Below are 115,049 nucleotides of genomic sequence, written 5' to 3' on the forward strand. Positions count from 1 at the left end.
GCTCCGTCCGCCGTTCCCGCCGCCCTGGTTGCCGCCACGGCGCCCGCCGGCGCCGCGACCGGAGTCTCCGCGGCCGGAGTCGCCACGGCCGGAGTCGCGAGTGCCGCCGTCGGCCTGGCGCTGGGAGTCGACCGGCAGGTCGTGGATCTCGACGCCGCGGCCGTGGCAGTGCGGGCACTCGGTGGTGAAGGCCTCCCCCAGGCCGGTGCCGATCTTCTTGCGGGTCATCTGGACCAGGCCGAGGCTGGTCACCTCAGCGACCTGGTGCCGGGTGCGGTCGCGGCCCAGGCACTCCACCAGCCGGCGGAGCACGAGGTCGCGGTTGGACTCCAGGACCATGTCGATGAAGTCGATGACGATGATGCCGCCGATGTCGCGCAGGCGGAGCTGCCGGACGATCTCCTCGGCCGACTCCAGGTTGTTCCTGGTCACCGTCTCCTCGAGGTTGCCGCCCGAGCCGGTGAACTTGCCGGTGTTCACGTCGATGACGGTCATCGCCTCGGTGCGGTCGATGACCAGGTAGCCGCCGGAGGGCAGCCAGACCTTGCGGTCCAGGGCCTTCAGCAGCTGCTCGTCGATGCGGTACTCGGCGAAGACGTCCGTGTTGGCGACGTGCTTGCGCAGGCGGTCGGCCAGCTCGGGGGCCACGTGCTGGACGTAGGCGTCGACGGTCTCCCACGCGATGTCGCCCTGGATGACCAGCGCGGAGAAGTCCTCGGTGAACAGGTCGCGGACCACCTTGACCAGCAGGTCCGGCTCCTCGTAGACCAACGACGGCGCGCCGACCTTGCGGACCCCGTTCGTGCCCTCGGTCTTGTCCTTGATGACCTGCCACTGCGCCTGCAGACGTCGGACGTCGCGGGCCAGCTCCTCCTCGCTGATGCCCTCGGACGCTGTGCGGATGATCACACCGGCGTCCTCCGGCACGACGCGCTTGAGGACGTCCTTGAGCCGGCGGCGCTCGTTCTCCGGCAGCTTGCGGGAGATGCCCGTTGCGCCGCCGCCGGGGACGTACACGAGGAAGCGGCCCGGCAGCGAGATCTGCGTGGTCAGGCGTGCGCCCTTGTGCCCGACGGGGTCCTTCGTGACCTGCACGAGCACGCTGTCGCCGGTCGACAGCGCCTGCTCGATCTTGCGGGCCTTGCCCTCGAGACCGGCGGCGTCCCAGTCCACCTCGCCCGCGTACAGGACCGCGTTGCGGCCCCGGCCGATGTCGACGAACGCGGCCTCCATCGACGGCAGCACGTTCTGGACCCGGCCCAGGTACACATTGCCGACCAGGGAACCACTGCCGGCCGTGGTGACGAAGTGCTCCACGAGCACGCCGTCCTCGAGCACGCCGATCTGGATGCGGTCGCCGCGCTCGCGGATGACCATGGCCCGGTCCACGGCCTCGCGGCGGGCCAGGAACTCCGCCTCGGACAGGATCGGGGCGCGGCGGCGGCCGGCCTCGCGTCCGTCACGGCGGCGCTGGCGCTTGGCCTCCAACCGGGTCGAGCCGCGCACGCTGCGGACCTCGTCCCGACCGTCGGACTCGGACTTCTCCTTGTCCTCGCGGGCCTCACGGGCCTCACGCACGTGGACGACCGTGTTCGGCGGGTCGTCGTCGGTCGGGCTGCCGTTCGGCTCGTCCTCGGCGCCACCCCGGCGGCGACGCCTGCGCCTGCGGCGGCGGGTCGCCGAGTCCTCACCCTCGGCCGACTCCTCCTCGGTGTCCTCGGCCTCGGGCTCCTCCTTGGCCTTGACACGCCTGCTGGGCCTGTCCGGTTTCTCCGCCTTGTCGGGCTTCGGCTCGTCCTCGGCGACCTCGTCGGCCGTCGCGTCGTCCTGACCGCCCTTGCCGCGCCCACGGCCACGGCGGCCACGACGGCGGCGCGGCCTGCCCTCGTCGGTCTCCTCGGCAGCCTGGTCGTCGGTGTCCTCGGTGTCCTCGACCTCTTCGACCTCCTCGTCGACGACCTCCGGCTCTGCCGGCGGACGGGTCGGGCGAGGCGGGGCCACGGGCGGCTCCGGCGGGAGGAAGAGCGGTGAGGCGGACGCGAACACCGGCGCGGGCGGGGTAACCCGACCGGGTGATTCCGCGGAAGCGGGGGCGCTCCCACGGCTCGGCTCGGAGAACCCGGGAATGCCCGCGGCGGGCGGGGCACCGGCGGACTGGCGGAACCCGGGCGTCTGGGGGCCGCCCGGCGACTGGAAGCCGGCGGCCGGAGGCGAACCGGCCTGTCGGGACGGCTGGGCTGAACTGGGCGCCCTGCCCGCGGACCGAGCGGGCTGAGCCGAGCCGGCAGGGGCGGCGGCGCCCGAGGAACGCGGCGAATCCTGCGCCGAGTCGACGGGCTCGGACGCCGGGGACCGCGGCGCGTCGGCGGGCTGAGCCGGGCTCGCGGCCGGCGCGCTGGCGGCCTGGTCGGCCGGCGGTTGCGAACCAGCGGAGTCCGCGGCCTCCGCCTCAGGGGCCTCTGTGGTCACGCCGAGGGCTTCGGCGACCCGAAGCGCCAGCTCCCGGTCGATGCTCGACTGCACGCTGCGGCCGTCGGCGCCGAGATCCGTGACAGCGGCCAGCACCTCGCGGCTGCTACGCCCGAGCAGCTTCGCGAGGGCGTGGACGCGGATGCGGGCCGGCAGCTCGGCCAGCGACTCAGCAATGGGTGTGGTGGGGTCCCCGCCGGGGTTTCCGGCAGGCGTCGACATATCCGACATTTAGCTCCTTCACCCCCGGGCGCGTCCGTAGGGCCGGCGCCGTGACACCGGCTCCCTCGGACGCGGCCGCACAGGGGCCTCGTTGTCCAGCTCCACCGTGCTCCTCCGGTGAAGCGTGTTTGCCTCAATCACCGTCGCCGCGGCAACGGGAATCCTCGCCTCTCGCCATGCCTACCGGGCGCGAACCCGGCCAGCACGGCAGGTCAGTCATGACGTCGCGCCGGGCGTCACCTGGACGCCGAGGCCCGCGCGGCCCGGTCCGGGGCCAGCGGGTCGGACAGACCTCCGCAGTCGTCGAGCCGTCCCTGGGCCATCCGGGTCGCCTTCGCGGGCACCGGCGGTTCCAGAGCGGCGACGACGCGGAGCGCGCTCAGCACGTCGTCCGGTCGCACTGCAGGTGTCAGCTGCCGCACAACCACCACGAGTATCCCACACGGTTCGGTCGGAGTGGTCAAAGGAGACTCGTCCGGGTCATCCTCGACCCAGCCGGAGACGATCGCGGAGCGTGCGTCCATCGTGCGCATTCCGTGTTTGGTCAGGCGTTCGACCTCGACGACCTCGGCCTCGAGCAGGCGGGCGAACGCGGCGCGCAGCGTGTCGGGCGACACGCCGGGCAGCTCCAACCGCCACTGGCTGGCCTCCATCCGGTCCGCCAGCGGGTCGTGCGCTGTCGCCGGTACCGCCTCCAGCAGGTCTATGCCGGGTGGCATGGCCGAGTCCAGCTTCCGCACCAGCTCGTCTGGCTCCAGCACCTCGACCAGCTGTATCTCCACGTACTCGGCCTCGCTCGCCACCCCGGTCGGCGCGGCGCCGATCCACGAGATCTTCGGGTGCGGGTTGAAGCCCTGCGAGTACGCCATCGGCACCTTCGCCCTGCGCAGCGCGCGCTCGAAGGCGCGGGCCACGTCACGGTGTGAAGTGAACCGCAGCGGACCGCGCTTGGCGTAGCGAAGCCGTAGCTTCTGTACCGGCGCGGCGGACGGGTTCGGGCGGTCGTCGCTGGTCAGCGTTACTCCTTCTGGGGGTATCCGGCCGGTCCGGTGGTGTAGCTCCACCAATGCTGGCACCGTACCCCCAGCGCCAATTCATCCGACCAGCTTGTCTGGAAAGCAGCTGTCTGACTACCGTCCGGACATTGGAGTGCCGGCGCCCCCGGACCGGCATCCCCAACAACTGGAGGTCACCTGTGCCTCTGCTGCGCCGTGTACCGGTGGCAGCGGTCAGTGCCCTGGTGCTCGCGACATCCCTCGTGACGACCGGAGGGAACGCGAGCGCCCAGGCCGAGGACCCACCGCGTGACGCGTGCTCGTCGAGCAGCGCGGACCTTCGCTACCTCGTCATCTTCGCTCCCGGCACCAGCGAGCCGGCCGCGACCGCGGAGATCGCGGCCGCCTGCGGCGTGCTGGCGGTCTACTACCCGGAGATCGCGGTCGCGGTGGCCAACTCGACCGACACGAGCTTTTCCGACCGGCTGGGCCCCGACCGGGCGTTCAGCGCCGAGCGGGAGTTGCGGGGCAGGCAGGGCTCCGGCAAGGCCGGCGAAGCGGTCACCGTCGACCCCGCCGAGGTGGACGGCGCCGACCGGGCCGCGGAGCAGTGGGACATGACGATGATCGGCGCGGACCGGGCGCGGCGGGTCACGCAGGGCAGCAGGGACGTGCTGGTCGGCGTCCTCGACTCCGGCGTGGACCCCAACCACCCCGATCTCACCGGCGCGCTGGACCCCGCGGCGTCCGCGGGGTGCCTGACCGGGAAGGCCGACACGTCGCCCGAGGCGTGGGAGCCGACCACGTTCCCCCACGGGACGCACGTCGCCGGCACGATCGCGGCGGCCGACGACGGGCGCGGCACGTCGGGCGTGGCGCCGGGGGTGCGGATCGCGTCGGTCAAGGTGGTCGACGACGACGGTTACATCTTCCCGGAGTACGCGGTGTGCGGGTTGATGTGGGCCACCGCCAACGGCATGAAAGTGACCAACAACAGCTACTTCGTGGACCCGTGGCTCATGACGTGCGACCGGGGCAGCGAGCACGTGGTGTACGAGTCGATCCGGCGGGCGGTGGACAACGCCACGCAGCACGGCGTGCTGACCGTCGCCGCGGCGACCAACGAGGGCGCCGACCTGGCCGACCCGAGTGGGCGGACGGCGGACGACCCCGTCACGTCGGGCCGGCGCACGCTCGACGACAGCTGCGGGGTGCTGCCGGCCGGTCTCCGTGGCGTGGTCGCGGTGTCCGCGGTGGGCCGCACCGAGCTGAAGGCGAGCTACAGCTCCTACGGGCTCGGCGTGGTCGACGTGGCCGCTCCCGGGGGCGAGACCAAGCCGAAGGCCTACGACCCGTCCGGCGGCAAGCAGGAGGAGGACTCCTGCGTGCTGTCGACCGTGCCGGGTGGTTACGACAGCCTGTGCGGCACGTCGATGGCGGCACCGCACGTGACCGGGGTGGCCGCGTTGCTCGCCTCCGAGCACCCGGACGCGACGCCGCAGACGCTCACGAAGATGCTCACCGAGCAGGCCGAGCCGCTGCCGTGTCCCGCGGACTACGACCTGGACGGCACCGGCGCGCAGGACGCCTACTGCACGGGCTACGAGCCGTACAACGGGTTCTACGGGCACGGCCTGGTCGACGCCACGGCCGCGGTCAGCGAGAACTGACGCGCCGCGAGTCTCGCGTTCAGCCCCGGCGAGTCTCGCGTTCAGCACCCCCGAGTTACGTTTTCGGGAACACCCGGGCGTACACGAAAACGCAACTCGCAGGGGCCGAAAGCGCGACTCGCGGGGGCCCAACGCGCGACTCGCGGAGGGTTAGGCCGGGGTCAGGGGGAGTAGCTTCTTGTTTGTCGGGCCGATTTCTATGTCGGTGCCCATGGCTGGGCAGACGCCGCAGTCGAAGCAGGGGGTCCAGCGGCAGTCGTCCAGTTCCTGTTCGGACAGGGCGTCCTGCCAGTCGTCCCACAGCCACTGCTTGTCAAGGCCCGAGTCGAGGTGGTCCCACGGGAGGACCTCGTCCTCGGTGCGTTCGCGGGTGGTGAACCACGCCACGCTCACGCCCAGCGGCTCCAGCTCAGCCTCGGCGGCCGACGTCCAGCGCTCGTAGGAGAAGTGCTCGCTCCAGCCGTCGAAGCGGCCACCCTCGCGCCACACGCGTTCGATCACCCGACCCACCCGGCGGTCGCCGCGGGACAGCAGGCCTTCGATGAGGCTCGGCTTGCCGTCGTGGTAACGCATGCCGATGTTGCGGCCGAGGCCACGGTCCGAGTTCACCGCGTCCCGCAGCTTGCGAAGGCGGTCGTCCACGGTGTCCGGGTCGCACTGCGCCGCCCACTGGAACGGGGTGTGTGGCTTGGGGACGAACCCACCGATGGACACGGTGCAGCGGATGTCCTTGCGGCCACTGGCTTTGCGGCCCGCACGGATGACCTCCTGCGCCATCTTCGCGATCTGCAGCACGTCGTCGTCGGTCTCGGTCGGCAGGCCGCACATGAAGTACAGCTTCACCTGCCGCCAGCCGTTGGCGTACGCGGCGCTGACCGTCCGGATCAGGTCCTCTTCGGACACGGTCTTGTTGATGACACGTCGGATCCGCTCGCTGCCGCCCTCCGGCGCGAACGTCAGACCCGAGCGGCGGCCGTTGCGGGACAGCTCGTTCGCCAGGTCGATGTTGAACGCGTCAACGCGCGTGGACGGCAGCGACAGGCCCGTGTTCGTGCCCTCGTAACGATCCGCGAGGCCCTTGGTGATCTCCGCGATCTCCGAGTGGTCCGCGCTGGACAGGGACAGCAGGCCGACCTCCTCGAAGCCGCTCGCCTCCAGTCCGTTGTGGACCATCTCGCCGATGCCCTGGATGGAACGCTCACGCACGGGTCGCGTGATCATGCCGGCCTGACAGAAGCGGCAACCACGGGTGCAGCCGCGGAAGATCTCCACACTCATCCGCTCGTGCACGCTCTCCGCGAGGGGCACCAGCGGCTTCTTCGGGTACGGCCATGCGTCGAGGTCCATCGTGGTGCGCTTGGCCACGGTCGCCGGGACGCGGTCGCGGTTGGGGACCACCGGGTTCAGGGCGCCATCGTCATAGCTGACGTCGTAGAACTTCGGCACGTACACGCCGCCGGTCTCGGCCAGGCGGGTCAGCAGCTCGTCGCGACCACCCGGGCGCCCCTCCTGCTTCCAGGCACGCACGAGGTCGGTGATCTCGAGGACGGCCTCCTCGCCGTCGCCGAGCACGGCCGCGTCGACGAAGTCGGCGATCGGCTCCGGGTTGAAGGCCGCGTGACCGCCGGCGATGATCAGCGGGTGCTCGTCGCCGCGGTCGGTGGCGTGCAGCGGGATGCCGGCCAGGTCAAGCGCGGTGAGCAGGTTCGTGTAGCCGAGTTCGGTCGAGAAGCTGACGCCGACCAGGTCGAACGCGCCGAGGGGGCGGTGGGCGTCCACCGTGAACTGCGGCACGCCGTGTTCGCGCATGAGCTTCTCGAGGTCCGGCCACACCGCGTAGGTGCGCTCGGCCAGCACGTCGGGCAGCTCGTTGAGCACCTCGTACAGGATCATGACGCCCTGGTTGGGCAGGCCGACCTCGTAGGCGTCCGGGTACATGAGTGCCCAGCGCACCGTGGTGGTGTCCCAGTCCTTGACCGTGGAGTTCAGCTCCCCACCGACGTACTGGACCGGCTTGGACACCCTCGGCAGCAACGGCTCCAGCTGGGGAAAGACGGACTCAACGCTCATAGTGCCCCAAGGGTAAACCCCCGAGCCGTGTTGCGATCGCGATCCCCCGGCGGGATAGTTGAACCCTGAACCATTCCCTTCGACGGAGGTCGGCATGGATGTGGTTGCTCTCATTGGTCGGATTCTCTTCGCTTCGCTGTTCCTCGGGTCGGCGTTCGGCCACCTCTCCCAGGCGGCGGCGATGACCGGGTACGCCTCTTCCAAGGGTGTGCCGCAGGCCAAGATCGCCGTGCTCGGCAGCGGTGTGCTGATCCTCGTCGGCGGTCTGCTGGTGCTGCTCGGGCTCTGGATGGACCTCGGCGCGCTCCTCCTCGTCGTGTTCCTGGTCCCCACCGCGGTCCTGATGCATCCGTTCTGGAAGGAGACGGACGCGATGGCCAAGCAGACCGAGATGATCCAGTTCCAGAAGGACATCGCACTCGCCGGCGCCGCTCTGCTCCTCTTCGCGCTCTACGCCGGTTTCGGCGCGCGACTCGGCATCACGATCACCGATCCCCTGTTCTGAGCACCACGGGTCCTGCTGCTCATCGGAGCAGCAGGACCCCCAACCGGCGAGCCGCGACCACCACACCCAGGCCGGCCATCACCACGAAGTACGCCACGTGGCCCAGCATCCCCACGTCCACCACTCCGGAGCGCAGCTGCCGCATCAGCTCGATCGCGTGGTACAGCGGAAGGCAGCGCACCACCTCCTGGATGACCGGCGGGTAGACGGTCAGCGGGAAGAACGTCGTGGAGAACAGGAACATCGGCATCAGCGCGAGCTGGACGAGGTCGAAGTCCTGCCAGGACCGCATGAACGTCGTGCACGCCATGCCGATCGCGGCGAACGCGAACGCCACCAGCAGCGCGGCCGGCAGCGCGAGGATCACCCACGCCGACGCCACCAGCCCCATCGCCACCATCACGGTGAGGAAGCCGGCCGCGTACAGGCCGCCCCGCAACAGTGCCCACGCGATCTCGCCGATGGCCACGTCGATCGGGCCGAGCGGGGTCGCCAGCATCGCGTCGTAGAGCTTGGCGTACTTGAACTTGAAGAAGATGTTGAACGTCGCGTCGTACACGGCGCCGTTCATGGCGGAGGCGGCCAGCAGAGCCGGCGCGACGAACTCGACGTAGCTGACCGTCCGGCCACCCTGACCGACCACGTCCCCCACCAGCGCGCCGAACCCGATGCCCATGGCGAACAGGTAGAACAGCGGCTCGCAGAACCCGGACACGATCGTGAGCCAGGCCCGCCGGTTCACCAGCAGCGCCCGCTCGACCAGCACCCGCGACCGGCCGACGTACATCCCGGTCGGCAGTACCCGCAGCAACAACCCGGCCATCACGCGGCCAGCCTTCTTGAGAAGGTCCGGACACCGAACCACGTGCCGACACCGACCACGGCCAGCAGGAACGCCGTGTGTCCCAGCGCGGCCAGCGGCGACAGCCCGCCGAACGCGGCACCGCGGCCGAGCTCGGTGCCGTGCCACAGCGGCGTCACCCAGGCGAACGGTCGCAGCACGGTCGGTAGCTGCTCGACCGGAAAGAACGTGCCGGCGAAAAGCGTCATCGGCATGACGACGAACCGGAACAGCGCGCTGAACTGCTGCCCCTCGGTCTCCAGGGTGGCGGAGTAGGCGGCGACGGGCGCGGACATCGCGAGCCCGGTGAGCACGGACGCCAGGAGCGACACGACCACCCCGACGCTCGTGAGCGCGCCAAGCAGCGCTGCGACCACCAGGTAGGCCGCACCGGACACGCCGAGTCGCAGTGCCACCCACATCAGGTGACCCCCGAAGATCTGGCCGGGCGTGATGGGTGAGGCGGCGATGCCGAGGTAGGTCTGCTGCCACTTGAACGCGGAGAGCACCGGGTAGGTCGACTCGAACGCGGCGATCTGCACGGACGTGGCGACGAGCAGCGCGGGCGCGAGGTACACGACGTAGCTCAGCCCGCCGGTCGCCTCGGTCGGCCGTACCTGCGAGCCGAGGCCGAAACCCAGCGCCAGCAGGAACAGCACCGGCTGGACGACGCTGGAGACCACGGTCGCGCGCCAGTTACGCCGATACCAGGTCCACGTCCCCTCGACGACGATCAGCATCGCGTGCACCGGGGAGACGACACGTCCGCCGGACATAACCGATGGTAAACACATTCCGCGACAATCGGCGCGCGAGCTTCACTCTTTCGCCGGGCAGCCTTTTCCGTTGCCGTAGGGCAATATTCTCTTGGTTTCGCCATGGACGAAAGGCCAACAGGGTTGGTTCTGCGAGCGCGCCCATCCCGTCATGACACGACGGCAGTGGGCTTCCTTTCCGTGGCAGCCGATCTCATGGACGCCTACCTGCAGGCGGAACCGATCGGCCCGGACCAGTCACAACGACTCGGTCACATCAGCTTCCCGGTGGCGCTGGAGTGGCTGCGTACCGACGACGTCATCCGCCTCGCGCCGTCGTGGAACGGCGAGGCCGCGCGGCGCCGGGCGTTCTTCAGCCGGTGGCCGACGCGCGGGGACTTCCTCGCCGACGCGGTCGTGTACGCGTTGCTGCGCGAGCAAACCGAGATCCCGCAACCACGACAACACACGGACGGGACGACGTCGCAGCTCATCGCCGACATCACCGACGAACTGCTGACGAGCCTGGTCCAGCACCCACGCAGCTATCTCGTGCTGCACCTCGGCCCGCTGCTCCCCCGCCACCCGGACCTGGCGAAGGCACTGGCCCCCGGCTCACACACCGCCATGCGGGCCTGGCTGCGGCTCTACCACTCGCTGTCGGTCCAGCACGACCTCGTGCTGCGTCCTGAGTGGACCTTCAAGAAGCTGGCGTCCGTGCTGCAGGCCATGCTCGACGGGTTCGTACTCCGCTACCGGGTGCGACCGGGCGGCCATCCCCGGCACAGCTGGAAAGAAGCCAACATCCTGGCCGACGCGGTGGTCGCGCTGCTACTCGGCGCGGTCGACTGGGACCTCAGTGGACAGTCCGGCCGGACCGCGCTCGACCTGTTGACGTAGCGCGTGCCCGCCGCCGTGGGCACGCGCGCATCAACTCAGAGGCCGTACCTGCTCTTCAGGTGACGCCACCAGTCGCGGAACATCCACTTGTCGAATTCGGTGATCTGGGCCGCGCTGCCGGCCTTCATGAGGAAGCAGCACACGCCGGTCGGCGTCCAGTCGTAGAAGTCGTCCAGACCGAACGTGTGACCCATCTCGTGCAGGAAGATGTGGATGTTCTCGGCGTTGACGTTGTTCAGGAAGTACTCGCTGCCGACCCGCTGGCCCCAGTCACCACCGGCACCGCCACCGAAACCGGAGGTCAGCCACAGCGACTGGTCGTAGTGCCGCGCCACGCCGCCGGGGCACTGCGAGTAGTTGCCGTCCTGGTGGAAGAACCGGCCACACGCCCGGGAACACTGCGGCGCGTTCTCGTTGATGTCGTTGACATAGATGTCGACCGAGTTGTCCGTCCACTGTAGCTGGGAGCGGTTCCGCACCGCCCAGCCGACGACCTTGATCGGCACGGTCTGGTACGGCCAGTTCTCCCATCGCTGGCCGTTGTCCAGCATCATGTTCATCCACTTGGTCGCCTGGCGGGTGAGTGCGGCGTGGATCTGGTCGCGCTGCGCCGCCGTCACGTTCGCGTTGGAGTCCCACCGCACGCAGAAGTTGAGGTAGCCGCGGTTGGCCATGACCTGGTCCCAGCCGTAGTTGCGGAACCCGTACAGGTTGCCGTAGGTGCTCTCCTGGTGACGCCACACCTGGTCCAGTGGCGTCACGAGGTTCGACGGCGGGTTCCAAGCTTGGATGCCCACGTCGGCCTGTGCCGTCGTGCCGTTGCCGACTCCGGTGCCGGCCACGAACATCAGCGCGGCGAGGATGGTGAGTATTCGTTTCATTGTGTCTTCTCCTTTCCCGATCACGTGTTGCCGGCCGCGGGTGTGGCGCCGCGGATGTTGAGCTGGTAGGGGAAACTGTCGATGGCCGCGCCCTCGGCATAGTTGACGTGCACCGACGGCGTGGCCGCGACCGCGAGCATCAGGTGGGTCTCACCCGACTGCAGCGCGAACGTCGCGGTCTGGTTGGGGGCGAACTGCGGGCTGTACCGCACCGAGAAGTCCGGCCGCACGGCGACGAGGCTGAACCGCCAGTCCGAACCGAGGCTCGGGTTCACGTTCCCGGTGAGCCGCACGGTCACCTGGCCGCCCGACTGCGTCGGGTTCAGCTGGATCAGGTTGTAGCCGTACTGCTGCGGCGACTTCGAGTTGGGGATGCGGTAGTCACCGTTGCCCTGGTTCACCGTCTCCAGGGAGACCGTGTAGGCAGGTCGGTAGTTCCCGCCGTTGCGCCAGATGTCGCTGCGGATCCGGGCTCCGTCGCTGTAGTCGTAGACGACGTTGCGCCGCGCGTAGTCGCCGATCAGCTCGGCGAACTGCGTGTGGTTGAGCCCGTACAGGCGTTTGATGGCCTGGATCGGGTGCTCGCCGTTGCGTGCCTCGTACCACAGCCGGTGGATCTGCTGGAGGCCGTAGGTGTCGCGGAGCTTGTTGAGCAGCAACCAGTCGCCGTAGTAGGTCATCTGGTCGAGCCACCGGTAGTGGTGCCGGCTGCCGAAGTACCCCGAGCCGATCACGACCTCCGGGCGCCGCATGCGGGCCATGAAGTTGCCGTGCGCCTCCCAGAAGCGGCCGGCGTTGGGGTTGCCGTAGCCGAAGCCGCCACCGAAGCCGTTCTGCCGGTTGCGCTGGCTCGCGTACGCCTGCAGGACGTGGTTGTACTCGTGGGACTCGACCCAGTCGTCCCAGAACTTGTCGTACGGCAGGCAGATGTGGCCGACGCCTATCTCGTCGGTGCCCGCCCAGTTCGCCGGCGGCAGGAAGTTGTTCCGCCAGCTGCCGCACAGGTACACGTTGATCCGGTAGTCCTTGCCAGGCGAAAGGCTGTCCGGGTCGTGGAAACCGGCGACGTTCTTGTAGTACTCGTAGGTTCTCTCCATCTTGTCGAGTACGTAGGCCGGATAGTCGTTGATGCCGCGGTTGACCCGCGCCCACTGGATGACGTCGACCGCGTCGCCCCAGCGGACCACGAAGTTGGTCGACTCGCGGAAGTTACCGGTGTACGCGCCGGCGTCGGTGATGAACCGCGGGACGCGGCTCTGTTTGGCCAACGCGTGCGCGGCCGGCAGTGGTCCGGCGGCGACGCCGACCACCACCAGACACAACAGGACGAACAATCTGCGCATAGCAACTCCTTCACCCCCTGAGAGCCCCCGACATGAAGCCGCGCACGTAGCTCCGCTGCATGAACGCGAACAGCAGCAGGCACGGCACGGCCATGACCACTACGCCCGCCTCCAGCGCGGCGTAGTCGATCGAACCGTGAGTGGCAGTGCGCATGTTCACCACGGCAAGCGTCATGGTGAACTGGTCGGTCGAGTTGAGCAGTATCAGTGGCGCGAAGAACTCGTTCCAGGAGACCAGGAACGCGAAGAGTGAGACGGTGACCAGGCCCGGCCGCACGACACGCAGCAGGATCCTGGTCAACGCGGTGAAGGTGGTACAGCCGTCGACGAGCGCGGACTCCTCCAGTTCCTTCGGTATGGCTTCGAAGGAGTTGCGCATCATGAAGAGCGAGAACGGCAGCTGGAACATGATGAGCACCAGCGACAGCCCGACCAGCGAGTCGTCGAGGCCGAGCCAGCCGAGCAGGACGTACAGCGCGATGAGGATGGTGGCGTAGGGCACCATGAGGATCGCGAGCGTCAGCAGGAAGAGAACGTCCCGACCGGGGAAGCGGAACCGGCCGAACGCGTAACCGCCCAGTGTGGACACGAGAAGGGTTCCGGCGACGGTCAGCGCGGACACCACGACACTGTTCCAGATCTGCTGGAAGCCGATGCCGCCGTCCTCTGTGAACAGCCGGGTGTAGTTCTCGAAGCCGAACCCGGAGTCAGTGCGCACGGACGCCCAGCCGCTCCACAGCAGCGGGAACAGGAAGAGGATCGCGAGCGCCGCGCCGGTGATCCGATTGATCATCTGGACCTCCTGCGCAGCACGCCGAGTTGCACGACGTTGAACACGACCAGTACCAGCAACAACAACACGGAGATGCCGGCCGCCGAGCCGAGGTCGAGCCGGACGAACGCCTCGCGGTAGATCACCATGACCAGCGACGTGGTGCTGTTGTCCGGACCACCACGAGTGAGGATCCAGAACTGGTCGAAGGCGAGCAGCGAACCGGTGATCATCAGGGTGAGTACGAGCGCGATTGTCGGTCGCATCAGCGGCAGCGTGACCTGCCGGAACGTCTGCCAGCGGCTCGCGCCGTCCACCCGGGCCGCCTCGTACAGCTCCAGCGGGATGGCCTGCAGTCCGGTCAGGAGGATCAGCATCATGAAGCCGGCGAACCGCCACAGCACCAGGAGAATGGCGGAGCCGAGCGCGGAGTTCGGGCTGCCGCTCGTCCACGAGGTGTAGCCGTCGATCAGCCCGAGTGAGGCAACGAACTTGTTGATCGGGCCGATCTCGTCGCTCAGCATGCCGAGGAACAGCAGCGACGCGCTCGCGAAACCCACTGCCATCGGCAGGATGAACGCGGTGCGGAAGAAGCCGACGCCGCGCCGGCGCCGCTGCACGAGCAGCGCCAGCCCGAACGCCAGCACGAACAGCAGCACGGTGATCACCACCGTGTACTTGGCGGTGAACCAGGCGGCGTCGGCGATCAGGTCGTTGTCCGCGACGCCCGCGTAGTTGTCGGGGAAGTTCAGCTCGGGTTCGCCCAGCAGCGGCCAGCGATGCAGGGACATCCACCCGACGAGCACGAGCGGCACCAGGAAGAACAGCCCGACCATGAGGGCCGTCGGGGACGCGTACAGCCACCCCTGAAGCGCCCGGCGCCGTCCGAGTCGGCGGCGCCGGGGCGCCTCCACTGTCTCGTCCACAGTGGAGTCCTGGGGTGGCTTCGTTGCCACCAGTGGTCGGGCCATGCGTCCTATCCCTGCCGCAACGACTCGGTGATCGCCGTGTTGCCGTCCGACAGCGCCTTGTCCGCGTCACCGAACAACGCGCCACGAACGGTCTCCAGCCACGGGCTCTGCGGGTCGTTGAACGAGGCGTTGAAGTTCCGCGCGTACGGCGTCTTTCCCTTGGCCATCAGGCTGTTGACGGTCACGATGCGTGGATCCGCTTTCGAGTGCTCGTTCTCCGCGAGGTCGGTTCGCGTCGGCACACCCTTGTTCTTCGCGATGACCTCGACCTGCGCCTCCTCGGACATGGTCCATTCCAGGAAGTCCCATGCCTGGTCGGCGTGCTCGCTGGTGGCGCCGATGCCGATGGCGTCACCACCGACGAACGTGGACTCGCCGCCGTCGACGCCCGGGATCGGCGCGACGCCCATCTCGATGTCGGACTGCTCCTCGATGAGACCCAGCCACACCGACGGGCCGGGGGCGATGCCGATCGTGCCGTTCTGCAACGCGCCGAGCCAGGTCGGGCCGGCCTCGTCCTTCGAGGCCGGTGCCGCGACGCCCTCCTCGTAGAGTTGGCGGTACAGCGCGAAGACCTCGCCCATCTCCGGCGAGTCGACCGTGGCGTTCTGACCGTCGTCGTCGAGCACGTCCCCGCCTGCCGCCCACACCGACGGCCAGAACGTGAACTCGACGCACCCGCCGCAGTTGCCGCCGAAGTACGTGCCGTTGACCTCCCCGCCGAGCTTGTCGATGGCCCGCGCGTGCTCGGCGAACTCGGCCAGCGTCGTCGGTGGCTTGTCCGGGTCGAGACCGGCCTGGGTGTAGAGGTCCTTGTTGTAGAGCATCACCGACATGTCGATGGTGTGTGGCACCGCGTAGTTGCGGTCTTCCCAGGTGCCGGCCCGGACGTGTGCCGGCGCGACCTGGTCGTGCGCGTCGAACGCCTCGAACCGGTCGGTGATGTCCAACCACAGGCCCTGGGCGGCGTACTGCGGGGCGAACACGACGTCCGCGGCGAACAGGTCGGGCAGTGACCGTGCGGACGACGCGAGCTTGGCCGGGTACTCCTCGTTCGGGAATGCCGTGACCTCGACCTTGGTGTCGTGGGTCTTGTTGTACTCCTCCGCGTAGGCCTTGGACACGGCCTCGGTGGCGGCACGCGTCCACAGCGTCAGCGTGACCGGACCGCTGTCGCCGGAGTCGCTGCCACAGGCCGTGGCAAGGCCGAGTAACAGTACGGCCGACGCCGCACGCATTCTCATTGTTGACTAGCCTCCTTGGCCACCGCGTCGCACGTGGACAGTGGCCTCGACGATGAGTGGGATGTCGGATGTGGCACCGGGCAACATGAACCTGCCCGGTCGCGTCACCTGGGCGAGGCTCATGGGCGCCCAGCTGACCGGTGAGTCCACGCGCGTCCCGTCGGCGTAGACCCTGGTGACAGTGGCTGGCAGGGCGGGCGGGACACCCTGTTGGGTGTCCAGCCGCAGCGGTTCGACCGACGACGGTTCGGAGTGGACCTGCCACTCCAGCACGCCGACGGACGCGGTCTCGCCATGCAGCACCGCCCGCATGCGGGTGGTGGTCACGCCGGCGAAGTCGGTGTGGACGTACCGGTCAGCCGCCACGTCGTACGTGGCGGGTATGTCCACGAAGGATTCTCCGGTCCAGTACTGGAGCCGCCACGACGCCGGTAACCGGACCCCGCCGCCGTCGTCGAAGAAGTAGATGTCCGAAGCGTTGACCCGCACGGGGTTCGGCCATTCCAGCTCGATCCACTGCTCACCCTGTTCTGGCCAGGTGCCCCAGCGCCGGTTGTCGCCGTCGTTGGAGGATGGCGGATCGACGCCGTCGTTGACGGCGTCGGCCAGTTCCCACGGTGAGGTGTACGAGGCGGACACCGCCCCGCCCGTCGCCATGTTGGCGACGGACGGAACGGCGGCAGCCGTGATCGTCACGGTCGACTCGCTCGTGCGGTCACCGTCGGACGCGGTGAGCCGCAACGTGTAGTCGCCGGGCTGGGTGAACGTGGCCAGCGTGTTCGGTGCGTTCTGGTCCGTGAAGATGACCGTGCCCGGCCCGGACACCTTCGTCCACTTCGCGCTGAGCACGCCACGGGGCAGCGCGTCGTCCTTCACTTCTCCTGTCAGCCGGGCTTGCCCGGCGGAACGAAAGGAGGAGTCCACTGTGGCCAGCGCGTACGGCGCGACGTTGCTGACCGGTGGTGCCGCCGTGCCCGTCCGGAAGAACTGCACTTCCTTGAGCGCGGTCTTGCGGCCGGACTGGTGGGTCAGCATCACCCGGAACCGCTGGGCCGTGAGCACCGGGAACCGCACGTCGTTGTAGTTGGCGCGCGGGACGGCCGGTGTCTTGGCCTGGCTCGGCACGTCCACCCAGGTCGTGCCATTGTGGTACTGCACCCGGTAGCTCGCCGGTTCCGCCAGGCCGTTCGTCGTGCGGTCGCGGTAGAAGTACAGCTTCACGTCGTCGACCGGCCTGGCCGCGCCCAGGTTGACCTCGTACCAGTCCTCGGCGTTGGGTGAGCCGCGGCTGCTCCAGATCGGGGCACTGATCGTGGTGCCGTTGACCGCGGCGGCCGTGTTGCTGCCCGACGCGGTGAACGACGCCGTCGCCGGTGCGTTCAGCGCCAGGTTCGGTGCCGTCGAGTTGAGGTCGGCGCCGGCCTTCTGGAACATGTCGAGCAGGCGCGGGCCGGACTGCACCACGTCCTGCGGTGCCCGCATGTTCGCGATGCCGGTGCTGAACAGCACGTTGCCGCCGCTGGGCAAGGTGACCTGCCCGGTCGCCGGGTCCCACGTGAGGCGGGTGAGCCGGTCCACTGTGAACGCCCGGACGCCGTCGATGTAGCCCGAGTAGCCCTGCGGCACGCCCGGGTAGCGGGCGACGCCGTCGGCTGGGTCGTCCCACACGATCGTCAGGTCGCGGTCCCGGTACCGCAGGTTGTCGACCATGAACCGGTCCCACCCGACGTTGATCGGCGACAGCTCGATCCTCGCGTCCGTGCGTGGGCGCAGACCCGCCACGTCCTCGATGACCGTCCAGTTGTTGCTGCCGAGGATGGTGTGGTGGATGAACGAGCGACCGTTGATGGTCTGCGTGGACGGGTTCCAGTCGAACCAGTACTCGTTGGAGTCCGGCCATGCCGTGTTACCGCCGATGAACGCGGCCCAGGCGTTCCAGTACAGCAGCTTCTTGTAGTCCGTCGCGGTGATGTGCGACTGGGTGTAGTTGCGCAGCACCGACGAGAACAGTCTGAACTGGACAGTCGAGTTGATCTGGGAGAAGTTGTTCGAGCCGGGGTTGCCCTGCGACGCCGCCTCCGCCTTGTCGAACTGGTTCGCCGTGTAGAACGGGAAGAGCGGGTACTGGGCGGGGTCGGAGAACAGCCGCAGCGCGTTGGTGTACGGCTGCTGGTTCGGGATCGCGCCGACCGAGAACGGGTAGTAGTTGTTGATCTCCTTCCAGGGTACGAGCGTGTTGGTGGCCACGTGCCGGTGCTCGAACAGCTGCCGGTTCGGGTTCCAGAGCACGTTCACGATCGCGTTGCGGATGCGGTCTGCGATGCCACGCATCTCGTTGGCCTTGGCGGTGTTGCCGAGCATGTCGTACGCGCCCGCCGCGGCCATCGCGCCGCTGTACTGGTAGGCCGACTCCGCGCGGTCCAGCCAGCCGCCACGCCAGTGGAAGGACACCGCGTCCGCGTCGTTGCCCGTCAACGCGCCCCAGTCGTACTCGATCAGACCGTTGTTGTCATGGTCGTAGAACGAGAGCTGGCCCTTGACGTCGCCCTCGGCGTAGCGCGCCAGGTTCGCCGCGATCGGCCGCTGTCCACCGTGGATCTGGTAGCTGCGCCAGGCCGCCTCGGCGATGTACTGGGTGTAGCTGTTGCTCCAGTTCTCCGGGTCGCCGGGGTTGTCCACGAACCGCCCGCCGCCGGAGGACTCGCCGGTCGACACCCACGGCCCGTACGAGTACATCGGGTCACGCAGGTACTTGAGATCGTCGATGAACATCGGGACCGTGAGCGCGATCGCGTTGTTGTAGCCGAGCACACCCTCGATCGAGGTGGGGAACTGGAAGTCGTTGCCGGGGATGTCTGCATCGAGGTAGTTGAAGCGCATCAGCCACCAGCGGTAGTAGATGTGCTTCTTGATCGCCGGTTCCGGCACGTCGATGTAGGGGATGTTGTCCGCCCACCAACGGTTGTACGCCCGCACGTGCGTGGCGAACGCGTCGGTCGGCGAGAACGCGCGGTACTGGTCGTACTCGGTGCGGGACGCCGGGATCTCGTTGGCCACGAACCCCAGCTGGACCTTCACCGTCACCGTCTGTCCGGCCGCGACGGTGACATTGCCGGTCAGCACACCGTTGGCCGGGTTCAGGCCCTGCGCGGACAGGCGCGGGAAGATCGTCGTGAGTCGCTCGCCGCGGGAGTTGCGCACCTCATGGGTGCCGGTCAGCTCCGCGCCCGCCGCGGTGCGGGTGAACGGCGAGTCCACGGTCATCGCGACCGTGCGGGACGCCGTGCCGGTGTTGGTCAGCGACACGTTGGTGACGGCGACGTTGTTGTTCGTGATGAACTTCCGCACGTTGGCCCGCACACCGAGCCCGCTGTTGTTATATGTGCCGCTCCAGTAGCTCGGCGTCTGCAGCCGGTCCGCGACGACCTCGGCGAACCCGGAGCCGATGCCCACGGTGTAGGCGTTCTGGTTGGAGAAGGAGTTGAAGAACTCGTTGTAGTAGGCCACGCGGCCGCCGAACCCGATGACCGAGTTGTTGTGCTGTCGCATGTAGACGGTCCGGCCGCGGGTCATCAGCCAGCTGCCGGCCGGATCGTTGCCGCGTCGGGCAAGTAACCGGTCCATCCAGAAGTCGGTGCCACCAGCTTCCGCGTTGTACATCGCCTGCATCATCCGGTTGCTGTACGGCACCGGCTCAGCGGGTGGCGCTGCTCCGGTGAACGTCGGGAACCCGATGGTCTGTGCGGCGTTCGCGGGTGCGGCGACCGCGGTCAGCAACGCGCCGGCGAGTATCGCGGCGAGTGCAAGCGGTCTCCACTTCGCTGTGGAGATACGCATTTCGTCACCTCCGGAAGCGTCTCACCCCCGAGGGAGCCAGACGCGCATGGTGGATGGACCGCGCCGGGCCCACCGGTGGTAAGGCACCAGGAGGACCGGTACGGGGTCGGATCTGCATGGGGGCGGTTCCGTTGGGACATAGGGCCAGCCGTCACCAGCCGGCTCTGTGAACCGCCCACGCACTGTGGCACCCTCCGGCGCGTCCTCCGGTGGCACGGAGACGTCGACAGTGAGGTCATCAAGGTTGTCCTGGTCGTCACCGGCCGACTCCGCGCACAGGACCACGGGGCCGCGCTCGACCGCGACGGAGCCCCTGGCGGCGTCGATCCTCGGGTCCGGGAAAGTCCATCGTGGACGAACGGGCAGCTCGAGCCGGAGCTCGTCACCGACCGCGAACTCGCGGCGGACGGTCGCGACGCCCGGCTCGACCACCTCGCCGTCGAGCCGGGCGCCGCTGGCCCAGGCCGGGATGCGCATCGAGAGCGCCCACGGCCCGCCGGCCGTCTCCGTGACCCGCACCGCCACAGTGCCGGTCTCCGGATAGTCCGTCCGCACCCGAAGCCCCACCCGCCGACCGTCGGCGAGCCGGGTGCGCACGACCGCGTTGGCGTACTGATGAAGTTGCACGCCCTCGCTGTCCACAGTGGTCGTGTAGGTGGAGAGGCTCGCCAGCAGGCGAGCGATGTTGGCGAGGCAGCACGACACCTCGAACCACGGCGCGCGGCTCCCGGCCGCGAAGTGCAGCCGTTCCCGGTCGGCCGGCAGTGGCTCGCTCCGCTCCCGCTGGTGCAACGTGTTGGCGTAGAAGAAGGAACGCCCGTCGTCGCCGATCGAGGTGGCGACGACGTTGTAGAGCACGCGTTCGATGACGTCGGCGTAACGGGTCTCGCCAGTGGCCAGCAGCAGTCGCCAGGCGAGCATCACCGTCGCGATACCCGCGCACGTCTCCGAGTAGGCACGGTCGGCCGGGAGCACGAAGTCCTCGCCGAACGCCTCGTCGGCGTGCCGGGAGCCCATGCCGCCGGTGAGATAGGTGCGGCGGGCGAGCGTGCGGTCGAACTGGCCGGCGACCGCCTCGAGCAGCTCGTCGTCCCCGGTCTCGACGGCGACGTCGACCGCGCCGCAGGACAGGTAGAGCGCCCGCACCGAGTGTCCACGGAGGACCTTCGCGGAACGGACCGGCTCGTCGTCCTGGAAGTACTCCCAGCCGAAACGCGGCTCCGGCAGTGTGCGATAGCCGCGCCGGTCGATGAACAGGGCGGCCTGGTCGAGGTAACGCTGTTCCCCCGTGAGCCTGGCCAGCTCGACGAGCGCCGCCTCGATCTCCGGGTGCCCGCAGATACCGGACCGGCCGGTCGCGCCGAACGTGTCGCAGACCTGGTTGGCGGCGCGGCAGGCGATGGTGAGCAGGTCACTGTCGGGGTTGGTCCGCCCATGCGCGACCGCGGCCTGCAGCAGGTGACCGGTGCAGTAGAGCTCGTGGCCATAGGCGAGGTCGCTGTAGCGCGGCTGCTGTCCGGCACCGCCGAACGCGGTGTTGAGGTAGCCGTCGGGTGCCTGGGCCGGCGCGATGAGGCTGATCAGCTCGACCAGGTCGGCGTCGCGGTCCTGGTCGCCGGTGCGGCCGGCGTCCCAGGCCATGGCCTCCATGAGCTTGTAGACCTCGGAGTCGGCGAACTCCCGACCGCGCCGGACTCCCACGCCACCGGCGGCCTGCACGAAGTGGCCGGTCCAGCCGAGCTTGTCCATCCAGGCGCGGCCGTGGTCGATCGTCGCGTCGCTGTTGATCTGCTGGCGCGTACCCCAGAAACCGCCGACCAGGTGGACCTCGCCGAGACCGAGGGGGCGCAGCGTGCCCTGGGTCGGGACAACAGGGCAGCCGCCAGTCGGTTCGACTCTCGGTGTCGCGGCCACGCTGCCTCCACCCAGTCTCCGAAAACCTTTTCGGCCCCTCGACCGTAGGACTGCCGCTAGAGTTGTGTCAAGCATCGAAAGGTCTCATGAAAGGCCAGCGGTTGACGAGGCAGCGTTCCGGGTCGGTCACCCTCACGGATGTGGCCAGGCTGGCCGGCGTGTCCGTGGCCACGGCGTCGAAGGCGCTCAACGGCCGCGACGAGGTCGCCCAGGCCACGCGCGGCCGTGTGCTGGCGGCCGCCGAGAAGCTGTCGTTCCAGCCGAACGCCCTGGCCCGCGGACTCATCTCGGGACGCACGAGCACCATCGGGCTGCTCACCGACGAACTCGGCGGCCGGTTCGCCATCCCGATCCTGCTCGGTGTCGAGAACGCACTCGGCAACGAGCAGATGTCCGTGCTGCTCTGCGACGCCCGCGACGACCCCATCCGGCGGCGGCACTACATCCGCACCCTGCTCGCGCGGCAGGTCGACGGCTTCATCGTGCTCGGGGACAGCAACGACATGCGCTCGTCGCTCACGGCGGACATCCCCGTGCCGGTCGTGTACGTGTACGGCGAGTCCGACGACCCGTCCGACCTGTCGCTGCTTGCCGACGACGCGGGCGGCGCCCGGCTGGCCGCCGAGCACCTGGTTTCGTTGAACCGCAAGCACATCGGACACATCACGGGCCCGTCGAGCTACCGCGCCGCCCGCGACCGCGTCACCGCGCTGCGTGCCGTGCTGTCCGAGGCGGGCCTGTCACTGGTCGGCGAACCCCTGTACGGCGAGTGGACACAGGCGTGGGGCCGGCAGGCGGGCCGGCTGCTGGCCACCGCACACCCGGAACTGGACGCGATCTTCTGCGGCAGCGACCAGGTGGCAACCGGCGTGGCACAGGCACTGGCCGACCTGGGCCGCCGCGTCCCGGACGACGTGGCACTCGTCGGATTCGACAACTGGGAACTGTTCGCCGCCGACTGCCGCCCTCCACTCACGACGGTGGACGTGAACCTGGAACAACTGGGCGCGACAGCGGTGTCCTACCTGTTCGCCGCCCTGGACGGCGAACACCACTCCGGCGTGATCCGCCAGCCCTGCCACCTGGTAGTCCGCGAGTCGACAAGCCCCAAGCCCTGAACCCGCGCGTGTCCAACACAGGAGACCCGCGTGTCCAACGCTGTGGACCCGCGAGTTCAACAAATCGGGTTGTCGCGATTTGTTGAACTCAGCGGTGTGTTGTGTTGGACACGCGGGTCTGGGTGGTTGGACACGCGGTTAGTCGACGAGGGTGCGGCCGGTCAGTCTCAGGAAGACGTCTTCCAGGGTGCTGCGGCGGACCAGGCTCGAGATCGGGTTCACGCCTCGGATGTGGACGGCGCCCAGTACCGCCTCGCCGTCCGCCGCGTACAGCAGGACCCGGTCCGGGAGGGCTTCGACGCGGTCGGCGAGGCCGTCGAGTCGGGGTTCCATGGCGTCGGTGTCCGTGCCCGGCGGGAAGCGCAGCTCGACCACCTCTTTGGTGGAGTAGCGGCCGATCAGCTCGGCGGGGCTGCCCTCGGCGGCGATGCGGCCGCGGTCCATCACGACCAGCCGGTCGCACAGCTGCTCGGCCTCGTCCATGTAGTGGGTCGTGATGATGAGCGTGACGCCGCTGTGCTTGAGCCGGAACAGGCGGTCCCACAGCAGGTGACGTGCCTGCGGGTCGAGGCCCGTGGTCGGCTCGTCGAGCAGGAGCAGCTCGGGGTCGTTGATCAGCGAGCGGGCGATCGTGAGGCGGCGTTTCATGCCGCCGGACAGTGCCTCGACCTCGTCGTCGGCACGCTCGGTGAGCTGAGCGAAGGCGAGCAGCTCGGTGGCCTTGGCCCGCACGTGGGCCTTGGGCAGTCCGAAGTAGCGGCCGTACACGTGCAGGTTCTGGCGCACGGTCAGCTCGGCGTCCAGGTTGTCCTGCTGCGGCACGACACCGAGCCGGGCACGGACACGTGGGCCGTCGCGGTCGGGGTCCATGCCGAGTACCCGCAGCTCACCGCCGGAACGTGGCGAGACGCAGCCGATCATGCGCATGGTCGACGACTTGCCGGCGCCGTTCGGGCCGAGGAAGCCGAACGCCTCGCCATGCCGGACCTCGACGTCGATGCCGTCGACGGCGGCGAACTGGCCGAAACGTTTGACCAGTCCGCGTGCGATGACCAGGGCCTCAGCCACGTTCCGTAGCGTAGATGGCTGCGCTAACTGTCCGCTGTGCGAAAGGGGCTTGGCCGCGTTCGGCCAAGCCCCCGACGGATTACCGGCTCAGACGCCCGGGAACCAGAGGTCGATCTCGCGCTTGGCGGACTCCGGCGAGTCCGAACCGTGCACGATGTTGAACTGGACCTCGAGCGCGAAGTCGCCTCGGATGCTGCCGGTCGCGGCCTGCACCGGGTTGGTGGCGCCGGCGAGCTGGCGGAACGCGGCGATCGCGTTGTCGCCCTCCACGACGGCCGCCACGAGGGGGCCCGACGTGATGAACTCGAGCAGCGACTCGAAGAACGGCTTGCTGGCGTGCTCGGCGTAGTGCTGCTCGGCGACACTCCGCTCGACGTTGCGCAGCTCCAGCGCGGCCAGCGTCAGGCCCTTGCGCTCGATGCGGGAGATGACCTCGCCGACCAGCCCACGGCTGACGCCGTCCGGCTTGACCAGGACCAGGGTGCGCTCGCTCACGACTCCGGGTACTCCTTTGTAGGGGAACTTCTCGACGAGGAGCCTAGCTGGCGGCCTTCCTCAGTCCGTCTGCTGGCTCGGCAACCGGCCCTCGGCCATGCGCTTGGCGACGTCGTGGCGCATCCACAGCAGCGCAGCCCACACCAGACCGAACACCAGGCCGAGCACGCCGAGCGCGACCACCGCGAACCAGCACGCGATCATCACCAGCTGCAGGCCCGCCGCGACCCACATCCCCCACGGCCGGCGAAGGAACGCGCAGGTCAGCAGCAGCGCCAGCGCCAGGGCGCCCACCAGCACGCCCTGCCAGGTGGCCAGACCGTCGCCCAGCTTCGCGACGACCGGCAGTGCCAGCAGGACCACGATGACCTCGAGCACCAGCGTCGCCGCCATCACGCTGACGAACGACTTCATCGGGTCCTTCGTGGTCACGCGGGCTCCTTGCCGAACAGTGCGCGGGTCTCACCCGCGGTCACGACCGAGCCCGTGACGATCACGCCGACCCCGGACAGCGGCTCGTCCGTGTCCGCCTCCGACAGCGCGATGGCCGTCTCCACGGCGTCGTCGAGGCGGGGACGAACGTCCACCCGGTCCGGGCCGAAGATCTCCGTCGCGATCTCACCCAGTTCCTCGGCCGGCATGGCGCGGTCCGACGAGTTCGTCGTCAGCACCACCTCGTGCAGCACCGGCTCCAGTGCGGACAGGATCCCGCGGACGTCCTTGTCCCGCATCACGCCGACCACGCCGACGAGGTTGCGGAACGCGAAGTCGGCCTCCAGTGCGTCCGCGAGTGCCTGCGCGCCGTGGGGATTGTGCGCGGCATCGACGAAAACCGTTGGCGCGGAACGAACTCGCTCCAGCCGGCCCGGCACGACGACCGACGCGAAGCCCTCGCGGATCGCCTCCTGATCCAGCATCCGTTGGGCGCCGGCACCGAAGAACGCCTCGACCGCCGCCAGCGCGATCGCCGCGTTGTTCGCCTGGTGCGGGCCGTGCAGCGGCAGGAAGATCTCCTCGTAGGCGCCGCCGAGGCCCTGCAGCTTCAGCATCTGCCCGCCGACGGCGACGTCCCGCCGCAGCACGCCGAACTCCATGCCCGCCCGCGCGACCGTGGCGTCCACCTCGACCGTGCGTCGCAGCAGGACCTCCATCACCTCGGGCCGCTGCTCGGCCAGCAACGCGACCGAGCCCTCCTTGATGATGCCGGCCTTCTCCTTCGCGATCCCCGCGATGTCGGCGCCCAGGTACTCCACGTGGTCGATCGAGATCGGGGCGATCACCGCGACCTTCGCGTCGGCGACGTTCGTGGCGTCCCAGCCGCCGCCGAGGCCGACCTCGAGCACCGCGGCGTCGACGGGCGCGTCCGCGAACGCCGCGAACGCCATGCCGGTCAGCACCTCGAACTTGCTCATCCGCACCTCGGCGCCGCGGTCGATCATCTCGACGTACGGCTCGACGTCCCGGTACACCTCGACGTACCGCTCCGGCGCGATCGGGGTGCCGTCGATGGCGATCCGCTCGGTCACCAGCTGCAGGTGCGGGCTGGTGTACCGGCCGACCCGCAGGCCGATCCTGGTCAGCAGCGCGTCGATCATGCGGGTGACCGAGGTCTTCCCGTTGGTGCCGGCGATGTGCAGGATCGGGTACGTCCGGTGGGGGTCACCGAGCAGGTCGACGAGCGCCCCGATCCGCTGCAGCGTCGGCTCGATCTTCGTTTCCGGCCAACGGGTGTTGAGCTCGATCTCGACCTGACGGAGATCGTCGAGTGCCTCAGTCACCGAACGACTCCAGACGTGCGGTGATCCGCTCGATGTCCGCGGCGGCGACGTCCCGCCGGGACTGGATCTTCGCGACCACGTCGGCAGGCGCCTTGTCGGTGAAGTTCGGGTTGCCGAGCTTCGCCTCGCATCCCGTCATCTCCTTGCGCGCCACAGCCAAATCCTTCTCCAGACGCTTGCGTTCCGCCGCGACGTCGACCGTGCCGGACAGATCCATTTCGACATGGACGGTGCCGTCCGGCAGCGCGACCTCCAGCGACGCGCCCGGGGTGAACCCCTCGCCGGGCTCCGCCAGCCGCGCGAGCGAGGAAACCGCTTGCGACAGCGCGGAAAGCCCTGCTTCGTCCACACCGGACAGTCGGGTCGGCACCCGCTGTCCCGGTTTGACACCCTGGTCGTTGCGGAACCGGCGGACCTCGGTGACGAGCTTCTGCATGCCGGCGATCCGCCGGGCCGCACCAGCGTCGACGGCCGCGCCGGTCGCCTTGGGCCACTCGGCGATCACCAGGGACTCGTTGCCGGTCAACGTGGTCCACAGGCTTTCGGTGACGAACGGGATCAGCGGGTGCAGCAGCCGCAGCACGACGTCGAAGACGTGCCCGAGGACCGCGCGCGTCGCCTCGGCCCGCTCACCACCCTCGGCGATCTGGACCTTCGCGATCTCCAGGTACCAGTCGCACAGCTCGTCCCACGTGAAGTGGTAGAGCGCGGCGCACAGCTTGGCGAACTCGTACTCCTCGTACCGCTCGTCCACTTCGGACACGATCGCTTCGGTGCGGTCGAGGATCCAGCGGTCGGCGTCGGTCAGCGTGTCGCGCGCCGGCACCGGCGACGCCACGGTCGCGCCGTTCAGCAACGCGAACCTGGTGGCGTTCCACAGCTTGTTGCAGAAGTTGCGCGAGCCGGCCGCCCAGTCCGCCGAGATCGCCATGTCCGCGCCCGGGTTCGCCCCTCGGGACAGCGTGAACCGCGTGGCGTCCGCACCGAACTCGTCGAGCCAGTCGAGCGGGTCGATGATGTTGCCGCGCGACTTCGACATCTTCTTTCCGGTCGGGTCACGGACGAGGCCGTGCAGGTACAGGTGGTCGAACGGCTGCCTGCCGCCCATCGCGTACAGCCCGAACATCATCATCCGGGCGACCCAGAAGAACAGGATGTCGTAGCCCGTGACCAGCAGTTGGTTCGGGTAGAAGCGCGCCAGGTCCTTCGTCTGGTCAGGCCAGCCCAGAGTGGAGAACGGGAACAGCGCGGACGAGAACCACGTGTCAAGCACGTCGGGGTCCTGCGTCCACCCCTCGCCCGGCGGCTCCTCGTCGGGACCGACGCAGACGACCTCGTTGTTGGGCCCGTACCAGACCGGGATGCGGTGGCCCCACCACAACTGCCGCGAGATGCACCAGTCGTGCATGTTGTCGACCCAGTCGAAGTAACGCTTCGCGAGCTCCGGTGGGTGGATCGTGGTGCGGCCGTCACGGACCGCGTCGCCGGCCGCCCTGGCCAGCGGCTCGGTCCTGACGAACCACTGCAGCGACAGCCGCGGCTCGACCACCGTGCCGCACCGGGTGCAGTGGCCGACGGCGTGGACGTACGGCCGCTTCTCCGCGACGATCCGCCCCTGCGCCCGCAGCGCCGCGACGATCGCGGGCCGCGCCTCGAACCGGTCGAGCCCCTCGAACGGGCCGTGCGCGGTGATGATCCCCCGCTCGTCCATGATCATGATCGCGGGCAGGTCGTGCCGCCGGCCGATCTCGAAGTCGTTCGGGTCGTGGGCCGGCGTGACCTTGACCGCACCCGTGCCGAACTCCGGGTCGACGTGCTCGTCGGCCACGATCGGGATCGCCCGGCCGGTCAGCGGCAGCTCGACCTCGGTGCCGACGAGGTGGCGGTACCGCTCGTCGTCCGGATGGACGGCGACCGCGGTGTCCCCCAGCATCGTCTCGGCCCGCGTGGTGGCCACGACGACGGACCGGTCACCGTCGCCGTAGCGGATGGACACGAACTCGCCCTCGTCGTCCGAGTGCTCGACCTCGATGTCCGACAGCGCCGTGTGACAGCGCGGGCACCAGTTGATGATCCGCTCGGCCCGGTAGACCAGGCCGTCCTCGAACAGTCGCTTGAAGATGGTCTGGACAGCGCGCGACAGCACCTCGTCCATCGTGAACCGCTCGCGGGTCCAGTCCACACCGTCGCCCATGCGGCGCATCTGGTTGAGGATCATGCCGCCGGAGGTGGCCTTCCAGTCCCACACCCGTTCGACGAACGCCTCGCGCCCCAGGTCGTGGCGGGACTTGCCCTCGTTCGCGAGCTCCCGCTCCACCACGTTCTGCGTCGCGATGCCGGCGTGGTCCATGCCGGGCAGCCAGAGCACGTCGAAGCCCTGCATCCGGCGGCGCCGGGTCAGCGCGTCCATGAGGCTGTGCTCCAGCGCGTGGCCCATGTGGAGACTGCCCGTGACGTTCGGCGGCGGGATGACGATGCAGAACGGCGGCTTGTCGCTGTCCGGCTGCGGCGTGAAGTAACCGGCATCCACCCACCGCTGGTACAGATCCGCCTCGACCGAAGCCGGCTCCCAGGTCGGCGGGAGGGCTCTGGGCTGCTGCGATGCCGTGTTGGTCACGCTCGAAGAGTCTACGAACCGCGTTTGGGCGTCCGCATTCGAGTTCCTCACACCACGGCTTGTTAACGCGCGGGTGGGCGCAATCGATGTGCTTGGCACCGGAAGGTTGTCGTTTTACCTGGTTGGGATCAGGGTGGGGAGCAGGTGAAGGCTCGGCAGCGTGTCCCGGCTCCGGAGGTCACCGAGACCGACTGGGCGGGCACAGTGGCGCGTGCGGCCGCTGAGGACGTACGCGAGCTGCTGCGTGCCGAACGACGCCGTCGCCGTGGTCGCTGGTTCGCGGGAGGGCTCGTCGTGCTGGCGGTCGGCGCGGTGACGACGCTGCTGTTCAGGACCACCCTGTTCGACCCGGTCTCCGGCACCCCGAGCCAGGACGACGTCACGGCGCCCGCCCAGACCAACCAGGCGGCGATGTTCGACACCGGCAGGCCATTCGGCGCGACCCCGGCCGCGGACTGGCCGGACGGCGTGGCCGGGATCGTGCCGCCTGAGCCGAAGCCCGTCGGCGCTTTCAGCCCCGAGCAGGTCGCCGAGGCCACCCAGCTCGTGCGGGACGTGCTGGTCGCGAGCCGGCTCGACCGCCGGATGCTCGTGAACCACGACCCCACCGCGTACCTGGACCTGCTCGCCCCGGACGCACACCAGCAGCTGCAACCGCTGTTCGGCAACGGACGCGAGCCCGAGGTGCAGTCACTGGTGAGCCTCGTCGCGCCGGGCAGCACGCTGTTGCCGGTCGAGCCGAAGGTGTCCGGGTCGATGTCGGTGCGGCAGGGCGGGCCGGGCGAGCTGGTCGTGCACACGAACTACGTGTTCGCGTACGCCTTCGAGCCTCCCGCGCGGTTGCGGCTCGTGGACGCGATGAACGCGATCGTGGTCGTGCGGGCGGACGTCGACTACATCCTGCGTGTCGGCGACCGCTGGCGGCCGACCAGCCTCGGCCTGTGGTTTGACCAGGCGGAGGGGTTCGGCTACTCGATCGGGTGCGACGCGTACCAGAAAGGCTTGCTCGCCCCGGTCACGACCGAGCGCTCCGTGACCCAACAGCCTGACGACGTCGAGCCGGGCGCCTACTTCGATCCCACCTCTCCGCTGCCGCCCTCGGGTGGCTGTCGTCACTAGAGCGACGCTGGACCGCCGGGCATGTTTACTGCCGGTTCCGCGTTGTGTTCGGCAGACCCTTACTGTCGACAGGAGTGGTGATGACGCAAGCGCCCGCGAAGCTGACGATGTACTCGACGACCTGGTGCGGTTACTGCCGGCGCCTGAAGTCGCAGCTGGACCGCGAGGGCATCGACTACGCCGAGGTCAACATCGAGCAGTCCCCCGGAGCGGCGGAGTTCGTGATGAGCGTCAACGGCGGCAACCAGACCGTGCCGACGCTGCACTTCCCCAACGGCAAGGCGCTGACGAACCCCACTCTCGCTCAGGTCAAGGCCGAGCTGAACTGAGTACCGCCCGAGCCGCGTTGTGGCCGCCGATGCCGCTGACCCCGCCCCCGCGTAGGGCGCCGCTGCCGCACAGCAGCAGGTTCGGCACGTCGGTCTCGACGCCCCAGCCGCCGCCGTCCTCGGTGAACGGCCACGACAAGTCGCCGTGGAAGATGTGGCCGCCCGGCATCGCCAGCTCGTCCTCGAGATCCAGCGGGGTGCGGGCTTCGATGCACGGGCGGCCGTCCTCGTCGGTGGCGACGCAGTCCTCGACGGGTTCGGCCAGGTGGCGGTTCAGGCCGGCCAGGTAGCGGGCCACGAGCTCAGCCCGGCGGCCGGCGTTGTCACGCGTGAACAGCGCCGCCGGGACGTGCAGTCCGAACAGGGTCAGCGTGTGGAATTGGCCGTCCACAATGGATGGATCGGTCAGCGTGTGGCAGTACATCTCGCCGGGCAGCGGGTCGGGCACCGCGCCAACCTTGCTTGCCGTGTAAGCGTTTTCCAGCTCCACAAAGGACTCATCGAGGTGGAGCGTGCCCGCGAACGCCTGCGTCGGGTCGACCCCGCTGCGCAGCCGCGGCAGCCTCGACAACAGCACGTTGATCTTCAGCTGAGAGCCCGCCGGTGGCGTGGCATCCCGCCCGCGCAACCGGTCGAGGACCGTCGGCGCGACACCGGAGAGCACGTAGTCGGCGGCGACCACCTGCTCGCCATCGCCTGTGGTGTAGGTCACCTCGGCGGTGACGCCGTCCGCGTCCACCTTCGTCACGTGGGCGGACGTGCGTAGCTCGGCGCCGGCTTCCCGTGCCACGCGGGAGAGTTCGCCGGTCACCGCGCCCATGCCGCCTACCGGGACGCGCCACTCGCCGCCGATGAGGTGGCAGAGGAAGCACCGGTTGGCGAGCAGCGACGGATCGTGGAGCGACGTGTGCGTGCCGATGAGGGCATCGGTGGCGACGACCCCACGAACCACGTCGTCGGCGAAGGTCTCCTCGATGGCCACTCCGATGGGCCGCTCGAAAACCTGTTCCCACAACGGTTTCGCGACCAGCGCGCGAAAATCCGCACGGGAGGGCACCGGCTGGAGCAGGGTGGGCGCGAGCGCCGCGGCCATGTCGGACAGCGACGAGTACCACGACATCCAACGAGTGAATTCCTGGTCCGATCCGGTGAGTTCCCGGAAAGAGGCCGCAGTCGCCTCTCCTGGCTCGCGCTCGACCAGCAGCCCTCGCGGTCGCCCGTCACGCGTCACGGGCGTGTAGGAGGAGACGGCCCGCGAACGCAGGCCGATCCGCAGCCCGAGATCGTCGACGATGGCGTTGGGGAGCAGGCTGACCAGATAGGAGTACCGGGACAGCCGGGCCGGCACACCCGGGAAGGGGCTTGCGCTGACCGCGGCGCCCCCGACTCGGGAGAGCCGCTCCAGCACGAGCACCGACTTGCCGGCACGGGCGAGGTAGGCGGCGGCGACCAGTCCGTTGTGGCCACCGCCCACGACCACGACGTCGTAGCGTTCCGTCACACCATCACGCTATCCGGCGATCCGCAGTCGCGGGGCACCACGGGGCGCCGGCCGTGGTTCGACATCCGTGTTCTCCCGCACCTCGCGGGCGATCCGGTCTTCGGCGGCCTCCCGGACGAAGTCGTCGCGCCGGGTGGTGGCCAGTTGCAGCATGCTGTATGGATCCATGATCATCTCCTGGTTTCGGGCAGGTCGAAGAGAGCTGTCGTGTGCCACGACAGCTGAGATCAGTGATGGGTCAAGGCTTGTCGGGCGTGACCGTGGTCGAGAAGAAGAGGTTCACGAACCGAGCGCCCTCCGGTCGCAGCGAGGGGTCGGTGCGGCGACCCTGGAACTTGTTCATGAGCTCGCGGATCGTGTCGCGCACCTCTTTCACCTCGGCGGCGGTGAGGTAGTCGTTGGTGTTGTCGACACCGAGCGCCTCCTGCCAGTCCGCCGGCTCGAGATGCTCGGTCAGGTGACGTTCCCTCATCTGCGTCAACGTGTAGTCGAGGAACGCGCCGGTGGCGGCGTTGGCCGCGAGCGAGAAGTCCTGGTCCTTCGTGGCGCTGCTGTCCCACCCCTGGCCCTGGCTGACGAGCTGCCAGGGCTTCTCCCGCCCCTGACCGCCCTCCGCGTGCTCCACGTACTTGTACTTCGCGAGCGTGTTGAGGTGGTACGAGCAGTTGGCGACGCTCTCCCCGGTCTCCTCGGCGCACTGGGTCGCGGTGGCGGTGCCCTCGCGAGCGACGATCTCGAGCAGCTTCCACCGCAGCGGGTGCGCGAGCGCCCGGAGAGCCTTGGGGTCGGTGATGTTCCTACGGTCCGCCATGCTTAACAAGGTACCTTTCGCAAGAGTTCTTGCACAAGACTTCTTTCTAAAGAGTTCTTGTTATCGCCCGTGTAGGCTGTATGCATGGGACGAGTGACCGTTCGCCGCCCGGTTCTGCGGCTCTCGGAGAACGGCGTCCGGCGCCGTCAGGACGCGCTCGCGGCCGAGGAACCCCTGGAGCTTCGGGTCGGCGGCAAGGCGCTCGCGGTCACCATGCGCACCCCCGGTCACGACGTCGAGCTGGCACACGGCTTCCTGCTCACCGAGGGCGTCATCGGCGCGGCGGCGGACGTCAGCACGGCCCGTTACTGCGACAGCCTCGACGACCAGGGCCGCAACACCTACAACGTGCTGGACCTGGCACTCGCCCCCGGCATGGAGCCGCCGGACACGAGCGTGGAGCGCAACTTCTACACGACCTCGTCGTGCGGTGTGTGCGGCAAGGCGGCACTGGACGCGGTGAAGCTGAAGACCCGCTTCTCACCCGAGGCCGACGCGTGCCGGGTGTCCCCGGAGACCCTGGCGACCTTCCCCGACCTGTTGCGGGAACAGCAAAAGGTGTTCGAGTCGACGGGCGGGCTGCACGCGGCCGGCATCTTCACCGCGGACGGCGAACTGCTGGTGGTCCGCGAGGACGTGGGCCGGCACAACGCGGTCGACAAGGCGACCGGCTGGGCACTGCTGGACGGCCGCGTGCCGCTGGCCGGCTCGGTGCTGATGGTGTCGGGCCGGGCGAGCTTCGAGCTGGTACAGAAGGCCGCGATGGCCGGCATCCCGGTACTGGCGGCGGTGTCGGCGCCGTCGTCGCTGGCGGTCGAACTGGCCGACGAACAGGGCATCACACTGATCGGCTTCCTACGCGGCACCAGCATGAACGTCTACACACACGCGGACCGCATCACCGGTTAGCGTCACGTCTAGTCACCGCCCCGGGTGATAAACGCACGATCGTGGTAACACCCAGTTAACCGCTCGCGACCCCCGGGCCATGAAGCGTGTACTGATAGTGGCATTCCTCCTCGCTACCGTGACCGCGTGTGGCAGCACAGCACCCGGGTCGGACCCAGTCCCGACCATCGGGACCTCCGACACCACGACCACGGACACAACGCCGTCGGCTACGACAACCACAACAACGACCACGCCGCCGCCCGCTGCGCCAACAACCGAAGTGCCGGACGTGGCGCCCCCGGTCGAGCCCGCGCCCTACACACCGCCGGTTCAGCCCGCCCCTTACACCCCACCGCCCGCCCAGCCCGCGCCGTACACTCCACCGCCGGCGCCCTACACCCCGCCACCGGCCCAGCCTCCGCCCGCCCCGCCAGGGGGTGGCGTCTACTACGCCAACTGCTCCGCGGCCCGCGCCGCCGGGGCCGCGCCGCTGTACCGCGGTGAACCCGGCTATCGGCCGGCTCTGGACCGGGACGACGACGGCGTGGCCTGCGAAACATGACCACGGCCGCGTGTCAGCGGTTCGTGACCATCCGGGTGTGCTTGTCGGCCACCCAGTCCCGCACCGCGGGCCACGGCCCGTAGCCGGCGTCACCGTCAAGGTGCACCCCGCCGGGGATGACGTCGAGATCGATCTTCAACGCGGATGCCATGTCGACGGCCTCGTCGACGGTGCAGGCCGGGTCGTCGTCCCCGATGACGAGCTGTGTCCACCCGGCGGCCCGCCGAAGGCCTGCGGCGTCCAGCGGTGTGGGGCTGAAGCCGTGCACGTCGGGGTGGTGCCAACGCGGCCCCGGCGGCGACACGAGCAGCACCCGGTCGAACCGCAGCGAGGCATCGGTGAGCTGGGCCGCGTGGTGGAGCCAGAGGGTGGCACCGCAGGAGTGCGCGAGGACGATCCGCTCGACGTCACGCGGCGCGGCCTCCAGATGATGCCGCAACTCGGCGAGCCAGGTGTCCAGCCGGGGGCGGTCCGGTTCGGAGAGCTGCGGAACGTCGACGTCGCACCCGGTTTCGGCGAGCTCGTGGGCCAGCCAGCTCTGCCAGTGCGGAGGCGGTGCCCCCATGTGTCCGTGGAGCAGGAGCACATACGACATGGGATCCATCCTTCCACCGCGTTATGGTCAATCCATGCCGATCTTTGTTACCGAGGACGGGGCCGCCCTGCACTACGACCTCTCCGGTGAGGGAAAGCCGCTGATCACGTTGGCCGGTGGCGCGGGACGGCACCCGAGCTACCTGGGCGACCTGGCCGGGCTGCCCGGTCAGCTGGTGATCCCACACCTGCGCGGCGTCGGTGAAACCCCCGGTCCATCGAAATCGTACTGGGAGCAGGCCAGCGACCTGGAAGACCTGCGTGGGCACCTGGTCCTGCAACGCCTGGACCTGGTTGCGCACTCCGCGGGCACGAGGTTGGCGATGGCGTACGCCGCGCAGTTCCCGGACAACGTGGCGAGCATGCTGCTGATCACCCCGCCGTCCGCCCACCTGACGGACACCCCGTCGGACGCTGCGGAGATCACCGCGCACCGGCGGGGCGAGCCGGCGTTCGAAAAGGCGATGGCGGCCTACCACCGGCGTCCGAAGACACAGAGCGACTTCGAGGCCTGGCAGGCGGACACGGCCGCGGCGACGTACGCACTGTGGACGGAGAGGGAACAGGCCCACGCCCGGGTGGGCAAGACGGACCTGGCCACGGTGAACGCCTACTTCGGCGTGCCCGCGCCGCCGGACTTCGCGCAGCTGCTGAGCAAGACCGATGCGACGGTCCGCGTCATCGCGGGCGCACAGGACTTCACGACAGGCCTGGCCCCGGTACTGGCGGCGGCGAAACTGTTCACGAACGGCGAGGTGGTGGTCATCGACGACTGCGGCCACTACCCGTGGGTCGAGCAGCCGGGCGCGTTCCGCAGAGCAGCGGACCCGTTCGTGGCCTAGGCAGGAGCGTCAACGCAAAAGGGGTGACCGCCGGCCAACGCCCGAATGGTCACCCCATAGCGAGTTCGGTCACGACGCCAGAGCGGATGCTCAGGCCGACTTCTCCCGGCGCTCGCGGCGGGAAGGCTGGCGAGCCACGATGGTCGGGTTCACGTTCTCCCGGACCGTCTGCTCGGTGATGACCACCTTCGCCACGTCGGACCGCGACGGGATGTCGTACATCACCGGCTGCAGCACTTCCTCCATGATCGCCCGGAGCCCGCGGGCGCCGGTGCCACGAAGGATCGCCTGGTCGGCGACGGCCTCGAGGGCGGCGTCGGTGAACTCCAGCTCGACACCGTCCATCTCGAACAGCTTCTGGTACTGCTTCACCAGCGCGTTGCGCGGCGCGGTGAGGATCTGCACCAGCGAGACCTTGTCCAGGTTGGTCACCGAGGCCACGACCGGCAGACGCCCGATGAACTCGGGGATCAGGCCGAACTTGATCAGGTCCTCCGGCATGGTGTCGGAGAAGAAGTCCGCCGTGTCGATGTCCGCCTTCGAGCGGATCTCGGCGCCGAAGCCGAGGCCACGCTTGCCGACGCGGTCCTGGATGATCTTCTCCAGACCGGCGAAGGCACCGGCCACGATGAACAGCACGTTCGTCGTGTCGATCTGGATGAACTCCTGGTGCGGGTGCTTGCGGCCACCCTGCGGCGGCACCGAGGCCGTGGTGCCCTCGAGGATCTTCAGCAGCGCCTGCTGCACGCCCTCGCCGGACACGTCCCTGGTGATGGACGGGTTCTCGGACTTGCGGGCGATCTTGTCGACCTCGTCGATGTAGATGATGCCGGTCTCGGCGCGCTTGACGTCGTAGTCCGCTGCCTGGATCAGCTTCAGGAGGATGTTCTCGACGTCCTCACCGACGTAGCCGGCCTCGGTCAGCGCGGTGGCGTCGGCGATCGCGAACGGGACGTTCAGCAGCTTCGCCAGCGTCTGCGCCAGGTACGTCTTGCCGCAGCCGGTCGGGCCGAGCAGCAGGATGTTGGACTTGGCGAGCTCGACGGTCTCCTCGCGGGACTCGCGGCTGCCGCCCTCCGGGCGGGCGCGGTCCCCGGCCTGGATGCGCTTGTAGTGGTTGTACACGGCCACGGCCAGCGTGCGCTTGGCCTCGTCCTGGCCGATGACGTACTGGTCGAGGAACTCGTCGATCTCGGCGGGCTTGGGCAGCTCGTCGAGCTTGACGTCGCCGGCCTCGGCCAGCTCCTCCTCGATGATCTCGTTGCAGAGGTCGATGCACTCGTCACAGATGTACACGCCGGGGCCGGCGATGAGTTTCTTCACCTGCTTCTGACTCTTCCCGCAGAAAGAGCATTTCAGCAGGTCTCCACCGTCGCCGATACGCGCCATGACCGCTGACCTCTGTCCCCTCCGGCGTGCTTCGGGGTTACACGCCTGGATCGTCCTGGCCTGGACGGGCCCCTGGTGACATCCTCGCGCACGCCACTCGAGGCCCGATCGTGCCTGTTGCCTTCGACGGTACCTGCCAACCCCCACTCAGTGGGAGAACCAGACCGCCGAGTTGTCGGATTCGGCCGATCAGGTGGCCCCGGACCTCACGGTCCGGAGCCACTCGACGCCCTGGTCTTTATGGGCGGTTCGCCGACAGCTTTCGGTAAGGAAGCACCTCGTCGACGATGCCGTACGCCTGCGCCTCCGCCGCCGTCAGGATCTTGTCACGCTCGATGTCCTGGCGGATCTGGTCGGCGTCCCGTTTGGTGTGCCGGGACAGCGTCTCCTCCATGAGCCGCCGCACGCGCTGGATCTCGTCTGCCTGGATCTGCAGGTCCGAGACCTGCCCGTAGACGCCCTCCATGGCGGGCTGGTGGATGAGGATGCGGGAGTTGGGCAGCGCGTACCGCTTACCCGGCGTGCCCGCCGCCAGCAGCACCGCGGCCGCGGAGGCGGCCTGCCCGAGGCAGTACGTCTGCACGTCCGGGCGGGTGAACTGCATGGTGTCGTAGATCGCCATCAGGGACGTGAACGAGCCGCCCGGCGAGTTGATGTACATGAGGATGTCGCGGTCGGGGTCGACCGACTCCAGGTACAGCAGCTGCGCCATGACGTCGTTGGCCGACGCGTCGTCGATCTGCACGCCGACGAAGATGATCCGCTCTTCGAACAGCTTGTTGTACGGGTTCGACTCCTTGACCCCGTAGCTCGTGCGCTCGACGAATGACGGAAGCACGTACCGCGACTGCGGAGAGTGGTTGTTCACTGGTCGGTTCTCCTCAAGTCCTTGGCCGGTCAGCGAGCGTGGCCGTTCGGCGATTGGCCGGCACGGGAGACGACGTTGTCGACGAACCCGTACTCACGTGCCTCCTCCGCGGTGAACCACCGGTCTCGGTCGGCGTCCTGGGTGATCCGCTCGACTGTCTGACCGGTCTGCTCCGCGGTGAGCTGCGCCATCTCGAGCTTCCACCTACCGAGCACCTCCGCGCGAATCGCGATGTCGGAGGCCGTGCCGCCGACGCCGCCGGACGGCTGGTGCATCATGATCCGCGCGTGTGGCAGGGCGTAGCGCTTGCCCGGAGAGCCGGACGAGAGCAGGAACTGCCCCATCGAGGCCGCCATGCCCATGGCCCAGGTCTGGACGTCCGGCTCGATGAGCATCATCGTGTCGTAGATCGCCATGCCGGCCGAGACAGAGCCGCCAGGCGAGTTGATGTAGAAGACGATGTCCTTCTCCGGGTCCTCCGCGGCCAGCAGCAACAGCTGCGCGGTGATCCGGTTGGCGATCTCGTCGTCGACCTCGGAACCGAGGAACACGATGCGCTCACGGAGCAGCCGCTCGTACACCGAGTCGTTCAGGGTGAGCCCTGCGGTGCCCGACCGCATGTCGGGCGTCTGCCGTGGATGCGTCACGTCTGCCTGCTTTCTCCGCTCTGGTTGCGAGGTTGAGCTGGTGTCATGTCCGACATTAACGAAGGCGGGCGGCATCGAATGCCCGACACCGCCCGAGTTCGCTCAGAGCGTCACTGGGTCGGGGCGTCCTCGACCGGCGCCTGCTCGGTCTCCTCCGCCTCACGAGGTCCGAACAGCTCCTCCAGATCGACCGCGTTGCCACTCGCGTCGGTGACGGTGGCCAGGCGCACGACCGAGGCCAGCGCCTTGCCGCGACGCACGTCGGCGAAGATGGCGCCGAGCTGGCCGGACTGCTGCGCACGCTGCACGTACTCGTCCGGGCTGACGCCGAACCGCTGCGCCTGGTAGATGATGCGCTCGGTCAGCTCGTTGTCGTTGACGTTCACGTTCTCGGCGTCGGCGATCGAGTCGAGGATCAGCTGCGTCTTGACGGCCTTCTCCGCGTCGTCCTGAACGTCCTTGTTGAACTCCTCCAGGGTGCGGCCCTGGGAGGTCAGGAACTCCTCGAAACGAGCCTCGTCGTGGTCGAACGTGTGGACCGCGTCGTGCTTGCGGACCTCCACCTCGGACTCGACCACCTTCTCCGGCAGCGGGACGTCGGTGACCTCGAGCAGCGCCTCGAGCACCTTGTCGCGGGCCTGGACGCCCTGCTGCATCTTCTTGACGCGGCTAAGCCGCTCGCGAAGGTCGGCCTTCAGCTCGTCGATCGTGTCGAACTCGGAGGCCAGCTGGGCGAAGTCGTCGTCCGGCTCTGGCAGCTCACGGACCTTGACGGTGTTGACCTTGACCGTCACCTCGGCGTCGCGCCCGGCGTGGTCCCCTGCCACCAGCTTGGTGGTGAAGGTCGTCTCCTCGCCGGCGGACAGCCCGGTGATGGCCTCGTCGATGCCCTCGATCATCTCGCCGGAACCGACCTCGTAGGACAGTCCGGCGGTCCTGGCCTCCTCGACCTCCTCGCCGTCCACGGTCGCGGACAGGTCGATGGAGACGAAGTCCCCGCTCTCCGCGGCGCGCTCGACGCCGGCCAAGGTGCCGAACCTGGCCCGCAGCTCGTCGAGCTGCTCGTCGACCTCCTGGTCGTTGATCTCGAGGTCGTCCACCGTGACGGACAACTCACCGAAGGCCGGCACGGTGATCTCGGGCCGAACATCCACCTCGGCGGTGAACGCGATGTGGTCGCCGTCCTCCAGCTTGGTGACCTCGATGTCGGGCTGCCCGAGCGTCCGGACCTCACCCTCCGTGATCGCCTGCATGTACTTGGCCGGAATGGCCTCGTTGACGACCTCGTCGAGGATCGGCGCGCGCCCGATCCGGGACTCGATCACCCGCGCGGGTGCCTTGCCTGGCCGGAAGCCGGGGATACGAACCTGCGAGGCGATCTTCTTGTACGCGCGGTCGAAGTTCGGCTTGAGCTCGTCGAACGGCACCTCGACGTTGATCCGGACCCGCGTCGGGCTCAGGTGCTCGACGGTGCTCTTCAACGTGATCTCCTGGGTAGCGATGGTGTGGGCTCTCGCGAGTCTATGGAACTCACGGGATCTCGGGACGAGCGGGGCCGACCTGCGAGTCTCGCATGCCCAAGGTCCGACCGGAGATCCGGAGGCGAACCCACCGACCAGCGACCGGACCGGGGTCCGGAGGCGAGCCCCGCCGACCAGCGACCGGACGGCGGTCCGGGGACGGAACCCCACCGACCAGGCGACCGGGCGACCGGGCGACCGACCCCGGGGGGTCCGGGGGGCGGAGCCCCGCCGGCCGGGGGTCTGGGGGCTTGGCCCCCAGAAGACACAACGAGACGACCCGGTCCGCAACCGCGGACAGAGTCCTCCCAGAGTCGAGTCGGGCTGACAGGATTTGAACCTGCGACCCTTCGCTCCCAAAGCGAATGCGCTACCAAACTGCGCCACAGCCCGCCGCCCCACGGCGGGGACAACGGACACAGAGTATCGCGACACGCTAGGCTGTCTGCGCGCCGCCTTCAGTTGCGGTGCACGCGGGTGTAGCTCAATGGCAGAGCCCCAGCCTTCCAAGCTGGTCATGCGGGTTCGATTCCCGTCACCCGCTCGTTCGTGGGTGTCCCCTGCTCGCGGAGTGCGCTCGCCCTGCTCACTCGCCATCACTGTGGGGGCGCGGCCCCCACACCCCGCCCGGCGGGCTCCGCCCCCGGACCCCCGTCCCGGTGCTCCACACTCCACCTCTGCGCGAGTCGCGCTTGCGTGCTCCCGAGTGCGCCCGCCCAGCTCACTCGCCCACACCCTGCCCGGCGGACTCCGCCCCCGGGACCCCGTCCGGATGCCCGACGCTCCACCTCTGCGCCCGTCGCGCTCGTCTGTCCTCCGCTCAAGCGCGTTCGTGCCAGATCCGTGCCAGATCAGCGGCGGAAGTCATCCCGCCCCTTGGCGATCATGCGTGCAGGTGGCACAGGTGTCTTACTGCTTGTTCTAAGCGGTTGGACACATGTGCAGCGCCGGCGCTGTGCTTCTTGGGCGTCGATCTGTGGGCGGCCGTGGTAGGCACTTGGTATGGCGCGGATCGATCACTATCGCAGTTTGGACGCACCGGCCGCCAACAGCATCGTTGTCGCGGTTACCGCGGTTGTTCGGGACGTGGCCGGGCGGGTTCTGCTGATTCGGCGCACGGACAACGATCTGTATGCCATTCCCGGTGGGGCGCTCGAACTGGGCGAGACGCTCACGCAGGCGGTGCGGCGGGAGGTCATAGAGGAGACCGGCGTCGCGGTCGAGGTCACGGGGATGCTCGGCGTCTACAGCGACCCCGAGCATGTGATCGAGTTCACCGACGGTGAGGTTCGGCAGGAGTTCTCCGTCTGTTTTCGCGCTGAGCCAACAGGGGGTGAGCCGCGCACCAGTGACGAGAGTAGCGAGGTGCTGTGGGTGGCGCCTGAGGAGCTGGACGTGCTCGACATCCACCCTTCGATCCGTCTTCGCATCCGCCACGGCATCGACGGTCGAACAGAGCCGTACTACTCGTAGTCCTGACCACAGTGGAGCCTCTGGTGACACGGCCCCAGAGGCTCCACATTCAGTACTCGCTACGGTTTGTCGGCCGCTCGGCCGGAGCAGGAGGAATTGCTGCCGTTGCCGACCAGCAGGGAATCGTGCACCCATCCCTGCTTACCCACGTTCGGGCCACTGAGGACGCGCAGGTGGGTCCATGTGCTTATGCCGCTTGAGGTGTCACCGAAGGCCCAGCAGTGGAAATCGACCCTGTGGCTCGGCTGGATCAGGCCGAAGATCTCACAGGAATTGAAGTGCGGAGCTTGTCTGAGTCGCGCGTCGGTGCCCCGCACGAGCAGGCCGGAGGACGGGTCGGCGTCCGTCCATGCATGTGAACAGCTCAGGGGCGCCACGTCAACCGGAGCGGCGCTCGCCGCGGGTGCGGCGAACATACCGCCGAGGAGCAACACGAAAAATGTGATGACAACGTTCCTACGCGTGAACATATCAATTCCTTCGGAAAATGGGCGCGCGACAACCAGCGCGCGTTGTCGCACACCGCGGAACAGGTCAAATTGACATAACCCTACTCATATCCTCCCCCGTCGACGCAGTTGCGAGCATCCGCCCTTGGCTTTGAATGCCGGGGGTCCCACCAGCGCTCGCTGTCCGACGCGACGAAATATGGATACCAGGTTGGCAAGTGAGATCACAAGAGCACGAAATGATCCATTGAAAAATGGGCGTCAATTGCGATTTGATCGAGATTCCGGCGGGCTGACCGGGCGATGGGGCGGCACTCGGTGACACGAGCGGCGACCTCGGCGCACTACCATCCGGCCATGGAACTTCGCGGGCGGTCCGTTCTTGTCACCGGGGCCACGGGTGGGCTTGGGCAGGCCATCGTGCGGCGGTTGTTCGCTGAGGGGTGTGTGCTCACGGTCACCGGGCGGCGGGCGGAGGTGCTCGACGCGCTCGCTGGGGAGGTCGAGGGCACGGCCGTGGTGGCTGATCTTGCTCGGCGGGAGGATCTTCAGCGGATCGTGGAGATCGGGCAGGACGTCGACATCCTCGTCGCCAATGCCGGGGTGCCGGGGACCGGTGAGCTGACCGAGTACTCCCTGGAGCAGCTGGACCGTGTCATGGACGTCAACCTGCGGGCGCCGGTCACGCTCGCGCGGCTGCTCGGGGAGCGGATGCTGGCCCGCGGACAGGGGCACGTGGTGTTCATCTCGTCGTTGTCCGGGAAGACCGCCAATCCCGTTTCCTCGCTCTACAACGCCACCAAGTTCGGGTTGCGTGGGTTCGCCCTCGCGCTTCGGCAGGACTGGGGGCCGCGCGGGGTGGGCGTGTCCTGCGTCAACCCCGGCCCTATCGGGGACGCCGGGATGTTTCACGAGGCCAGCAAGGACATCGCGCTGCCCGCCGGGTTTCGGCCCAAGTCGCCCGCTGACGTGGCGGCTGCCGTGGTCAAGGCCATCAGGAACGACCGGGCCGAGATCGACGTCGCCGACCCCGTCATGCGGGCCGGGGTCGTCTTCGGGCAGTTGGCGCCTCAGGCGGCAGCCGCGCTCAACCGGCTGGTCGGGGCCGACCAGGTGTCCCACCAACTCGCCGACGGCTCGGTGGACAAGCGGTGACGGTCTTCGTCCACCGGCTGCGGGTGCGGTACAGCGAGTGTGACCAGCAGGGCGTCGTCTTCAACGGTCACTACCTCTTCTACTACGACGTCGCCCTCACCGAGTTGTGGCGGGATCGCATCGGGCTCTACCAGGACATGGTCACGCGTGGGGTGGACGTCGTGGTCGCCGAGGCCACCATCCGGTACCGGGCCGCGGCGCGGTTCGACGACCTGCTCGACATCGCCATGCCCGTCAAGCATCTCGGGACCACGAGCATGATCGTCCAGCCGGAGTTCCGGGTCGGGGACCGGCTGGTGGCCGACGGCGAGATCCGGCACGTGTTCGTCGACCCGTCGACGCTGAGCAAGCTGGAAATCCCGGACGACATCCGGGCCGCGTTATCGAGTAGTGCGTAGGTACTCGACTTCCAGCACGGGGCGGCCGTCACCGAAGTCGCGTTCGCGTCGGCGGCCCGTCGTGCTGAAGCCGAACGACTCGTAGAAGTGCCTGGCGCGGTTGGCGCCCGCCACCGTCCACGCCCGCACCCGGCGGAGCCGCGCCTCGACGATCTGGTCCCACGCCGCGTCCATCAACGTCCACGCCACCCCGCTGCCCCACACCGACGGGTGCGCATACAGGTCGAAGACCTCGGCGTCCGACAGCTCCTGCGGACCGAAGTACGCGAACGCCACGACGCGGTCGCCGCGCTCCGCGAGCAGCAGCGTGTTCCGCTCGAACGTCCGGCCGGCCATCTCGTCCGCCCAGCCCTGCCGGCGCTCCTCCACCAACCTGCGCAACCAGTGCCCGTCGAACAGGTCGCGGTGCGCGACCCGCCACGCCTCGGCGTGAACCTCACCGATCGCGGCCGCGTCGGCGGGGTTCGCGTCCCTCACGAGCAGCGGTGCGCCGACTCCCCTCGGCAACACCATGCCGACACCATAGGTCAGACCAGCGCCCCACCACACACGGACCATGGAACTCCGGGCGTAGCGTCCCCGTTGTCCGGGCAAGGGCATTTTGCGGAAGGTTGTGCGATGACCGGGACGATCATCTTCGTGGTGTTGGTGCTCGTGGTGGTCGCGCTGGGCGCGACCTACATGAAGAACCAGGCCAACGCCAAGCAACAGCGGCTCGAGGACGCCAAGGCCGAGGCCAGGCGGTGGGTGGAGCGGCTCGGCGGGCAGGTGATGAACCTGGTCGGCACGGACGAGCCGTCGAAGCAGGCGCTCGCCGACGCCTCCGAGCGCTACAACGCGGCCGGTTCGCAGATGGAGCAGGCGACCACGATCGAGCAGGCCCGGCTGGTCACCAAGACCGCCCTGGAGGGCCTGTACTACGTGCGTGCCGCCCGCCTCGTCATGGGCCTTGACCCCGGACCGGACCTGCCGGAGGACGCGGAGCGCGAGCGGGCCGGCAAGGTCACCGAGGACCGCAACGTCAGCGTCGAGGGCCGCGACTACGCCGCCTCACCCGGGGCGGGCGACAACACGCCGTACTACTACCCCGGTGGCCGCGTGGCGGGCCGCCCTGTGCCTCAAGGCTGGTACAGCGAGCCGTGGTGGAAGCCGGCGCTCGTCGCCGGCGCCTGGGGCGTCGGGTCGATGCTGCTGTTCAGCGCGATGTTCTCGGGGATGTACGGCATCCCGGACGCTGGCGCGTGGGAGGCCGGTTACGACGCCGGGCAGGCCGACGCCATGGAGAGCGGCGACGCCGGTGGTGACGCCGGCGGCGACTACGGGGACGCCGGTGGTGGTGACTACGGCGGCGGCGGTGACTGGGGCGGCGGCGGCGACTTCGGTGGCGGCGACTTCGGCGGGTTCTGATCAGGCCTGGCAGGTCGGGCACCAGTAGAGGTTGCGTGCCGCGAGCTCCGACTTGCGGATCGGCGTGCCGCACACCAGGCACGGCTGGTCCGTGCGCCGGTAGACATACACCTCGCCGCCGTGACGGTCGACCCTCGGGGCCCTGCCCATCACGTGCGGCAGGTGCTCGTCGCGGACCGTGTCGATGCGGCCCTTGCGCACGCCGTCCTTCATCAGCGCCACCAGGTCGGTCCACATCGCCGACCACAGCGACTCGGTGACCGAACGCCCGGGCAGCAACGGGTTCACGTTGTGCCGGAACAACAACTCGGCCCGGTACACGTTGCCGACCCCGGCCAGCACCTTCTGCTCCATCAGCAGCGCCGCGAGCGGCTGCGCCGACCTGGTGATCCTGGCGAACGCCACGGCCGGATCGGCGTTGCGGCGCAACGGATCCGGCCCCAGTCGGGACAGCAACTCCTTACGCTCCGCGGTGTTCAGCACCTCGCAGCGGGTCGGCCCGCGCAGGTCGGTCCAGTGGGTCTGTCCCACCATGCGCATCCGCACCTGCCCGACCGGCAGCGTGGTCGGCAGCGGCTGCTCGGCGAACGCGCCGTACAGACCCAGGTGCACGTGGACGATCGCGTCCGGCCCGTACACGTGGAACAGGTGCTTGCCGTAGGCCTCGGCACGCAGCAGCACCCGCCCGTCCACGTACGCGGACGAGAACCGGCCCTGCGGGCTCGTGACGAGCACGGGACGCTTGCCGTACCGCCTCTGGTGCAGCCGTGCGAGGCGGTGCAGCGTGTGCCCTTCCGGCACGGCTCAGCCCGGGAGCGCCGGCGGCTCGCCGGTGCGCTCGTACTCGGCCAGCATCCGGATGCGCCGGGCATGGCGTTCGTCGCCGGAGAACGGCGTCGCGAGGAACGTCTCGACCATGGCCGTGGCGTCCTCGAGGCTGTGCATCCGGCCGCCGATCGCGAGCACCTGGGCGTCGTTGTGCTGACGGGCCAGCTGCGCGGTGTTGAGGTCGTAGGCGAGGGCGGCACGGATGCCGGGCACCTTGTTGGCGGCGATCTGCTCGCCGTTGCCGGAACCGCCGATGACGACGCCGAGGCTGCCTTCGTCGGCGAGCACGCGGCGGGCCGCCTCGACGCAGTAGGGCGGGTAGTCGTCCTCGGCGTCGTAGACGGCCGGACCCACGTCGACGACCTCGTGGCCGACGCTCGGGAGGTGCTGGACGAGATGCGCCTTCAGCTCGAAGCCGGCGTGGTCGGAACCCAGGTAGACACGCACGTCGGGCATTCTGCCAGTTCTGGAAGCATGTGCCCGGTGACGGTCTTCGAACAGGACGGCTTCGACCTTCGCGTCGAGTGGGGCCTGGACGGTGTACGCGCGCTCGGCCCGCACTGCGCGGTGTTGGTCATCGTGGACGTGTTGGTGTTCAGCACCACGGTGAACGTCGCGGTCGAGCAGGGGGCGCGGGTACTTCCGCTGCCCTGGCGGGACGAACGCGCGGCCGAGGTGGCGGGGGCCGCCGGCGCGACGCTGATTCCCACGGGCCTCGTCAACTTGGCCGGCCAGCCGACCGCGACGAGCGACCCCGGCTGGACGTTACGACCGTCCTCGTTGGCGGGGAGCGTGCCGGCCGGCACCTTCCTCGCGATCAGCTCCGCCAACGGCTCGCACCTGTCCGCCGCGGCCGCCGAGTCAGGCGCGACCGTGCTGGCCGGCTGCCTGCGCAACGCGTCGGCGGTGGCCGCGAAAGCCGTCGAACTGGCCGGGGACGGGCCGATCGGTGTGGTCGCGGCCGGCGAGCGGTGGAAGAACGGCGACACGCTGCGGCCGGCGATCGAGGACTACCTGGGCGCGGGCGCGATCGTGGCCGCGATCACCGGGCGGACCACGCCGTCACCGGAAGCGACGCTGGCGGCGCTCACCTACCGGACCGCGCAGGTGGCGGAGCTGGTGACGGACTCCATCTCCGGGCGTGAGCTGGCGGTCGCCGGTGTGCCCAAGGACGTGGCGCTGGCCACCGAGATCGACGTCAGCACGGCCGTCCCGGTATTGACCGACGGTGTGTACGAGCAATGAGCGGAGCTTGCGGAGCGAATCATCGGTATCCAGGCCGCCGCCTCGAACGCGGAGGGCGCCGGTGGAGCGGAGCCTGCGGAGCGTTCCGGTGCCACGGAGCGGGCGAGGGGGCGGAATGAGCGGCCGGTGGCTGGAGGTCGCGGACGGCGTTTACGCGCGCCGCTACGCCGAGCTGGACCAGACGCTCGGACTCGTGGTGGGCGACACCCACTGCCTGGTCATCGACACGGGCACGGACGAACTGCACGGCGCCTCGATGGCGGCGGCGGTGCGGTTCGTGACGCCGTTGCCGTGGTCGGTGGTGATCACGCACGCGCACTTCGACCACTTCTTCGGCACGAAGGCGTTCCTACCGGCTCCGGTGATCGCGCACGAGCGGTGCCGGGCGGTGATCCTGGCCGAAGGCGACATGCAGCGGCGGGCGTGGTCGGCGCGCTACCGCTCCGAGGGCAAGGGCGAGCAGGCCGACCGCCTGGCCTCGGCCAAGCTGGTCGCGCCGAACGAGGTGATCAACTCGTCGGTGCTGCTGGACCTTGGCGGACGCACGGTCACGCTGATCCACCCCGGTCCGGCACACACCGACCACGATGTGATCGTGCACGTGCCGGACGTCGCCGTGGTGTTCGCGGGTGACCTCGTCGAGCAGGGCGCGCCGCCGTCGATCGGGCCGGACTCGCACGTGTCCGACTGGCCGGCGGCGCTCGACGCGATCATCGCGCTGGACCCCGCGATCGTCGTGCCGGGGCACGGCGATCCGGTGGACGTCGGCTTCGTGCGAAGACAACGTGACGAGCTGGCCAGAATGCGCTAGTGAGCGGAGCTTGCGGAGCGAACCATCAGGCACCTGACCGACGACCGCCCGCTCGGAGCGTGCGATGAGCGGGCGAGGCGCGGTCAGATCTGGACGGCTTTCAGCTCGGTGAACTCCTCAAGCCCGAAGCGGCCGAACTCGCGGCCGTTGCCGGACTGCTTGAAACCGCCGAACGGCGCGCTGGTGTTGAACATCGCGCCGTTGATGTCCACCTGGCCCGCGCGCAGCTGCCCGGCCACGGCCTTGGCCCGGTCGACGTCGGCGCCGAACACGCCAGCCGCGAGCCCGTACTGGGTCCCGTTCGCGATGCGGACCGCGTCGGCCTCGTCGCTGTAGGGCAGGACCGACAGGACCGGGCCGAAGATCTCCTCCTGCGCGATCGTCATGTCCGGCTTCACGTTGCCGAAGACTGTCGGGCGGACGAAGAAACCCTTGCCCTCCACCGGGTCCGGGCCGCCTGCCGCCAGCGTGGCGCCCTCCTCGACGCCCTTGCGGATGTAGCCGACCACACGGTCCCGCTGCGCCGCCGACACCGCGGGCCCGAGCCGGGTGGACTCCAGGGCCGGGTCGCCCGGCACGTACTTCGCGGCCGCGGCGGCGGCCGCCTCGAGCGCCTCGTCGTGCCGGTCGGCGGGCACCAGCAGCCGGGTGAGCGCGCTGCACGCCTGCCCGTTGTTCATGAAGCAGTTGGCCACGGTGATCTTGGCGGCCCGCACGATGTCGGCGTCGGCCAGCGCGACCGACGCGGACTTGCCACCCAGCTCCAGTGCGATCTTCTTGACCGTCTCGGCGCCGACGGCGGCCACGCGCCGGCCAGCGCGGGTCGAGCCGGTGAACGACACCATGTCCACGAGCGGGTGCGCGGCCAGCGCCTCGCCGACCACCGGGCCGGTGCCGTGGACCATGTTGAACACGCCGGCCGGCAGCCCGGCGTCGGCGATGATGTGTGCCAGCAGGCTGGCGGTCAGCGGGGCGACCTCGCTCGGCTTGAGCACGACGGTGTTGCCCGCGACCAGGGCCGGGGTGACCTTGGCGACCATCTGCTGGAGCGGGAAGTTCCACGGGGTGATGGCCGCGACCACGCCGATCGGCTCCCGCACGATCGTCGAGTTGCCGACCGTCACCGGGTCGAGCGCGCCGGCCTCGACCGCCGCCAGCACGCCGGCCGTGATGCCGACGGGATTGGTGACCTGCACCTTCGACGCGAACGTGATGGGGGTGCCGACCTCGGCGACGATCGTCGCGGCCAGCTCGGCGGCGCGTTCCCGCAGGCCGTCGTTGATCCGCTGGACGGCCGCGACCCGCTCGGCGAGTGGGGTGGCCGCCCAGCTCTCGAACGCCGATGCGGCGGCCGCGACCGCCGCGTCGGCCTCGGCGGCGGTGCCCGCCGGCACCGCCGCGATGATCTCCTCCGTCGTCGGGTTGACGACGTCGATCCGCTCCCCGTCCCCGTTGGCGAACGTGCCGTTGACGAAGTGGTGGGGCTGGACGGTAGGGGCGGCCATCGGTCCTCCGTGATGTGACACGCTCATCGGGTTCGCTCCTCAGCCTGTCACATCCGCCTTGCTCAGTCGAAGGACAGCTCACCCGTCCGAGTGCGCTTCAGCTCGAAGAAGTTCGGGAAGCTCGCCAGCGCGACCGTGCCGTCGAACACCTTGAGCGCGTCCTCGCCCCTCGGGATCGACGTCAGCACCGGACCGAAGAACGCGACGCCGTCGACGTGGATGGTCGGCGTGCCGACGTCCATGCCGACGGGGTCCATGCCCTCGTGGTGGCTCTTGCGCAGCGCCGCGTCGAACTCGTCGGTGTGCGCGGCCTCTGCCAGCTCCTCCGGCAGGCCAACCTCGGCGAGCGCCTCCTTGATGACCACGTCGAAGTCCTTGTTGCCCTGGTTGTGGATCCGGGTGCCCATCGCGGTGTACAGGTCGCGCAGAACCTCCTCACCGTGGTTCTGTGCGCCGGCGATCGCCACGCGCACCGGGCCCCAGCCCTTGGTCATGAGCTCCTGGTAGGACTCGGGCAGGTCGCGACCCTCGTTCAGCACCGCGAGGCTCATCACGCGGAAGCGGAGGTCGACGTCGCGCTGCTTCTCGACCTCGAGAATCCACCTCGAGGTGATCCAGGCAAACGGGCACAACGGGTCGAAGTAGAAATCGATCTTCGTCTTGCTCGATGTGGTCATGCCGGTGGAAACGACGGACTTGTTGCCGTTCTTCCCGCCTGGCGGGCCAAACGGCACCGCTGAGTGATTGGATGCGTTGAACAGGATTGTCAGTACCGAACAGCTGAGGTGACCAGTGGCTCCGCCCAACCTGACCCGTGACGATGCACACCAGCGTGCCGCGCTACTGGACGTGCGGTCCTACGACGTCGAGCTGGACATCACGGATGGCGGCGGCAAGCCCGGCGACACCACGTTCCGATCGGTCACGACCGTGCGGTTCGCGAGCAGGGAGGCCGGCGCGGACACGTGGATCGACCTGGTCGCCACGTCGGTCGAGAGCGCGACGCTGAACGGCACACCGCTCGACGTGTCCGCCTACCGCGAGGACGACGGCATCGCGCTGCCGTCGGTCGCGGAGGAGAACGAGCTGGTCGTCGACGCGACCTGCCGGTACATGAACACCGGGGAGGGCCTGCACCGGTTCGTCGACCCGGTGGACGGCGGCGTCTACCTGTACACGCAGTTCGAGACGGCCGACGCGAAGCGGATGTTCACCTGCTTCGACCAGCCGGACCTGAAGGCGACGTTCCGCTTCACGGTGATCGCGCCGCGGGACTCGACGGTGATCTCGAACTCGCCGCTCGAGGCGAGCGAGCCAGAGCCCACCGGTGCGGTCCGTCACGTTTTCCAGACCACGAAACGGATGTCGACGTACGTGACCGCGCTCGTGGCCGGGCCGTACGCGCAGTGGCGGGACGAGTACTCCGACGAGCACGGCACGATCCCGCTCGGCCTGTACTGCCGCGCGTCGCTCGCCGAGCACATGGACGCCGAGCGGTTGTTCACCGAGACCAAGCAGGGTTTCGACTTCTACCACCGCAACTTCGGCGTGCCGTACCCGTTCGAGAAGTACGACCAGTGCTTCGTGCCGGAGTTCAACGCCGGCGCCATGGAGAACGCGGGCTGCGTGACGTTCCTCGAGGACTACGTCTTCCGCAGCAGGGTCACCCGGTACGCCTACGAGCGCCGGTGCGAGACCGTGCTGCACGAGCTGGCACACATGTGGTTCGGCGACCTGGTCACCATGCGGTGGTGGAACGACCTGTGGCTGAACGAGTCGTTCGCCACGTTCGCGAGCGTGCTGGCACAGGCCGGGGCGACCGAGTACCGCCACGCGTGGACGAGCTTCGCGAACATCGAGAAGTCGTGGGCCTACCGGCAGGACCAGCTGCCGTCGACGCACCCGGTGGCCGCGGACATCCCGGACGTGCAGGCCGTGGAGGTCAACTTCGACGGCATCACCTACGCGAAGGGCGCTTCGGTGCTCAAGCAGCTCGTGGCGTACGTGGGGCAGGAGCACTTCCTGTCCGGGCTGCGGGTGTACTTCGCCAAGCACGCGTGGGGCAACGCGACGCTGGCCGACCTGCTCGGAGCGCTCGAGGAGGCGTCGGGGCGGGACCTGTCGTGGTGGAGCGCGCAGTGGCTGGAGACGACCGGCCTGAACCCGTTGCGCCCGGTGTTCTCGGTCGACGACGACGGCCGGTTCACCTCGTTCGCGATCACGCAGGGCGGGGCGAAGCCGGGCGCCGGCGAGCTGCGCACGCACCGGGTCGCCGTCGGCGTGTACGACGAGGAGAACGGGAAGATCGTCCGGACGCACCGCGTGGAGCTGGACGTGACCGGCGAACAGACGCCGGTGCCGTCGCTGGTCGGGGTGTCGCGCGGCAAGCTGGTGCTGGTCAACGACGACGACCTCAGCTACTGCACGATGCGGCTCGACCCGGACTCGCTCGCGACGCTCGTGGACCGCATCGGTGACATCGTCGAACCGCTGCCGCGCACGCTGTGCTGGTCGGCGGCGTGGGAGATGACCCGCGAGGCGGAGCTGAAGGCGCGGGACTTCGTGAAGCTCGTGTCCCAGGGGCTGCCGGCGGAAACCGAGGTCGGCGTCGTGCAGCGGCTGCTGCTGCAGGCGCAGACGGCGATCAACTCGTACGGGGACCCGGCGTGGGCGCCGACCGGGTGGGAGATGTTCACCGAGCGGCTGTTCGAGCTGGCGGCGGACCCGGCGACGGAGTCGGACCAGCAGCTGGCGTTCGTGAACGCGCTGACCGGCTCGGTGCTGACCGAGGCACAGATCGCCGTGCTGCGTGGCTGGCTGGACGGTTCGGCGTCGCTGCCGGGCCTGGTGGTCGACACGGACCTGCGGTGGCGGCTGCTGCACGCACTGGTGGCCCACGACGCGGCCACGGAGGATGAGATCGAGGCGGCACTGTCGGCCGACCCGACCGCGACGGGCCGCCGCCAGGCGGAGCGAGCCCGTGCCCTGCGTCCGGTGGCCGACGTGAAGGCGGAGGCCTGGCGACGCGCGGTGCACGACGACGAGCTGCCGAACGCCATCAACGAGGCGATCATCGCGGGCTTCTCGCACCCGGCGCAGAAGGAACTGCTGGCGCCGTACGTGTCCCGGTACTTCGCGGACGTGGCGGAGGTGTGGGCCCGCCGGTCGAGCGAGCGCGCACAGCCGGTGGCGCTGGGCCTGTACCCGTCGTGGGCGGTGGCGGAGTCGACGGTGGCCGCGTCGGACGAGTGGCTGGCCGACGAGTCCCACCCACCGGCCCTACGCCGCCTGGTCACAGAAGGCCGAGCAGGCATCCTCCGCGCACTGGCCGCCCGCCAGTTCGACGCCCAATAACCCGCGAGTCCAACCGCCACGACCCGCGTGTCCAACACCAGAGACCGGTGAGTTCAACATATCGAGTTCTCGCGATTTGTTGAACTCACCGGTCTGGAGTGTTGGACACGCGGGTCTGGAGTGTTGGACACGCGGAAGCGCCGCAGGCCCACAAGCCTGCGGCGCTTTGCGTTGTTCAGTGTTTCGGGCCGGCCTGGTCGGTCAGCATGCGGAGGCCGCTTACCAGGCCGCCGATGAGGTCGCCCTCCTTGAAGGAGGCGACCATGCTCATCACGGCCAGGTTGCACGCGCGGTCGGGCAGGCGGCGCGACGAGTCGGCGCCCGTCACCACCTCGACCTTCCGCTGGCCGGGCGAGACGGCGATCAGCACCGCGGCCGCGGCGGTGTCGCCGGACTCCGCGTGCAGTGACTCGGCCGTCGCGCGGGTGTCCTCGCCCAGCGCACCGACGTAGACGCTGAAGCCGAGGCCCGTGGTGCGGGCCGACAGCGTGAGTGCCTCGTCGAGCCGGGCCAGCTGCACCGAGTTGAACGGCAGCTCCGGCTTGGCCGGGTGGAACTCCTTGGCGACCGACACGCGGCCGCTCAACGTCACCACCGCGGCGTGGCCGTGTTCGACGTCCTCGTCGAGCACGTCGCCGGGCCTGCCATGCAGTACGACCTCACCAGCTGCCACGAGCGCCTCCCTTGGCCGTGCGGCGCGGCTTGCCGCCGCCGGTTGGCACGGCGGAGGCCTCGGCCCCCGCCGGGTTCGCGGTCCACCACACCGGTGGGTAGTCCCACGGCTGCCCCGGCCGGTACCTCGGCGCCCGCGCGAACTTGTCCCGCAACGTCAACAGCGCGACGAGCCCGTAAATGGCACCGGGAATCGCAGCGTAGATGAGAAGGGTCTGCACGACACTCACGACCACACCTCGCCCTCTCCTCGCAGGCTCCGAGAGGCCGGGCGCTGGTCGTGGCGCTGATGGTTCGCTCCGCAAGCTCCGCTCACGCGCGACACACTACCCAGCATCACCCGAGTACTGACACTCGGCCGCGTGCGTGACGTCGCACTCATGCAGTCGGTCGAAGCGGCAGGGACGAACGGCCGCTTCTCACTGACTGACATCGCATCGTCACTCTTCATGTCTTGTCGGCTACAGTTTTAGGCCATAGCTTTCACCTGTACGGCCCTTGCGGTCCCTTCCCCGGCACGCTCCGTGCCCGTATCGCCGAGGAGTTCCCGTCATGCAGATCATCACCCCGACGGTCGTCACCCATTCGGACGAGTGTGCGCTGCTCGGCACCCGCGTTACCCGAGGTACGCGCGTCACCGCCGGCACCCGGGTCACCCGAGGCACGAGGGTCACGAGGGGGACGCGCGTCACCGCGGGGACCAGGGTCACGCGTGGTACGAGGGTCACCAGGGGCACGCGCGTGACCGCCGGTACGCGCGTCACGAGGGGCACGCGAGTCACGCGTGGAACCCGGGTCACGGCCGGGACACGGGTCACCGCTTCCTGAGCCGGAAACCGGTCAGGCGGCCGGTTCACCCAGGTAGGGCAGCCACTGGGGGTCGGTGTCCACGACGCCGGCCAGCAGACGCCAGTGCATGCCACGCGGCGCTCTCGGGACCACCCGAAGGCGCCAGCCGAGCTCGGACAGCAGCTTGTCCGCCTTGCGGTGGTTGCACTTCACACAGCACGCCACGCAGTTCTGCCAGGTGTGCTCCCCGCCCCGACTGCGCGGGATGACGTGGTCGATCGTCTCGGCCCGCCCTCCGCAGTAGGCGCAACGGTGACGGTCCCGGTGCATGAGCCCGGCCCGCGTCAGCGGCACCCGCGCGCGGTAGGGCACGCGAACGTAGGTGGCGAGCCGGATCACCGAGGGCACCACGACGCTGTCGGACGCGGAGTGCAGCTCGATCCCGCTGGGGTCGCCGTGGACCACCTCCGCCTTCCCGCACACCACGAGCACGACCGCGCGCCGTAACGGCAACGCGGTCAGCGGCTCGAACGTGGTGTTCAGCAGGAGGACACGGCGCTTGCCCCACGGGGGCCCATTTGCCGGCTCAGGCGCGCCGACATCCGACGAAACGGGTTGCGGGCGCACGGACGCCCGCGACGCCGGCCCTCGGGCGGCGCCGATCGGAGTCGGATGTCGGTCGGGCACGCGACCACCTCCACCAGATCTGGCAGTGTTAGCAGATCACACATCACCCCCTGAACGCACGTGTGTTGTGTAACGTGTCCGGCCACTGTGGTGGATCAGTTATCAAAATGACCTTGCCGGCGCTGGTCAGACACCCTGTACAGCGGGTTTGAGCACCTCCTCACACCACTGGCGGAAGGTCGTCGGCGTGGTGGCCGCTGGCGTGCGCGGCTCCGCGTTGTCGAGGCCCGCTTCCTTGGCCGCCATCATGTCGACCATGCCCTGCGCCATCGCCTCGGACCACCCGTGCTCGATCTGCGTCGCGCGGAAGGCGTCCATGGGGACCCGCTGGTAGCGGACCGGCCGGCCGAGCACGTCGGACATGATCTCCGCCAGGTCGTTCTGGGACAGGTTCTCCGGGCCGAGTACCGGCACGTCGGCCACGCCGTCCCACGTGGAGTCGAGGAGCAACCGGGCGGCGACGGCCGCGATGTCGCGGGTGGCGCAGGTCGGCGCCTTGCGGTCACCGGAGACCGGTCCGAAGAACACGCCGTTGTTGCTGATCGACTCGACCTGCCACAGCAGGTTGTCCATGAACGAGGGCATCGCCAGCGCCCGGTAGCTCACGCCCGTGCTGGCGATCAGGTCGTCCATGGCCAGCGAGGCCGACACGTGCCCGGCGTCCCGCGCGACTCCGCGCCCGAGGGCCGACACGCCGACCACCCGCGCGACCCCCTGGTTCTTGAGGGCGTCGCAGGCCGGTCGGGTGAAGTCCAGGAAGGCGGCCTCCAGGCTCTCGGCGCGAGGGTCCGCGGCGACGAGCCAGAACACGGCGTCGGCGCCCGCGAAAGCCTCGGTGACGACGGCCAGGTCGCCGTGCGAACCCTCCACGACCTCGACCCGCGCACGCACGTGGTCGGGAAGGCGGGCGGGATCGCGGGCGACCACGCGGATCGGCTCGCCGCTGTCGAGGAGGTGGTCGAGTACCCGCCGGCCGATCTGCCCGGTCGGCGTGGTGACGACGATCATGAGAACTCCGAGGTGGTAGGGGATCTTGACGTCACCAAGTCAATGCGGGACGGCCACGAACCTGAAGGACCGGCTCGGTCGCCATTGATACCCTGGCGATATGAATGACCTGGAGACGCGGCAGCTCCGCTACTTCGTCGCGGTCGCCGAAGAGCTCCACTTCGGACGCGCGGCCGAGCGGCTCTCGATGGCGCAGCCGCCGCTGTCCAGGGCGATCCGGGACCTGGAACGCCAGCTGGGCGTCCAGTTGCTCGAACGCAGCACGCGCCAGGTCACGCTGACCGCGGCCGGGGCGGTGTTCCTGCGGGACGCCAGGACCGCACTCGACGCGGTCGCGGCGGCGGACCGGCGGGCCAGGCACGCCGGCCGCCCGGACCCCCGCCTGCGGCTCGCGCTCAAGGCCGACCATGACGCCGGCCTGCTGCCGAAGATCATCGAGACGTACGAGGTCGAGGACGGCGCGCTACCGGTCGAGCTGCTGCTCGGCGGCCGACACGAGCAGCCGAGGCAACTCCGTGACGGCCGGGCGGACGTGGCCCTGCTGCCCACCCCGTTCGACGAGCGCGGCCTGGACTTCGAGCCGTTGCTGACCGAGCCCCGCCTGGTCGCGCTGGCGGCCAACGACCCCCTCGCCGCCCAGACGGGCCTGCGCCTCGCGGATCTGGCCGGCAGGAGCCTCCCCGACGGCGCGCCGGCCGACCAGGGCTACTCGACCGGTCCGACCACCAGGGCGGCCACCCACGGTCCCGTCTCCGACCTGACACAGATCTTCAAGCTGGTCGAGCTGGGCAGCATCGTCTGCTTCCTGCCCACGTCGGTGACGGAACGCTACCGCCGGCCGGGCATCGTGTACCTGCCCGTCAGCGACCTGGAGCCGGCCACGCTCACCGTCGCCTGGCCTCAGGACTCCCACTCCCCGGCCGTCGCCGCGTTCATCCGCGCGGCCATCGAGGTGGCGGCAAGTGCCTACGCCGTAAGAGAAACACCAAGTCCCGTGGCTACATAACCTTCGTCACACCAGGCGCTCCGCTCACCGGCGTCCGGGACCGAATCGTTATCGTCGCCCCCGTGACACCACTTGTTCTGGGGCAGCTGAACGTCGAACTGACGGACTGTGCGGACACCGACGACTGGTGCAAATCCGTCTACGAGCTGACCCGAAACCAGTGGCTCGCCTCCTCGGCCAACTGGCTCATCGCCAAGCCGCTCTCGATCCTGCTGATCCTCGTCATCGCGATCATCATCCGGCTCGTTGCCCGGCGCCTGATCGACCGGCTGACCAAGGCGAACGGCGGCGGCAGGATCCCCGCGCTGCTGCGGCCGCTGAAGGAGCGGGCACCGCAGGCACTCGGCTCGATCCTGTCGGAACGGCGCGCCCAGCGGGCCAAGACCATCGGGTCCGTCTTCAAGTCGATCACGTCGGTGATCGTGTTCGGCACCGCGTTCATGATGATCCTCGCCGAGCTGGGGGTGAACCTCGCGCCCGTGCTGGCCTCCGCCGGCATCCTCGGCGTGGCCATCGGTTTCGGTGCGCAGAACGTCGTCAAGGACTTCCTCTCCGGCGTGTTCATGATGCTGGAGGACCAGTACGGCGTCGGTGACGTCGTCGACGTCGGTGAGGCGTCGGGCACCGTCGAGGCCGTCGGCCTGCGGATCACCACCATGCGGGACGTCAACGGCACCGTCTGGTACGTCCGCAACGGGGAGATCCTGCGGGTCGGCAACTCCAGCCAGGGCTTCGCGGTCGCGGTCGTGGACGTGCCCATCGGCTACGGCGCCGACGTCGAGCAGGCCACCGAGGTCATCGACCGGGTGGCCACCCAGGTCACCGACAACGAGCCCGTGTCCGATGACGTGCTCGAGCCGCCGGACGTCCTCGGTGTCGAGCGGGTGTCGGCCGCCGAGGGCATCATGCTGCGGGTCACCGTGAAGACCCGCCCCGGCCGGCAGTGGGCGGTGCAGCGGTCGCTGCGGGCCCACATCATGGGCGCCTTCGAGGAGGCCGGCATCCAGGGTCCGGTCGTGCGTGGCTTCGGCACTTCCGAGTAATGGCAGGATGGGAGGGCAGGAGCTGGCCGGACCGCCTTCCCAGGACGACCACCCGAACGCCCTGCCGCCGAACGGAGAGAGGCAGACAGATCTGTGGCGACACCTGAGGAAGCAACGAGCTTCTACGACTCCGTCGGCGGTGAGGCGGTCTTCCACCGCATCGTCGGCCGGTTCTACGAGGAGGTCGCGAAGGACGAGGTGCTGCGCCCGCTGTACCCCGAGGAGGACCTGGGGCCTGCCGAGGAACGCCTGCGCATGTTCCTGATGCAGTACTGGGGCGGTCCGCACACCTACTCGGACCGCCGAGGCCACCCCCGGCTACGAATGCGCCACGCACCGTTCTCGATTGGGCCGATTGAGCGCGACGCGTGGCTGCGATGCATGCGAATAGCGGTAGACGAAGCCGCGTTGTCGGATCATCATCGGCGCCAGCTGTGGGGGTACCTGGAAATGGCCGCCAACAGTTTGATGAACAGCTGGGCCTAGGCGCGACGTGGTTTCCCCGTCGGTGCCTCGATGACTAGCAGGACGGCCGACATTGGGAAGACCCGGAGATACCTCCGCGTGGTGGCAGCGCGCGACCTTTTACCAGGTGTACGTGCCATCGTTCGCCGACGCCGACGGTGATGGCGTCGGCGACCTCGACGGCGTCCGGGAACGGCTCGGCTACCTCGAGCTGCTCGGCGTGGACGCGTTGTGGCTGACGCTGGAACCGACCACCCCCATCGACGTCGACGCGATCGACGGGCTCGTCAGCGAGGCGCACGCGGAGGGCATCAAGGTCACGATCGACCTGCCGACCTACCACGACGTCGAACCCGAGCTGCGGTTCTGGCTGGACCACGGCGTCGACGGGTTCCGCGTCGACGACCGCGGCGTGCCGGACACACACCGGCTGGTCCGCCAGGTCCTCGACGAGTACCCGGGCACGATGGCGATCGGCGAGTTCTGGCCGACCGACGACACGTACCCTCGGCCCTACGAGCTGCACCTCGGCGTCAACTTCCGGCTGCTGCTGGCCGCGTTCGAGGCGGTGACGCTGCGCACGTCGATCGACGCGTCGCTGGACGCCGCGGCCATGGCGAGTGTGCCGCCGACGTGGACGCTGTCCAACCACGAGGCCGTCCGCCAGGCCACCCGATACGGTGACGGCGCCGTCGGCGCACAGCGGGCACGGGCGATGGCGCTGGTCGAGCTGGGGCTGCCCGGGGTCGTGTACCTGTACAACGGCGAGGAGCTGGGGCTGCCGGACCTGGACGACAGCCGGGTGCCGTTGCCGTGGGAGGGAGCGGAGCCGCCGTTCGGGTTCTCCGCCAACGAGTCGACCTGGCTGCCGATGCCGTCCGACTGGGCGAAGCTGACGGTGGAGCGGCAGCTGGAGGACGCCGACTCGACGCTGTCGCTGTACCGGCAGGCCCTCGAGTTACGCAGGACCCATCCGGCGTTCTCGGGTGTCGATCTGGAGTGGTACGGCGCCCCCGCGGGGTGCTTCGCCTACCGGCGCAAGGGCAGTGGCCTCGTGTGTGTGCTCAACGCGGCCGACACCCCGGTGCCGTTGCCCTCCGGTGAGCTGCTGCTGGCGAGCGGCCCGCTCGCGGGTGACCATCTGCCACCGAACACCGCGGCCTGGCTGGTGTAGCTACAGGCCGCTGCCGACGTCGCCGAAGCCGCCCGGGTCCGGGTCTGGGTCGACACCGTCGTCGTCGGACAGGGCGGCGCCCGCGGCGAACGCGGCGGCCGGGCCGACAGTCCACGCCGCGCTGGTGATGGCGTTCTTGCGCCGTTCCTTCGGCGACAGCGGCGCGAGCGGCGCCGCCGGCACGCTGGGGCGCTGGATGTGCCGTGGTCGCGCCGGGCCGTCTACCGGTTCCCGGCCCTCCCACTCGTCGTGCTTGGGCACCGTCTGGTCCAGGAACCGTCGTGCCGGGTCCTCTGGCTCGCTCACTCCGCTATGGAACCACAGAACGACGTTCGCTCAGCGAACTTCGCTCAGACAAGTAGCGGCAGCAAAGCATGCCGCCGGCGGACCACCGCGCCGAACCGGGCGTCGATGCGCAACCACGCGTCGGTCGCCGTGATCCGCACGTGCTCGTCGTCGCCGGCACCGAGGAAACCCATGCCGGACATGGCGAACAGGCACCGCATGGGGATCTTCACCTCGAGACCGTCGCCGGAGACCGTCAGCACGGTCTGGTCCAGCAGCGACGCGGGCGGGGTGCCCTGCGGGCCGACGTTCTCCCGCGCCACCGTGAGCCCCCGCTCGGTCAGGTCCGCCACGATCTTCGCCGGCAGCTGCTCCTCGACGACCTGCCAGTGGGCCTGCGGCGGTAACGCGGAACGCCACTGCAGGTCCAGCACCGGGCCAGGGTCGATGCGGTCGGCCCTGGACACCGCGAGCGCGGCCAGCAGCTCGTTGCCCGACACGGTCACGTCACCCGGCTCGACGCTGCCGAGCACGGTCCTGGTGGCCAGCACGTCGAACGGGGTCGCCACCCAGGCGTCGACCCGGCCGCCGTCGCGGTTGCGCAGGCGGACCACGGTCTGGCCGTCCAGGCGGACCGCACGAGCCGCGAAGGCGCCGAGGTCGTCCCGCTCGGACGGATCGGCAAAGCTCAGCTCAGGCATGCTGTGTCGATCTGCCTCTCTCCGTTCGGCAGCAGGGCATTCGCCGAGTCGTCCTGGGAAGGCGGTCCGGCCAGCTCATGCCCTACTCCCAATGCGATACGCGGCGAGAAAGTCCCGCTCGTTCTCGGTGAGCCGGCGCGGTCGGCTGTTGGCCGTGTCGTACGGCACGAGCCGGGTCTGCGCCGTCGCCGCCACCAGGTCGGTCTCCAGCGGTCCACTGTGGATCGTGTAGTCCAGGGTGAAGGACGCGTTCAGCATCTCGCGCACCGACATCGCCACCCGCACCACGTGTCCGTCCGCGACCAGTGGAGCGTGGTAGTCGACGACGAGCCGCGCGACGACGAGTCCGCCCGCCATGCCGCCGGCACCCTGCCGCTTGCCCTCGTCGAAGAGCAGCGCGAGACGCGCTTCCTCCAGCAGCGTCACGGTTCTGGCGTGGTTGACGTGACCGTACGCGTCCATGTCCGACCAGCGCGGCCGAACCTCGGCGATGAAGACACCCACTAGCGAACCATACTGCGCACCTGTCGGGTCGCCACCGAGAGTGTCGCCAGGTTGGGGCTGCCCGCGCTGCGGATCTCCTCGAGCGACTCACGCGACCGGTTGATGCGCCGCGCGTTGGACCGCTCCCAGTTCTCGATCTTCTCGTCGGCCGTGGTGCCGGGGTCGCTCTGGCGCAGCACGTCGAGCGTGATCGCCCGCAGCGAGCTGTACAGGTCGTCCCGCAACGCGAGCCGCGCGAGCGCGTGCCAGCGGTTGCCCCGCTCCAGCGCGCTGATCGACGTCAGCATCGAGTCGATGCTGAGGTGGTCGGACAGCGCGTAGTACAGCTCCGCGGTCTCCCGGGGGCTGCGTTCGGTGTCGAGCGAGTCCCGGTCGGCCAGCTCGGCCACCTCGATCACGTCCAGCAGCGGGTAGCAGTCCAGCAGCGAGGCGACCTGTCGTGCCAGGTCCTCCGGCACGGCCTCCACCACGAGCTTGTGCATCTCCTTCTCGACCGAGTCCCGTTCCGCGCCCCGCAGCAGCTTCGGCACCTCTGGCACGAGCTCCGCCACGACGTCGTGGAACCGGTTGATCTCCGCGCCGACCGCGAGCGGCTGCGGCCGGTTCGACAGCAGCCAGCGGGACGCCCGGTCGAGCAGGCGCCGGGACTCCAGGGTCATGTGGTCGGCGATGTTGGTCGGCACGATGTTGTCCAGTGCCTGGATCTGCCGCCACAGCGCCGGCAGGTCGAAGATCTTCGTGACCGCGGCGAACGCGCGCACGGCGTCGGTCGCGGACGCGTTCATCTCCTCGGCCAGCCGGAACGCGTAGGACACCCCGCCGCCGTCGACGACCTCGTTGACCACCAGCGTGGTGGTGATCTGGCGGCTCAGCGGGTGCTGGGGGACGGCGTCGGAGAAGCGCTTACGCAGCTGGGTCGGGAAGTACTCGGGCAGGCGCCTGGCGAACACGTCCGCGTCGGGCAGCTCGGAGGTCAGCATCTCGTGCTTGAGCCGCAGCTTCACGTGCGCGAGCAACGTGGCCAGCTCGGGCGAGGTGAGGTTGTCGCCGCGCTTGTCCATGTCGCGGAACTGGGCCTTCGTCGGCAGCGCCTCCAGCGAGCGGTCCAGCCCGGAGTTCTCCTCCAGGTCGGTGACCAGGCGGGCCAGTACGGTCAGCATCTCCTTCGAGTGGGCCCGGCTCACGCCGAGCACCGCGTTCTGGGAGTAGTTGTCGGCCAGCACCAGTGCCGAGACCTCGTCGGTCATCTCGGCGAGCAGCTCGTTGCGCTGTTCCTTGGCCAGGACACCGCCGGTGACCAGCTGGTCCAGCAGGATCTTGATGTTGACCTCGTGGTCGGAGCAGTCGACACCGGCCGAGTTGTCGAGCGCGTCGGTGTTGACCTTGCCGTCCGCACGCGCGAACTCGACACGGCCGCGCTGGGTCAGGCCGAGGTTGCCGCCCTCGCCGACCACCATGACCCGCAGGTCGGCGCCGTTCACGCGGACCGCGTCGTTGGCCTTGTCGCCGACGTCGGCGTGTGTCTCGGTGCTCGCCTTCACGTAGGTGCCGATGCCGCCGTTCCACAGCAGGTCCGCCGGGGCCAGCAGGATCGCCTTGATCAGCTCCGGCGGGGAGAGCTTCGTGACGCCTTCTTCCAGGCCGAGTGAGATCCGTGCCTGCTCGCTGATCGGGATCGACTTGAGCGTACGTGGCCACACGCCGCCACCCTCGCTGATCAGCGACCGGTCGTAGTCGTCCCAGCTGGAGCGCGGCAGCTCGAACAGGCGGCGGCGCTCGGCGTAGGAGACGGCCGCGTCCGGGTTCGGGTCGAGGAACACGTGCATGTGGTTGAACGCCGCGACCAGCCGGATGTGCTCGGACAGCAGCATGCCGTTGCCGAACACGTCACCGGCCATGTCACCGACGCCGACGACCGTGAAGTCCTCGGTCTGGGTGTCCACGCCGAGCTCACGGAAGTGCCGCTTGACGCTCTCCCACGCGCCTCTGGCGGTGATGCCCATGGCCTTGTGGTCGTAGCCAACCGAGCCACCGGAGGCGAACGCGTCACCCAGCCAGAAGCTGTAGCTGGCGGCGACCTCGTTGGCGATGTCCGAGAACGTGGCGGTGCCCTTGTCCGCCGCGACGACCAGGTAGGTGTCGTCGGCGTCGTAGCGGACCACGTCCCGGGCCGGCACCACCTCCCCGCCCCGGAGGTTGTCCGTCAGGTCGAGAAGCCCCGAGATGAACATGCGGTAGCACCCGATGCCCTCGGCCAGGTAGGTCTCGCGGTCCTTGCCAGGGTCTCCGGTCGGGGCCGGTGGGCGCTTGACGACGAAGCCGCCCTTGGCGCCGACCGGCACGATGACCGCGTTCTTGACCGCCTGGGCCTTGACCAGACCGAGGATCTCGGTGCGGAAGTCAGAGCGGCGGTCCGACCATCGCAGGCCGCCACGGGCGACCGGGCCGAACCGCAGGTGCACGCCCTCGACGCGGGGCGAGTACACGAAGATCTCGAACCGCGGCCTCGGCTCCGGCAGGTCGAGGACCTGGGCCGGGTCGAGCTTGATCGCGAGGTAGGAGCGAGGCTGGCCCTGCTCGTCCCGGACGTTGTAGTTCGTGCGGAGCGTGGCCCTGATCAGGGCCAGCAGGCTGCGCAGCACCCGGTCCGCGTCGAGGCTGGTGACCTCGTCGATCATCCTGGTGAGCTCGACGACCTGGGTGTCCAGCTCGCGGGCGCGCATGTCGTCTGGCGTTCGGAGGTCGAAGCGCGTCTCGAAGAGCCGCACGAGAGCCGTGGCCACGCCCGTGTGGTCGAGCACCGCGGACTCGACGTCGCCCTGGTCGAACGGGACCCCGGCCTGCCGCAGGTAGCGCGCGTAGGCACGCAACAGAGCCGCCTGCCGCCAGGCGAGCCCGCCACGCAGGACGAGCGCGTTGAACCGGTCGGACTCGGCGTCGCCGCGCCAGATCGCGCGGAACGCGTCCTGGAACAGCGTGCGCTGGCGCTGCTGCTGTTCTGGTGTCGTGTCCTCGACCACCGCCGGGTCGACCCGCAGCCCGAAGTCGTAGATCCACCAGCGGGTGCCGTCCTCGCGGTGCAGCTCGTACGGCCGCTCGTCGACGACCTCGACACCCATGTACTGCAGCACCGGCAGCATCTGGGACAGCGTGACGCCCTCGCCAGCCAGGTACAGCTTGACGCGACGCTCCCCAGGTTTCGCGTTGTCCCTGCGGTAGAAGGACATGTCGAGGTCGCCCTCGGTGCGCAGCCCTTCGAGGCGACGCAGGTCGGTGAGCGCCTCCAGTGCGGAGAAGTCCTCCTTGTACGCCTCGGGGAACACGCTCGCGAACCGCTGGCCCTGCTCGTTCGCGGACTCGGCGCCGACGGTGACCAGCTGGTCGCCGGTACGGGGCACGCCGGTCTCGACCTTGTCCCGCTGCTCGGCGAACACGGCCTCGACGAGCCGGTCGTCCCAGGTCCGGACGGCCTCGGTGAGCCGTTCCTGGATGCGGTTGACGTCCATGTCGGCCGGCGGCGCGTCCGGGTCCGTGTGCACGGTGAAGTGGACCTGGGCGAACGAGGTCTCGCCGATGCGGGTGGAGAACTCGACGTGGGTGCCGCCGAGCTCGTCGATGAGGACGTTCTGCATCGCGATGCGCGAGGTCGTCGTGTACCGGTCGCGTGGGGTGAACACGAGGCAGGAGAAGAACCGGCGGTACGGGTCGCGGCGCAGGAACAGCCGCAGGCGGCGCCGGTCGGCGAGCGCGATCACGCCCGTCGTCGTCTGGTACAGCGTGTCCGCGTTGGTGGAGAACAGCTCCGAACGCGGCCAGTTCTGGATGACCTCGAGCATCTTCTGCCCGGTGTAGGACTCCAGCGGGAAGCCGGCGCGGTGGATCACCTCGAGGACGCGGCGGCCGACGACCGGGATGTCCAGGACGTCCTCGTGCAGCGCGTTGATCGTGAAGACGCCGAGGAAGCGGTGCTCGCCGGTGACGGTGCCGTCCTCGGCGAACGTCTTCACGCCGACGTAGTAGGGGAACGTCGAGCGGTAGACGCTCGACGGCGCGCTGGCCTCGGTGAGAATCAGCAGATCGGGTGAGTTGGCGTCGACGTCGGCGTCCGGCCCGGCGGTGAGGTTGCGGGTGGCGAGGCTGTCCTGGCGGAGCACGCCCAGCCCGCTGGCCAGGACGGCCTTGAGCGCGCGCCGGTTGCCGTCGCGGACGAGCTCGTAGTGGCGGTAGCCGAGGAACGTGAAGTGGCCCGCGGCGAGCCAGCGGAGCAGCGCGGCGCCCTCGCGGGCCCTTTCCTCGTCGACCGGTGGGTGGGTTTCGAGCTGCTCGGCGAGCGTCGTGGCGGTGCCGGCCATGCGGTCGGTGTCCTCGACGACCTCACGGACGTCGTTGAGGACGTTCTTGAGGGTGTTGGTGATCTCCTTCTTGCGGTCCTGATCGGTGATCAGGTCCACTTCGATGGACATCCACGACTCGGCGAGCGCCTCCGCGGGCGGTGCGTCGGCCTCGGCGCTGGTGAGGATGTCGCGGAGCTCACCGCCGACGACGTCCCGGTTGACCACGACGATCGGGTGGACCACGCGGTGGACCTGCAGACCGCTGCGCACGAGCGCCGCGGTGACGGACTCCACCAGGTAGGGCATGTCGTCGGTGACCAGCTGGACGATCGTGCCGGCCGTGCGCCAGCCGTCGGTCTCGGCGTCTGGGTTGATCACGCGGACCGCCGGTCGGCCGGGCACCCGCAGCCCCGCCAGATGGCGGTGGCTACGCACGATGCCGACGAGGTCGACGGGATCGGTGTCGTTGATCTCCTCCGGCGGGAGGTACCGATAGTAGAGCCGGATGAGGTCCGCCATGTCCGGCGCGGCGGAGGCGGCCTGTTCGATGAGCTCGTCCCGGCGCTGCTCGGGGCTATCCTCCGCCACGCCGGTTCTGCGGTGGCCAAGACGGGTCCGGGTTGAGGTCATCTTCAGGCGACTCCACTATTGGCGGCACCACGGTGTGCCGCGGGGGTTGGGCGACGTGAGCAACGGTACGACTAACCGCCCGGGCTCACTCGGGCGACCGGTGGCGACCCATGGCCGTGTTCGGGTCCCCCATGAACGAGTCGAACCGATCGGGTGTTCGAGGCTCCTCGTCACCGCCGTCATCGCCCGTGGCCTGGTACGCGGCCAGTGCCTCGGTGAGCAGACTGGCAATGGTCGTGGCGGATCGCTCCCCACGCCGAGGCAGTCCTTCGGGCCGCGGTTCGGGCCCGATCGGGTGATCGTAGGTCGTCGCGGACAGCCCGGCCGAAGCGCCAGACGGCTCCCGCTCAGCGACGGACGGCTCCCCCTTCGCCGCGCCACCCACCCGATCACCGGGCGCCGACACCGCGAGAAACCCGGACGACGTCCGCTGCTCGAACACCGCCGACAAACCATCCGGTTCATTCGCCGAGAACGCGGCCCCGGACGGTGGCGTGTCCCCCGGCTCCGTCGACTTCCCGAAGAGCCCTTCCGCGGGCGACTCCACGACGGCGGACGACTCCAACGCGGCCCAGGACGTCAACGGCTTACGCGACGGCAGTTCGATCCCACTGCCGAGATCCACGCGGAAACCGGACTTCACCCCTTCGGGGTCCTCATCCGAGGACGTGGGAACCGGGCCGGTGAGCGCGTCGAAGGCCGCCATGAGCCTGGACCGGGTGTCAACACCCGGGGGCCTTGGTGAGCCTGGCTCGCGCTCCGGGGTGACATCCGGCTCGGGCGGCTGAGGTATGTCCGGACGGCTGGGCGGCTCGGGGATGTCCGGCCCACCGGGTGGCTGAGGCATCTCGTCCGGCGTGGGCGGCGTGGGAATGGACTGACGAGGAGTCACCACATCCGCCACGGCGGCGACATCGAACTGATCGACGACAGCGGCGGGAGTGGGCGGTTCGCCAGCAGGGCCGCGGTCCGCGGCGAGATCGGAGCCGAACTGCTCGGCGCTGTACTGCCCAGCCGAGCCAGACAGGTCGTGCCGCTCGGCGGGGCTGCTGCCCTCGACGGCGCTGCCATGCCACCCGACAGAACCCGCGGAGTCGTACCGCTCCAGAGGCCTCGCCGAGCCGAAGCGCTCAGCGAGGCCGGCGGAGCCAAGCCACTCGGGAGTGCCGAGTTGCTCAGCCCGCTCGGCAGCACCTGCGCCGAACCTCGCCGACTCGCCAGCCGAGCCATACCCATCCGCGCCGCCAACCGGGTCAGGCCGCTCGGTAGCGGCGTGGTCCGGCGAAGCCGGCTGGGCCGTCGAGCCATACAACCCAGCAAAACCACCTCCACCGCCCGATCCGGACCCCTCTCCAGAGTCACTCGCCGACTCCGACCGCTCAGCAGCACCCGCGACGCCAAACCTCGTCAGCGCGCTGACCGAACCGTGTCGATCCGCGCCGGCAGCCGAGTCATCTCGCTCAGTCGACGTGTGGTTGGCGTGGGCCTGTTGAGCTGTCGAGCCATACAGGCCGGCGAAACCACCTCCGCTGTCCGATGTCGGCGTCGCCGCTGGGTCGCTGATGGTGGTCGGGGCTTGTTCCGGTGCCGCGAAGTTGGGGACGCCAGTGGGGAGTTGCTGGCCTGGTCCCGCATCTGCCCCGGTTGTGGTGTGCTCGGCCGCTGCGGCGCGAGGGTCGGTGGCAGCCGGGGGTGCGGCTTCCGCCGCGGCGGAAGGGCTGTGCGCTGAGGGCTGTTCCCGCGAGGGGTCGCCTTCGGTGGGGGTGTCTTGCGTGGTGGCGGGTTGGGCCGTGTTCGTGCGGGCTCGGAGGGCCTTGGCGTTCAGCTCCGACATCATTCGGGCCAGTTCTGCCCTTGTTTCGTCGTAGCTCGACGCTGCGTCGGCCGTTCTGGGCCTCGCCGCCGATGTTGCCGCTGGCGTCGGTGTTGGCGGGCGTAGTGGCTGGGAGATGTCTGGCTCCGCCGGCCAACCTGATGGCTCGGGCGACTCCCTGGCCGCGGTCTCGTCGGCGGTGGGGCCGTTTTCCGTGCGGGTCCAGCGTTGGCCTACCGCCGGGTCCGTTGCGCGGCGGGGCTCTTCGCCCGGATCGCTGCCGGAGGCTCGGCGGCGGCCACCGCTGCCCGTTTGGATGCTCAGGGAGTTCAGGATCGAGCGGCCCGCCTTTGTTGGGTCGTTCGTGGTCGCCGCGTGTAGTGGGGTGGTCGGGGTGTCTTCCGCCAGTGCGCTCTTCGGGGCCGGGGCGGCCGGGCTTGGTGCCGCGGCTTCCGGAGCGGGCGCGGGTTCCTGAACGGGTGCCTCCTCCGGAGCGGGCGGGGCGACCTGCGGCGACGTGGTGGGGGCGGCGAGGACAGGGGTCAGTGCGTCCCTCGCGGCCGTCAGCAGGCCGGCGGCGTCCACCGGTGTGTCGGTTGTCTGCGGGTCGGAAACCACGCCCGTGCTGATGCTCATGTCCTTGCCGCTGCCGGCCAGCCAGGCCGTTTCACGGATCGCCGCCGCGAACTCCTCTGCCTGGTCGCGTGTGGTGTGGGGCAGCAACACGGCCAGTTCGCCGCCGTCGGAGCGCGCGACCTCCGCGTCTTTCGGCGCCAGGTCGCGGACCTTGTCGGCCAGACCGACCATGATGCCGGTGTCCGGGCCGCGGTCCGCCTCGTCCGGGTCGGCGTCGCCGTTGTTCGGTTCGAAGCGGACAAGCGTCAGCGCCACCGGCCGCTCGCCCTTGCGGACCGCGCGCAGCCTGCGGAACAGGCCCTCACGGTCGAGCAGTGCCCTGCTTTTCTCCGTGGTGCCCTCGGTCGGCGCTGCCGGCACACCCGCCGGTGGCTCCGGTGTCCGTGACGGAGACAGCGTGGCGCGGGCCACCGGCGGCGGTGCCACCGCGACCGGCACACCCGTGGGGTGCGCCAGTTGACGTAGCAACGCGGCCGCTTGCTGCGTCACGTCCCTTCCGCCCTGGGCGGCACCCACCTGTACCAGCATGTGCCGGGCGGCGCGGGACATCGCGCGCATCCTGCGTTGTTCGGCGGCCCGGGCGGCACGCAGGGCCTCCAGCGCTTCCCGTGCGCGGCCTGCCTGCTCGTCGAGGCGGGACAGCTCGGTCAGGGCGTCGGCCAGCACCGAGTCCTGTCCGTGCCGCTCCGCCAACCATGCCGCCTCGGACACCAGCCCACGCCCGCGGTCCACCCCGCCCGCCGGCAGGTGCACGCGGGTCGCCACCGCCAGCATCAGCTGGCCGACCGACGCCGCCGACGTGGCACGCACCGGCTCCTCCAGCGTCGGGCGGGCGGTCTCCTCGGCCTCCCACAACTCGCCCTCGTCCAGCAGCGCGCACACCAGCTCCAGCACGAGCCGCGTCCGTAGACGGTCGCTGTCCGCACGAAGCTCGCGGCGGAGCCGGCCCAGCAGCGTGAGCCCGTCCCGCGCGGCCGTCACCGCGTCCTCGTTGTCGCCGTACCAGCGGTGGTACGCCGCCGACCGCACGGCCAGCCGGGCACGCTCGATCCGCCGCGCGTCGGGATTCAGCCCGTCGTCGGCGGCCAGTAGCCGGTCCGCCTCGGAGAGCGCGTCCTCGACGTCGTCACGACGTGCCACGTGCGCGATGCAGCCGACGAGCCGGCCGAGCGCGGCCGCACGCACCGACGGCGGTGCGTGCCCGGCCTCCAGCACCGGCCGCAGCAACCCGCCGCCCAGCAGCGGCTCACCGAGGTCCTGCGCGCACGCGGCGAGGTCGAGCCTGATCTCGGCCGCCAGCACCAGCGCGCCGGCTGACTCGGCCAACGCGAGCGCCTCGAACCCGGGCTCCACCGCACCCGCGTACTGGCTGGTTCGCACCAGCCCAGCCGCGAGCACGGCCTTCGCACGCATGGACAGGCTTCTGGCCTCGCCGACGTTCACCGCCGTCGCACCGAAGTCAGTGGCACCGACGAGCAGTGCGCGGCGGGCGAGCTGGACGCTGAGCTCGGGTGCGGACGTACGCAGTGCCTCCGCGGAGCGAACGAGAGCGGCACACTCGTTCAGCCCACCAGCCGCCGGCGCATCGTTCCAGGCCGCCGCCACCGCACCCCCAACCTAGTCCCGGGTCAACTTGCGATAGGTGACCCGATGCGGACGGGCGGCTTCCTCGCCAAGGCGTTCGATCTTGTTCTTCTCGTAGCCCTCGAAGTTGCCCTCGAACCAGAACCATTTGGCAGGGTTCTCGTCGTTGCCCTCCCACGCGAGGATATGCGTCGCGACGCGGTCGAGGAACCACCTGTCGTGGGAGATCACCACAGCACAGCCGGGGAACTGCTCCAACGCGTTCTCCAGCGAGCTCAGCGTCTCCACGTCGAGGTCGTTCGTCGGCTCGTCGAGCAGGATCAGGTTCCCGCCCTGCTTGAGGGTCATCGCGAGGTTCAGCCTGTTGCGTTCACCACCGGACAGCACGCCGGACGGCTTCTGCTGGTCGGCGCCCTTGAACCCGAACGCGCTGACGTACGCGCGGGAAGGCATCTCGACCTGGCCGACATGGATGTAATCCAGCCCTTCGGACACCACCTCCCACACGTTCTTCTTCGGATCGAGCCCGGCACGGTTCTGGTCGACGTAGGACAGCTTCACGGTGTCGCCGACCCTGACCTCGCCGTCGTCCGGCTGCTCGAGGCCGACGATCGTCTTGAACAGCGTCGTCTTGCCGACCCCGTTCGGGCCGATCACGCCGATGATGCCGTTGCGCGGCAGGTCGAACGACAGGCCGTCGATGAGCACCCGGTCGCCGAACCCCTTCTTCAGCTTGTTCACCTCGACCACGACGTTGCCCAGCCGGGGCCCCGGCGGGATCTGGATCTCCTCGAAGTCGAGCTTGCGTGTGCGCTCGGCCTCCGCCGCCATCTCCTCGTAGCGGTCGAGACGTGCCCTGGACTTGGTCTGCCGCGCCTTCGCGTTCGACCGCACCCAGGCGAGCTCGTCCTTCAGCCGCTTCTGCAGTTTCTGGTCCTTCTTGCCCTGGACCGCCAGCCGTTCCGCCTTCTTCTCCAGGTAGGTCGAGTAGTTGCCCTCGTAGCCGACCGCCTTGCCGCGGTCCAGCTCCATGATCCACTGCGAGAGGTTGTCCAGGAAGTACCGGTCGTGGGTGACCGCCAGGACAGCGCCCTCGTACTGGGCGAGGTGTTGTTCCAACCACAGGACGCTCTCCGCGTCCAGATGGTTCGTCGGCTCGTCCAGCAACAGCAGATCCGGCTTGGACAGCAGCAGTTTGCACAGCGCCACCCGGCGGCGTTCACCCCCGGAGAGCAGCTTGACGTCCGCGTCCCGAGGCGGGCACCGCAGGGCGTCCATGGCCTGCTCCAACTGCGAGTCCAGGTCCCAGGCGTCCGCGTGGTCGAGGTCCTCCTGGAGCCGGCCCATCTCCTCCATGAGCTCGTCGGAGTAGTCCGTCGCCATCTTCTCGGCGATCTCGTTGAACCGAGCGAGCTTCTGGTGGATCTCGCCGAGACCCTCCTGGACGTTGCCCAGGACGGTCTTGTCCTCGTTCAGCGGCGGCTCCTGCTGCAGGATGCCGACGGAGTACCCGGGCGACAGGAACGCCTCACCGTTGTTCGGTTGGTCCAAGCCCGCCATGATCTTGAGCACGCTTGACTTACCCGCGCCGTTGGGCCCAACCACCCCGATCTTCGCCCCTGGATAGAACGAGAGGGTGACGTCATCAAGGATGACCTTGTCCCCGTGCGCCTTGCGCACCTTTTTCATGGTGTAGATGAACTCGGCCATGGCCGCGATCGTAGAGCGGTCCGCACATGGCCATGACCTCGGTGTGGCAGAACCGCCCGCCGGGAACCCGTCGAGTCAGACGGCATCCGCCAGCCGGGGGAGTCGGTCGACGGCTGCTCGGCTCATCAACTCCTTCCTGAGGGTTGGACTCGGCGGCTCAGGCGGCCTGGGCGACCTCCTCCTGCGTGGGTTCCTGGGCGGGTGGTGGATTCACCAGCGTTTGTTGGTTGGGCGAGATCGCCCAGTCCGGACGGTTGATCGTGACGGTGCTCAACGTCAGGTCCGGCCCGAGCGCCTTGGCCTCCACCTCGATCTTCACGCGCGGATCGCCGTTGGCCGCCTTGTACTCGATGATCTTCAGCCGACCATGCACCACGATCTGGTCGCTCTTGTGCAAGCACTCCACCACGTTCTCCGCCAGCCGGCGCCAGCACACGATCGTCATGTACATGCGGTCGCCGTCCATCCACGTCCCTGTCTCCTTGTCATAGATGTGTTCCTGCGTCAGCAGGCGGAAGTTGGCGACCTTGATCCCGGTCGAGGTGACCCGGGCGGTGATGTCGGACATGACCCTGCCGACGACGGTGATGGGGGTCGAGTTGATGCTCACTGGCTCGTCCTTTCCACGAGAGGTGCGGGGTGCACCGGGGTGACGGATCCAGGTTGCCGTGGCCGGCGAGCGGGCGCGAAAAGCTACCGACGAGTTGTGGACTGGTGTGGTGGCTGTGGACAAGTGGGGGTCGCGGGCCCGCTCGAATCGCGTGATTGTCGGTGCGGTGTGGTAGCGCGCACAGCATGAGTGAGTTCTCACTCATTGACGTGAGTGAGTACTCACTCGTACAGTGGTGGCATGGTCGAGGACGAGAAGAAGCGCCGGGCGCCTGCGATGAGCCAGGAGGAACGCCGCGCCGCGATCGTGCGCAGCACCATCCCCCTCCTGATCGAGCACGGCGGCAACGTCTCCACCAGCCAGATCGCCGCCGCCGCTGGGATCGCGGAAGGCACCGTCTTCCGCGCCTTCAAGGACAAACAGGACCTCCTCATCGCCTGCATGCGGGCGGGCATGAACTCCGACGAGGAGGTCGCCATGATCGAGCGCATCGGGCGGGACAATCCGCTCCAACAGCGGCTCACCGAAGGCGTCCGCACGATCAGCGGCTACCTCGACCGCGTCTGGGGTCTCGGACAGGCCATGCGCGCGAGCGTCGGTCCCGAGGCCATGCAGCGCCACCTGCACGAAGGCGACGAACCCCGTAAGCCAGGGCCGCCACCCGAACTGCTCCGCGTCTCGAACGCCATCAGCGGCCTCATCGACCCGGCCACCGACAACCTCCGCGTCGAGCCGGAGCGGGCCGTCCAGATGCTGCTCGGCCTCGTCCTCACCAACCGCATGCAGGGCGAGAACTTCGGCGAGGCCTCCAGCGACCCGGCGGAGATCGTCGACCTGGTCCTGCACGGGGTCATCCACACACAAAAGGGGAACCAGCAATGACCGACACCATGATCGAAGCCACCGAGGTCTCGAAGACCTTCGGCGACGTGACCGCCCTGGACGGGGTCAGCGTCACGGTCCCGCGCGGCACCGTCCTCGGCCTGCTCGGCCACAACGGCGCCGGCAAGACTACGCTCGTCAACGTCCTCACGACCATGCTCCCGCCGACGAGCGGGACCGCGACGGTCGCCGGGTTCGACGTGGTCAGCCAGGGCAACGAGGTGCGGGGCCGGATCGGCCTCACCGGCCAGTTCGCCTCCGTCGACGAGCAGCTGTCCGGCTTCGACAACCTCGTGCTCATCGCCCGCCTGTTGGGCGCCAGCCGCGGCGAGGCCAGGGCAAGAGCCGACGAGCTACTCGACCTCTTCGACCTCACCGACGCGGCCAAACGCCCGGCCAGGACCTACTCGGGCGGCATGCGCAGGCGCCTCGACCTGGCCGCCAGCCTCGTCGGCCGACCGGACGTCATCTTCCTCGACGAGCCGACCACCGGGTTGGACCCGGCGAGCCGGATCGGGCTGTGGGAGATCGTCGAGGCCCTCGTCGACGACGGTACGACCGTGTTGCTGACGACTCAGTACCTGGAGGAAGCCGACCGCCTGGCCGACTCGATCGCCGTGATGTCGGCCGGCAAGGTCGTCGCCTCGGGCACGGCCGCCGAGCTGAAGGCCCAGGTCGGCAAGCGGGCGGTGCACGTCACCCTTGCGAGCCAGCAGGACGCGCCCGCCGCCATCGTCTCGTTGGAGAAGCACGGTCTCGCGCCGGTGCTCGACGCGCCGAAGGCTGAGCTGCGCACGCCCGTCGCCTCCTCCGCCGACCTCGCGGTCGTGGTCCGGGCGCTGGACGAGGTCAAGGTCGAGGTGGCCCAACTGGCGATCACCGAGCCGAGCCTCGACGACGTCTACCTCACCCTCGCCAAGAACAAAGCCGCCTGAAGGAGCACCCCATGACTACCATCGCGGTCCCCCGCTGGCGGGGCACGAGCGTTCTCAACCAGATCGGCATCCTCACCGGCCGCTCGGTGCGCGCGCTGGTGAGCGATCCCAAGCTGATGATCTTCAGCCTGTTACAGCCACTGATCATGCTGTTGCTGTTCAGCCAGGTCTTCAGCGGCATGGCCGGCACCAGCAGCTTCCCAGCCGGGGTCAGCTACATCGACTACCTGATGCCGGCGATCCTGGTCACCACCGGCGTCAGCGCGGCACTCCAGTCCGGCATCGGGCTCGTGACGGACATGAAGAACGGCGTGCTGGCGCGCCTGCGCTCGCTGCCGGTCAACAACATGTCGGTGCTGGTCGCGCGCAGTCTCGCCGACCTGACCCGCACCGCGCTGCAGCTGGCGATCCTGCTGGTCGCGGCCGTGGCGCTGTTCGACTTCTCCCCCGCCGGCGGGGTGCTGGGCGTGCTGCCGGCGTACCTGCTCGCACTGGCCGTCAGCTGGGCGCTGTCGTGGATCTTCCTGGCGGTCGGCGCGTGGGTGCGCAACGCGGAGACCATGCAGACGGTCGGTTTCCTCGCCATGTTCCCGCTGATGTTCGCCTCGAGCGCGTTCGTGCCGGTGGACAGCCTGCCGGCCTGGCTGCGAGTGGTCGCCACGATCAACCCGCTGACCTACGCGGTCGACGCCTCCCGCAACCTGGCGCTGGACATGCCGGTCGGTGGCGGGGTCGTCGGGGCGCTCGCCGCGAGCGCCGGGCTGCTGGTGGTGGGTGTGTTCGCCGCGGTCCGCGGGTTCCGGCGTCCCATCGCCAGCTAGCTCTTGTCGGAGAGCTTCTTCAGCATGGCGTTGTAGGCCTCGCGATCCTCGTCGCCCTCGGTATCGGCCCGGCGGTCCTGCCGCCGGGCCTCCCGGTCGTCCGCCCTGGCCCACTGCACCAGCAGGGCGACCAGCACGATCAGCAGCGGCAGTTCCCCGGCCGCCCAGGCGATGCCGCCGCCGAGCCGCTGGTCGGACATCAGGTCGGCGGTCCACGGCAGCGCGAGCCGCTGGTAGAACTCCTGGCCGATGACCGTCTGCTTGCCCATGAGGATCACGCCGAAGAACGCGTGGAACGGCAGCGAGGCGAACACCATGCCGAGCCGGGCGATGTGCGGCAGCCTGCGGGGTGACGGGTCGATACCGATCACCGGCCAGTAGAAGATGTAGCCGACCAGCAGGAAGTGGGCGTTCATCAGCAGGTGCGCCCAGTGCTTGTCCAGCGCCCAGTCGAACAGGCCGGAGAAGTACAGCACGTAGAACGACCCGACGAAGAGCACGAGCGCCACGATCGGGTTGGTCAGGAAGCGCGACAGCGGCGAGCGGACGAACGCGAGCAGCCACTCACGCGGGCCAGGCGTCCCGTCCTTGCCGGCCACGGGAAGCGCCCGCAGCGCGAGCGTGACCGGCCCGCCGAGGACCAGGAGCACCGGCGCCAGCATGGACAGCATCATGTGCGTTTCCATGTGCACGCTGAACATCGCAGGCGCGTACCGGCCGATGCCGGACGAGGTGGCGAACAGGAGCACCGCGCAGCCGGCGAGCCACGCAACGACCCGGCCCATCGGCCACTTGTCGCCTCTGGCCAGCAGCTTGCGCACGCCAAGCAGGTACAGGACGGCGAGAGCGATCGCGAGCGTGCCGAAGATCAGGTCGAACCGCCAGTCGAACAGCAGGGTCGCGAGCGTCGGCGGCTGGTCGATCGGGTAGCCGAGCTCCAGCTCGACCTGGCCGGGTAAGTACCGCAGCGGCGGTGGGGGCGTCCTGGCGAGGGCGACCGCGATGCCGATGGTGGCGAACATGACCAGCACCTCGACCGCGGCGAGCCGGACCAGTTGGTTGCCGCTGCCGCCCTCCTGGATCGCACGCACGCTGCGCTGCCGGTGGGCGTACCCGAACACGCCGAGGATCAGCAGCGCGACGATCTTCGCGACCACCAGCAGGCCGTAGGTGCTGGTGAACAGCTCCCGCACGGGCACGCGCACCCAGGCGTTGATCACGCCGGAGGCCGCCATGACGATCCAGCACACGAGCGCGGTCGCGGAGAACCGCGAGGCGGCGACCCGTAACGCCTCACCGCGCGGGAACCGGCGCGCGAACACCATCAGCGCGACCAGCCCGCCCACCCAGAGCGACGCGCCGACCAGGTGGAACACGAGGCTGTTGCTGGCCAGGTCGTGCTGGCCCCCGGATGAGGAGTGGCCGGTCATCGGCACCGGCAGCACGCCGAAAACCGCGAGCCCGAACAGCACGGTCGTCCAGCCCCACGACAGCACGACGAACGCGGCGAACGAGATGAACACCGCGATCGCGGCCGTGATCAGCCAGGCCTTGGCCTGTTCCAGCGCGCCGACGAGGTCGGTCATCAGCCCGGGATCGGTGATCATGTCCCACGCCGACCGCCCGACCGCGTCACCGACCAGGAACGGTATCGAGGCCAGCGCCGTAACGGCCCACAACAGCGACGACCAGGCGGCCGCACGCAGTGCCGCGTAACCGCCCGCCGCGAGCGTGCCCGACTTCTGCGGCGCGACGAGGAAGGCGGCGAACAGCAACGCACCGACGGTCAGCACGGCGCCCGCGTTCGCGCCGACGCGGACCACCGCGCCGAGCTTCACGTCCAGGGTCGCGTCGGAGGTCGAGTAGCTCAGCAGCAGGATCGCGACGAGCGCCGCGAACGGCGTGGCGATGAAGACCAGCGGGAGGACACTCGGACCGCGCGTCGGCGGGCTGTCGACGGACACACTCTGAGCGTAGTCAAGACACCTTCGAGAACTCTTGGGCGGCTTGCTCCTCCTCGCGCCTGCGTGCCGCCGCGGAGCCCAGCGCGACGGGCGCGATCAGCATCGCGAGCACCCCGGAGAACCCGATGGCGAACTCCAGGCTGGTCAGCTGCGCGATCCCGCCGATCATGGGTGGGCCGATCAGGAAACCCGAGTACGCGATGGTCGTGACGAACCCGATCTCCCGCTCACCACCGGTGCCGTCGCCGCGCCGGCCGACCGCGCCCGCGAGGTCGAGCGCGACCGGGAAGGCGAACGCGAGACCACCACCGGCCAGCGCGAACCCGGCGTAGGTGACCCAGGCGAACGGCAGGATCGCGGCGGCGAGCATGCCGACGCCGGCCAGCAGCGCGCCGGCGACCAGGATCCGGACCGCGCCGAAGCGGCGCTCGATCTGCTCGCCGGCCAGCCGCACGACCGCCATGACCACACAGAACACGGAGAAGGTGACCGCGCCGGCCGCCTCGGACATGCCGCGTTCGCGGACCGAGAACAGCGCGGACCAGTCGCCGTTCGCGCCCTCGACGAGCGCGGAGAACATCGCGATGAGGCCGAGCAGCCACAACACGGGGCGGCGCAGCATACGGCGGTCGAGACCGGCGTGCGCACCGGTGTCGGGCGCCGGCTCCTCGCGTGGGACGTACCGGATCAACACCACGCTGACGGCCAGCATGACGACGGAGACCAGCAGGAAGTGTGGCACCAGCCCCACGTGGTGCCCCGCGGCGACGGCGGCGCCCAGTGAGCCTGCGAGCGCGCCGAAGCTGAACCCGGCGTGGAAGACCGGCATCAGCGGCCGTTCGGTGCGGCGGATGACGGTCACCGCGGCGACGTTCATGGCCACGTCGAACATGCCGAAGCACGCGCCGAGCAGCACCAGCATGAGCCCGAGTTGCAGTGGTGACGTGACAGACGCGAGCACGGGCAGCGTGACCACGCCGATCAGGGCCGACGTCATCATGGTGGCGCGGGCGCCGAAGCGTGTGCACAACCGGCCGGACACCGACGCCGCGCTGATCATGCCGACGCTGGCGCCGAGCAGCGCGAGACCGAGCACGCCGTGGCTCGCGTCGATCTGATCGGCGAGTGTCGGCATGCGCGGCGCCCACGAGCCGGCGATGAGGCCGTTGAGCGCGAAGAACAAGAACACCGAAAGCCCGGCGGAACGCACCTGGTCACCCCTCCCTGAACACCTTCGAACCACGGTACTGAAGCGCTTCAGAGATGGCTAGGGAGTTTCCGTCTCGCCTGGTCGTAGGCTTGACCGGTGAGCAAGGACCGGGAACGTCGCCCCACGCTGGACACCGTCGCCCAGCGCGTCGGGGTCTCCCGGGCCACGGTCTCGAACGCCTACAACCGGCCGGACCAGCTCTCTCCGGCACTGCGAGAGCGGATCATCGCGACGGCCAAGCAACTCGGCTACGCGGGCCCGGACCCGGTGGCACGCAGCCTCGCCACCCAGCGGACCGGCTCGGTGGCGGTCATGCTGTGCGACGGCCTGTCCTCCGCGTTCTCCGACCCGGCGTTGTCGATCACGCTCGACGCCCTGTCGGCCACCGTGGACAGCGGCGAGCGGTCACTGCTGCTCCTGCCTGGCACGGGCGGCAACGGACCGGGCGCCCGGAGCGTGATCCGAGCCCACACCGACGTGGCCATCGCGTACTCGCTCCCGGACGACGCGCCCGCACTGGACGCCGTGCGTGAGCGGGGGCTGCCGCTCGTGGTCGTCGACGAGCCGGACGTACCGGACGCCGCGCAGGTCCGGGTGGACGACCTGGGTGGGGCACTCCAGGCCGGCCGCCACGTGACGAGCCTCGGACACCGGCAGCTGGGCATCATCTCGCTCGCGATGAGCGCCGACGGCGCACACGGCCCGGTCAGTCCACAAAGGATCGCCGCGGCGCGGTTCCGGGTCACCCTCGACCGGCTGTCCGGGTATCTGAAAGCCCTGGCCGAACACGGTATCGTCGCCGACGCGGTGCCGATCTGGGAGGCGCCGGGCAGTGTCCGGGAGTTGGGCAGGGAGGGCGCCAGATGGCTGCTCGGTCGCGAGCCGAGGCCGACCGCCCTGCTGTGCATGTCCGACGAGCTGGCGCTGGGCGCCATCCGGGCGGCGAACGAGCTCGGAATGTCCGTTCCGGCGGAGGTGTCGATCGTGGGTTTCGATGACACCCCGGCCGCCAGTTGGGGCGACCTCACGACCGTGCGACAGGACCTGGTCGCCAAGGGCAGACAAGCCGGTGAGCTGGCGTTACGCATGCTGAACGGCGCCAGACCGGACAAACCGGTCACCATCGACGTGGACCTGGTGGTGCGCGGCTCGACCGCTGCCGCGATGTGACCTGTGGTCAAGTTGGTCACAACGAGAAACGCCAGAGCCTCCGCGAGCGATCAGACCCACTGGAGACGGCATCCGCCTGGCGGGGTGGGTGTCTTATGCCCTCGTAGCTCAGCGGAGAGAGCAGGAGCCTTCTAAGCTCTGGGTCGCAGGTTCGAGTCCTGCCGGGGGCGCGCTAGTGCAGGTCCGGCGTTGATCACGATTCCGGGTCGTGATCAACATGCCTTTTACCTGCCTCTTTCGTTCCGGGCGGCTCCCTCATCCGCGGCCATGCAGGCGCGTAGGCCGGTCACGCTCTCGTCGGTGAGAACGACCTTGCGGTTGGCTGGCGTCAGGAGGGAATGCCGACGCCGAGCGGAGTGATCGTTTGGTATGTATCGCCTTGTGCAGATACAGGTGTGGGTCTCGATCCTCTCCCTGATGGGTGTGGTGCTCGGTGGCGGCCTGTCCTACCTGGCCCAAGCCAGCGCGCAGCGCCGCTCCGACCGCAGCGATCAGCGCCGGCGAGCCGACGAGCGAGCCGAGGCCCGCCGAGTGGAGCGGTTGGAGTTGTTGCGTCAATTCATCCGCGTCGCCCAGCAGGCCGAGCGCGCTGCCGAGGATCGTGACGCCACGCCTGCGTGGAAGGTGTCCGCGCTGGACATCGTCGATGATCTGTGGGTGTGCGAGCGGATGATCCAGGTTCTGTTCGCCACGCCTCTGCATGACCTGGCACGCGCGTACGTGCGCGCCCTCGATCATGTTCTCTGGCAGGAGCCGGAGGGTGTCACGATGTGGGACTACCTTCAAGGGCCCAAGGTCGCGTTTCTCGCCGCGGCCCGGGAGGAATTGAGCAGCTGACGCTATGAACATCCAATCCTGGGGTGCGATGAAGTCCGGCATGCCCAGGTGCGCCCCATAGCGGCGGATCGCCGCGACGTAGGCCTGCCGGGGGCGCGCGATTTGTTCAGCGTGACAGCACGCGCCGCACCATGGCATGAACCCGTGCCAGCCACGCGCGCACCGTGGCGGCCGGGTCGTCCCGTCCTCTGACCGGCAGGACGAACCAGGAGGCGGCGGCCCCGATCAGGCCGCCGAGGACCACGCCGCCGAGGCGGGTCAGTAGCAGGCTCGTCCCCGCCTCGCCGAAGTAGCCGTACAGGAACGCGAGTGCGGCCGTGACGCAGCCGGCCCAGTAGGCGTAGCTGACCGGGCGCAGCCAGATGCCCGCGGCCAGCAGGACGAAGATCGCCACGACCTGCCACGGGTTCGCGGGGGTGAGCAGTCCGGTGAGCACGGTCGCGACGCCTGTGCCCGCCGCGGCGCCTGCCACCCGCAGCATGCCCTTGCGCAGCACGTCCCCGCGACCACGGTTCGCGCTGCACACGACGAACGCCGTGAGCACCACCCAGGACCAGTGGGTGCCGAACACCACGTGGCCGGCCGCGAACGACGCCGCCAGCGCGACCCCCATCTGCACGGCCATGCGCGTGCTGATCCGCGGGGAGCTGGCCCGGGGCTCGGGTGGCCGCCTCCGCACGAGCACCGAAGCCCAGGCGTATGCGATCACGGCGACCACGGCCGTCCACAGGACCGGGCTGCGGCCGGGCACCGCCGGGAGGATCAGCGTGGCGAGCAGCGGTGCCGTGGCGAGCGCGCCGGCCGTGGTGAACCGCGGTCCCCAGCGGCGTATCCAGATGGTCGCGCTGACCGCGAGTACGAACAGCGCGCTGCCGAGGACACCGGGCAGCAGCATGCCGATCCCGCTCGCGCCCACCGTGACCACCGGGAACAGCACGAGGCCGATCGCGCGGTCGGTCAGGTCGGCGCGCCGGAGTGGGCGGGCCAGCGTCACCGCGAGGACCACCGCCAGCACGACGGCGTCGACCCGGAGGTGGGCGAGGTGTTCGAGCCAGAGCACCGAGAAGTAGCTGGCCAGCGTTGCCGTCATGGTCATCAGCACACCAAGATACTAAGTGATAGCGTACTAATATGACCCCGGAGCAGCGGCGGGCGGTGGCCGAAGAGACCCGTGGCGCCGTGACCAGGCTGGCCCGGCGGCTGCGGGCTGAGCGGCCGCCGGACGCCCTGAGCAACAACAAGATCGGCGTGCTTGGCCACCTGTACCGGTGCGGGCCGAGCAGCCCTGGCGAGATCACGGCCGCCGAGCGGCAGCAACCGCAGTCGCTCACGCGGGTGTTCGCCGAGTTGGTGGCGGCGGGACTGGTGCGGCGCACGCCCAACACGGCCGACCGGCGTGGCGCGGTGCTGGAGCTGACGACCGAGGGCACGGACGCGCTGCGCCGGGACATGGCCCACCGCGACGCGTGGCTCGCCGCCGCGTTCGACGACCTCACAGACCGGGAGATACATGTGCTGAGCACAGCCGCCGACCTCATGGACCGGTTGGCGCGATGAGCGAACCGGACTGGGTTCGCCACGCCATCTGGTGGCACGTCTACCCGTTGGGCTTCCTCGGCGCGGAGCCGCACGCACAACCGGACGTCGTGCACCGTCTCCCCCGGCTGAGGGACTGGCTGGACTACGCGGTCCGGCTCGGTGTCTCCGGGCTCGCCCTCGGGCCCGTCTTCGCGGCCGAGACCCACGGCTACGACACGGTGGACCACTACCGCATCGACCCGCGGCTCGGGGACGCCGCCGACTTCGCCGACCTGCTCGACGCCGCACACGAACGCGGCATGAAAGTGTTGCTGGACGGCGTGTTCAACCACGTCGGACGCTCGTTCGCCCGCACGGACTGGTTCTCCGGGGCCACGTTCGAGGGACACGAGCATCTGGCGGCGCTCGACCACGACTCCCCGGCCGTGCGTGACTACGTCACCGACGTCATGTGCCACTGGCTCGACGCCGGCGCGGACGGTTGGCGGCTCGACGCGGCATACGCGATGCCCCGGCCGTTCCTGGCCGACGTGCTCGGCCGCGTGCGGCGCCGGCACCCGGAGGCGTATCTCGTCGGCGAGGTCATCCACGGCGACTACCCGGCCATCGTCGCCGAGACCGGGATGCACGCGGTCACGCAGTACGAGCTGTGGAAGGCGATCTGGAGCTCACTCAACGACCACAACCTGTTCGAGCTGGCGTGGGCGTTGAAGCGGCACACCGCGTGCCTGGAGTCGTTCGTGCCGCTGACGTTCACCGGCAACCACGACGTCACCCGCATCGCGAGCCGGCTCACCGACGAGCGCCTGCTGCCCCACGCGCTGGCCGTGCTGTTCACCGTCGGCGGCACGCCTGCGGTCTACTACGGCGACGAGCAGGCTTTCCGTGGTGTCAAAGAGGAACGTGCCGGTGGGGACGACGCGGTGCGGCCCGAGTTCCCGCCGACGCCGGACGACCTCGCGCCATGGGGTGCGCCGACGTTTCGCCTGCACCAGGACCTGATCGGCCTGCGCCGGCGCCACCCGTGGCTGCACCGGGCCGGCACCACGGCGCGCGAGGTGACCAACACCGCGGCCGTCCTCGACACCACCGACGGCACACACCGGCTGCTGACGGTGCTCAACCTCGCCGAGACACCGACGACCGTCCACACCGGACAATCGGAGGTGCTGCTCGGCGAGGTCGGGCAGCACGGCGAGGACGCCGTCGTGCCCGGCTTCGGTTGGGCGGTGCTCAGCGTTCCGTCAGCACCCCGTCCGCCAGGTCCAGCCGGCGGGTGATGCCGAGGTCGGCGAGGAACCGGTCGTCGTGGCTGACGACCACGAACGCGCCCTCGTAGGCGGTGAGCGCGCTCGTCAGCTGCTCGACACTCGCCAGGTCGAGGTTGTTCGTCGGTTCGTCGAGCAGCAGCAGGTGCGGCGCCGGCTCGGCCCGGAGCACACACAGCAGCGTCGCACGCAGCCGCTCGCCGCCCGACAGCACACCGACGGGAAGTTGGGCGCGTTCCTCGCGGAAGAGGAAGCGGGCCAACAGGTGCATGGTCTCGGTCGGGGTCAGCCGGGGCGCGAACGCACGCAGGTTCTCCAGCGTGCTGCGTTCCGGGTCGAGCAGGTCCAGCCGCTGCGACAGGTAGGCGACGCGGCCGTCCGCGCGGTTCATCAGGCCGCCGTCCGGTTCCAGGTCGCCGCTCATCGCGCGCAGCAGTGTCGACTTGCCCGTGCCGTTCGCGCCGGTGAGCGCGATTCGTTCCGGGCCGCGGACGATGAGGTTCACGCCATCGCCGGTGAACAGGTCACGCACGCGGATCCGCTCACCGTGGAAGACGGTTCGGCCCGCCGGCACGGTCGTGTCCGGCAGTGACAGCGAGAGCGTGTCGTCCTCGCGCAGTGCCTGGTCCGCGTCCGCGAGTCGGGCCTTGGCACCCTCCAACCGTTGGGAGTGCATGTCGTTCGCCTTGCCGGCGGACTCCTGAGCACGCCGTTGCAGCCCGCCACGCACGATCCTCGGGATGTCGGTGTTGGTGCGGGCCGCGTTGCTCGCGCGTTTCTGCGCTCGTTCCCGCGCCTGCCGCAGCTCCCGCTTCTCGCGTTTGACCTCCTGTTCCGCGGCGCGGTGGTTCTTCTCGGCGACCTCGCGGGCGGACTGCTTCGCGGCCTGGTACTCCGAGAAGTTCCCGCCGTGGAAGGAGATCTCGTCACCGCCCAGCTCGGCGATGCGGTCCATCCGGTCGAGCAGCACGCGGTCGTGGCTCACCAGGAGCAGGCAGCCGTTCCAGTCACCGAGCACGTCGTACAGCCGGTGCCTGGCGTCGCGATCGAGGTTGTTGGTCGGCTCGTCGAGCAGGAGGACGTCGGGTTGTTTCAGCAGCTGCGCGGCCAAGCCGAGCGAGACGACCTGACCGCCGGAGAGTGTGCCGATAGGACGGTCCAGCGCGACGTCACCGAGGCCAAGCCGATCGAGCTGTGCGCGGGCGCGTTCCTCGATGTCCCAGTCGTTTCCGACGACGGCGAAGTTCTCCTCGCTCGCGTCGCCGGTCTCGATGGCCGCCAGGGCGGCCACGATCGGGGCGATCTCCAGTACCTCGGCGACGGTCGGGGCACCGGTGAGCGGCAGGGTCTGTGGCAGGTAGCCGAGCACACCGTCGACGGAGATCGCGCCGCTGTCGGGTGCGTACTCGCCGGCGATCAGGCGCAGCAGGGTGCTCTTGCCGGCGCCGTTGGCGGCGACCATGCCGGTGCGGCCGGCGCCGAAGGCGAAGGACAGGTCGGTGAACACCGGCGTGCCGTCCGGCCACGAGAAGGACAGGTTCGAGCAAACGATCTTGGACATGAGGAAGCTCTCCGTGCGCATGGCAGGAACGAGGGCATGACAAGGAAGCGGTGCGCGCGGGCACCGCTCACCGATGCGGGCTCACCCGGAGATGTCGTCCTCGGACTGCGACATGGCGAAGCCTCTCCCCTTCGACGCGATCAACATCGACGATAGCAAGAGCTACTTCGGTTGCCACGCCTCACGGACCTCGGCGCACGCCGCGGGCGCGCGATCGGCCAGCTCATCGACGAGCTCGGTCACAGCCGGCCGGAGCGCGGCCATGCGGGCCAGAACCCAGTTCCAGACCTCCTCGTCGACGGCCTCGTCGTCCACTTCCTCGTCCTCTTCCTCGACCCACTCCTCGACCTCGTCGTCCTCATCGTCGTCGTCTTCGTCCTCGACCTGGTCGAGTCGCACGCGCGCGGCGGGGGACAGTTCGGGGATCGGCGTGCCGGTCGGGACGTCCCCGAGGTACTCGGCCGACTCGGCCAGCGCTTCGAGACAGTCCTCGAGCACCTTGGTGGGCAACGGTTTCACCCGCAGCACGCGGATGAGCAAGCCGAACGCGTCGGGGCTCGCCGGCCAGACCGTGTACTGGTGCACGATCGCCGACTGGAAGTGGTAAGCGGCGCCTTCCTGCGCCTCCAGGTCGTCGCCGAGCAGCGCGGCCAGATGGCCAGGGGTGTCCCTGGCCCTGCCATAGGCGTGCGACCAGGAGGTCCACTCCGCCTCGCCGAGCGCGTCGATCTCCTGCCGCAGACTCTGTAATTCCACGGCGCGAAAGGTTAGCCCTCGCGGAGCGCCGCCAGTGGGCCAACGTACATCTGGTTCTTGATGGCGGCGAGGGTCTGCGGGTTCTTGCCGACGAGCCCGCCCGCACGCGCCAGCGCCCGCGTGCGGACCTCCGCCTCCGGCACCGCCTCGTCGACCAGCCCGGCCGCCGCGGCGTCGGTGCCGCCGAAACGCCGGCCCGTGGTCATGGCCTCCAGCGCGGCGGCCGGGGGAAGCTTGGCCTGGATCAACGCGGCCATGCCCGGCGTGAACGGGATGTTGATGTCCACCTCGGGCAGGCAGAAGAAGCCGCGGTCGGCGCGCATCACGCGGAAGTCGTGCGCGAGCGCCAACATGGCGCCCGCGGCGAACGCGTGCCCGGGTAACGCGGCGATGGTCGGCACACCGAAGGCCAGCACCCGCGCGAGCAGGCCCTGCACCTTCGCCACGTAGTCCTGCAGCTGGTCACCGTGCTGCCCGAGCCAGTCGAGGTCGAGGCCGTTCGAGTAGATCTTGCTGCTCGCGGTGGTGACGAGCGGCGCCGGTGTCCGCTCGACCTCGTCGAGCGCGGTGTTCATCGCGGCGAGCCAGTCCGGGGTGAACCGGTTCTCCCCGTCGCCGAGGTCGAGCACGTAGACGTCGCCCTCGCGTGTGAGTGTCGGCATGCGGCCAACGATACTGGCCAGTAACAACGGAGTAACCCCCGCTCCGGGCGGGTATGCGGAAGGCATGGTCCCCCGGGTACTCGTGACGAACGACGATGGCATCGACTCCCCCGGACTGGCGGCACTCGCCCGCTGCGCGCTCGATCTCGGCTGGCCAACGGTCGTGGCGGCGCCTGCAGACGAGGCGAGCGGCACCGGCGCCGGGCTGACCGCGGCGAAGGACCACCGGCGGATCGCCGTCGAGCACCGAAGACTGCCAGGCCTACCGGACGTCGACGCCTACGCGGTCGCCGCCCATCCGGGCCTGATCGCGCTGGCCGCGTGCCATGGCGGTTTCGGGGAACGGCCCGACCTGGTGCTGTCCGGGGTGAACCGGGGCGGCAACGTGGGGCGGGCCGTGCTGCACTCCGGCACGGTCGGTGCCGCGCTGACCGCGGGCATCAACGGCGCCCGCGCGGTCGCCGTGTCCCTGGACGTCGCGTTCGGCGAACCCGAGCCGCACTGGGACGCGGCGGCGAACGCGGCGAGTGACCTGATGCGGCTGGCGGCGGCGAGCGATCCCGGCACGGTGCTCAACGTGAACGTGCCGGACGTGCCAGCCGGGCGGACCGGTCCCGTGCGGTGGGCCCGGCTCGCCACGTACGGGCGGGTGCGGAGCACGGTGTCGGAGCTGGTGGACGGCGTGTTCGAGGTGGCGACGGTGGAGGTGAGCGGCGAGCTCGAACCCGGCACGGACGCCGCTCTGCTCGCCGACGGGCACGTCACGGTGACGCCGCTGTGCTCAGTACACGAGAACGAGGACCTGTTGAACCAGCCGCACTAGCGACCCACGGACGTCTCCAGCGCGTCGAGCAGCCAGCCGTGCCAGGTGCCGACCGTGGCCGCCTCGCCGGTGACCGTGCCGACGAGAGCCCAGTACCGACGCATCCTCGGGTCACGGTCGGGCGCGCTGTAGGCGAACAGCTCGCGGCGGAACGCCGGGGTGTCGCGGCGACCGCGGACGGACGCGTGCACGTCGACGAACTGGTCCAGCTCGGTCCCGGGTGTGGGTGTCCGGCCCGCCGCGACCAGTGGCACGACCCGCTCGCACGCCGCGCCGACCCCGGTGAGCAGGGCCGTCTCGTCGAGGTGCCGGTTCGCGTTGGCCCGCTCGGCGAACGGAGCGAGCAGCGCGCCGGTCAGCGTGACCATCTCGGCGTACGCGACGACCTGTTCGGGAGTGGGATCGGCTGGCGGTTCCGGCACGTTCATGGCGACAAAGGCGTGAAACAGCTCGCGAGGGAACGGCTCGGCGAAGAACCGGCGCCAGAACGCGACCAGCTCACCGTGGGCGGCCCGACCGTCGTGGGCGGCGGACAGCAGCGCGAGCCTGGCCGCGCGACCGGCAGGGCCGGCCTGCTCGACGGCCCGCAGCGCCGCCCGACGCCAGCCGAGCACGGCCAGCTCGGCGTCCACGGTGGCCCGCTCCTCCGCCACGACCTCGTCGAGTGCGCGCCGGCCGGTGAGCACGTCGGTGATCGCGGGGAGGCCGAGACCGAGTGCCCGCAGGCGGCGGACGAGCGTGAGCCGGTCGGTGGCGCTCTGGTCGAACCGGCGGTGGCCGCCCGCGCTGCGGCGGGTTTCCAGGATGCCCTCGTCGCAGTAGAAGCGGATCGTACGCACGGGCACGCCGGTCAACCGCGACAGGTCGCCGATGCCGAGTGTTGTGTCCTCGGTCACACTCGCTGGCACCTCCACCTGACTGGAGTTCCTACCGTACGGCCATGGAACTACGAGCACAGACTGGCACGTTCGCCGAGGTCGTGGCCGGTCTCGAACCGGACGAGAAGGTACCGACCTGCCCGGAGTGGCTGCTGCGGGACCTCGTCGGACACATTGGCCAGGCGCCGCGCTGGGTGGCGGGCAACCTGCGGTCCGGTGCGCCGGCGCCCGTGCCGGACCCTCGGGATGCCGAACCGGGGCCGCGGGCCGGGTGGACCGACTGGCTGTTGGCCGGCGCGGACGAGTTGCTCGACGCGGTCGCGGAGGTGGGGGCGGACACCACGGTGTGGACGATCGTGGGGCCACGCCCGGCGCGCTGGTGGGTCCGCCGCCTGCTCGCGGACCTGGTCGTGCACACGGCGGACGCGGCGTTCACGGCGGACGTGCCGTATCCCGTGTCAGCCGAACGAGCCGCCGACACGATCAGCGAAGGGCTGGAACTGCTGGCCACCCCGGGGCTCGCGAGCTTTCCCGGCGACCGGGAAGGCACGATCGCGCTGCGACCGTCCACTGGGGACGGCTGGCTGATCACCCGAACCACGGCGGGACACGCGTGGTCGCAGGGTGCCGCGGCGGCGGACGTGACGCTGCGGGGGTCCACTCAGGACCTGTTGCTCGTGCTCATGCGGCGGATTCCGCTCGATCAGGTGACCGTGACCGGTGACCGCGCGCTGGCCGCCGAACTGCTGACCTACTCCGTCTGAAACGCGCAGAGGGCGGCGACCTCGTCCGGATCGGTCTCGAAATGGTCGTGGCCGGCGGGCACGCCGACCCCCGCGTACGACACCTCGCCGCCCGGCGCCGTCCCGACCGGGCGGCGCGGGGCAGCGTGCAGGTCACGCACCCCGGTCGCCGCGAGGACCCGCGCGGCGTTGGCGGCCCGCACCCCACCGCACGCCATCACCTCAACCGCGGTGCGGGCCGCCAGGTCCTTGATGAGGGGCGCGCCGTCGAGAGCGGACCGGCACCGGCCGGAGGTCAACACCCGGGTGAACCCCAGCGCGGCGATCCGGTCCAGCGCGCGACGGGAGTCGGCGCTGACGTCGATGGCCCGGTGAAAGGTGGTGTGCATGCCCTCGGCGGCCTCGACGAACGCGGCACAGTGGTCGTCGACCGCACCTTCCTCGGTCAACGCGCCGACGACGACCCCGGCCGCCCCATGCTCCCGGGCGACGGCGATATCGCGGACGATGAGCCCCATCTCGTCCCGGCTGTAGACGAACCCTCCAGGCCGAGGCCGAACAAGGACGTGCACCTCGGCAATCTCCGCAGCGGCCTCGATGAGCCCCACGCTGGGCGTGAGTCCGCCATCGGACAGCCCGGCACACAACTCCACCCGAGCCGCGCCAGCGGCGACGGCAACCCGCACACCCCACAACGACTCGACACTGATCTCCACCCGCACCCCCCGAGTATCGCGGGTCTACCTGCGACGTTCTGGGCTGTGATGCAGGTCATAGGTGGAGGAGAACCTGGGTGGGGGTGGGTGGCGTCTAGCCGGGCATGCGTGACGAGGAGGAGCTTGTTCGCCTGGTCGCTGGGGGTGATCGGGCGGCGTTCGAGCAGTTGTACCGGCAGACGGCGCCCTGGCTGGCGGTCCGGTTGCGGCGCCGCTGCGCGGACGAGCAGATCGTCGCCGAGGTCATGCAGGAGACCTTTCTGGCGGTGTGGCGGGCGGCGGACAGGTTCGCCGGCGCGGCGGTGAGTGGTTCCGCGGTGGGGTGGCTGTGGACGATCGCGACGCGCCGCCTGGTGGACGCGTTTCGCCGGCGTGCTCGCGACGCCGCCCCGTTGTCCGCCGCGGAACCGGTCGTACCCGCCGCGGAGGACGAGGCACTGTCCGATGTGGTCGGTGACGAGGTCGGGGTCGCGCTGGCGCGACTGGCGCCGGAACTGCGGCAGGTGCTACAGGCGATGGTGGTCGACGGCCTGACGGTCCGCGAGACGGCTGCCCTCCTGGGCGTCCCGGAGGGCACGGTCAAGACAAGGGCCCGCCGGGCCCGGCTGGCAATGCGGGAGGCGCTGTCATGAGTTCGCATGTGTCCCCGAGGCTTCTCCGCCAGTACGCCGACGGAGAAGACCTTCCCGACAGCACGACATGGGCCGTCGACGTCCATCTCGAGTCCTGTGCGGACTGTCGGGCGCGGCTCGCGACGGAGGCGACTTCCGTGGCACCGCTCGTCGAGCAGGTCTGGGCCGGGATCGCGGCCGCGGAAACGGTGCCGGTACGCAGAGCACGCCGGCTCACCACCTGGGCGACGCCGACCATGGTGCCCTGGCTCGTGATGACCGTGCTGGTCACGCTGCTCGCGATCCTCATCGACTGGCTCGTCGCGCCCCCGTACCCGTCGGTGGCCCTGCTGCTCGCACCCGTGACACCTGTCGCGGGGGTCGCGGCGGCATGGGCGCGCGGCCTCGATCCCGCTCACGAACTGGTCACCGCCACGCCACGGGCCGGACTCCATCTCGTGCTGCGCCGCACGGTCGCGGTGCTCGCGGTCGTCATCCCGCTCCTCGCGGTCGCCACCTGGACGTCACCGATCCGCTGGCTGCTCCCCTGCCTCGCGTTCACCGTGGCGACGCTGGCGCTCGGCGGGTTCGTCGGGGTACGCCGGGCCGCGGCCGGACTCGTCACCGCGTGGACCGTGCTCGTCATCGGGCCCAGCCTCGTCACCGCGCGGCCGCCCGCCGTGCTCGAACCCACCGCGCTCGGGATCTGGGCCGCCGTGTTCGTGGTCGGCGCGCTCGTCCTCCGGCTGCGCGCCACCGTCTACACCCGACTGGAAAGCTGATGGGAGACAACAGCATGCCGCGAATCGTCAGTGCGGCCGAGATCGCTCCGACGACCTACCCGTTCGAGATCCACGCCACGGAACTGCGGGTGCGTGCCGGCCGGCGGATGGCGGTGGACGGCGTCGACCTCGCGCTCACCACCGGCGTGCACGGCCTGCTCGGTCCCAACGGTGCTGGCAAGACCACGCTGATCCGCGCGCTCGCCACCGTGTTGCGACCCTCGGGCGGCACACTGGCGCTGCTCGGCGGCGCCAAGCAGCGGGACGTGCGTCGCCGGCTGGGCTACCTGCCACAGGAGTTCGGCTTCTACCGCCGGTTCACCGTGCGCGAGTTCGTCGAGTACGTGGCGTGGCTCAAGGAGATGCCGAAAGCCGAGATCCCCGGCGCGGTGCAGCGTGCGATCGAGCGGGTCGGGCTCGCCGGCCGGGCCGACGCCAAGCTGAAAACGTTGTCCGGCGGCATGATCCGCCGCGCCGGACTCGCACAGGCGCTCGTCAACGACCCGGCGATCCTGCTGCTCGACGAGCCGACGGCCGGGCTGGATCCCGCACAGCGCATGCAGTTCCGGCAGTTGCTGCGGGAGCTCGACGACACATGTGTCGTGGTGTCCACGCACCTGGTCGAGGACGTTGCCGCCGCCTGCACCGACGTCGTGCTGATCGACGAGGGCAGGGTCGTGTTCCAGGGCCCGACCGCGAAACTGGCCGCGGCCGGTTCCGAAGAGGACGCCGGCGACAGCCCCATGGAACGTGGCTACTCCGCTTTGCTGGCACGAGGAGCGGGTCGATGATCCTCCGCACGGAACTCCGCCGCTCGGCGGCGCCGGTGATCGGCATCGGCCTGCTGGTGTGCGCGCTGGCGCTCATCTACTCGCTGTCCGGGCCATGGTGGAAGGACACCGCGGCCTGGAACGAGCAGTGGACCGGCCTCGCGCAGTGGATGCGTTACCTCCTGTCGTTCCTGTGGCCGCTGGTGGCGGGTGCCGGTGTGTGGCAGGGCCTGCGGGACGCACGTTCGGGTGTGGACGAACTGTTCGCCACCACACCGAAAGCCGCCTGGCGGCGGGTACTGCCGCTCGCGGGCGCCGTGGCCCTCGCCGTGACCGCCGCGTGTGTCGTGCTGTTCGTGGTCGGCGGCGTGCAGGTGGCGCGGACCACGACCTACCACCACCTGAAATGGGTGCCGGTCGCCGGGGTCATGGTCCTGTCGCTGGTCGGCATTGCCTTGCTGGGCATGGGAATCGGCCGACTGTTGCCGTGGCTCGTCGTGCCGCCGGTGGTTGCTGTTGCCGCACTGGCCGCACAGGCCTCCAGCTTCATGGGCGGCGTGCCGTTGCTGCTGACGCCCACGTTCCAGACCTGGGACATCAACGTGTTCCGGACCGTGGCGGTGCCGGTGACGCTCACGCAGGTGCTGTGGTTCGCCGGGCTCGGGGCCGCGGGCTACTGCCTGCTGGTCGCCCGGAGGAAGATCGTCGCACTGGTGCCGTTGTTGCTGTCCGCCGCCGTGGCCGTACCCTTTCTGTCCAATGCGGACAAGACAGTGCCGGATCTCGACGCCCGGGCGCTGGTGTGCGACGAGAACGGGCCACGGGTGTGTATGACGCGGGCACACTCCGACGCCCTCCCGGCGGTCGTCGGCCCGGCACGGGAAGCTTTGGCACTGCTGGAAAAGCTGCCAGACCCACCGACCTCGGTCGTGGAACTGCCGCCGGACGGGGAGATCGGCCAGCTGCCGGCGGGCGCGACGCCACTGTTCCTGCTCCTACCAACGGAGAACCCCGAGGAGATCCGGTCGCTCGTCCTTGGTGGCATCGGCATGCCACCGTGCCCGACCGACACGAACGGGGACTTCCGCAAGCTCGGCACGGAGATCGTCGTCACGTCGTGGCTCATAGGAGAACTGGCGCCGCTACCCGGATACGACTACGTGTGGGAGACCAAGCACAAGGAGATCAAGCAGGCGTGGCAGGAACTGCGGGCGCTGTCGCCGGACGAGCAGGCCGAGCAAGTGGCCGCATGGCGGAACGCCACGCTCACCTGCGGGCACGAGCTGGCGCTGTGAAGTGGCTCGTGCTGTACCTGCGGTCGCGGCAGGTACTGGTCGGGGCCGCCACCGCGGTCGCCTGCGCTGCCGGCATCACCGCGCTGGCCAGTGAGTCCATGGTGACGTTGTTCACGGTGGCGGTGGTGACCAGCGTGGCCGCGACCGGTTTGGCCGGGCCCGACCCCGCGCTGGAACGCACCGCGGCACTGGACTGGCGTCCGCGCCGGGTCGCGCACGTGGCGTTGATCGCGGTGGCGGCGGCTCTCCTGGGGACGATCGGCCCGGCGACGGAGACGGAAGTGTTGGTACGCAACGCGATCGGGCTCACGGGTCTGGCCGCGCTCGGTGTCACAGTGCTGGGCGGCGGCCTGGCGTGGTGCCTGCCGATGGTGTGGACGGTGGTGGCGCTGAGCGTGTCGATGGCGGGCAGACCGCCGGTGGCACCGCTCGTCACCTGGCCGCTCCAGCCCCCGGACACCACGGCGGCAACGGTCGCGGCCGGCGGGCTGGGAATCGGCGGTCTGCTGGTCTACGCCGTGCGCGGACCTCGCACTCAGTAGCGCTCGGCGTACCAGGTGGGCGTCTCCCCGAACATGTTCTTGAAGTCGCGGATGAAGTGGCCCTGGTCGGCGTAGCCCAGGTCCGCCGCGAGCGCCGCCCAGTCGACCGGCTCCTGGGCGGCCAACCGCTCGGTCACCCCGTGCAGGCGGTAGCGGCGTATCACCCACTTCGGCCCGATGCCGACGTACTCGGCGAACAGCCGCTGCAGCCCACGCACGCTGGTCCCCGTCACGTCCGCGAGTGTCTCGACCCTGGTCACCGTCGGATCGGTGGCAATCGTCTCGACGGCGTTGGCCGCCTCGTCCGCTCTCGGGTCCGGTGCCGGCAGGCGCGCCAGCAGGAACGCCTCGATCTCCGCCTTGTCGGGCCGCTCGGGCAGGTCGGTGCCGAACACCTCGGCGGCCGGCACGACCTTGTCGGTGATGGTCGAGACGGGCGCGCCGAGGAACGGCCTGAAGCAGCCGGGTCGGAACGCGACGCCGAACACGCCGGCGGCGCCCTCGAGCACCTTGATCTGGTAGCCGCTGACCACGCCGTTCACGTCCGCGCGGCCCTCGCCGAACGACAGGTGCACGTTCGGGTACGGCACGATCTTCTGGTGGTACGGCTCGGCGTAGTCCCAGTGCGCCTCCCAGTAGCGCGCCACCCACGGCGCCAGCTCCGGTGACGGCTCGTGGCGGTCGTGCCGCTGGTACCTGGTCCACGCGCCCCGCAGTTCGCGAGCGTCCCTCCCCACTGCCCGAGTGTATGACGCGTTTGTTCAATACCGTCCGGCGCCGCGCCCCTAGGTTTGCCGGCATGTCACATCTGTCCACAGCGGCCGACGCGATGGCCGCCGTTGTCCGCTCCATCACGCCCGACCAGCTCACGAACCCGACGCCGTGCACCGAGTACGACGTCCGGGCGCTGGTCAACCACCTGCTGTTCTGGGGTCCGTCGCTGGAGGGCGCCGGGCGCAAGGAGTCCGTTCCGCCACCGGCCACCGAGGTCGACCTGACGACCGGTGACTGGCGTGGCGACCTGCTCGCACAGCTCGACCGCACCGCGCGGACGTGGGAGCCGGTGTCCGCCTGGGAGGGCACGACCTACATGGGCGGTCCGAACGAGATGCCCGCCGCGATGATCGGCGACATGATCACCGGCGAGCTGGTCGTGCACGGATGGGACTTCGCGCAGGCCACCGGACAGCGGCTCGACCTGCCGGAAGACCTGCTCACCTACCTGCTCGGCGCGGTCGCGGAGGGTGTGGAGCAGGGCCGCGCGATGGGTATCTACGGGCCGGAGGTGCCGGTGCCGGCCGACGCGCCGACGCTCGACCGGATCCTCGGGATCACGGGCCGCGACCCGGCGTGGGTCAGTACGGTCACCGTATGACCGAAACCCCGACGACGGAGTTCCCCCACGGGATCGGCAAGGTCGCCAACCGCGAGCTCGCGAGCCACGGGTACACGACCTACGACCAGCTGACCCGGGTGTCGGCGAAGGACCTGCTGAAGATCCACGGCGTCGGTCCGAAGGCGATCCGGATCCTGGGTGAGGAACTGGCGTCGCGGGGACTCTCCTTCGCCGAATAGTGACCTCGGTCACATTAGGCGGATGATGTCGAGCTAGGCGGCCACGGTCTCGACGTCCCGGCCGACAACACCGTCGAACGCGGAGGAGAACAGCCGTGAAGTACATGATCCTGCACTACGCGTCCCAGGCCGACTACGACGCGATGGGAGGAAAGGACACCCCGACCGGGCGGGCGTGGACCCCGGAAGAGGTCGGCGCGATGGGCGAGTTCATGGGCAAGTGGGTGAACGAGCTGGTGGAGTCCGGTGAGTTCGTCGCGGCGGAAGGGCTGGCCGCGCCGGTGCACACCCGGCGCGTCGGTGCCGGGAACGTGGTCACCGACGGCCCGTACGCGGAGACCGCGGAGGTGTTGGCCGGGTTCACGATCATCGACTGCGTGAGCTTCGACCGGGCCACCGAGATCGTCGCGAAACTGGACGACACGCCCGCGCCGGACCACGTGCGCGGCCGCGGCTTCGTCGATATCCGGCCGATCATGAGCAGCGTGGAGGAGCTGATGGCGTGACCGTGCGTGGTGAGGGCCTGCTGCGGGAGTTGGCGCCGCAGGTCCTCGGCGCGGTCGTGCGTCGCTACGGCCACTTCGACACCGCGGAGGACGCGGTGCAGGAGGCCATGATCGCGGCGGCGGCACAGTGGCCGCGCGACGGCGTGCCGGACGACCCGAAGGCGTGGCTGATCGCGGTCGCGGCACGCCGACTCACCGACCTGCTGCGTGCCGAGCAGGCGAGGCGGCGCCGGGAGGAGACATGGACGCTGCCGGCGACCGCGCCGTCCGCCGACGACCTGGGTGACGCCGACGACACGCTGATCCTGTTGTTCCTGTGCTGCCACCCCGCCCTGCCGCCCGAGCAGCAGATCGCGCTCACGCTGCGGTCGGTCGCCGGCCTCACCACCCAGGAGATCGCGCGGGCGTTCCTGGTGCCCGAACCGACGATGGGCCAGCGGATCAGCAGGGCCAAGCAGCGGGTGAAGGCGAGCCGGGTGCCGTTCCGCCTGCCGGCGGACCGTGCGGAACGGCTGGCGGCTGTGCTGCGTGTGCTGTACCTGATCTTCACCGAGGGTTACGTGAGCACGGCCGGTCCGCGTGCCTACCGCGAGGAGCTGTCGACGGAGGCAATACGTCTGACCCGGATCGTGCACCGGCTGCTGCCCCGCGACGCCGACGTGGCGGGGCTGCTGGCACTGATGCTGCTGACCGACGCGCGCCGGGCTGCGCGTGTCGGCAAGGACGGCGCCCTGATACCGCTGGAGTCGCAGGACAGATCGCTGTGGCGGCAGGACATGATCGAGGAGGGCGTCGAACTGGTGACAGCGGCCCTGAAGATCGCGTCGGGCCCGTACCAGCTGCAGGCCGCGATCGCCGCCCTGCACGACGAGGCCCCGACGGCCGCCGACACGGACTGGCCGCAGATCGAGGCGCTGTACGAGGCGCTGCTGTCGATGGCACCCAACCCGATGACAGCGCTCAACCACGCCGTGGCGGTGGCCATGGCCCGGGGACCGGAGCCGGCCCTCGCACTGGTCACGGCACTCGAGGAGGACAAGCGACTGGCCTCGCACCACCGTCTGCACGCGGTCCGCGCCCACCTGCTGGAGATGGCCGGCGACGTGCCGGGCGCGCTGGCCGCGTACCGCCTCGCGGCCCAGCACACCCGGTCACTGCCAGAACAGCGCTACCTGAACACGAAAGCAGCCACCCTCGCACTCGACTGACCCCCGACCCCACGATGGCGAGCAGTGCTTCCCGTGCGGCACAAGGAATCCCTGCGCTTTGATCCTCCGGAACGAGCCGTTCAATGATCAACGCCAACACAGGTGGTTGCGAAAGCAGTCCCCCACCCGATCCCGCAGGGCTCCGTCAAGGTCTTGCTTCTCCGGGAGGGCGAGCTGGGTTGCGCCGCCCGCAGGGTGGCTGATGTCTTGATGGTGCCCTTCAGGGCATCCGGGATCCGGCCTTGGCGGAGCGCGGGGTGGTGAAGGGAGCCTTCCTCACGCTGGGCGTGATGGAGGACGCCTTCCTCGCACGGCCACCAGCTCGAACCGTCCGCGAAGCGAGCTTCGCTCCCTGACGTGCGGTGAGTGCAGCTGAGCAAGATCCCCGGCGAATCTGGAGTGAGCGTTCCACAAGGAAACCCTGGGGGCGCGCCTCCCAGGCCGAACGAGTGTCAGGTCCAGCGCGGACCCGACTTTGACGGAACCCTGACCCGATCCCGGGGGCGTCCCGCCGTGCCAGTCTACCGGTAGGGGGTGACAATCACCGCGAAGTCGATCTTGCTTGTGGACAACTCGGTGGGCTGTGGACAACATGTCGAGGTCCCGCAGCGTCGTCTCCGCGCGGCGGACCGCCTCGATGTCCGGCACCTCGAACGACAGGTGGTGCAGGCCCGGCAGATCAACGGCGAAACCGGCCGCTGCTCTGCCTCAGGCTGCCGGCCGGTCGTCCTGCGGGCGGCGGCGCAGGTTGGTGTTGGTCAGCCACGGTGGCGACCAGGCCCCGTCCGCGCGGTAGAGGTCGGTGCCCGGCGGCACGATCTCGTCGATCCGGTCCAGTGTGGCGTCGTCGAGTACCAGTGCGGCGCCCTTCAGCGTCGCGGTCAGGTGGTCCATCGTGCGTGGGCCGATGATCACGGACGTGACGGCCGGGTGTGCGGCGGCGAACGCGACGGCCAGGTCCGGCAGCGTGCAGCCGAGGCCGTCCGCGACCTCGACGAGTTGCTCGACGACCTCCAGCTTGCGCTGGTTCACCGGCAGCGCAGGGTCGAACCGTTGCGGCATCAGCGCCGCGCGGCCGGTCGTCATGTCGACCTGCCCCTTGCGGACGCGGCCGGACAGGAACCCGGACGCCAGCGGGCTCCACGTCAGCACACCCATGCCCAGCCGCGCGCACGTCGGCAGTACGGACGTCTCGATTCCCCGTGCCAGCAAGGAGTACGGCGGCTGCTCGGTGCGGAACCGTTGCAGCCCCCGGCGTTCCGCGACGTGGTAGGCCTCGACGACGTCCGCCGGCGGGAACGTCGAGCTGCCGAACGCGCGGATCTTGCCCGCCCGCACCAGATCGGTGAGCGCGGACAGCGTCTCCTCGATGTCGGTCGTGTAGTCCGGGCGGTGGATCTGGTACAGGTCGATCCAGTCGGTACGTAGCCGCCGTAGGCTTTGTTCCACCTCGTGGACGATCCAGCGCCGCGAGTTGCCGCCCTTGTTCGGCCCCTCCCCGAACGGGAAGTGCACCTTCGTCGCGAGCACGACGTCGTCCCGCCGGCCCTGCAGCGCCTTGCCGACGATCTCCTCCGACTCGCCGGCCGAGTACATGTCGGCGGTGTCGACGAAGTTGATGCCGGCGTCGAGTGCGCCGTGGATGATCCGCACACAGTCGTCGTGATCGGGGTTGCCGATGGCGCCGAACATCATGGCGCCAAGACAGTGGACGCTCACCTCGATGCCCGTGCCGCCAAGTACGCGATACCGCAACGTCTTCCTCCAGTCGGTTTGGTGTGCGGACCGTACTGGCTGGAGCGGACTCCAGGTCAAGCCTCGCCGAGGTCGCGGGTGGCGACGGCGGAGAGCGTGAACCGGAGCCGGCGGCCAGTCATGCCCTTCATGGCGGTGATACCCCACGCGTAGCGGTCGACCTCCGCGCTCGCCCGGATGTGCAGGCGGTCACCGAACGCACGGACCTCGTCGATCCGGACGTCGAGCGGCTCGGTGCGGCCGCGCACGGTGAGCGTGCCCCGCGCGACCTGGCCGTCGGCGACGCCGTTGGCCACGAACGTGATGTCGGGGCACCGCGCAGCGTCGAGAAACCGTGGCGAGCGGACGTTGTCGTCCCGCACGGTGTGCCCGGTGTCGAACCGGCGGGCGTCGACGGTCACGCGAACCATCGACGCCGCAACGGGTTCGGCCACATGCACGACTCCTTCACGCAGGGCGAACGTGCCCCGGACGGGAGCGAGCCCGAAGAAATGCCGGGTGGCGAACGAGATCGTCGTCTCGCTCGGCTCGATGCGGTAGCGGCCGGTGGTGGGTGCCTCGATCGTTGTCATGGCGGTAGCGTCGTCGCTTCCGGCGGGTGCGTGCATCGGCCGGGCGGTCGACGAAGGTTCGACTTTGGTCGATGGTCGGCACGCCGGCGGACTCGTACGCTTTCGCCGTGTCCTACCAACTGAGTGGATGGCGGTTGTGGGCGACCACCGGCGTGATCACGGTGTTGGTCGCGGCCGTGGCGTACGACGCCTACGCCGGCGGCATGCGGGGTGGCCAGCTCGTCCTCGAACTCGCGGTCGGCGTCGTGGGGATAGCGCTGTTCCCCCTGCTGCTCTGCCGCTCGTTGCGGCTCGGGCTGCCGCTCATCGCGCTGACGGCGCTGGCCGGCACGGGTACGCCGCTCGCGAACATCGCCACGATCCACATCGCACGCACGAAACCACTGCCGGTGGCGATCGGGGCCGGGGTCCTCGGCATCGGAGCCCACGCCGTTCGTGGGCTGTGGCTGCGGAACAGCAGCCTGCCGTACGACTGGTACCTCATCCTCATGGTCGTGCTCCACGCCGGGCTGGTCGGATGGGGTGCGCTCGCCGCGGCACGGGCCGCGGTGATCAACTCGTTGCGGGAGCGGGCCGAGCGGGCGGAGGCCGAGCAGGGCAGGCGGGTCGCGGAGGCGCGGGCAGCGGAGCGGGCGAGCATCGCGCGGGAGATGCACGACGTGCTCGCACACCGGCTCTCGCTGCTGGCGACGTACGCCGGCGCGCTCGAGTACCGGCCGGACCAGCCGCCGGAACGGCTCTCGGAAGCGGCCGGAGTGATCAGGACGACCGTGCACCAAGCGTTGAACGAGCTGCGGGACGTGATCGCGTTGCTGCGGGACGACCCGGCCGACGACCTGGCGCGCCCGGTACCGGCGCTGTCCGACCTGCCGACGCTGATCGAGGAGTCGCGGGCGATCGGCACGGCGGTGGAGTTGCGGGACGCGGTCGGTGCCGTCGACGTGCCGGGCACGACCGGGCGGACCGTGTACCGGGTGGTGCAGGAGGCGCTGACGAACGCACGCAAACACGCGCCGGGACAGCCGGTGCGGGTCGAGTTGGGCGGCGAACCCGGGGATCTCCTGCGGATCGATGTGTCGAACCCGCTCGGCGGGGCGTCGGCGATTCCCGGGACCGGCACCGGACTGGTGGGGTTGACCGAACGGGTGCGGCTCGCGGGCGGGCGGCTCGACCACCGGTCCACGGCGACGGAGTTCCGGCTGTCCGCATCGCTACCGTGGCCGACATGATCAGGGTGCTGGTCGTCGACGACGACGCGCTGGTGCGGTCCGGGCTCACGATGATGCTCGACGGCGCGGAAGGGTTGCGGGTCGTCGGCGAGGCCGGTGACGGGGACCAGGTGCCGGCCGCGCTCGACGCGCACCCGACGGACGTCGTGCTGATGGACATCCGGATGCCGCGCGTCAACGGCATCGCCGCGACCGCGCGGGTACGGGCCCGCGCGCACCCGCCCGAGGTGATCGTGCTGACCACGTTCGACACGGACGAGAACGTGCTGCGGGCACTGCGCGCCGGGGCCAGCGGGTTCCTGCTGAAGGACGCGCCGCCGGCGGAGATAGCGGCGGCCATCCGGCGGGTGGCGGCGGGCGACCCGATCCTGTCGCCGCGGATCACCCGCCGGCTGATGGACCGGGTGGCGATCGAAGCCGGCACGTTCACCCGGGCCCGGTCGGCGCTGGCCACTCTGTCGGCGAGGGAACACGACGTGGCGGTGGCCGTCGGCCGGGGCAGGACGAACGCCGAGATCGCGGCGGAACTGCACGTCAGCGTGGCGACGGTGAAGGCACACATCACCCGAGTACTGACCAAACTGGACGTCGGCAACCGCACCCAGATAGCCCTACTGGTCCACGACGCCGACCTGGCCTGACAGCGCGGACGTGGCCTCCGGCCCCCGTTTTCCAGCCTACGGCAAGCCACCGACAATTCCGGCCGGCCCGAACACGCGCCTGTGGACAGCCCGCGTGTCCAACAGTCCCGACCCGCGTGTCCAACACACTGGACGCGCGTGTCCAACAGTGGCGACGGGTGAGTTGAACAATTCGTGCGCGCTTATTTGTTGAACTCAGTGGTCTGGAGCGTTGGACACGCGGGTCTCTGGTGTTGGACACGCGAGTTGGCCACTCGGACGGCGGAATCTTGGGGTACCGCGTTGCTCGGGTGGGCGTGTGGGTTGACGATTCTCGTGTGTTGGAACTCTTGGCGCGTCGCTGGCAGCTTGTCGTTCTTCGTGGCGTCGTCGCCGTGCTCTTCGGGGTCCTCGCCATCGCGTGGCCCGAGATCACGGTGCTCGCGCTGGCGCTCCTGTTCGGGGCCTACACGTTGCTCGACGGGGTCGCGGCCCTCGTCATGGGCATCGGGCGGGGCACCGATCGGGGCTACATGGTCGCGCTCGGCGTGCTCGGGGTCCTTGCCGGGGTGATCGCGTTGGTGTGGCCGCAGATCACGGTCATCGCGCTGTTGGTGATCATCGCCGTGTGGGCGATCTTCGCCGGTGTCACCCAGATCGCCGCCGCCGTTCGGTTGCGCAAGGTCATCCGCAACGAGTGGTTCCTCGCGCTGTCCGGTGTGGTGGTCCTCGTGCTCGGGCTGCTCCTCATCGTCCAGCCGGCCGAAGGGGCGATCGCGCTCATCACCGCGATCGCCGCCTTCGCCCTGGCCTGGGGAATCGTCCTGATCGTGCTCGGCATGCGGCTCCGCGCGCTCGGGAAGGCGAGCGCTACCGCAGGCCCGCTCGTCTAGCCACCTTCACCAGCAGCTCCGGGTCGTCCGAGATCAACCCGTCGACGCCCAGTGCGATCACGCGGTCCATGGTCGCCTCGTCGTTGACCGTGTACGGCACGACCTTCAACCCGTACCGCTCCCGCAGCACCGCCACCGACGGCCCGTGGAAATAGTCCGGGCTGGTCCGCAGGTACCAGTCCGGGCTGGCGACGACCGTCTGCGCCGGGTCGTGCACCTGCCAGTTCGACGACACCGTCGACGCGCCCGCGGCACGGGTCAGCTTGCCCAGGTCCTGGTACCTCCACCAGTCGAGGCCGCCGGTCCACGGGCTCTTCACCGACGGATCACCGTAAGCGGCCCGCAGCGAGCACTCGTCCGCCAGCGTCTGGCACTCCGCCGGGCCGTACTGCCACACCAGGGCCACGGTCTGGAGCCGGGGGTTGAGCTGCCGCGCGTACCGGATGGTGCGCCAGTCGAACGACTGGATCGTCGCCCGACGCTCCCAACCGGACAGTGCGCGCACCAGTTTCCGCGTGAAGTCCCGGTAGTCCGCGGTGTCCTGGACGAGCGGGCTGATCTTCGTCTCCACGTTCAACCGGATGTCCGGGCGGGTGCGGGCGACGTCCAGCACCTCACGCAGCGTCGGGATCCGCTCACCAGGCACCGCCTGCTGTCCCGGGAAGTCCGGCAGCGTCTTCGATCCACAGTCGAGGGTGCGCACCTGCGCGAGCGTCAGGTCGTGGATCACCTTGCCGACGTACGGGAACTCGGGGTCGCCGGGCGAAACCGGTGCCGTGTCGACACAATGCGAGCCGTTGACCGTGCGGTCGTGGGTGACCACCAGGACGCCGTCCTGCGTCACGCCGGTGTCCAGCTCCAGAGTGGACACATCCGGCATCGCCAGAGCGTTGCGGAACGCGGCGAGCGTGTTCTCCGGCCGCACGGACCGGCCACCCCGGTGTGCCTGGATGTCGAACGGGGACGCGTACCCGCGCGGCAGGCGGAAGTGGTGCTCCGCCGCGACCTGCCGCAGCCGGTCCGGATAGTCGGAGATGATGCCGTCGACGCCGTCCGCCACCAACTTCCGCATGGTCGGCAGGTCGTTGACCGTCCACGGCACGACCTTGATCCCGTTGCGGTGTGCGTGCGCCACCATCTCGGCGGTCACGTACGGCCGGTAGCCGGGGTCGGTCACCGTGCCGTTCTGCGGGAAGCCGTGCACCGGCGAGAACGTGGTGGCACCGAAGGACTTGATCGCCGCGATCGGGTCGCCGCCGAAGTCGTCGATGTCCAACCCGCCGAGCCACGGCGACGCGCCGGGCTGCCCGGTCTGCAGGAAGTCGAAGTTCGTGAGCGCCACGAGCGGGAGGCGCGGCTCGACCTGCCGCATCCGCGTCAGCGCGCCCCAGTCGAAGCTCTGGATGGTGACCCTGCGCAGAAGACCGGCCGCGCGGATCTCCCGCGCGGCGACCTGGACGAACTGCTCACGCGGCGCCGTCTCCTGCGGGGCGCCGGCCTCCACCTTGGTCTCGATGTTGAAGCGGACATTGTCCGCGCCGTACCGCTCGACCAGGCCGAACACCTCGCTGAGCAGCGGCATGCGCGAGCCTGGCGTGACCTGCTGCTCCGGCCGGTCGGCGAGGCGCAGGCTGCCGCAGTCCAGTGTCCGCACCTGCGCCAGCGTGAGGTTGCGAACGTACTTGCCGACGTACGGGAACTCGGGGTCGCCGGGTGTGACCGGCGCGGTGTCGAGGCACTTGTGGGCGGCCACGCGCCGGTCGTGCGTGACGACGGCCTGCCCGTCCTCGGTGATCTGGATGTCCAGCTCCAGTGTGGTCACCCCGAGCCGGAGGGCGTTCCCGAACGAGCTGAGGGTGTTCTCGGACCGCAGCCCGAGGCCGCCGCGGTGAGCCTGGACGTCGAACTCGCGGTTGTGCCGCTCGTCGGCGACCGAGGTGCCACTGAACAGCAGTAGGCCGACGAGCGCGCCGGCTATGTGCCTTCTCATAACGGACATCGTCGTTGGGGGCGCGGGCGGTCCGGCATGTGTGAGGTTGCGCGGAGCTGAACTCCTGGTGTACCGCGGGCGTCTATCGTGAACGGATGCACTACCGCCGTTACGTCGCCCTGGGCGACAGCTGCGCCGAAGGCCTGGACGACCTGTACCCCGACGGCACGACCTACCGGGGATGGACGGACCTGACCGCGGCCGCGCTGTCCCGGGTGTCGCCGTCGCTGGAGTACGCGAACCTGGCCGTGCGTGGCCGGCGGCTCGACCAGATCCTGGCCGAGCAGGTCCCGCTGGCCGTCGCGCAGCGCCCGGACCTGGTGACGTTGTTCGGCGGCGGCAATGATGTGCTGCAGAGCCGCTGGCAGTCCACGGCGCGGTCACTCGACACCGCGGTGGCCGCGCTGACCGAGGCCGCGGGGACGGTGGTGCTGTTCACCCTGCCCGACATCGCCCGGCTGCCGGGCCTTCGCCGGCTGCGTCCGCGCGTCGAGGCGCTGAACGACCTGATCATCACGACAGCGGCCCGGCACGGCGCGCTGCTGGTGGACGTCCGGGAGGACCCGTTCTGCGACGACGAGCGCCTGTACGGGGCGGACCGGCTGCACCTCGGCACGCGGGGACATCAGCGGGTGGCGGCCCACGTACTGGCGGTGCTCGGCGTGCCGGCCGACCCCGACTGGCTCGCCCCGCTACCGCCCGCGACCCGCGAACCGTTGTGGCGCACGGCATCCCGCCATGCGGCCTGGCTGCGGCACCACGTCTACCCGGCAGTGCACGGCACGTTGCGCAACCGGCTGATCGGGCGCCAGCCGGGCGACGGCTTCCTGCCGAAACGCCCTGAGCTGACGCCCGTGACCGAGCTGTAGCTCAGCCGCCGTTGCTGTGCTGGATCTTCGGGATGTAGTGGACACGCGTGCCGGTCGGCGCGGGTGTCGCGTCGACGACGTCCACGAGCGTGCGGCCCAGCGCCTGCCTTGCCCGCATCGCCGGGTGCGGCGCGCCGAAGTCGGCGTCGTTGACCGCGGCGTCACCGGCGAACGGCCCACGCGCGAACAGCGAGTAGACCGCGCCCGGCCTGCCGTCCTCGGTGAAGACGATCCCGGCCTCGTTGCGGCCGTCGTTGAACCAGCCTGCCTTCGTGGCCACGCGGAGACGCTCCGGTGTGGAAAGGTTGAGGCGGATACCGTCGTTGAACGCCGAGGTCGAGCGGATCACGTTGAGCAGGTAGTCCGTCGACGTCGCCGACAGCAGTTCGCCGGCCACCAGCCTGGACAGCAGCGTGTGCGTCTCGCGCGGGGTGGTCTTACCGAGGAAGAACCGGTTCGGGTTGGCCACCGGGACGACCTGCGTGTGCACGAACCCCTTGTTGCGCAGGATCTCGTTCAGCTCCAGCGCCGGGCACACGAGCCCGCACAGCCGGACGCACGTGTTGTCGGACAGCGTCAGCAGGTTGGACATCACGTGGCCCAGCGTGATCGAGCTGGGGTACGCGCGGTCGAGCGCGAAGATCCCGTCGATGTCCTGGATGACGATGGCCGCGGTCAGCTCGACGCGCTGGTCGAGTGTCAGCAGCCCCCGATCGATCTTGTCGAGGACGGCCACGGCGACCCCGAGCTTGTTGACGCTGTAGGCCTCGACGACGGCGTCGGCGTTGACCTCGACGGCGGTCGCGCCGCCGACCGTGACGAACGACGACCAGACCCCCTGGGCGTTCGCTACCGCGCGGTTGTACATGCGAGCGACCCGTTGCGCCGGGTCGGTCGGCTCCGCGCTGGCTTGCGTTGCGTTGGCTCCCAGCACGGCCGTCGCGGTCGCGACGGTGCCGAGTCCGAGAGCGGACCTGCGGTTGAGTTTCACGCCGACACGCTACCGTGTTGACCATGAACGCGTTGCGAGCCGACTGTGCGAGTTGTTTCGGCTTGTGTTGCGTGGCACCGGCCTTCACGCGGTCGGCCGACTTCGCACTGGACAAACCAGCTGGCCGGCCGTGCCCCAACCTGCTCACCGACTTCCGCTGCGGCATACACGAAACGCTGCGGCCGCAAGGCTTTCCCGGGTGCACGGTGTTCGACTGCCTTGGCGCGGGCCAGAAGGTCGCCCAGGTCACCTACCAGGGCATCAGCTGGCGTGAGGCCCCCAAGACGGCCGAGGAGATGTTCGCGGTCTTCGGCGTGATGCGCCAACTGCACGAGATCCTTTGGTACCTCACGGAGGCGGCCGACCGTGCCCCGGCCGACGACGTGGCCGCGACGCTCACCGACGTCGAGAAACTGACTCACGCGGACGCGAAAACCCTGATGGCAGTGGATGTTGATGAACTGCGCCAGCGAATTCGGCCGCTGCTTGCCCGCACGAGCGAAAACGTTCGCGCCGCCATTCGCGGTAAGAAGGACCATCGTGGTGCCGACCTGATCGGCGCCAGGTTGCGCAAGGCGATATTGCGGGGCGCGAACCTGCGGGGCGCGTATCTGATCGGTGCCGATCTGCGCGGCGCGGATCTCCGCGAGGCCGACCTGTTGGGCGCCGACCTCCGCAACGCCGATGTCAGCGGCGCGGATCTGCGGGATGTCCTGTTCCTGACGCAGTTCCAGCTGAACGCGACGCAGGGTGACCGTACGACGACGTTCCCGGACACGCTGACCCGTCCGACGCACTGGTGAGCGAAGGTTCCCCAAGTCGATACCGTGCGCTCACCGGCTTCTCACTGAATGTGCGAAATAGCCACGGATCATGCTGTTCGTGCTGGTACACGCGGCGCCCACAGGGCTCGTTCTCGCCGTGCTCGGCGACTCGGTCGGGGTCGGCATCGGGGATCCCGCGCTCGGCGGGGGCTGGCGCGGCTTCGCGCCGATGCTCGCCGAGGCGCTCGGGGGAGCACGGTTGACCAACCTCTCGGTCAGTGGCTCACGGGTCGGTGGCGTGCTGGAGAAACAGCTGCCGGCGGCACTGGCCGCGCGACCCGACGTGACCATCGTCGTGGTGGGCATGAACGACACGATGCGGTCGGACTTCGACCCCGACAAGCTGCTCGCGGACATGGACCACGTGGTCGGCGCGCTCGTGGCCGTCGGGTCCACTGTGATCACCGCGAAGTACCACGAGCACCACCGGGTGTTCCGGTTGCCGGGGCCCATCAGGCGTGCGCTGGCGAGCAGGATCGCGGCGCTCAACGAGATCCTGGACACCGTCAGCCGGCGCCACGGGATCGGGGTCATCGATCTCGCTCAGCTGCCGGGTATCTACGAGACCGCCGCGTGGGCCGTGGACCGGCTGCACCCCTCCGAGCTCGGCCACCGGCTCCTCGCCCGCGCGATGGCAGACCAGCTGGCGGCCGCCGGCACGACCGTCCACAAGGAAGTGTCACTGCAGTGCGCGGGCGGCCGCACGCCCGGCCGGCTCGCCCGCTGGGGATGGCTGGTCTTCAAGGGCGTGCCCTGGCTGGTCCGCCGCGGCAGGGACCTCGTCCCGTACGCGCTGTCGACATTCGTCAGGCCGTATGCACGTCGAGCATCGCGTTGATGGTGGCCGACCACGGGAACTGCTCGGCCCGCGCGCGAGCCGCCGCCCTCCGGTAGGAAGCCGGCCACGACAGCACCTCCCGCACGCCAGCCGCGAGTCCCGCCGGAGTGGCCGCCACCGCGACGCCGGCGCCCGGGGCGAGCAGTTCCGGCGCGCCACCGGTGACCGACGTGACCACGGGGGTGCCGCACGCCATCGCCTCCAGGATGGACAGTCCGAAAGTCTCGGCCACGCTCGGCGCGAACGCCACGTCCGCCGTGGACAGTGCCCGCGCCAGCGACGCGCGGTCGGACACGTGCCCGTGGAACTCCACCGGCAGTCCCCGTGCCAGCCTGCGCAGCGCGGGGTGCTCGGGGCCGTCGCCGTAGACGTCCAGCCGCACCGCCACACCGTCCGCGACGAGCTCGTTGACGGCGGCGACCACCGCCCTCGGGTTCTTCTCGTGTGACAGCCTGCCGGCGTACACGAGCCGGGCCACCTCGGACGGCTCGGTTTCCGCTGGGCGGAAGGTGTCCAGGTCCACGCCGAGCGGGATCCGGCGCAACGGCAGCGAAAGCCCCTCGAACTCGAGCTCCGCGTACGCCGAGGTCACCACGACCGTGTCGAAGCGGTTCACCAGTCCCTTGTTCCAGCCACGCACCAACGGCTTCAACAACCGGCCCGCCGACCGCCACAGCCGGGGTATGCGTGCCTCGATCCACCGGTCGAGCCGCTCGTGCGAGAGCAGCACGGTCCGCAGACCGCGTTCCCTTGCCCAGTCGCCGACCGCGAGGAGCGTGGTCTTGTCGGACACCTCGACCGACACGTCGTCGCCGAGGTCGTCCAGTTCCCGCAACACCGCCGCCGATCGCGGCATCACCCGGTATCCCCCACTCACCGGCACCCCGGGCAGTGTGATGACCAGACCACTGTCCGTGTGAGTGCGTGCGCGGTGCTGGCCGGGCACGACGAGGACCCGCTCGTGCCCGGACTCGACGTAGCCACGCCCCAGCGTGTCCACCACCGTGCGCAGGCCGCCGGAGGTGGGGCTGTAGAAGTTGGCCAGTTGGACGATCTTCATGACCTGCGCATCGTGGCGAGTCGCTTCGGCGTCGGCCAACGCACGTCCGTGGCCCAGCCGAACTTCTCGAACAGCCAGATGAGCCGCGCGGACACGTCGATCTGGCCGCGGCCGACGCCGTGCCGCGCACACGTCGGGTCCGCGTGATGCAGGTTGTGCCACGACTCGCCCATCGACAGGATCGCGAGCGGCCAGAAGTTCGCCGACCGGTCCCGCGCGGCGAACGGGCGCGAACCGATCATGTGGCAGATCGAGTTCACCGACCACGTCACGTGGTGCAGGAACGACACGCGCACGAGCCCGGCCCAGAAGAACGCGGTGACCGCGCCCCACAGCGACCACGACAGCAGCCCACCCAACACGGCCGGTGCGACCAACGTCACAGCCGTCCACAGACCGAACTGGCGGTGCACCCGCACGATGTCCCGGTCCGCGAGCAGGTCGGGAGCGAACCGCTCCGCGTTGGTGAGGTTGCGGTCGAACAGCCAACCCATGTGCGCGTGCCAGAATCCCCTGACGAGCGCGAACGGTGAGGTACCGAACGCCCACGGCGAGTGCGGATCCCCGTCACGGTCGGAGAACGCGTGGTGACGGCGGTGGTCAGCCACCCAGTGCGTGATCGGGCCCTGCAACGCCATGCTGCCGGCAATTGCGAGGCCGACTCGCAACGGGCGCGTCGCTTTGAACGCGCGATGCGTGAAGTAACGGTGGAATCCGACGGTCACGCCGAGACAGGTGGCCGCGTAGAAGAACGCGGCCAGTCCCAGGTCGAGCCAGCCGAGCCAGCGGCCCCACGCGAGCGGAACCGCCGCGACCAGCGCGAGGAACGGGACGATGATGAAAAGGTAAGTGCCGATCTGCGGCCACGTCCCGCGTGGCGCACCGTGCAGGGGGCGTACCTGCCGGACCGGTTTCCCGGTCTCTGCCGTCAACTCCATGGGGCACACGTAACCAGGCGCGGCTGAACGGCGCATCACCTCGTGGACAAATGGGACCTCACGTGTGAGCGAACTCGGGCACTTGCCAGTTACGTTCCGACCCGGAACGTAACCTCTCCGAGAGGTCTGGACCTAGTGATCCGGACACGGTTGAGAGATCTGGCTCTCATTTTTCGACAGGTTGTCACCGCCCTTACCCAGGGTTCCACTCTGGACACAACCGCAAAAATCCGCGTTCTCACTTGCGCTTATGACGGTTTCAGCCGATTATTTGCACAGTTACTTGCAACAAACCAGCGGGTATGCACGAATCGTGCACGATCAGGAGCAGCTAGATGGCACAGCAGGTATTGGTACAACTCGTCGATGACCTGGACGGCACCGCTTCTTCGGATGTTTCGACGGTCTCGTTCAGCCTCGACGGGGTGACCTACGAGATCGACCTGTCCGACACCAACGCGGAACGGCTGCGCGGAAGTCTGTCCCAGTACGTCGAGTCCGCGCGGCGCGTCGGCGGGCGGATCAAGAGGGGCAGCAAGTCGGCGCAAAACGGCTCCGGCGTCTCCCCCGAGGCCGGACTGATCCGCGCGTGGGCGAACGAGAACGGATACGGCCTGTCGGGGCGCGGCCGAATCCCCTCGCACGTCGTGGCGGCATACAAGGAGGCGAAGGCCGCGGCGGAGCAGAAGGCGGCCAAGCCGGCGGTGAAGCGCCGCACCCGCGCCAAGAAGAGCTGACCTCACGGAAGTTTTCGCGGCGGAGTGCCGATCCGGTGGGCTGTGTTTCGACGTGCTGGTACAGCCAACCGGAAGGCAGTACTCATCCTGGACAAGCTCACCTCCGCCGACGGCACCGAGATCGCGTACGAGCGAGTCGGTTCCGGGCCCACCGTCGTACTCGTCGGGGGCGCGTTCTGCGACCACACCGCGACGGCGGGGCTCGCCGACGCGCTCGCCCGCGATCTCCTACGACCGGCGCGGCCGGGGTGAGAGCGGCGACACACTGCCTTACGACGTGCGGCTGATCATCTCGGGCAGGGCCGCGCCGAGGACTGGCGACCTCAGCACACTTCCGAACACGCTCTACTTGCGCCGGGCCACCGCCAGCACCGCCAGGTAGTTCCGGGTGACCGTGCCACCGAACTCGGTGCGGACGATGTCGGCGATGCCGGCCAGCAACCTCGTGCGCCGCTCCGGCGGCACCCGCAGGTAGAGCGAGTACGTCGACAGCAACCCGACCGCGCCGGTCGTGTCGTAGGTGTCCGTCCATTCGTAGGTCCGGATCTCGGGCGCCGTGAACAGGGATCCGGCGCGGCTCGGCCCGGCCTTCGTCTCGGCGGCGTCCAACAGCGCGCCGATGTCGTGCCGGGCCGGGTCGATCTCGTCCAGGATGGACCGGGCGGACTGCGGCAGGCCGAACTCGATCTCGGGGGCATGGCGGGCGTGCAGGTCGGCGGATGCGCGATAGACGCCGTCGAACGTGCCGCCGGCGACCGTGCGGTTGGTGGTCAGCGCGACCGCGCCACCGGGTTCGAGCACCGCGGCGGCCTTCTGCCACCGCACTTCCGGCGCCACCCAGTGGTAGGCGGTGGCGGAGAACAACATGTCGAACGTGCCCGGTGCGGTCCAGTCCTCGAACCGGGTCACGTCCACGGTGAACCGGCTGCCGGCGAAGTTGTGCCGTGCCCTCGCGGCCATGGCGGCGCCGGGCTCGACGGCGTGGACGTGCCAGCCGCGCGCGAGCAGATCACGGGTCGCCTGCCCTGGCCCGCAACCGATCTCGAGCACCCGTGCCCCGCTCCCGGCTCCGGTCAGGGTGGCGACGTCGGCGAACAGGTCGGCCGGATAACGCGGGCGCACCCGCTCGTACAACTCCGCGACGTCGTCGAAGGCCAGCCCGATCATGTCCATGTTCTCGAGTCTGCCCGACTACAGTCGGCCGCCATGCACGACATTCGGCTCAGCAAGAAGATGTCGCACGCGTTGCGGCACGAGCCGTGGCTGTACGAGCTGGAGCTGGACGAGGAGGGCTGGACGCCGGTCTCGGACCTGATCGCCGCACTCGGGGTGAGCCGGGAACGTCTCGACGCCGTGGTGCGGGAGAGCCCGAAGCAGCGGTTCGAGGTGGACGGGGAAAGAATCCGCGCGCGGTACGGGCACAGCGTGCCGGGCCGGATCGTGCGGGCCCCCGGCGTGCCGCCGGCCACGCTGTTCCACGGCACGGCGGCGTCGGCGGCGGAGCGGATTCGCCGGGAAGGGCTACGGCCGATGCGGCGTCAGTACGTACATCTGTCGACCACCAGGGAAATGGCCGAGGCGGTAGGCCGACGTAAAGGTGAGCGCGTCACGGTATTGACGATCGACACCGCCGCCGCGCGTGCCGCGGGCGTGGAGTTCGCCCGGGGTAACGAGTTCGTCTGGTTGGCCGAGCAGGTGCCGGCCCAGTTCCTGCGCTGAGGCGGCCGGCCGCGGCCCTCGGTCACCGGTTTCCACCGGGGGAGAGAAAACCGGTGCGCGTCGAGTCGGGGCCACGGCCGGCCGCTTTCGCGGCCCGGTCACTTGGTGGGGGAGTCACCGGGCTTGATGTTGGTGATCACCGGCTGCTGCCCGGCCGGGGCGGCGTGCCGCGGCGTGGGTGGGGCGCCGCTGGGCTGTGCCGGCGTACCGACCGGCGGTGTCACCATCGTGTCCGTGCTCGCCGGCTCACGCCGGTCGTCGCCGTTGTTCAGTTGCTTGGCGAGTTTGTCCCGTTCGCGTGCTGCCGTCCGGGCCTCACGCCGCGCCTCGCGGTAGCGTGCCCGGTTCTCCCGCGCCCTGCGACCCGCGGACATGATCATCCACAGACCCAGCAGGAACACCACCGCCACCACCATGCCGGCGACGAACGCCTCCATCATGGACGCGTTGGTCCAGTCCCGGCCGAACATCGTGACTGTTTGTTCCGCGCCGCCGTTGTTGTAAGCGATCAGCAGCACGCCTGCGGCGCCGCTCACCACCAGCAGCAGCAAACCGAGGATCAGCATGCTTCGCGCACCTCCTCATCGACCCTGTCACCGCGCGAGTACCCAGAGCGGTGACATGTCAACCATCCGTTCCGTGGCGACCCGGACGGGCCACCACGGTCCAGACCAAAGAGGGCGGACAGCTCAGTCCGCGGCTCGCGCCAGCCGGGCGGCGAGGAACATCGCGAAACCCAGTGCGGCGCCGAGCAGCGCGACCATGACGCCGAGCGCGATACCCAGCACGACGAGGACGACGACGAAAAGCAGCACTCGCAGCAGCGCCACGCGCAAGGTGGGCGCCAGGTCGCCGACGACCAACTCGGCCATCCTTAACAACCGGTCCCTCATCGCGGCCTGCGGCACGGGTGCGCTGCGCACCTGCCGGTCATCCGGCCGCTCGGGTTCCTCGGACACCGTGAACCGCACGGTCCTGCGGCTCTTCGGTTGACGCTCGGGGTCGGTCGGTCTGCTCTTGTCTGGTGTCATGGCGGTTTCGGGCCTCACCCTGGTCACCGTTCCGTGCTTCCTCGTTTCCGTTCTCGCCGCCGTATCCGGCGCACCTGGAACACGGAACGTCACCATGACTTCCAGTTCCAGCAGGGAGCCACGTTCGGGTTAGGCGCTTGTGCTCCCCAGGCGCGCGACCATCTTCTCTTATTGATCTTGTTACAAGGGTGTGACCCGCCGGCAAAACGATGAACGGTCCGTATAAATCGTTGAGCGGACGACTACCCGCAGTCAACGCAGAGGCCACGGAAAAGGCAGATGCACATGCATCCGGCGAGTGCCGGCTCACCTGCGTTTTCGTTACAGGAAGCACGTTCGGGTAATGGGCTGTGACTCGCAACGGGTGATGAAACAACCGCCCGCATGTTCACTATGCGTTACCTATCCGCCATGCGCGTATACGTAACAGCCGGGGAAGGCGACTAGCCTTCATGACGACCATTTCGGACCTGGGGGCGCGACATGGGTGTCGGCAACGACGAGGCTCTTCGGCGCGTCGACGATGCGATCACGAAAGGGCTCACCTCGCTCGACCTGAGCGATCTCCGGTTGACCGAGCTGCCGCCGCGGATCGCCGAGCTGGGGGACCTGACCGAACTGAACCTCGCGGACAACCGGCTTTCGGCGTTACCCGGCTGGGTCGGCGGATTGGCGAAGCTCCGCAACCTCGATGTCGGTAGAAATCGCCTCGACCGGCTGCCGCCGGAACTCGCCGGGTCGGCCGCGCTGACCGAGCTGGACCTCTACAAGAACAGGTTCACCGAGCTGCCGACTTGGCTGCGCGATCTGCCGGCACTCACGAAACTCGAAGTCGGCGGCAATCGGCTGGACGCCGTGCCCGACTGGCTCGGCACGATGACCGGACTGTCGAGCCTCGCCATCGGCAGCCTCGGCCTGGAAACCGTGCCAGAGTGGCTCCGCGACCTCACCGGCCTGACCGAGCTGTGGCTGCACGACAACGGCCTCGCCGAGGTCCCGGGGTGGCTCGGCGACCTCACCGCCCTCACCCGTCTGGACCTCGACGACAACCGGCTCAGCGTGCTGCCCGCGCAGCTGTCCCGCCTGACCGCGCTGACCGACCTTCGGATCGACGGCAACCGGTTCGGCGAACTACCCGAGTGGTTGGGCGAGCTAACCGCACTCACTCGGCTGGACCTGCACCATAACCGGCTGACGCGGCTCCCTGACCGGATGGGCGAGCTGACCAACCTGACCGAGTTGCGGCTAGGTGACAACAGGTTCGTGGAGCTACCCGACAGTCTGGGCAACCTCACCGGCCTCAGGACCCTCAAGCTCACCCGCTGCCGGCTCGACACGGTGCCGGACTGGGTCGCCAACTTGACCGGGCTGACCGAACTCGTGCTCAGCGGCAACTTCCTCGCCGAGCTGCCGGACTGGCTCAGGAATCTCACCTCGCTCACAACGCTGTGGCTCAGCGGCAACAGGTTCACCGAACCACCTGCGTGCGTCGCCGGCCTGACGAGCCTCGAAGTGCTCGATCTCGGCTACTCCCGGCTCGACGCGGTTCCCGACTGGATCGCCAACCTCAGCGGACTCACCGGGCTGTGGCTGGGCGGCAACCGGCTGACCGAACTGCCCAACTGGCTCGGTGACCTCACCAACCTCACGTTCCTCGACCTGACCGACAACCGGTTGACACAGGTGCCCCGGTTGAGCACCGTCACCGACCTGCGACTGGAGGGCAACAGGCTCACGGAGGTGCCGAACTGGCTCGCGACCGCCACCGGTGTCACTCGGCTCGACCTCGACCGCAACAGGATCACCACACTGCCCGACTGGATCGGCGGCCTGACCAACCTGACCGTTTTGAACATCGGTGGCTGCGGGCTGACCGACGTGCCGGAGTGGCTGCCCCGCCTGACCAAGCTCACCGAGCTCTCGCTCGCCAACAACCGGCTCACCGGGCTTCCCGACTGGTTCGGTGAACTCGCCAACATCACCAAGCTCTACCTGAACAACAACAGGCTCGTCGATCTGCCCACTGGGCTCCGCGGACTCACCCAGCTCACCGTGCTCGAAGTCGGCCAATGTGCCCTCCACGAGATGCCCGAATGGCTTGCCGAGCTGGCCGACCTCGACGAACTGCGACTCGACAACAACCGCCTCACCGGGCTCCCGAACCGCATCGGCAACCTCACGAAGCTGCACCTGAACCACAACAGGTTCGCGAGCGTGCCACCACAGCTGGCGAAGCTGACCAACCTGACCGAGCTCGACCTCAGTGGGAACCACCTCATCGAGCTACCCGACTGGATCGGCAACCTCACCCAGCTGACCACGCTCTACCTGAACAACGGCAGGTTCATGAGCTTGCCGAACAAACTCGGCGCCCTCACCAATCTCGAGGTGCTCCAGCTGGGTTACTGCCACCTCGACGCGGTACCTGAGTGGGTGGCCGGCCTCACCGCTCTCACCTCGCTGTCGTTGATCGGCAACGAACTCGCCGACCTACCCGACTGGATCGGCACGCTCACCGGACTGAACGCCCTGTATCTCACCAACAACAAACTCTCCACGCTACCGAGCAGCATCACCGAGCTCACTGGGCTGAACACGTTGTGGGCCGACGGCAACAGGCTTTCCGCCGTTCCCGATGAGCTGAGGGCTCTGACCAGGCTGAAGGGCCTCGACCTCAGCAACAACCTGATCACCGCGGTACCCGACTGGCTCGGAGAACTGTCGCGGCTCACCAAACTTGAACTCGGCGGATGCCAGCTGACCGAGGTGCCGTCATGGCTCGCCGACCTGACCGGACTTGTCGACCTCAACCTCAGTAACAACTCGTTGACCGAGCTTCCCGACTGGACAGCTGACCTGGCGGGGCTCAAGAACCTGGTCCTCAAGGGAAACCAGATCGCCGCGTTGCCGGTGTCCCTGTCGACCCTGACCGGTCTCCACACCATCAACGTGATGGGCTGCCGACTCACCGAACTACCACCGTGGTTGCCGCGGCTGAACGGGCTCACCTTCCTGTACCTCGATGACAACCCGCTGACCGAGTTGCCCGAACTGCTCGGCGATCTGGCCGGCCTGTCGGCGCTGAGTCTCACCGGCTGCGGACTCACCGAAGTGC

General features: G+C 69.4%; 108 protein-coding genes, 3 tRNA genes and 1 pseudogene (1 of these 112 running past the window's edge). 50 read left to right on the forward strand and 62 right to left on the reverse strand.

What is annotated here, in order from left to right; all coding sequences use genetic code 11:
• Positions 1–2,700: Rne/Rng family ribonuclease (locus tag VF106_RS01070; RefSeq protein ID WP_330837612.1), on the reverse strand; the 2,700-nt coding region annotated here is incomplete at its 3' end.
• 227 nt (positions 2,701–2,927) lie between these two features.
• Complete coding sequence (locus VF106_RS01075; protein WP_330837770.1) at positions 2,928–3,707, reverse strand: TIGR03936 family radical SAM-associated protein; 780 nt, start codon at positions 3,705–3,707, stop codon at positions 2,928–2,930.
• Between the two features lie 203 nt (positions 3,708–3,910).
• Between VF106_RS01075 and VF106_RS01080 the strand changes: the two genes are divergently transcribed.
• Positions 3,911–5,356 carry a S8 family peptidase gene (locus VF106_RS01080; protein ID WP_330837613.1) on the forward strand — a complete coding sequence of 482 codons (1,446 nt, stop codon included), beginning with the start codon at positions 3,911–3,913 and terminating at the stop codon, positions 5,354–5,356.
• 150 nt (positions 5,357–5,506) lie between these two features.
• On the opposite strand, the gene VF106_RS01085 is transcribed toward VF106_RS01080, so the two are convergent.
• Positions 5,507–7,426: a TIGR03960 family B12-binding radical SAM protein gene (locus tag VF106_RS01085; RefSeq protein WP_330837614.1), complete on the reverse strand. Its 1,920-nt coding sequence runs from the start codon at positions 7,424–7,426 to the stop codon at positions 5,507–5,509.
• Positions 7,427–7,520: 94 nt separating this feature from the next.
• Between VF106_RS01085 and VF106_RS01090 the strand changes: the two genes are divergently transcribed.
• Positions 7,521–7,931 (forward strand): DoxX family membrane protein, encoded by a 411-nt coding sequence (locus VF106_RS01090; protein ID WP_330837615.1) that lies wholly within the window; start codon positions 7,521–7,523, stop codon positions 7,929–7,931.
• A gap of 19 nt (positions 7,932–7,950) precedes the next feature.
• On the opposite strand, the gene VF106_RS01095 is transcribed toward VF106_RS01090, so the two are convergent.
• Together VF106_RS01095 and VF106_RS01100 are read right to left on the reverse strand one after the other, a co-directional pair.
• Positions 7,951–8,754, reverse strand: a complete 804-nt coding sequence (locus VF106_RS01095) for an ABC transporter permease (RefSeq protein ID WP_330837771.1) — start codon at positions 8,752–8,754, stop codon at positions 7,951–7,953.
• Complete coding sequence (locus VF106_RS01100; protein WP_330837616.1) at positions 8,754–9,548, reverse strand: ABC transporter permease; 795 nt, start codon at positions 9,546–9,548, stop codon at positions 8,754–8,756. Before VF106_RS01100 ends, VF106_RS01095 begins: the two co-directional genes overlap by 1 nt.
• Positions 9,549–9,728: 180 nt before the next feature.
• Between VF106_RS01100 and VF106_RS01105 the strand changes: the two genes are divergently transcribed.
• Complete coding sequence (locus VF106_RS01105) at positions 9,729–10,427, forward strand: hypothetical protein (RefSeq protein ID WP_330837617.1); 699 nt, start codon at positions 9,729–9,731, stop codon at positions 10,425–10,427.
• Positions 10,428–10,462: 35 nt separating this feature from the next.
• Here VF106_RS01105 and VF106_RS01110 read toward each other — a convergent pair whose 3' ends face one another.
• Genes VF106_RS01110 through VF106_RS01140 form a run of 7 tightly spaced genes read right to left on the reverse strand, consistent with a single transcriptional unit; the run spans position 10,463 to position 21,389 of the window.
• Complete coding sequence (locus VF106_RS01110) at positions 10,463–11,308, reverse strand: hypothetical protein (RefSeq protein WP_330837618.1); 846 nt, start codon at positions 11,306–11,308, stop codon at positions 10,463–10,465.
• Positions 11,309–11,328: 20 nt separating this feature from the next.
• Positions 11,329–12,651: a DUF6055 domain-containing protein gene (locus tag VF106_RS01115; protein ID WP_330837619.1), complete on the reverse strand. Its 1,323-nt coding sequence runs from the start codon at positions 12,649–12,651 to the stop codon at positions 11,329–11,331.
• 10 nt (positions 12,652–12,661) lie between these two features.
• The gene (locus VF106_RS01120; protein WP_330837620.1) at positions 12,662–13,444 is read right to left on the reverse strand and encodes a carbohydrate ABC transporter permease; all 783 of its coding nucleotides are present in this window, start codon (positions 13,442–13,444) and stop codon (positions 12,662–12,664) included.
• The gene (locus tag VF106_RS01125) at positions 13,441–14,394 is read right to left on the reverse strand and encodes a carbohydrate ABC transporter permease (protein WP_330837621.1); all 954 of its coding nucleotides are present in this window, start codon (positions 14,392–14,394) and stop codon (positions 13,441–13,443) included. Before VF106_RS01125 ends, VF106_RS01120 begins: the two co-directional genes overlap by 4 nt.
• Positions 14,395–14,399: 5 nt before the next feature.
• Positions 14,400–15,638, reverse strand: a complete 1,239-nt coding sequence (locus tag VF106_RS01130; protein WP_330837622.1) for an ABC transporter substrate-binding protein — start codon at positions 15,636–15,638, stop codon at positions 14,400–14,402.
• A 6-nt stretch (positions 15,639–15,644) separates the two neighbouring features.
• The gene (locus VF106_RS01135) at positions 15,645–19,475 is read right to left on the reverse strand and encodes a galactose-binding domain-containing protein (RefSeq protein WP_330837623.1); all 3,831 of its coding nucleotides are present in this window, start codon (positions 19,473–19,475) and stop codon (positions 15,645–15,647) included.
• 21 nt (positions 19,476–19,496) lie between these two features.
• Complete coding sequence (locus tag VF106_RS01140) at positions 19,497–21,389, reverse strand: glycoside hydrolase family 127 protein (RefSeq protein ID WP_330837624.1); 1,893 nt, start codon at positions 21,387–21,389, stop codon at positions 19,497–19,499.
• A 140-nt stretch (positions 21,390–21,529) separates the two neighbouring features.
• On the opposite strand from VF106_RS01140, the gene VF106_RS01145 reads away from it, so the two are divergent.
• Complete coding sequence (locus VF106_RS01145; RefSeq protein WP_330837625.1) at positions 21,530–22,507, forward strand: LacI family DNA-binding transcriptional regulator; 978 nt, start codon at positions 21,530–21,532, stop codon at positions 22,505–22,507.
• A 138-nt stretch (positions 22,508–22,645) separates the two neighbouring features.
• On the opposite strand, the gene VF106_RS01150 is transcribed toward VF106_RS01145, so the two are convergent.
• From VF106_RS01150 to VF106_RS01170, 5 genes are all read right to left on the reverse strand, one after another.
• Positions 22,646–23,575 (reverse strand): ABC transporter ATP-binding protein, encoded by a 930-nt coding sequence (locus VF106_RS01150; protein ID WP_330837626.1) that lies wholly within the window; start codon positions 23,573–23,575, stop codon positions 22,646–22,648.
• Between the two features lie 87 nt (positions 23,576–23,662).
• On the reverse strand, positions 23,663–24,070 hold the full coding sequence (gene ndk, locus VF106_RS01155) for a nucleoside-diphosphate kinase (protein WP_330837627.1): 408 nt from the start codon (positions 24,068–24,070) through the stop codon (positions 23,663–23,665).
• A 60-nt stretch (positions 24,071–24,130) separates the two neighbouring features.
• Positions 24,131–24,502: a DUF4233 domain-containing protein gene (locus tag VF106_RS01160; RefSeq protein WP_330837628.1), complete on the reverse strand. Its 372-nt coding sequence runs from the start codon at positions 24,500–24,502 to the stop codon at positions 24,131–24,133.
• On the reverse strand, positions 24,499–25,848 hold the full coding sequence (folC, locus tag VF106_RS01165; RefSeq protein WP_330837629.1) for a bifunctional tetrahydrofolate synthase/dihydrofolate synthase: 1,350 nt from the start codon (positions 25,846–25,848) through the stop codon (positions 24,499–24,501). The genes VF106_RS01160 and folC overlap by 4 nt, the downstream gene beginning before the upstream one ends.
• Complete coding sequence (locus tag VF106_RS01170) at positions 25,841–28,465, reverse strand: valine--tRNA ligase (RefSeq protein ID WP_330837630.1); 2,625 nt, start codon at positions 28,463–28,465, stop codon at positions 25,841–25,843. Before VF106_RS01170 ends, folC begins: the two co-directional genes overlap by 8 nt.
• A gap of 144 nt (positions 28,466–28,609) precedes the next feature.
• Here VF106_RS01170 and VF106_RS01175 point away from each other — a divergent pair, with 144 nt between their 5' ends.
• On the forward strand, positions 28,610–29,584 hold the full coding sequence (locus VF106_RS01175) for a hypothetical protein (RefSeq protein WP_330837631.1): 975 nt from the start codon (positions 28,610–28,612) through the stop codon (positions 29,582–29,584).
• Between the two features lie 80 nt (positions 29,585–29,664).
• The gene (locus tag VF106_RS01180) at positions 29,665–29,913 is read left to right on the forward strand and encodes a mycoredoxin (RefSeq protein ID WP_330837632.1); all 249 of its coding nucleotides are present in this window, start codon (positions 29,665–29,667) and stop codon (positions 29,911–29,913) included.
• Here VF106_RS01180 and VF106_RS01185 read toward each other — a convergent pair.
• The 3 genes from VF106_RS01185 to VF106_RS01195 form a co-directional block, all read right to left on the reverse strand.
• Positions 29,894–31,414, reverse strand: a complete 1,521-nt coding sequence (locus tag VF106_RS01185; RefSeq protein ID WP_330837633.1) for a phytoene desaturase family protein — start codon at positions 31,412–31,414, stop codon at positions 29,894–29,896. The genes VF106_RS01180 and VF106_RS01185 overlap by 20 nt on opposite strands.
• A 9-nt stretch (positions 31,415–31,423) precedes the next feature.
• Positions 31,424–31,582, reverse strand: coding sequence for a hypothetical protein (locus tag VF106_RS01190; protein WP_330837634.1), 159 nt, complete (start codon positions 31,580–31,582; stop codon positions 31,424–31,426).
• A gap of 70 nt (positions 31,583–31,652) precedes the next feature.
• Positions 31,653–32,225, reverse strand: a complete 573-nt coding sequence (locus VF106_RS01195; protein ID WP_330837635.1) for a winged helix-turn-helix domain-containing protein — start codon at positions 32,223–32,225, stop codon at positions 31,653–31,655.
• Positions 32,226–32,309: 84 nt separating this feature from the next.
• Here VF106_RS01195 and fdhD point away from each other — a divergent pair, with 84 nt between their 5' ends.
• A complete protein-coding gene (fdhD, locus tag VF106_RS01200; RefSeq protein WP_330837636.1) occupies positions 32,310–33,134 on the forward strand; it encodes a formate dehydrogenase accessory sulfurtransferase FdhD in 825 nt (274 codons plus the stop codon).
• A 271-nt stretch (positions 33,135–33,405) separates the two neighbouring features.
• Positions 33,406–33,678 (forward strand): excalibur calcium-binding domain-containing protein, encoded by a 273-nt coding sequence (locus VF106_RS50780; RefSeq protein ID WP_414638824.1) that lies wholly within the window; start codon positions 33,406–33,408, stop codon positions 33,676–33,678.
• 13 nt (positions 33,679–33,691) lie between these two features.
• Here the strand turns inward: VF106_RS50780 and VF106_RS01210 are convergent, their stop codons facing one another.
• Entirely contained in the window at positions 33,692–34,273 is a 582-nt protein-coding gene (locus VF106_RS01210) for an RBBP9/YdeN family alpha/beta hydrolase (RefSeq protein WP_330837637.1), read from the reverse strand.
• Between the two features lie 34 nt (positions 34,274–34,307).
• On the opposite strand from VF106_RS01210, the gene VF106_RS01215 reads away from it, so the two are divergent.
• On the forward strand, positions 34,308–35,114 hold the full coding sequence (locus tag VF106_RS01215) for an alpha/beta fold hydrolase (RefSeq protein ID WP_330837638.1): 807 nt from the start codon (positions 34,308–34,310) through the stop codon (positions 35,112–35,114).
• Between the two features lie 90 nt (positions 35,115–35,204).
• Here the strand turns inward: VF106_RS01215 and clpX are convergent, their stop codons facing one another.
• From clpX to VF106_RS01240, 5 genes are all read right to left on the reverse strand, one after another.
• On the reverse strand, positions 35,205–36,503 hold the full coding sequence (gene clpX, locus VF106_RS01220; protein ID WP_330837639.1) for an ATP-dependent Clp protease ATP-binding subunit ClpX: 1,299 nt from the start codon (positions 36,501–36,503) through the stop codon (positions 35,205–35,207).
• A gap of 238 nt (positions 36,504–36,741) precedes the next feature.
• Positions 36,742–37,371 (reverse strand): ATP-dependent Clp protease proteolytic subunit, encoded by a 630-nt coding sequence (locus VF106_RS01225; protein ID WP_330837640.1) that lies wholly within the window; start codon positions 37,369–37,371, stop codon positions 36,742–36,744.
• Between the two features lie 29 nt (positions 37,372–37,400).
• The gene (locus VF106_RS01230) at positions 37,401–38,018 is read right to left on the reverse strand and encodes an ATP-dependent Clp protease proteolytic subunit (protein ID WP_330837641.1); all 618 of its coding nucleotides are present in this window, start codon (positions 38,016–38,018) and stop codon (positions 37,401–37,403) included.
• 110 nt (positions 38,019–38,128) lie between these two features.
• Positions 38,129–39,499 (reverse strand): trigger factor, encoded by a 1,371-nt coding sequence (gene tig / locus VF106_RS01235; protein ID WP_330837642.1) that lies wholly within the window; start codon positions 39,497–39,499, stop codon positions 38,129–38,131.
• 358 nt (positions 39,500–39,857) lie between these two features.
• Positions 39,858–39,931 (reverse strand) — tRNA-Pro (locus tag VF106_RS01240).
• A gap of 80 nt (positions 39,932–40,011) precedes the next feature.
• Here VF106_RS01240 and VF106_RS01245 point away from each other — a divergent pair.
• Positions 40,012–40,082 (forward strand) — tRNA-Gly (locus tag VF106_RS01245).
• Between the two features lie 458 nt (positions 40,083–40,540).
• Positions 40,541–41,011, forward strand: coding sequence for an NUDIX hydrolase (locus VF106_RS01250; protein WP_330837643.1), 471 nt, complete (start codon positions 40,541–40,543; stop codon positions 41,009–41,011).
• 59 nt (positions 41,012–41,070) lie between these two features.
• Here VF106_RS01250 and VF106_RS01255 read toward each other — a convergent pair whose 3' ends face one another.
• Positions 41,071–41,481 carry a hypothetical protein gene (locus VF106_RS01255; RefSeq protein ID WP_330837644.1) on the reverse strand — a complete coding sequence of 137 codons (411 nt, stop codon included), beginning with the start codon at positions 41,479–41,481 and terminating at the stop codon, positions 41,071–41,073.
• A gap of 336 nt (positions 41,482–41,817) precedes the next feature.
• On the opposite strand from VF106_RS01255, the gene VF106_RS01260 reads away from it, so the two are divergent.
• Both VF106_RS01260 and VF106_RS01265 read left to right on the forward strand, forming a co-directional pair.
• The gene (locus VF106_RS01260; RefSeq protein WP_330837645.1) at positions 41,818–42,615 is read left to right on the forward strand and encodes an SDR family NAD(P)-dependent oxidoreductase; all 798 of its coding nucleotides are present in this window, start codon (positions 41,818–41,820) and stop codon (positions 42,613–42,615) included.
• A complete protein-coding gene (locus tag VF106_RS01265; protein WP_330837646.1) occupies positions 42,612–43,013 on the forward strand; it encodes an acyl-CoA thioesterase in 402 nt (133 codons plus the stop codon). The genes VF106_RS01260 and VF106_RS01265 overlap by 4 nt, the downstream gene beginning before the upstream one ends.
• Here the strand turns inward: VF106_RS01265 and VF106_RS01270 are convergent.
• The gene (locus tag VF106_RS01270; RefSeq protein ID WP_330837647.1) at positions 42,996–43,526 is read right to left on the reverse strand and encodes a GNAT family N-acetyltransferase; all 531 of its coding nucleotides are present in this window, start codon (positions 43,524–43,526) and stop codon (positions 42,996–42,998) included. The two genes, VF106_RS01265 and VF106_RS01270, sit on opposite strands and share 18 nt — an antisense overlap.
• A 105-nt stretch (positions 43,527–43,631) precedes the next feature.
• Between VF106_RS01270 and VF106_RS01275 the strand changes: the two genes are divergently transcribed.
• The gene (locus VF106_RS01275) at positions 43,632–44,420 is read left to right on the forward strand and encodes a hypothetical protein (protein WP_330837648.1); all 789 of its coding nucleotides are present in this window, start codon (positions 43,632–43,634) and stop codon (positions 44,418–44,420) included.
• Here the strand turns inward: VF106_RS01275 and VF106_RS01280 are convergent, their stop codons facing one another.
• Positions 44,421–45,221 (reverse strand): Fpg/Nei family DNA glycosylase, encoded by an 801-nt coding sequence (locus VF106_RS01280; protein WP_330837649.1) that lies wholly within the window; start codon positions 45,219–45,221, stop codon positions 44,421–44,423.
• A 3-nt stretch (positions 45,222–45,224) separates the two neighbouring features.
• Complete coding sequence (locus tag VF106_RS01285; protein WP_330837650.1) at positions 45,225–45,695, reverse strand: ribose-5-phosphate isomerase; 471 nt, start codon at positions 45,693–45,695, stop codon at positions 45,225–45,227.
• Positions 45,696–45,722: 27 nt separating this feature from the next.
• Between VF106_RS01285 and VF106_RS01290 the strand changes: the two genes are divergently transcribed.
• Both VF106_RS01290 and VF106_RS01295 read left to right on the forward strand, forming a co-directional pair.
• On the forward strand, positions 45,723–46,493 hold the full coding sequence (locus tag VF106_RS01290; RefSeq protein ID WP_330837651.1) for a 2-phosphosulfolactate phosphatase: 771 nt from the start codon (positions 45,723–45,725) through the stop codon (positions 46,491–46,493).
• Between the two features lie 115 nt (positions 46,494–46,608).
• Positions 46,609–47,304: an MBL fold metallo-hydrolase gene (locus VF106_RS01295; protein ID WP_330837652.1), complete on the forward strand. Its 696-nt coding sequence runs from the start codon at positions 46,609–46,611 to the stop codon at positions 47,302–47,304.
• 83 nt (positions 47,305–47,387) lie between these two features.
• Here VF106_RS01295 and VF106_RS01300 read toward each other — a convergent pair whose 3' ends face one another.
• Positions 47,388–48,809, reverse strand: a complete 1,422-nt coding sequence (locus VF106_RS01300; RefSeq protein ID WP_330837653.1) for an aldehyde dehydrogenase family protein — start codon at positions 48,807–48,809, stop codon at positions 47,388–47,390.
• A 62-nt stretch (positions 48,810–48,871) separates the two neighbouring features.
• On the reverse strand, positions 48,872–49,486 hold the full coding sequence (locus VF106_RS01305) for a DsbA family oxidoreductase (protein WP_330837654.1): 615 nt from the start codon (positions 49,484–49,486) through the stop codon (positions 48,872–48,874).
• A gap of 115 nt (positions 49,487–49,601) precedes the next feature.
• Between VF106_RS01305 and pepN the strand changes: the two genes are divergently transcribed.
• Positions 49,602–52,163 carry an aminopeptidase N gene (gene pepN / locus VF106_RS01310; protein WP_330837655.1) on the forward strand — a complete coding sequence of 854 codons (2,562 nt, stop codon included), beginning with the start codon at positions 49,602–49,604 and terminating at the stop codon, positions 52,161–52,163.
• Between the two features lie 175 nt (positions 52,164–52,338).
• On the opposite strand, the gene VF106_RS01315 is transcribed toward pepN, so the two are convergent.
• The 4 genes from VF106_RS01315 to VF106_RS01330 form a co-directional block, all read right to left on the reverse strand.
• A complete protein-coding gene (locus VF106_RS01315; RefSeq protein ID WP_330837656.1) occupies positions 52,339–52,836 on the reverse strand; it encodes a DUF5130 family protein in 498 nt (165 codons plus the stop codon).
• A complete protein-coding gene (ctaJ, locus tag VF106_RS01320; protein ID WP_330837657.1) occupies positions 52,823–53,065 on the reverse strand; it encodes an aa3-type cytochrome oxidase subunit CtaJ in 243 nt (80 codons plus the stop codon). The genes VF106_RS01315 and ctaJ overlap by 14 nt, the downstream gene beginning before the upstream one ends.
• Before the next feature lie 610 nt (positions 53,066–53,675).
• The gene (locus VF106_RS01325) at positions 53,676–54,311 is read right to left on the reverse strand and encodes an HNH endonuclease (protein WP_330837658.1); all 636 of its coding nucleotides are present in this window, start codon (positions 54,309–54,311) and stop codon (positions 53,676–53,678) included.
• A gap of 126 nt (positions 54,312–54,437) precedes the next feature.
• Positions 54,438–55,319 (reverse strand): NAD(P)H-binding protein, encoded by an 882-nt coding sequence (locus VF106_RS01330; RefSeq protein WP_330837659.1) that lies wholly within the window; start codon positions 55,317–55,319, stop codon positions 54,438–54,440.
• A 100-nt stretch (positions 55,320–55,419) separates the two neighbouring features.
• On the opposite strand from VF106_RS01330, the gene VF106_RS01335 reads away from it, so the two are divergent.
• The 4 genes from VF106_RS01335 (at position 55,420) to VF106_RS01350 (ending at position 59,007) form a co-directional block, all read left to right on the forward strand.
• Positions 55,420–56,325: a LysR family transcriptional regulator gene (locus tag VF106_RS01335; protein WP_330837660.1), complete on the forward strand. Its 906-nt coding sequence runs from the start codon at positions 55,420–55,422 to the stop codon at positions 56,323–56,325.
• 62 nt (positions 56,326–56,387) lie between these two features.
• On the forward strand, positions 56,388–57,368 hold the full coding sequence (locus VF106_RS01340; protein ID WP_414638825.1) for a mechanosensitive ion channel family protein: 981 nt from the start codon (positions 56,388–56,390) through the stop codon (positions 57,366–57,368).
• Positions 57,369–57,461: 93 nt separating this feature from the next.
• Entirely contained in the window at positions 57,462–57,854 is a 393-nt protein-coding gene (locus tag VF106_RS01345; RefSeq protein WP_330837661.1) for a globin, read from the forward strand.
• Between the two features lie 52 nt (positions 57,855–57,906).
• Complete coding sequence (locus tag VF106_RS01350) at positions 57,907–59,007, forward strand: alpha-amylase family glycosyl hydrolase (RefSeq protein ID WP_414638826.1); 1,101 nt, start codon at positions 57,907–57,909, stop codon at positions 59,005–59,007.
• On the opposite strand, the gene VF106_RS01355 is transcribed toward VF106_RS01350, so the two are convergent.
• The 7 genes from VF106_RS01355 to VF106_RS01385 form a co-directional block, all read right to left on the reverse strand.
• Entirely contained in the window at positions 59,008–59,313 is a 306-nt protein-coding gene (locus tag VF106_RS01355; RefSeq protein WP_330837663.1) for a hypothetical protein, read from the reverse strand.
• Between the two features lie 44 nt (positions 59,314–59,357).
• Positions 59,358–59,993: a DUF8010 domain-containing protein gene (locus tag VF106_RS01360; protein WP_330837664.1), complete on the reverse strand. Its 636-nt coding sequence runs from the start codon at positions 59,991–59,993 to the stop codon at positions 59,358–59,360.
• 75 nt (positions 59,994–60,068) lie between these two features.
• Positions 60,069–60,497: an acyl-CoA thioesterase gene (locus VF106_RS01365; protein WP_330837665.1), complete on the reverse strand. Its 429-nt coding sequence runs from the start codon at positions 60,495–60,497 to the stop codon at positions 60,069–60,071.
• Positions 60,497–65,461, reverse strand: coding sequence for an NAD-glutamate dehydrogenase (locus tag VF106_RS01370; protein ID WP_330837666.1), 4,965 nt, complete (start codon positions 65,459–65,461; stop codon positions 60,497–60,499). The genes VF106_RS01365 and VF106_RS01370 overlap by 1 nt, the downstream gene beginning before the upstream one ends.
• 85 nt (positions 65,462–65,546) lie before the next feature.
• A complete protein-coding gene (locus tag VF106_RS01375; protein WP_330837667.1) occupies positions 65,547–69,515 on the reverse strand; it encodes a hypothetical protein in 3,969 nt (1,322 codons plus the stop codon).
• 12 nt (positions 69,516–69,527) lie between these two features.
• The gene (gene ettA / locus VF106_RS01380; protein ID WP_330837668.1) at positions 69,528–71,204 is read right to left on the reverse strand and encodes an energy-dependent translational throttle protein EttA; all 1,677 of its coding nucleotides are present in this window, start codon (positions 71,202–71,204) and stop codon (positions 69,528–69,530) included.
• 157 nt (positions 71,205–71,361) lie between these two features.
• Positions 71,362–71,814, reverse strand: a complete 453-nt coding sequence (locus VF106_RS01385) for a single-stranded DNA-binding protein (protein ID WP_330837669.1) — start codon at positions 71,812–71,814, stop codon at positions 71,362–71,364.
• Between the two features lie 240 nt (positions 71,815–72,054).
• On the opposite strand from VF106_RS01385, the gene VF106_RS01390 reads away from it, so the two are divergent.
• From VF106_RS01390 to VF106_RS01400, 3 genes are read left to right on the forward strand one after another with little or no spacing between them, the layout of a single operon-like run.
• On the forward strand, positions 72,055–72,696 hold the full coding sequence (locus VF106_RS01390; RefSeq protein WP_330837670.1) for a TetR/AcrR family transcriptional regulator: 642 nt from the start codon (positions 72,055–72,057) through the stop codon (positions 72,694–72,696).
• A complete protein-coding gene (locus VF106_RS01395; RefSeq protein ID WP_330837671.1) occupies positions 72,693–73,631 on the forward strand; it encodes an efflux ABC transporter ATPase subunit, DrrA-related in 939 nt (312 codons plus the stop codon). Before VF106_RS01390 ends, VF106_RS01395 begins: the two co-directional genes overlap by 4 nt.
• Positions 73,632–73,642: 11 nt before the next feature.
• Positions 73,643–74,452, forward strand: coding sequence for an ABC transporter permease (locus VF106_RS01400; protein WP_330837672.1), 810 nt, complete (start codon positions 73,643–73,645; stop codon positions 74,450–74,452).
• On the opposite strand, the gene VF106_RS01405 is transcribed toward VF106_RS01400, so the two are convergent.
• Both VF106_RS01405 and VF106_RS01410 read right to left on the reverse strand, forming a co-directional pair.
• On the reverse strand, positions 74,449–76,416 hold the full coding sequence (locus VF106_RS01405) for a bifunctional copper resistance protein CopD/cytochrome c oxidase assembly protein (RefSeq protein WP_330837673.1): 1,968 nt from the start codon (positions 76,414–76,416) through the stop codon (positions 74,449–74,451). The two genes, VF106_RS01400 and VF106_RS01405, sit on opposite strands and share 4 nt — an antisense overlap.
• Before the next feature lie 13 nt (positions 76,417–76,429).
• On the reverse strand, positions 76,430–77,626 hold the full coding sequence (locus VF106_RS01410; RefSeq protein WP_330837674.1) for an MFS transporter: 1,197 nt from the start codon (positions 77,624–77,626) through the stop codon (positions 76,430–76,432).
• A 96-nt stretch (positions 77,627–77,722) separates the two neighbouring features.
• Here VF106_RS01410 and VF106_RS01415 point away from each other — a divergent pair, with 96 nt between their 5' ends.
• From VF106_RS01415 to VF106_RS01425, 3 genes are all read left to right on the forward strand, one after another.
• Positions 77,723–78,796: a LacI family DNA-binding transcriptional regulator gene (locus VF106_RS01415; protein WP_330837675.1), complete on the forward strand. Its 1,074-nt coding sequence runs from the start codon at positions 77,723–77,725 to the stop codon at positions 78,794–78,796.
• A 97-nt stretch (positions 78,797–78,893) separates the two neighbouring features.
• Positions 78,894–78,966: transfer RNA gene (locus tag VF106_RS01420), tRNA-Arg, on the forward strand.
• A 199-nt stretch (positions 78,967–79,165) separates the two neighbouring features.
• Entirely contained in the window at positions 79,166–79,633 is a 468-nt protein-coding gene (locus VF106_RS01425; RefSeq protein WP_330837676.1) for a hypothetical protein, read from the forward strand.
• 106 nt (positions 79,634–79,739) lie between these two features.
• On the opposite strand, the gene VF106_RS01430 is transcribed toward VF106_RS01425, so the two are convergent.
• A complete protein-coding gene (locus tag VF106_RS01430; RefSeq protein ID WP_330837677.1) occupies positions 79,740–80,729 on the reverse strand; it encodes an FUSC family protein in 990 nt (329 codons plus the stop codon).
• Between the two features lie 35 nt (positions 80,730–80,764).
• Between VF106_RS01430 and VF106_RS01435 the strand changes: the two genes are divergently transcribed.
• Entirely contained in the window at positions 80,765–81,190 is a 426-nt protein-coding gene (locus VF106_RS01435) for a MarR family winged helix-turn-helix transcriptional regulator (RefSeq protein WP_330837678.1), read from the forward strand.
• A complete protein-coding gene (locus VF106_RS01440) occupies positions 81,187–82,452 on the forward strand; it encodes an alpha-amylase family protein (RefSeq protein ID WP_330837679.1) in 1,266 nt (421 codons plus the stop codon). The genes VF106_RS01435 and VF106_RS01440 overlap by 4 nt, the downstream gene beginning before the upstream one ends.
• Here VF106_RS01440 and VF106_RS01445 read toward each other — a convergent pair.
• From VF106_RS01445 to VF106_RS01455, 3 genes are all read right to left on the reverse strand, one after another.
• On the reverse strand, positions 82,406–84,001 hold the full coding sequence (locus VF106_RS01445) for an ABC-F family ATP-binding cassette domain-containing protein (RefSeq protein WP_330837680.1): 1,596 nt from the start codon (positions 83,999–84,001) through the stop codon (positions 82,406–82,408). The two genes, VF106_RS01440 and VF106_RS01445, sit on opposite strands and share 47 nt — an antisense overlap.
• Positions 84,002–84,163: 162 nt before the next feature.
• Complete coding sequence (locus VF106_RS01450) at positions 84,164–84,757, reverse strand: hypothetical protein (protein ID WP_330837681.1); 594 nt, start codon at positions 84,755–84,757, stop codon at positions 84,164–84,166.
• 11 nt (positions 84,758–84,768) lie between these two features.
• Entirely contained in the window at positions 84,769–85,419 is a 651-nt protein-coding gene (locus tag VF106_RS01455; RefSeq protein ID WP_330837682.1) for an enoyl-CoA hydratase-related protein, read from the reverse strand.
• 82 nt (positions 85,420–85,501) lie between these two features.
• On the opposite strand from VF106_RS01455, the gene surE reads away from it, so the two are divergent.
• A complete protein-coding gene (gene surE / locus VF106_RS01460; RefSeq protein ID WP_330837683.1) occupies positions 85,502–86,242 on the forward strand; it encodes a 5'/3'-nucleotidase SurE in 741 nt (246 codons plus the stop codon).
• Here the strand turns inward: surE and VF106_RS01465 are convergent.
• Complete coding sequence (locus VF106_RS01465) at positions 86,239–87,138, reverse strand: MerR family transcriptional regulator (protein ID WP_330837684.1); 900 nt, start codon at positions 87,136–87,138, stop codon at positions 86,239–86,241. The two genes, surE and VF106_RS01465, sit on opposite strands and share 4 nt — an antisense overlap.
• Positions 87,139–87,182: 44 nt before the next feature.
• Between VF106_RS01465 and VF106_RS01470 the strand changes: the two genes are divergently transcribed.
• Positions 87,183–87,884: a maleylpyruvate isomerase family mycothiol-dependent enzyme gene (locus tag VF106_RS01470; protein WP_330837685.1), complete on the forward strand. Its 702-nt coding sequence runs from the start codon at positions 87,183–87,185 to the stop codon at positions 87,882–87,884.
• Here VF106_RS01470 and VF106_RS01475 read toward each other — a convergent pair.
• Positions 87,872–88,585 (reverse strand): copper homeostasis protein CutC, encoded by a 714-nt coding sequence (locus tag VF106_RS01475; protein WP_330837686.1) that lies wholly within the window; start codon positions 88,583–88,585, stop codon positions 87,872–87,874. The two genes, VF106_RS01470 and VF106_RS01475, sit on opposite strands and share 13 nt — an antisense overlap.
• A gap of 98 nt (positions 88,586–88,683) precedes the next feature.
• On the opposite strand from VF106_RS01475, the gene VF106_RS01480 reads away from it, so the two are divergent.
• The 5 genes from VF106_RS01480 to VF106_RS01500 are packed head-to-tail and all read left to right on the forward strand — an operon-like array spanning position 88,684 to position 92,579.
• Entirely contained in the window at positions 88,684–89,211 is a 528-nt protein-coding gene (locus VF106_RS01480) for an RNA polymerase sigma factor (RefSeq protein WP_330837687.1), read from the forward strand.
• A complete protein-coding gene (locus VF106_RS01485) occupies positions 89,208–89,972 on the forward strand; it encodes a zf-HC2 domain-containing protein (protein WP_330837688.1) in 765 nt (254 codons plus the stop codon). Before VF106_RS01480 ends, VF106_RS01485 begins: the two co-directional genes overlap by 4 nt.
• A 14-nt stretch (positions 89,973–89,986) precedes the next feature.
• Entirely contained in the window at positions 89,987–90,763 is a 777-nt protein-coding gene (locus VF106_RS01490; RefSeq protein ID WP_330837689.1) for an ABC transporter ATP-binding protein, read from the forward strand.
• Positions 90,760–92,037: a hypothetical protein gene (locus VF106_RS01495; RefSeq protein WP_330837690.1), complete on the forward strand. Its 1,278-nt coding sequence runs from the start codon at positions 90,760–90,762 to the stop codon at positions 92,035–92,037. The genes VF106_RS01490 and VF106_RS01495 overlap by 4 nt, the downstream gene beginning before the upstream one ends.
• The gene (locus VF106_RS01500; protein WP_330837691.1) at positions 92,034–92,579 is read left to right on the forward strand and encodes a hypothetical protein; all 546 of its coding nucleotides are present in this window, start codon (positions 92,034–92,036) and stop codon (positions 92,577–92,579) included. Before VF106_RS01495 ends, VF106_RS01500 begins: the two co-directional genes overlap by 4 nt.
• Here the strand turns inward: VF106_RS01500 and VF106_RS01505 are convergent.
• Positions 92,573–93,316, reverse strand: coding sequence for a DUF6597 domain-containing transcriptional factor (locus tag VF106_RS01505; protein WP_330837692.1), 744 nt, complete (start codon positions 93,314–93,316; stop codon positions 92,573–92,575). The two genes, VF106_RS01500 and VF106_RS01505, sit on opposite strands and share 7 nt — an antisense overlap.
• Positions 93,317–93,378: 62 nt before the next feature.
• On the opposite strand from VF106_RS01505, the gene VF106_RS01510 reads away from it, so the two are divergent.
• From VF106_RS01510 to VF106_RS01525, 4 genes are all read left to right on the forward strand, one after another.
• Positions 93,379–93,954: a TIGR03086 family metal-binding protein gene (locus VF106_RS01510; RefSeq protein WP_330837693.1), complete on the forward strand. Its 576-nt coding sequence runs from the start codon at positions 93,379–93,381 to the stop codon at positions 93,952–93,954.
• Positions 93,951–94,154, forward strand: coding sequence for a helix-hairpin-helix domain-containing protein (locus VF106_RS01515; RefSeq protein ID WP_330837694.1), 204 nt, complete (start codon positions 93,951–93,953; stop codon positions 94,152–94,154). Before VF106_RS01510 ends, VF106_RS01515 begins: the two co-directional genes overlap by 4 nt.
• A gap of 104 nt (positions 94,155–94,258) precedes the next feature.
• Positions 94,259–94,660 (forward strand): YciI family protein, encoded by a 402-nt coding sequence (locus VF106_RS01520; RefSeq protein WP_330837773.1) that lies wholly within the window; start codon positions 94,259–94,261, stop codon positions 94,658–94,660.
• Positions 94,661–94,662: 2 nt separating this feature from the next.
• Positions 94,663–95,868: an RNA polymerase sigma factor gene (locus VF106_RS01525; RefSeq protein WP_414638830.1), complete on the forward strand. Its 1,206-nt coding sequence runs from the start codon at positions 94,663–94,665 to the stop codon at positions 95,866–95,868.
• Positions 95,869–96,576: 708 nt separating this feature from the next.
• Here the strand turns inward: VF106_RS01525 and VF106_RS01530 are convergent.
• Entirely contained in the window at positions 96,577–97,623 is a 1,047-nt protein-coding gene (locus tag VF106_RS01530) for an aldo/keto reductase (protein WP_330837696.1), read from the reverse strand.
• Positions 97,624–97,679: 56 nt separating this feature from the next.
• Complete coding sequence (locus tag VF106_RS01535; protein ID WP_330837697.1) at positions 97,680–98,195, reverse strand: YceI family protein; 516 nt, start codon at positions 98,193–98,195, stop codon at positions 97,680–97,682.
• Between the two features lie 107 nt (positions 98,196–98,302).
• Between VF106_RS01535 and VF106_RS01540 the strand changes: the two genes are divergently transcribed.
• The 3 genes from VF106_RS01540 to VF106_RS01550 all read left to right on the forward strand — a co-directional run bounded on the left by VF106_RS01540 (position 98,303) and on the right by VF106_RS01550 (position 100,937).
• Positions 98,303–99,424, forward strand: a complete 1,122-nt coding sequence (locus tag VF106_RS01540; RefSeq protein ID WP_330837698.1) for a sensor histidine kinase — start codon at positions 98,303–98,305, stop codon at positions 99,422–99,424.
• Entirely contained in the window at positions 99,421–100,065 is a 645-nt protein-coding gene (locus VF106_RS01545; RefSeq protein ID WP_524535841.1) for a response regulator transcription factor, read from the forward strand. Before VF106_RS01540 ends, VF106_RS01545 begins: the two co-directional genes overlap by 4 nt.
• A gap of 317 nt (positions 100,066–100,382) precedes the next feature.
• Positions 100,383–100,937: an HdeD family acid-resistance protein gene (locus VF106_RS01550; protein ID WP_330837700.1), complete on the forward strand. Its 555-nt coding sequence runs from the start codon at positions 100,383–100,385 to the stop codon at positions 100,935–100,937.
• Here the strand turns inward: VF106_RS01550 and VF106_RS01555 are convergent.
• The gene (locus VF106_RS01555; RefSeq protein WP_330837774.1) at positions 100,915–101,919 is read right to left on the reverse strand and encodes a glycerophosphodiester phosphodiesterase family protein; all 1,005 of its coding nucleotides are present in this window, start codon (positions 101,917–101,919) and stop codon (positions 100,915–100,917) included. The genes VF106_RS01550 and VF106_RS01555 overlap by 23 nt on opposite strands.
• Positions 101,905–102,936 (reverse strand): annotated as a pseudogene (locus VF106_RS01560) (glycerophosphodiester phosphodiesterase); the annotation flags it as partial. The gene VF106_RS01555 and the pseudogene VF106_RS01560, both read right to left, overlap by 15 nt.
• Before the next feature lie 86 nt (positions 102,937–103,022).
• Between VF106_RS01560 and VF106_RS01565 the strand changes: the two are divergent.
• Positions 103,023–103,796 (forward strand): SGNH/GDSL hydrolase family protein, encoded by a 774-nt coding sequence (locus VF106_RS01565; protein WP_330837701.1) that lies wholly within the window; start codon positions 103,023–103,025, stop codon positions 103,794–103,796.
• 1 nt (position 103,797) lies between these two features.
• On the opposite strand, the gene VF106_RS01570 is transcribed toward VF106_RS01565, so the two are convergent.
• Positions 103,798–104,787: a serine hydrolase gene (locus VF106_RS01570; protein WP_330837702.1), complete on the reverse strand. Its 990-nt coding sequence runs from the start codon at positions 104,785–104,787 to the stop codon at positions 103,798–103,800.
• Positions 104,788–104,810: 23 nt separating this feature from the next.
• Between VF106_RS01570 and VF106_RS01575 the strand changes: the two genes are divergently transcribed.
• Both VF106_RS01575 and VF106_RS01580 read left to right on the forward strand, forming a co-directional pair.
• The gene (locus tag VF106_RS01575; protein ID WP_330837703.1) at positions 104,811–105,590 is read left to right on the forward strand and encodes a pentapeptide repeat-containing protein; all 780 of its coding nucleotides are present in this window, start codon (positions 104,811–104,813) and stop codon (positions 105,588–105,590) included.
• 70 nt (positions 105,591–105,660) lie between these two features.
• A complete protein-coding gene (locus tag VF106_RS01580) occupies positions 105,661–106,449 on the forward strand; it encodes an SGNH/GDSL hydrolase family protein (protein ID WP_330837704.1) in 789 nt (262 codons plus the stop codon).
• On the opposite strand, the gene VF106_RS01585 is transcribed toward VF106_RS01580, so the two are convergent.
• Together VF106_RS01585 and VF106_RS01590 are read right to left on the reverse strand one after the other, a co-directional pair.
• Positions 106,418–107,509, reverse strand: a complete 1,092-nt coding sequence (locus VF106_RS01585; RefSeq protein ID WP_330837705.1) for a glycosyltransferase — start codon at positions 107,507–107,509, stop codon at positions 106,418–106,420. The genes VF106_RS01580 and VF106_RS01585 overlap by 32 nt on opposite strands.
• Positions 107,506–108,447: an acyl-CoA desaturase gene (locus VF106_RS01590; protein ID WP_330837706.1), complete on the reverse strand. Its 942-nt coding sequence runs from the start codon at positions 108,445–108,447 to the stop codon at positions 107,506–107,508. The genes VF106_RS01585 and VF106_RS01590 overlap by 4 nt, the downstream gene beginning before the upstream one ends.
• Positions 108,448–108,782: 335 nt before the next feature.
• Here VF106_RS01590 and VF106_RS01595 point away from each other — a divergent pair, with 335 nt between their 5' ends.
• Together VF106_RS01595 and VF106_RS01600 are read left to right on the forward strand one after the other, a co-directional pair.
• Complete coding sequence (locus VF106_RS01595) at positions 108,783–109,184, forward strand: histone-like nucleoid-structuring protein Lsr2 (protein WP_330837707.1); 402 nt, start codon at positions 108,783–108,785, stop codon at positions 109,182–109,184.
• Between the two features lie 42 nt (positions 109,185–109,226).
• Positions 109,227–109,436 (forward strand): alpha/beta fold hydrolase, encoded by a 210-nt coding sequence (locus VF106_RS01600; protein WP_414638827.1) that lies wholly within the window; start codon positions 109,227–109,229, stop codon positions 109,434–109,436.
• Between the two features lie 93 nt (positions 109,437–109,529).
• Here the strand turns inward: VF106_RS01600 and VF106_RS01605 are convergent, their stop codons facing one another.
• Entirely contained in the window at positions 109,530–110,357 is an 828-nt protein-coding gene (locus tag VF106_RS01605; RefSeq protein WP_330837708.1) for a class I SAM-dependent methyltransferase, read from the reverse strand.
• A gap of 33 nt (positions 110,358–110,390) precedes the next feature.
• Between VF106_RS01605 and VF106_RS01610 the strand changes: the two genes are divergently transcribed.
• Positions 110,391–110,903, forward strand: a complete 513-nt coding sequence (locus VF106_RS01610) for an RNA 2'-phosphotransferase (protein ID WP_330837709.1) — start codon at positions 110,391–110,393, stop codon at positions 110,901–110,903.
• A gap of 98 nt (positions 110,904–111,001) precedes the next feature.
• Here the strand turns inward: VF106_RS01610 and VF106_RS01615 are convergent, their stop codons facing one another.
• Positions 111,002–111,469 carry a hypothetical protein gene (locus tag VF106_RS01615; RefSeq protein ID WP_330837710.1) on the reverse strand — a complete coding sequence of 156 codons (468 nt, stop codon included), beginning with the start codon at positions 111,467–111,469 and terminating at the stop codon, positions 111,002–111,004.
• A gap of 123 nt (positions 111,470–111,592) precedes the next feature.
• Positions 111,593–111,952 (reverse strand): hypothetical protein, encoded by a 360-nt coding sequence (locus VF106_RS01620; protein WP_330837711.1) that lies wholly within the window; start codon positions 111,950–111,952, stop codon positions 111,593–111,595.
• Between the two features lie 465 nt (positions 111,953–112,417).
• Between VF106_RS01620 and VF106_RS01625 the strand changes: the two genes are divergently transcribed.
• Positions 112,418–115,049 carry the 5' portion of a leucine-rich repeat domain-containing protein gene (locus tag VF106_RS01625; protein WP_330837712.1) on the forward strand. Its footprint extends 2,876 nt past the window's final position, so only the first 2,632 of its 5,508 coding nucleotides appear in the window; it begins with the start codon at positions 112,418–112,420; the stop codon falls past the right edge of the window.

The sequence above is a fragment of the Actinophytocola sp. genome, assembly GCF_036378875.1.
Taxonomy (GTDB): domain Bacteria; phylum Actinomycetota; class Actinomycetes; order Mycobacteriales; family Pseudonocardiaceae; genus Actinophytocola.

Coding starts and splice junctions, on each gene's coding strand:
- VF106_RS01330 (WP_330837659.1), bottom strand. CDS start 55,319: ATGATCGTCGTCACCACGCCGACCGGGCAGATCGGCCGGCGGGTACTC.
- VF106_RS01535 (WP_330837697.1), bottom strand. CDS start 98,195: ATGACAACGATCGAGGCACCCACCACCGGCCGCTACCGCATCGAGCCG.
- VF106_RS01495 (WP_330837690.1), top strand. CDS start 90,760: ATGATCCTCCGCACGGAACTCCGCCGCTCGGCGGCGCCGGTGATCGGC.
- VF106_RS01615 (WP_330837710.1), bottom strand. CDS start 111,469: ATGCTGATCCTCGGTTTGCTGCTGCTGGTGGTGAGCGGCGCCGCAGGC.
- VF106_RS01435 (WP_330837678.1), top strand. CDS start 80,765: ATGACCCCGGAGCAGCGGCGGGCGGTGGCCGAAGAGACCCGTGGCGCC.
- VF106_RS01400 (WP_330837672.1), top strand. CDS start 73,643: ATGACTACCATCGCGGTCCCCCGCTGGCGGGGCACGAGCGTTCTCAAC.
- VF106_RS01300 (WP_330837653.1), bottom strand. CDS start 48,809: ATGGCCGCCCCTACCGTCCAGCCCCACCACTTCGTCAACGGCACGTTC.
- VF106_RS01290 (WP_330837651.1), top strand. CDS start 45,723: ATGTGCCCGGTGACGGTCTTCGAACAGGACGGCTTCGACCTTCGCGTC.
- VF106_RS01370 (WP_330837666.1), bottom strand. CDS start 65,461: ATGACCTCAACCCGGACCCGTCTTGGCCACCGCAGAACCGGCGTGGCG.
- VF106_RS01090 (WP_330837615.1), top strand. CDS start 7,521: ATGGATGTGGTTGCTCTCATTGGTCGGATTCTCTTCGCTTCGCTGTTC.
- VF106_RS01480 (WP_330837687.1), top strand. CDS start 88,684: ATGCGTGACGAGGAGGAGCTTGTTCGCCTGGTCGCTGGGGGTGATCGG.
- VF106_RS01445 (WP_330837680.1), bottom strand. CDS start 84,001: ATGTCCAAGATCGTTTGCTCGAACCTGTCCTTCTCGTGGCCGGACGGC.
- VF106_RS01115 (WP_330837619.1), bottom strand. CDS start 12,651: ATGCGCAGATTGTTCGTCCTGTTGTGTCTGGTGGTGGTCGGCGTCGCC.
- VF106_RS01120 (WP_330837620.1), bottom strand. CDS start 13,444: ATGATCAATCGGATCACCGGCGCGGCGCTCGCGATCCTCTTCCTGTTC.
- VF106_RS01605 (WP_330837708.1), bottom strand. CDS start 110,357: ATGGACATGATCGGGCTGGCCTTCGACGACGTCGCGGAGTTGTACGAG.
- VF106_RS01215 (WP_330837638.1), top strand. CDS start 34,308: ATGCCGATCTTTGTTACCGAGGACGGGGCCGCCCTGCACTACGACCTC.
- VF106_RS01180 (WP_330837632.1), top strand. CDS start 29,665: ATGACGCAAGCGCCCGCGAAGCTGACGATGTACTCGACGACCTGGTGC.
- VF106_RS01275 (WP_330837648.1), top strand. CDS start 43,632: ATGACCGGGACGATCATCTTCGTGGTGTTGGTGCTCGTGGTGGTCGCG.
- VF106_RS01425 (WP_330837676.1), top strand. CDS start 79,166: ATGTATCGCCTTGTGCAGATACAGGTGTGGGTCTCGATCCTCTCCCTG.
- VF106_RS01390 (WP_330837670.1), top strand. CDS start 72,055: ATGGTCGAGGACGAGAAGAAGCGCCGGGCGCCTGCGATGAGCCAGGAG.
- VF106_RS01590 (WP_330837706.1), bottom strand. CDS start 108,447: ATGGAGTTGACGGCAGAGACCGGGAAACCGGTCCGGCAGGTACGCCCC.
- VF106_RS01515 (WP_330837694.1), top strand. CDS start 93,951: ATGACCGAAACCCCGACGACGGAGTTCCCCCACGGGATCGGCAAGGTC.
- VF106_RS01585 (WP_330837705.1), bottom strand. CDS start 107,509: ATGAAGATCGTCCAACTGGCCAACTTCTACAGCCCCACCTCCGGCGGC.
- VF106_RS01430 (WP_330837677.1), bottom strand. CDS start 80,729: ATGACCATGACGGCAACGCTGGCCAGCTACTTCTCGGTGCTCTGGCTC.
- VF106_RS01305 (WP_330837654.1), bottom strand. CDS start 49,486: ATGACCACATCGAGCAAGACGAAGATCGATTTCTACTTCGACCCGTTG.
- VF106_RS01610 (WP_330837709.1), top strand. CDS start 110,391: ATGCACGACATTCGGCTCAGCAAGAAGATGTCGCACGCGTTGCGGCAC.
- VF106_RS01100 (WP_330837616.1), bottom strand. CDS start 9,548: ATGTCCGGCGGACGTGTCGTCTCCCCGGTGCACGCGATGCTGATCGTC.
- VF106_RS01270 (WP_330837647.1), bottom strand. CDS start 43,526: ATGGTGTTGCCGAGGGGAGTCGGCGCACCGCTGCTCGTGAGGGACGCG.
- VF106_RS01250 (WP_330837643.1), top strand. CDS start 40,541: ATGGCGCGGATCGATCACTATCGCAGTTTGGACGCACCGGCCGCCAAC.
- VF106_RS01520 (WP_330837773.1), top strand. CDS start 94,259: ATGATCCTGCACTACGCGTCCCAGGCCGACTACGACGCGATGGGAGGA.
- VF106_RS01490 (WP_330837689.1), top strand. CDS start 89,987: ATGCCGCGAATCGTCAGTGCGGCCGAGATCGCTCCGACGACCTACCCG.
- fdhD (WP_330837636.1), top strand. CDS start 32,310: ATGGGACGAGTGACCGTTCGCCGCCCGGTTCTGCGGCTCTCGGAGAAC.
- VF106_RS01360 (WP_330837664.1), bottom strand. CDS start 59,993: ATGCCTGAGCTGAGCTTTGCCGATCCGTCCGAGCGGGACGACCTCGGC.
- VF106_RS01110 (WP_330837618.1), bottom strand. CDS start 11,308: ATGAAACGAATACTCACCATCCTCGCCGCGCTGATGTTCGTGGCCGGC.
- VF106_RS01565 (WP_330837701.1), top strand. CDS start 103,023: ATGCACTACCGCCGTTACGTCGCCCTGGGCGACAGCTGCGCCGAAGGC.
- VF106_RS01085 (WP_330837614.1), bottom strand. CDS start 7,426: ATGAGCGTTGAGTCCGTCTTTCCCCAGCTGGAGCCGTTGCTGCCGAGG.
- VF106_RS01125 (WP_330837621.1), bottom strand. CDS start 14,394: ATGGCCCGACCACTGGTGGCAACGAAGCCACCCCAGGACTCCACTGTG.
- VF106_RS01295 (WP_330837652.1), top strand. CDS start 46,609: ATGAGCGGCCGGTGGCTGGAGGTCGCGGACGGCGTTTACGCGCGCCGC.
- VF106_RS01095 (WP_330837771.1), bottom strand. CDS start 8,754: ATGGCCGGGTTGTTGCTGCGGGTACTGCCGACCGGGATGTACGTCGGC.
- VF106_RS01255 (WP_330837644.1), bottom strand. CDS start 41,481: ATGTTCACGCGTAGGAACGTTGTCATCACATTTTTCGTGTTGCTCCTC.
- ettA (WP_330837668.1), bottom strand. CDS start 71,204: ATGGCCGAGTTCATCTACACCATGAAAAAGGTGCGCAAGGCGCACGGG.
- VF106_RS01130 (WP_330837622.1), bottom strand. CDS start 15,638: ATGAGAATGCGTGCGGCGTCGGCCGTACTGTTACTCGGCCTTGCCACG.
- VF106_RS01260 (WP_330837645.1), top strand. CDS start 41,818: ATGGAACTTCGCGGGCGGTCCGTTCTTGTCACCGGGGCCACGGGTGGG.
- VF106_RS01455 (WP_330837682.1), bottom strand. CDS start 85,419: ATGCCGACACTCACACGCGAGGGCGACGTCTACGTGCTCGACCTCGGC.
- VF106_RS01195 (WP_330837635.1), bottom strand. CDS start 32,225: ATGGCGGACCGTAGGAACATCACCGACCCCAAGGCTCTCCGGGCGCTC.
- VF106_RS01190 (WP_330837634.1), bottom strand. CDS start 31,582: ATGGATCCATACAGCATGCTGCAACTGGCCACCACCCGGCGCGACGAC.
- VF106_RS01575 (WP_330837703.1), top strand. CDS start 104,811: ATGAACGCGTTGCGAGCCGACTGTGCGAGTTGTTTCGGCTTGTGTTGC.
- VF106_RS01395 (WP_330837671.1), top strand. CDS start 72,693: ATGACCGACACCATGATCGAAGCCACCGAGGTCTCGAAGACCTTCGGC.
- VF106_RS01595 (WP_330837707.1), top strand. CDS start 108,783: ATGGCACAGCAGGTATTGGTACAACTCGTCGATGACCTGGACGGCACC.
- VF106_RS01210 (WP_330837637.1), bottom strand. CDS start 34,273: ATGTCGTATGTGCTCCTGCTCCACGGACACATGGGGGCACCGCCTCCG.
- VF106_RS01485 (WP_330837688.1), top strand. CDS start 89,208: ATGAGTTCGCATGTGTCCCCGAGGCTTCTCCGCCAGTACGCCGACGGA.
- VF106_RS01580 (WP_330837704.1), top strand. CDS start 105,661: ATGCTGTTCGTGCTGGTACACGCGGCGCCCACAGGGCTCGTTCTCGCC.
- VF106_RS01545 (WP_524535841.1), top strand. CDS start 99,421: ATGATCAGGGTGCTGGTCGTCGACGACGACGCGCTGGTGCGGTCCGGG.
- VF106_RS01510 (WP_330837693.1), top strand. CDS start 93,379: ATGTCACATCTGTCCACAGCGGCCGACGCGATGGCCGCCGTTGTCCGC.
- VF106_RS01135 (WP_330837623.1), bottom strand. CDS start 19,475: ATGCGTATCTCCACAGCGAAGTGGAGACCGCTTGCACTCGCCGCGATA.
- clpX (WP_330837639.1), bottom strand. CDS start 36,503: ATGGCGCGTATCGGCGACGGTGGAGACCTGCTGAAATGCTCTTTCTGC.
- VF106_RS01335 (WP_330837660.1), top strand. CDS start 55,420: ATGAATGACCTGGAGACGCGGCAGCTCCGCTACTTCGTCGCGGTCGCC.
- VF106_RS01440 (WP_330837679.1), top strand. CDS start 81,187: ATGAGCGAACCGGACTGGGTTCGCCACGCCATCTGGTGGCACGTCTAC.
- VF106_RS01470 (WP_330837685.1), top strand. CDS start 87,183: ATGGAACTACGAGCACAGACTGGCACGTTCGCCGAGGTCGTGGCCGGT.